The sequence below is a fragment of the Campylobacter sp. IFREMER_LSEM_CL2127 genome (assembly GCF_025771745.1).
GTDB lineage: Bacteria > Campylobacterota > Campylobacteria > Campylobacterales > Campylobacteraceae > Campylobacter_D.
In genome coordinates, this window is record NZ_JAKMQV010000003.1 from 1 (window position 1) to 114,771 (window position 114,771).

The following is a 114,771-nucleotide window of genomic DNA, read 5'->3' on the forward strand; positions in this document are numbered from 1 at the left end:
GGAAATTAGTAGAGAATTTTGATTTTATTAAAATAAAATCAAAAACAGCAAAAATCTTATAAACAATTAAAGCACATTCATACTTTGTATCATTACTTTTGCTTTACATTCAGCACAGCAATATAGTGTTTTTATCTTAGCTTCATCACCCATAAATCTTGGCTTCATAATGCTAGCGATTTTTTCAATGGCCTTTTTAGTAGCAAATTCTTTCCCACATTCTACACAAGCAAAAAGTTCATCTTGAGCTAAAACCATAAAAGAAAAATACTCTTTTTCTAAATCTATCCCACTTCTTTGAAGCATTAAAGTATCTTTTTCAGCACAACTTGCTTCACAATATCCACAGGTAGTACATAAGCTTGCATTAAATTTCAAAGAATTATCCTTAGCATCAGCTACCAAAGCTCCTACATTACAAGCTCCCACACAAGAAAGACATAAGGTACAGGTATCTGTATTGATAGTGATTTTTCCATAGCGTATCCATTCTTTACTTGAGATATTGCCTAAATTTTCTTCTTTTATAAGCTCTCTTAATCTTATAGCAAAATCTTCTCTTTTTAAAAGCGCAGGATTATAAGATATAAATTTAAGATTTTCTATAAAATGTGCTTGATTTATAGCCTCTAAAAGTTCTTTTTCATCTTTAGCTAGAAAAATTGCATTTTGTTTAAATTTTCTTTGAAAAATTTCATTCATCAAAGCTATCACTTCTAAAGCACCTTGTGATAAGCCATCGCTATAAAAAACCACATTCGCACCACTTGTTTGAAGCATGGCTAAAAAATGTGCTTGATCAAGATAGTTTTCACCTTTAATCATAAAAGGCATTACATCTTCTTTTAAAGTGATATTTAAATTTTCTATAGACATTTTTTCAGGGATGATTAAAATAATTTTATCTTCATAAAATTTTAAAATTTCATAAAAGCTATTGCGTGGCATAGGTGCATAATCAAGTGCCCCACTAGGACAAATCCCCACACAATCACCACAGCTTAAACAATCCACATGAGAAAATTCTAATTTTCTTTGCTCATCATCTTTTAAAATAGCCACACTAGGACAAATTTCAGCACATTTTCCACAATGAACACTTCTTCTTTCATGGTATTGGCAAATGCTATCATCATAACTAATATAATTTCTAAATTTATATTTTGGAGAATTAGAATTTAAAAGTTTTATAATTTCTTCTTGACTTAAAGTAGTTAAATCATAACAACCACTTTGTTGATCAAAACTTTCTTTTTTTACATCATATAAGAAAAAATCACAATCAATTTCTACTTGCTCATTATCTTTTAAAGCTATCACACAAAGCTCGCCCACGCAACCTAAAACACCCAAACATTGCTCATTGCTTAGTTTTAAAACCTTGTATTCTTGTTTTTTTAAACTTTCTATAAACTCATTTTGATCCTCATTGCTTACAATAATTACATTTTTACCCACTTCTTTGGTGTATTCTAAATCAAGCCCTAAATCATAAACCTTAGATCTAATCTTATATAAAGACTCAATAGTTTTGGCTTTTTTTAGCACATCATCTTGTGAATTTTTAAGGTAAAAATTAATCTCAGGTGCATAAACTTCAGGGTTTAAAAGCTTTGAATTTCCTATAAAAACTTCCTCATTACAGGCTTTTTGAACTATGCTAATATTATCACTTAAAGGAATTAAATCTTCATTTTCTAAAAATACAAAATCTTTCATAACGCTCTCTTTTAATTTTTTTTATCTTATTATATAAATTTCATTATAAAAAAGTTATAATTTTACTAATTTATTCTTAAGGTTTAAGATGAACAAATTTAGAAATTTTCCTCCCATAAACGCACTTATAAACGATAAAAACTTGGCTAATTATCCTTTGTATTTAAGATCTCATTTTGCAAAAATAGTTGTTTCAAATTGTAAAAAAGAACTAAGTAAAGATGAAAATTTAAATTTTAGCTTGCAAGATTTGCTAAGTAAAATTGCTCAAAGTATTGATGAGTTTTTAAATATGCAAAGTCAAAGTTTGATCAATGCTACTGGAGTTATCATACATACTAATCTTGGTCGTAGCATTATTGATGAGAGTATTTTTGAAAGAACTAAAGAAATCATCTGCTCTTATTCAAATTTAGAGTTTAACATGCAAAGTGGCAAAAGAGGTTCAAGGTATGACGCACTTAGTGCGAATTTAAAAATATTATTTGATTGTGAAGATTGTTTGGTTGTAAATAATAACGCCTCGGCTGTATTTTTAATCTTAAACACCTTAGCAAAAAATGAAGAAGTTATTACTTCAAGAAGTGAGCTGGTTGAGATTGGAGGAAATTTTAGAATTCCTGAAGTTATGCTAGCAGCTGGTGTTAAGCTAAAAGAAATAGGCACGACTAATAAAACTCATCTGTATGATTATGAAAAAGCCATCAATGAAAATACTAAGATGATTTTAAAAACTCATCGCTCTAATTTTGCTTTTAAAGGATTTTTTGAAGAAGTAAGCTTAAGCGAAATTCATGCTTTAATAAAAAAGAAAAAACTCATATCTTATTATGATTTGGGTGCTGGCTGGTGTGAAAAGATTAATAAACAACTTAGCAAAAACGAGCCAAGTGTGAAAGAGCTTTTAAAACATTGTGATATTTTAAGTTTTAGTGGTGATAAGCTTTTTGGCTCTACTCAAGCAGGCATTATACTTGGAAAGAAAAAATACATTCAACAATTAAAGAAAAATCAACTTCTAAGAATGCTAAGAGTTGATAAAATCACTCTAGCTTTTTTAAATGAAACTACCAAAGCATATTTAGAAAAAGAATATGAAAAAATTCCTACACTAAAACTTTTAAATGATGATTTAAAAACCATAGAAAAAAAAGCTCTTTTTGTCCAAGAAAAAATTCCTACAAAATGTGAGTTAAAAGCTTCTAAAAGTTTAGTAGGTGGTGGCTCTATGCCTGATAAAAGCTTAGATACTTTTGTGTTAAGTTTTGATGAGAAAGCTTTGCTTTTACAAGAAAAATTTAGAAAAAAAGGTGTGATTGGCCGTGTTGAAAATGGACATTTTATACTAGATTTTAGAAGTATTCTAGAAAAAGATTTAAACCGTTTAATCCACGCTATCAAAGAGGTATTTCATGCATAGTATTATCATAGGCACTGCTGGACATATTGACCATGGTAAAACCTCACTTATTAAAGCTTTAAATGGTTTTGAAGGTGATGATTTAAAAGAAGAGCAAGAAAAAGGCATTACGATTAATCTTAGCTTTTCAAATTTAAAAAGTGAAAATTTAAATATTGCTTTTATCGATGTACCTGGACATGAAAGTTTGATTAAAACTATGATAAGTGGTGCTTTTGGCTTTAGAGTATGTATGTTTGTCATAGATATAAACGAGGGTTTAAAGGCTCAAAGTATAGAGCATTTAAGGGTTTTGGAATTTTTAGGCGTAAAAGATGTAGTGCTTATTTTGAGTAAGGTTGATTTATGCAAGGATTTGTCGCAAAAGCAAGCAGAGCTTTTAAAAGAATTAAAAGCCTTTAAAATCAATATCTTAAAAGTTTTTCCAACAAGCATTTATGATGAGCAAAGTATATTAAATTTAAAAAACTATCTGCTTAGTTTAAAGCCTAAAGAAAATGAAGAAAATTTGATTTTTAGATACTACATTGATAGGGTTTTTTCTTTAAAAGGTATAGGAACGGTAGTAACAGGAAGCTTAAATGAAGGAAAAATCAGCAAAAATGAAAAAATATTTTGCCTTGAAAATCAAAAAGATATCATTGTAAAAAACATACAAATTCATGAAGAAAATGTTTTAGAAGCAAAAGCTTATAATAGAGTTGCTTTGAGTTTAAATTGTGATTATCATGAATTAAAAAAAGGCTATGTATTAAGCAAAAAAGGTGTCTTTAAAAGCTTTAAAAGTATCGATGGGGTTGTTTTTAATACAGAGATTAAACACGGAAGCATTTTAGAATTTTGCAGTGGCTCAAAAAAGCTTAATGCAAAAATTAGCGTAATCAAAGAATTTGAAGATAAGACTTATATTAGCTTGGAGTTTGATAAAAGCTTACCTTTGTGTTTTGATGATAAATTCATCTTGCTTGAAAATGGGCGCATTAAAAGTGGTGGTGTAGTATTAAATGCAGTAAGTGAGCCTTTAAAAAAAGATATAAAAGCTAAGTATTTAGCACTTTTAGAACAAAAAGATTTTAAAAAAATATTTGAGTTTTTAAAACAAACTCACAAACTTGGCTTTGGCTTACTTTCAAGCTATCAACGCTTTAAACTCACTCATGAACAAGCTTTAAACTTAGCAAAAAGTTTAGATCATGTTTTTGTCGATGAGCAAGCTTTAAATGTATATGATTTAAATGCTATGCAAACTTTGAAAGAATTTATTGATTTTATTTTCTCTAAAAATCCTTATGCTTTAATCTCGCCTCATTCTATCGCCTTAAGGCTTAGCTGGGCGAGTGAGAGTTTTTGTGCTTATGTACTCAAGCAAATGCAAGAAAAATTAGATTTTAAAGACGGCATATGGTTTTTAAAAGGACAAAATTTTGAAAAATTGCAAGAAAAGGCTCATTGTGAGCTTTATGAAATTTTAAAAAAAGAAGGTATAAAACCTACCGCGCCTTATAATCTTTATGAATATTTAGAGCTTGATAGGAAAAATGGAGATCTTATCTTAAAAAAACTCACCAAAGAAAACAAAGTCAAAAGATTAGCGCATAATCTTTTTATAGAAAAAAATGCCCTTGAAAATCTAATGCAAGAGTTTTTAAAGCTTTTACAAAATTATCATTTAGATGTCGCTTTTGTAAAAAATCATTTTCAAATTTCAAGAAAATACGCCATAGCTTATTTAGAATACCTTGATAAAAACTATCCTCAAGTGATAAAAATCGAGGAAAAAAGAATGCTAAAAGTCTAAGTGTTAAAATTTACATTTTATAATGATAAAAATTTAAATTAAAGGAAAAAAATGAAAAAATCTCTAGCTCTTTTAACTCTTGCTAGCTCTTTATTTGCTGCAAGTAATGAAGAAATTATTAATTTTTTTAAGAAAAATCCAAATTTATCAAATGCAAATATTAGTGTTTCTAGTAGAGAAAAAATTCCTGATACTAACTTTGAAGCTGTGATAGTTAATTTTGAAATTAGTGGTAAAAATTTCCAAGAAATCGTTTTCACTCAAGATAATATCATCACAACCGAAGTAATTGATGTAAAAAAAGGTGAGTTTTATTCTCAAGTTTATCAAGCAAAACTCATGGAAAAACAACAAGCTGAATTTTCAAAAAAAGCTCTAGTGGAACTTAAAAAAGAAAAAATGTTTATTTCTTTAGGCGATAAAAACAAACCTTTGCTTTATGTTTTTAGCGATCCTGAATGTCCATACTGTAGAATGCATTTAGATAAAATAGAAGAAACACTAAAAACTCATCAAGTTAAATTTATCTTAACTCCAATCCATGATACAAGCGCATTTGAAAAATCTGCATTAATCTATAAAGAAAGTAAAAACGCTAAAGATGATGCACAAAAAATTGCTATCATGAAAAAATATTATGATAAAAATTTAAAAGATTATAAAAAACCTAGTGAAGCTGAAGTTAAAGCAGTAAGAGAAACTTTTGCAAAATACTCTAAACTTGGTCTTCGTGCCGTACCAACCATAATCGATGCTCAAAAATAATCTTTTCTTGCTTGTGCTTGCACTATTTTTAAGTGCTTGCACAGGCCCTATGCAAACTTTTATCCAAACAAATAATGAGGGTATTTTCCTGCATGCTAATAAAAATCAAAGTTTTTCTTTACACATCAATAATCCTTCAAAATTAAACACAAATTTAGAAGCTAAACTTACTCAAAAATTGCAAAATTTGGGATTGGTTTTAGATAATACTCAAAGTGATTATAAAATTTATATCAATATAGTAGATTTTAAAAAATTTTCTTATGCACAAAGACTAATTGCTTCTAATGCGAGATTTTTTTATAATGACTTTGATAAAATAGATGATGTTTTTGAAATGGAAGTAGAAAATTACTATCTTTTGCAAGTTAATTTACAAATTAGCTCCAAAAACTCCACTCAAAGCACTTCGCTTTTAGCAAGAACTGCTTATCTTAGCAGCATAGATAGAGCCAAAGAATCTTTAGAAGAAAAAATTGCTAATCAAATAACAAGCTTTTTTTATATGCATTAAAGATGGCATTTAAGCCATCTTTTTAAATATAACCATGATCAATCATCGCATCAGCTACTTTTTTAAAGCCTGCTATGTTTGAACCTACTACTAAATTTCCTTCATGATTATAAGCTTTTGCACACTCGTATGAATTTTCAAAAATATTTTTCATAATCTTATGCAATTTTGCATCAACTTCATCAAAACTCCATTGACACATACTTGCGTTTTGTTGCATTTCAAGTTGAGAAGTCGCTACCCCGCCTGCATTTGCAGCCTTAGCTGGGGCAAATAAAAAGTCTTTTTGATTTAACATAAAATCAATCGCTTCAAGTGTGCTTGGCATATTAGCTCCCTCTGCTACCATACGACAACCATTATGATATAAAGTTTTAATATCTTCTAAATTTAACTCATTTTGCGTAGCACTTGGAAAAGCTATATCACAAGGTATACTCCATACCCCATTACAACCTTGTTTATACGCACTTTTTGGAGTAAAAATAGCACCTTTTTTAAGCACTGCATAATCACTCACCCTAGCTCTTTTTACTTCTTTAATTTCTTTTAATAAATCTAAATCTATCCCATCTTTATCATAAACAAATCCATCACTATCGCTTATTGTGATTGCTTTTGCGCCAAGTTGATGTAATTTTTCTATGGTATAAATTGCCACATTTCCACTACCTGAGACTGCACACTCTTTTCCTTCTAATGCATTGTTATATTTTGCTAGCATTTCTTGAGTAAAATACACGCAGCCATATCCTGTTGCTTCTGTTCTTGCTAAACTTCCACCCCATGGAATTTTCTTTCCCGTTAAAGTTCCATCAAAATTAGAGCTAATTTTCTTATAAGCTCCAAACATATATCCAATTTCCCTAGCACCAACCCCTATATCACCCGCTGGCACATCAGTGCTTGCTCCTATGATTTTTGAAAGCTCAGCCATAAAAGCTTGACAAAAACGCATAATTTCTGCTTCGCTTTTACCTTTAGGGTCAAAATTTGCTCCACCCTTAGCACCGCCTATCATCAAACCTGTTAAAGAATTTTTGAAAATTTGCTCAAAACCTAAAAATTTCAAAACATCCAAATTCACACTAGGATGAAATCTAATCCCACCTTTATAAGGACCTAAACTAGAATTAAACTGCACTCTATAGCCAAAATGCGTTTGAGCTTTACCTGCATCATTGATATATACAACTCTAAATATAGTTGTTTTTTCAGGCATTACAATACGCTCTAATATTGCATGATCTTGATAAGTTTTGTTAGATTCAAGTAAAGGTTCTAAAGAATTTAATACCTCAGTTGCTGCTTGAAAAAAGATAGGTTGTCTTGGGGAAATTGTTTGAATTTTTTCTAAAGTTTCGTTGATATATTGTTTAGCCATACTCATAAATTGTCCTTTTTATAGTATCTTGCTGTTTGTTTTAGCTAAAAATTTTTTTAGCGCCATTTGCTCCTTTGTTCCTATTTTGTAGTAAATTAGCTTTAAATATGCGCTAATTTCCTTTTGAGAAAGATTTCTTGATTTAGAATAATCTAGCAAAATATATTGTGGAATGAAAATTTTACTTTTTGTGAAATTTTTCATCATTTTTTTATAAATAGAAAAATTTTTAACACAAGAAAAGCGTGCAAAAACAAAAGGTAGTTTTGTCTTTTCATACCATAATTCACACAAATCAATATAATCTTTTGGATTTTGCAAATAAAGTTTTAAAGCCTTATCACCGATGATAACCTCCCCTTTTTGCTTTAAAACTTTTGCAAGAGCATTAGAAGTTGCAGAGCTTGCATCTTCTTTGCTTTGAGAATGTTTTTTCACTAAAACGCTTTTTACCTTTTTGCTTGCGCAAATTCCCACATTTAAGGTTTTGTATTTTTTTCTACGACTTTCAATGCTTGAAATAATCGCTGCATCAATACGTCTAAAATACAAATGGCGATTTAGCTTACTAGGAACCCCTTTTTTGTATTCTGTAGTTTGCTTAACATAGCTAGGAAAAGCTGCTTTTTTAAGATAGATATGCAAAGGGAGTAAATTAAGATAATCTATCTTTCCAAAAACCATCTTAGCCTTTCTATGATTAAGTATTAGTATCCTATAAAAAAATATCTTAAATATAAATTAATTTAATTAAAAATATAATCAATACTAAAATTTATATCAAAATTTAACATTTATTGTAAAAATTATTTTGCAATCTTAGATTATTAAGTAAAAAATTAAAATAATATAAAAGTAAAATTGAAAGATTGAAAATAAAAATTAAGTTTTATTCAAAAAAATATTTTAAATAAAACTTAATCTATAAAAACTATTGTAAGCTTACTAGATATTTTTGATAGTCAAATTCTTTTACTAAAGCCACTCCATCTTCAACTGCAGCTTTTGCCACAGCAGCACTAACTACAGCTTTTACCCTGCTATCAAATGGTTTTGGTATAACATAGTCTCTACCAAAACTAAGCTCTTCTACTCCATAAGCTTGTTTTACCTCATCAGTTACCTCAAGCTTAGCTAAATCAGCCAAAGCTTTAGCAGCAGCTACTTTCATATTTTCAGTGATTTTAGTCGCTTTTACATCTAAGGCTCCTCTAAAAATAAAAGGAAAACCTAAAACATTGTTAATTTGATTTGGATAATCACTTCTACCTGTTCCAACTATAGCATCATTTCTAACCCTTTTAACATCTTCAGGCATTACTTCAGGCACAGGATTAGCTAATGCAAAAATCACAGGATCTTTAGCCATACTTAAAATCATCTCATCATCTAAAATCTTAGGCGCGCTTAAACCCAAAAACACATCAGCACTTTTTAAAGCCTCTCTTAAAGTTCTATCTTTGGTATCGCTCACAAATTCTAGTTTGTATTTATTTAAATCATCTCTTTGAGTATTAATCACACCTTTGCTATCAACCAAAACGATATTTTTAACCCCCAAATTTCTATACATTCTAGCACTTGCAATACCCGCTGCACCCGCACCACTTACTACTACTTTAATATCTTCAAATTTTTTACCACTAATTTCCATAGCATTCATTAATCCTGCTGTAGAAATGATCGCAGTTCCGTGTTGATCATCATGCATTACAGGAATTCCAAGATCTTGTAAAGCAGCTTCTATTTCAAAGCATTTTGGCGCAGATATATCTTCTAAATTAATCCCTCCAAAAGTAGGTGCTATAGCTTTACAAAAGGTAACAATTTCATCTACACTATGAGCATTAATTTCTAAATCATAAGCATTAACATTAGCAAATTTTTTAAACAAACAAGCCTTTCCTTCCATCACAGGCTTACTTGCACTTGCTCCTATATTGCCAAGTCCCAAAACCGCACTACCATCACTTACTATGGCAACTAAATTAGCTTTATTAGTGTATTTATAAGCCAAAGTTTCATCTTTTGCTATCTCAACACAAGGTTCAGCAACCCCCGGAGAATAAGCTAAAGATAAATCATGCGCACTATCCATAGGCTTTCTAGCAACAATATCTACTTTACCCCCTAAGTGGTATTCTAAAGCCTCTTCTTTTAAATTCATTATTTCCCCTTCATGTAAGTTAGTAAATTTTCTATTCTAAGCTTAGCTTTTTGCACTCCTAAAAATTCTAATACTTCAAATATACTAGGACTTACCGAGCTTCCAGTGAGTGCAATGCGTATGGCTTGAGCTAGATCTTTTAACTTAAGATTATTTTCTTCTAAGAATTGATTAGTTAATTCTTCAAATTCGCAAGCATTTTTTTGCTCATTTAAAACCATAGCGTATTTTTCCAAATAAGTTAAATTTGTTACATTAAGAAATTTATCTACAGCCTTTTGATCGTATTCTTTTGGGTCATTTAGTAACACTTTAGCCCCACTAATAATATCATGTAAGGTTTTAGCTCTCTCTCTTAACATATCCAGTAAAAATCCCGCTTTTTCATACTGACTTAAATCAAAACCTAAATCTTTTAATTGTCTATTGATTTCTTCAAAAGGTAAAGTTTTAATATAATGAGCATTAAGCCATTCTAGCTTTTTAAAATTATAACAAGAAGCACTTTTATTAATATGATTTGGATCAAAAAGCTCTTGCATACTTTCTAAAGAAAAAATTTCATCATCACCATGACTCCAACCAAGACGCACTAAAAAATTTAACAAGGCTTGAGGTAAAATTCCCATATTTTTATACTCCATTACATCAGTTGCCCCATGACGTTTAGAAAGTTTTTTACCATCTTCACCATGTATCATAGCCACATGATAAAATTTAGGAATTTTAAAGCCTAGTGCCTCATAAAGAACGATTTGTTTTGGGGTATTTGATAAATGATCATCCCCTCTTATAACATCACTCACACCCATTAGTGCATCATCAATTACAACAGTTAAATTATAAATTGGGCTACCATCGCTTCTTGCAATTACAAAATCATCTAAAATATCTTCAGCCTTAAAACTAACCTCGCCTTTAATACCATCTATAAATTTAATCTCTCCACTTTGTGGTGCTTTTATACGCACCACAGGCTCAATACCACTTGGGGGAGTTCCTTTAAAATCTCTATATCTACCATCGTATTTTGGGCGCTCTTTGGCTGCTTCTTGCTTAGCTCTTAACTCATCAAGCTCTTCTTTGCTCATATAACAATAATAAGCCTTACCCTCATCTAATAATTTTTGAATGTATTTTTTGTAAATATCAAATCTTTGAGATTGATACTCAATCGTCCCATCATAATCAAGCCCACACCATTTAAATGCTTCTATAATAGCTTGTGTAGCTTCTTGTGAATTTCTTTTTAAATCCGTATCTTCAATACGCAATAAAAATTTACCCTTATTTTTTCTCGCATAAAGATAATTATATAAAGCCGTTCTAAGCCCTCCTATGTGCAAATATCCTGTTGGAGAAGGAGCAAAACGCGTTGTGATTTCTTGCATATTTTTACCTTTTTTAAATTTTTATTGTTATAATGCTATATTTACACTTAAATAAAGGTTTTATATGAGAAAATTTTTAATATCTTGTTGTTTTGCTGCAAATATTTTATATGCTCAAACCCTTGGTGGCGTAGCAATGGTAGTAGAAAATCAACCTATCACTCTTTATGATATAGAACAAACCATGAAAGAATTAAAAACTGACGATAAACAAAAAGCTATAGCATTTTTAGTAGATGATAAAGTTCAACAAAGTGAAGCTAAAAAGTTAGGAATTTATGTAAGTACTTTTGAACTTAATGAAAAATTAGCCCAAATAGCAAAAGGCAATAAAACCGACATTAATGGTTTGCAATCAAAGATAGAAAAAGATGGTTTAAGTTTTGAAGTTTTTAAAAATAAGGTTAGAAAAGATCTTGAAAGAGAAAAGCTTTATAGAAGCATAATGCAAAATGCAAAAATCAATATCGATGATGAAACACTAAAACATTTTTACGAAAGCAATCTTGATAAATTTAGCACTTTTTCAAATATAGACTTAGTTGTTTATAATTCTACTAATCCAGAACTTTTACAACAGCTTGCACAAAATCCTATGTATAAAAATTCTCAAATTAAATCAAAAGCCATTAGTTTAAACGCAGCTAGTTTAGATCCAAGATTACTTGCTTTATTAAACAATACAAAAATAGGAGAATTTACTCCGGTATTAAATGGTGAAAATGCTTATATAGTATATTTTGTAAAAGAAAAATATGGTAAAAATCCTATCGAATTTGACTTAATCAAAGATCAAGTTAGCAATGTCTATACTCTAACTCAAAAAGAACAAGCCTTAAAAAATCATCTTGATAAAATAAGAGCAAATGCTCATATAGAAGAATTAAGATAGGTTAAAACCTATCTTAATTAATGTCTTGAAAGATAATTTGTATCATAATTATTATTGATAAAATCTGCATTATCCATCATCGCTAAATGAAAATCTTTTGTTGTTTTTATCCCACCTACAATAAGCTCTTGCAAGGCTATTTTCATTTTAGAAATAGCTGTGTTCCTATCTTCTCCCCAAACAACTAATTTTCCAATCATAGAATCATAATAAGGAGGCACGCTATAATCTTGATAACAATGACTTTCCATTCTTACATTGCGTCCTGCTGGAGCTACGTATTTTGTGATTTTACCTGGGCAAGGTAAGAAAGTTTTGGAATCTTCAGCAGTGATTCTACATTCTATAGAATGGCCTTTAAGTTTAATTTCTTCTTGCTTTGGTAAAGGATACCCTTCTGCTACTTTAATCATAAGCTCGATAATATCTACCCCACTTACCATCTCACTCACACAATGCTCAACTTGCAAGCGCGTATTCATTTCAATAAAATAAAAATCTAAATTTTTATCCACTAAAAATTCAAAAGTTCCCGCACCCTCATAATCAATGGCCTTAGCAGCTTTTACTGCTGTTTCATGAAGTCTTGCTCTTGTTTTTTCATCTAGTAAAATTGCAGGAGATTCTTCTATAAGCTTTTGATGGCGTCTTTGCATAGAGCAATCTCTCTCACCCAAATGTATCACGTTACCAAAGCTATCTCCTATGATTTGTACTTCTATATGGCGTGGGTTTTGGATATATTTTTCCATATACATAGTTCCATCGCCAAAAGCACTCATAGCTTCACTTTCTGCTGACCAATAAGCTTTTTCCAAATCTTTTTCATCTTCAACTACACGCATACCACGGCCACCACCGCCTGCTGCTGCTTTTAAAATCACAGGATAGCCTATTTCTTTAGCAAGCTTTTTAGCTGCTTCAACCCCACCTAAAGCCCCATCGCTTCCCGGGATTACAGGCACGCCTGCTCTTTGCATTACTTGTTTAGCTTTGCTTTTATCACTCATTAGTGCCATAGCAGCTACTGAAGGGCCTATGAATTTGATATTATGTTTTGCACAAATTTCAACAAAATTTTGATTTTCACTTAAAAATCCATACCCTGGAAAAATCGCATCCGCTTCGCTAATTTCAGCCGCACTAATAATAGCTGGGATATTTAAATAACTTTCTGAACTTCTAGCATTTCCTATACAAATACTCGCATCAGCGTATTTTAAATACAAAGCATCTTTATCTGCAGTAGAATACACACAAATTGCTTTTTTTCCCATTTCTTTTACAGTTCTTAAAGCTCTTAATGCAATTTCTCCACGATTTGCTATTAAAACTTTTTTAATTTCCATTTTATAATTTCTCCACCACAAATAAAGGCATACCAAATTCTACAGGCTGGCCATCTGCAACTAATACTTCTACTATTCTACAGTCATATTCAGCTTCGATTTCATTCATGATTTTCATCGCTTCAATAATTGCTATAGTGCTTCCTTTTTTAATAGTTTGTCCTGCTTTAGCAAAAGGCGCTGCACCTGGGCTTGGAGCTTGATAAAAAGTACCTACCATAGGGCTATTGATAGTTGGTTTATTAGAAGAGTTTGAGCTTGCTTTGGTCTCATTAACTACATTTACATTAATTGGCTGTGGAGCTGGAGCAACAGGAGCTGGAGCCGGTAATTCACAACATAAATCTTTTTCTAGTTCTATTTCAAATCCATCTTGTTCTTTTATTTTAATCTTACTTATACTTGCTTCTGCAAAAAGTTGCATTAGTTCTTTGATTTCTTCTTTTGTCATATATTCTCCTTAATTTATAAGACTTAATTTATAATTATATATAAAAATACTAAAAATAACTTCAATTATTTATTTTTTACTTTTATTTTAAGATATAATTTAAAAATTCACTTTAATTATAAAGGACAAAAATGGGCTTAAAAGCAGATAATTGGATCAAAAAAATGGCATTAGAACACAATATGATAGAGCCATTTTGCGAAGCAAATATAGGTAAAGGTATAGTTAGTTATGGGCTTTCAAGCTATGGATATGATATAAGAGTTGGAAGAGAATTTAAAATTTTTACTAATGTAAATTCCACTGTTGTAGATCCTAAAAATTTTGTAGAAGAAAATGTAGTAGATTTTGTAGGAGATGTATGTATAGTACCTGCAAATTCTTTCGCGCTTGCTAGAACGGTTGAGTATTTTAAAATGCCAAATGATGTTTTAGCTATTTGCCTTGGTAAAAGTACTTATGCAAGATGTGGTATTATAGTGAATGTAACTCCTTTTGAGCCAGGTTTTGAAGGACATATCACTATAGAAATTTCAAACACAACTCCACTACCTGCTAAAATTTATGCCAATGAAGGTATAGCTCAAGTTTTGTTTTTACAAGGAGATGAGCCTTGTGATGTAACATATGCTGATAAAAAAGGCAAATACCAAGCCCAAACAGGTATAACTTTACCAAGAATTTTAAAATAATTTTATTTTCAGCCGATATAAAAACTTAGTCAAGTAATAGGAAAATATATATGTTTAATGGAAAAAGCATTTTAATCACCGGTGGTACAGGAAGTTTTGGAAAAACTTATACTAAAACTTTACTTCAAAAATACAAACCTAAAAAAATCATCATTTATTCACGCGATGAACTCAAGCAATTTGAAATGGCAAGAGAATTTAATGATAATAGCATGCGTTATTTTATAGGTGATGTAAGAGATAAAGAAAGATTAAATATAGCAATGAAGGATGTTGATTTTGTCATCCATGCAGCTGCTATGAAACATGTGCCAATTGCAGAATATAATCCAATGGAATGTATAAAAACCAATATCCACGGAGCGCAAAATGTAATCGATGCGTGTTTAGAAAATAATGTAGAAAAATGCATTGCACTTTCAACTGATAAAGCATGTAATCCTATTAATTTATATGGAGCTACAAAGCTTGCAAGCGATAAGCTTTTTGTAGCAGCAAATAACATCGCAGGAAATTCTCATACTAAATTTAGTGTTACAAGATATGGCAATGTAGTAGGCTCAAGAGGCTCTGTTATACCATTTTTTAAAAAACTCATCAATGAAGGCGCTAAAGAACTTCCTATCACAGATGAAAGAATGACAAGATTTTGGATATCTTTAGAAGATGGGGTTAATTTCGTGTTGAATAACTTTACATATATGCATGGAGGAGAAATTTTCGTGCCAAAAATTCCTTCTATGAAAATTGTAGATTTAGCTAAAACTATGGCTCCTAATTTAGCTCATAAAATCATAGGTATAAGAGCAGGTGAAAAACTACATGAGATTATGATTTCAAGTGATGATAGTCACTTAACTTATGAATTTGAAAATTATTATGCCATTAGTCCAAGTATTAAATTCACTAATATGGAAATTGATTTTAGCATAAATGCAAAAGGACAAAAGGGCAAAAAAGTTTCTAATGGCTTTTCTTATAGCTCAGATAACAATCCATCATGGATTAGCCAAGAAGAGCTTTTAAATATAATAAATCACACAGAGCTTGAAAAATGATAACTTATTCTCATCAAAATATTGACGAACAAGATATACAAGTAGTTTGCGAGGCTTTAAAAGATGATTTTTTAACCGGTGGAAGAAAGGTTGAAGAATTTGAACAAGCCCTTTGTGAATATGTGGGTGTAAAATATGCTTGCGTGCTAAATTCAGCCACTTCTGCCTTACACCTTGCATATTTGTCTTTAAATGTAAAAGATAAAATTGTCTTAACAACTCCCATTACCTTTGCTGCAACTGCAAATGCTGCTTTAATGGCAGGTGCTAGGATTGAGTTTATAGATGTAAAAAGTGATGGAAATATTGATGAGAAAAAACTTGCTTTAAGATTAAATCAAGATAGCTCTAATATAGGGGCAATTTGCGTGGTTGATTTTGCGGGAAATAGCGTAGAAATGGATGAAATTTTAGCCCTAGCAAAACAATATAATATCCCACTAATAGATGATGCAAGTCATGCCCTAGGTGCTACTTATAAAAATCAAAAAGTAGGCTCTATGGCAGATTTGAGCATATTTTCTTTTCATCCGGTTAAACCTATCACAACCTTTGAGGGTGGTGCGGTTGTTAGCAATGATGAGGAATTAATCTCAAAAATCAAGCTTTTAAAAAGTCATGGTATAGTCAAAAAAAGACTTTGGGATAGTGATATGATTGAACTAGGCTATAATTATCGTTTAAGTGATGTAGCTTGTGCTTTAGGTATAAATCAACTTAAAAAACTTGATAATATGCTAGAAAAAAGAGAAATCATTACAAGTTTTTATGATAAAGAATTTGAAAAAAATCCTTATTTTAGCACTATAAAAATCAAAGATTATAAAAAAAGCTCAAGACATTTATACCCTATTTTGCTTTTTCCTGAGTTTTATTGCCAAAAAGAGATTATTTTTGAAAAATTATTAAATTTAGGCATAGGTGTGCAAGTGCATTATAAGCCTACTTATGAATTTAGTTTTTATAAAAATTTATATGGAAATTTATTCTTAGAAAATGCAGATAATTTTTATAAAGCTGAACTTAGTATACCCGCTCATCAAGAAATGAGTCTAAAAGATGCACAATTTATTAAAGATAGTTTATTTAAGATTTTAGAAGAAACTAAAAAGGGTTATTGTGAGTAAAAGTATGTATGAGTTAGCTTGTGAGCTTTTTCCTATATGTAGAAGTATCACAGGAGCTGGCTTTAGACAAAGCTTAAAAATACTTGATGAGGCTATGGGAGGGGGTATATTAAAAATTCACTCTATAGCAAGCGGGAGTAAAGTATTTGACTGGGAAGTACCCGCTGAATGGGAGATAAACGATGCTTATATCATCACTCCAGATGGAGAAAAAATTTGTGATTTTAAACAAAATAATTTACATGTGTTAAACTATAGCGAAGGTATAGATGATGAAATCTCACTAGATGAGCTACAAGAGCATTTATACTCTATAGAAAATTATCCAGATGCCATACCTTATGTGACAAGTTATTATAAAAGGCGTTGGGGTTTTTGTATAAAACATGAAGATAGAGTTAAACTAAAAGAAGGAAAATATAAAGTTTTCATCGATGCAAAACACCATGAAAATGGGGTTTTAAACTATGCTGACTTACTCATACCTAGCACGCAAAAAATAAAAGATGAAATTTTAATCTCCACTTACCTTTGTCATCCATCCATGGCAAATAACGAGCTAAGTGGCCCTGTGGTAGCTGCGTTTTTAGCTAAATGGCTTTTAGAACTCAAAGAGAGAAAATACAATTATCGTTTTATTTTTGCTCCTGAAACTATAGGAAGTATAGTCTATCTTAACAAACACTTAAAACATTTACAAAAACACACCAAAGCAGGTTTTGCACTCTCTTGCATAGGTGATGATAATGCTTACTCACTCATTCAGACTCCAAATGAAAATACCCTAGCAGACAAAGTAGCCCTGCACACTTTAAAAGATAAAAATAATTTTAAAAAATTTAGCTTTTTAGATAGAGGCGGCAACGAAAGACAATTTTGTTCTCCTTTAGTAAATTTACCCGTAGTTTGTGTGTGTAGAACTAGATTTGGTGATTATAAAGAATATCACACTAGCAAAGATGATTTAAGTTTTATTTCTCAAACGAGTCTGCAAAATAGCTTTCAGACTCTACAAGAAATTATCATGAATTTGGAAGTGAATGAAATTTATCAAATCACAACTTTTTGTGAGCCAAATTTAGGCAAAAGAGATTTATATCATACTCTAAACCAAGGAGTTACCAAAAAACCGATCTCGGCTGATTTTTTAGCCTTTTGTGATGGCAAAAACGATGTTTTAGATATAGCCTCAAAACTTAATATACAAGCTTATGAATTAAAAGATTTAATAGAAAAATTAAAATTTCACAGACTAGTAAAACCATCCGAGGAAATCCATGATAACCCACATCAATGATTTTTTACAAGAAAGTGTTGCTAAATTTAGAAGTAAAAATGCTTTTGTTGAGTTTAATGGCAGAAATATAAGCTATAAAGAATTTGATGATTTAAGTAAAAAAATAGCAAGTAAAATTCTTTCTAAGCTTCCTACAAAAAGTACACAAGAACCTGTATTAATCATACTTCCTAAAGGGATTGATTGTTTGCTTTCTTTTTTTGGTGTAGCAAAAAGTGGAAATTTTTATACACTTTTAGACGAAAAAAGCCCTAAAGAGCGTGTAGAAAAAGTCATAAAAGTTTTAAAACCAAAGCTTTTAATCACTTCTAAAAAATTAAATTTAGATTTTAATCTTGATACCATTTTCACAGAAGATTTTGAAAATTTTGATATAAACGAAAATACTTTAGAAAAAGCTTTAAATAATCACATAGATACTAATTTACTTTATGTCTTTTTTACAAGTGGAAGCACAGGAACTCCAAAAGGAGTAAGTATAAGCCATAAAAGTGTGATTGATTATACTTTTTGGGTATGTGAGACTTTTAAACTAAGTCATGAAGATATACTGGCTAATCAAGCACCATTTTACTTTGATAATAGCATATTAGATATATTTAGCTGCGTTAAAATGGGAGCTACGCTTCATATACTGCCAAATCATCTTTTTGCTTTCCCAAATAAAATTTTAGAGTATTTAGAACAAGAAAAAATAACAACAATTTTTTGGGTACCTTCTGTGCTGATTTATTTTGCTAATACCAATGCTCTTGAAGCCTTTACACTAAGGTATTTAAACAAAATTCTTTTTTGTGGTGAAATCATGCCAAATAAACAACTCAACATTTGGCGTAAATGCCTTCCTAATGCTTTATTTGCTAATCTTTATGGACCTACTGAAATTACCGATGTGTGCTCTTTTTACATAGTTGATAGACAATTTAGCGATGATGAGCTTTTGCCTATAGGAAAAGCTTGTAAAAATACTCAGCTTTTAGTCTTTGATGAGAATTTAAATTTAATTACTCCAAGTCAAGTGGGAGTTAAAGGAGAGCTTTATGTAAGGGGAACTTGTCTTTCTTTAGGGTATTACAACGATAAAGAAAAAACAAAGCAAGCTTTTGTACAAAATCCTTTGCATGATAATTATCTAGACTTACTTTATAAAACAGGTGATGTGGTAGCTTATAATGAATTTGGCGAACTTTTATGTTATGGAAGGATAGATCATCAAATCAAATATATGGGTCATCGTATAGAACTTGGAGAGATAGAAAGTATTATAAATTCTCATGAGAATGTAAGAAATTGTGCTTGTATTTTTAAAGAAGAAATTATTTGTTTTTATGAAAGCAAGGAAGAGTTAGATTTTAAAAACTTTTTAAAAGACAAACTTCCTACCTACATGATACCTAAGAAATTTGTTAAAATAGAACAATTTACTTTAAATGCAAATGGGAAGATTGATAGAAAAAATCTTAATGAAAATATATCTTAAGATAGGATTTTCTAAGAATATAAATACTAGATTAAGCCTATAATTTAATCCACCATATCAACTCAATCTCATTCAAACATCGAATAAATAATTAAAAAATTAGGTAGTAAATTTATATTATAAACTATTGATAAACCTAACTATAATTTTATATCATATAAGTTTTATTTCAATAGCTTCATATTAAAATCATATTACATGCAAAAATTTAGAATATAAACTACCAATTAAAATAAGAAAGTTATATAAACTTCAATGATATCATTTAACAACTTTCATTTTGTTTTTTATATTTTGCATTATTTAAATTTTATAAATAAAAATTCACTATAATATTTGGTTTTGAAGATTATATAGTTATTATAATTAAAATAAATTATCCGATTTAATTACAAAAGCTAGATTTCAATAGTTATTTAGCAAAATTAGAGCAATAGCTAATATAATTTTAGTAGAAACAATAAATTTTTTAAAAAAGAATAGTGATAGGAGTTATCATGGATATAATCCAAGAATGTTTTAATAATATAGGGAGATCTGATATAAATAAAAACTCAAAAAACCTTCTTAGTGATGGAATCATAGATAGTATGGATGTTGTTTCTTTGGTTAGTGAAATAGAAAAACACTATAACAAACCAATAAAGTCTAACTTTATAAAACCTGAAGCGTTTGAAAATTTTGAAAACATACAACGCATGATAACAGAAAGTATGAGCCATGATTCCTCTTTTTAAAACCCAAAATCACATCTCCACAACAGACGAATTAAAACTTGCTTTGCAAAATCTTGGCATAAAAAAAGGAGATATACTATATATACATAGTGAAATTTTTAATTTTGGGATCCCAGTGATTAACCTTCATGAGCTTCAAAAAAACATTATAAATTGTTTTTTTGAAGTAATAGGAAGTGAAGGTACACTCATAATGCCAACTTTTACCTATAGTTTTTGTGATAACAAAGTTTATGATAAGTTAAATTCAAAAACAAAAATTGGTGTTTTAAATGAATTCTTTAGAAAGCTTCCTGGAGTTAAGCGTACTAACGACCCTTTATTTTCTTTTGCAGTTAAAGGCGCAAAAGAAAAATTATTTTTAAAAGAAACAAATAGTTGTTTTGGTGAAAATAGCGTATTTGATATCTTGACTCAACAAAATGCTAAATTAGTTTTATTTGGTGGGAGGCATGTTGATCATTCTTATATCCACTATATAGAAGAATATATGAAAGTTTCTTATAGATTTTATAAAAATTTTAGTGGTTTAATTATAGATGAAAACGGAAACAAAACAAATAAAAATATTATGTATTATTGCAGACACTTAGATATGAATTCCGAAACATCTATTGATTCAATTTTAAAAATGTTAACACAAGATAATAATATACAGTGTGAAAATTTTGCAAACGCAGAAATATCAATAATCGATATTAAAAGATTTTTCGATTCTGGAACTAAAATTTTGGCAAAAAACGAAAAGGCTTTATTAAAACAAGAGAATAAAAATGCAATGTTCATTCAATAATGTTAAAATATCAGCAATGATTTCGGTAGTTCCTGATAACAAAATTAACATAGATGATGAATTACACACAAGATATCAAGGAAATATTAAAAAACTAAATAAAATTAAACAATCTACGGGGATACAATATCGATATTTGGTTGATGAACAAACATCTGTAAGTGATTTAGCAATATATGCTTGTAATATACTTTTTAATGAGTACAAGCTAGATAAAAATACTATAGATAGCGTGATCGTCACAACACAAACACCTGATTTTTTTATGCCAGCAACCGCATGTTATATTCATGGTAAACTTGACTTACCTCAATCTACTATCGCTTTTGATATTAACCAATCATGTGTTGGATATTTATATGGACTTTATGTTGCTTTTAATATGCTAGAAAATCAAAGTTGTAAAAAAATATTATTTATTTGCGGAAACACTGTCAACAAAGGTCTTAATACCAATGAACTTATAGGCCATGGTGTGAGTGTTAGTATCTTAGAATACACTGCGTCTTCAAATAAAAGTTTTTTTGAAATCAATAATGATGGCAAGGGTATACCATTTTTGTTTACACCTTTTGGTGCATATAAAACACCTACAAGTGATGAATTTGAAGAAAATGGATGGGAAAACACTCCTATTAAAGACTTTTTTATGGATGGATTAGAAATTTTTAATTTTGCAATAAGCAAAGAGCCAGAAAGCTTTAATAGTTTATTAAAATTTTCTAATTTCAATAAAGAGCAATTAGATTATATTTTTTTTCATCAAGCCAATAAAAGTATAGTAGATCTTATTATAAAAAGATTAGGATTGGATTCTAAAAAAACTCCTAGTGATACTATGTATAAATATGGAAATTTAGCCTCTGCTTCAATTCCTGCAGCAATTTGCGACACATTAAACACTCATCAAAATAAATTAAATCATAAAATAAATATTGCCTTATGCGGGTTTGGCGCAGGGTTTAGTTGGGCCAATGCTATAATTACACTTGATGAGAATTTTTGGTGTAAAGAAACTCAAGTATTTAAAAAGGAAACACAATGACAAAACAAATTTTTTTAAAAAAATTAGAAGAATTATTACAAGTTGATTATGCTTTAGAAGAGAATATGTTATTAAAAAACATTGAAGAATATGATAGCTTGGCTTTATTATCACTTACAGTTTTTTATGATCAAGAATTTAATATTTTTGTAGAAGGAAAAAAACTTAAATCTTGTCAAAGTATTTCAGATTTAATTGCACTAATTCCTAGTGAAAAATTGGAATTTTAATGATATTTAAAGAAAATCTATTTAAAAATAAAAGTTTTATAATTACAGGTGCTAGTAGTGGTATAGGAGCTCATATATCCTTAACCCTAAATAAGCTTGGCGCTAAAATCATAGCTATCGGTAGAGATAAAAATAAGCTTTTAAGTCAAAAAAAACAAGCTAAAAATCCTGATGATTTCATTATAATTTCAAAAGATTTATCAAATTTTGAAAATATTGATAAATGGACACTAGAACTTGCAAAAGAATATGAAGGTTTTGACGGAGCGGTTTTAGCTGCGGGTATTGCACAACCTCTAGGAATTAACTCTCCTTATTATACTGATAGTGCAAAAGAAATTTTTAATATAAACTATTTTGGAAATCTACAAATTTTAAAAGGTTTAATAAACAAAAAAGCAAAAACAAAAGATGGGGCAAGTTTTATTTGGATTAGCTCTACTGCTAGCAAAACTCCAGGAAAAGGATTAAGCTCCTATGGTGCAAGTAAAGCAGCTATAAATGCAGCAGTCAAATCTATAGCATTAGAAATAGCTCCAAAATATAGAATAAATTCAATACTACCAGGATTTATAAAAACTCCATTAACAGAAATTGGTTTCGATAGCGAACCTTTTGAAAATTCTTACCCATTAGGAATAGGAAAAGTTGAAAATATCTCCCCTTTAGTATGTTTTCTTTTGAGCAATGCTTCATCTTGGATTACTGGGCAAGAAATCATTATAGACGGAGGTGGAGAGTCTCTTTGAATTAAACATTTTGACTCTTGAAAAATCATGAAAAATCTTTGTATTATACCAGCGCGTGGTGGTTCTAAACGCATTCCTAGAAAAAATATCATTGATTTTTTAGGAAAACCTTTGATTGCTTATAGCGTAGAAAGTGCTTTAAATTCAGGCATTTTTGATGATGTGATTATCTCAAGTGATGATGATGAAATTATCGAAGTAGCTTTAAAATATGGCGCAAAAGCTCCTTTTGTGCGCAAAAAAGAATTAAGTGATGATTATACAAGCTCAACTGCTGTAATCCAAGATGCTATCATTACCCTAAAAATGCAAGATAAAATCTATGAAAATGTATGTTGTTTATATGCTACTGCACCACTTATAGATGAGTTTATCTTACAAAAAGCTTTTAAGCAATTTATTCAAGATGAGTGCAAATTTTTATTTTCAGCTTGTGAATTTGAATACCCTATACAAAGAGGTTTTTACCTTGATGAACAAAACAAAGTTTATATGTTTGATGAGTCAAATTATCATAAACGTTCACAAGATCTTATTAAAGCTTATCACGATGGTGGTGCATTTTACTTTGGTAAAAAAGAAGCATGGCTAGAAGAAGATTTTATGTTTAAACCTCATTCTAAAGCCTTTTTACTTCCAAGGAATAAAATTTGCGATATTGACACCTTTGAGGACTTAGAATTTGCTAAAATACTTTATCAATTCAACAAAGGCAAAATTTGAAAGTTCTTTTTAGAAGCGATAGTTCTAGCGCTATAGGACACGGACACATTAAAAGAGATCTTTTACTAGCTAAACAATACCAAGATGTATCTTTTGCTTGTTTACCACTAAAAGGCTCTTTAATAGATGAAATTCCTTATCCTGTATATGAGCTAACAAGTGCTAGCATATACGAACTCATCAATCTCATCAAAAAGGAAAAATTTGATCTTTTAATCATTGATCATTATGAGATCACTGCAAATGATGAAAAACTCATTAAATTAGAAACAGGAATTAAAATTCTTAGCTTTGATGATGAGATAAAAGAACATTTTTGCGATATTTTACTAAATGTCAATGCTTATGCTAAAGAAAGTGATTATGAAAATTTAGTGCCAAAGTATTGTGAATTAAGATGTGGCTTTTCCTATGCTCTAATACGCGATGAGTTTTACCAAGAAAGCAAGATAAAAAGAGATAAAATTTATGATTATTTTATCTGTATAGGGGGAAGCGATCCAAAAAATATTTCTTTTGATATAGCAAATAAACTAAATAAAAATAAAACTGTCATCATAGCTACCACAAAAGCAAATTCTCATCTAAACTTACTTCAAAAATTAAGCCAAAAAAACCCTAATATACAAATTCTCATTGACCATCCTAGCCTTGCTAGATTAATGAATGAAAGTAAAAAACTCATCATTAGCGCAAGCTCATTAGTCAATGAAGCTTTGATTTTAAAAGCAAATTTTAAAGCCATAGTTTATGCTAAAAATCAAGAAAAAATTGCAACTTGGCTTGCTAAAAAAGGCTATGAAGTGGAGAGTTTTATATGTTAGTTTTAAAAGATTTTATCCACTTAAACCAAGAAGAAATCAAGCTTGTTTTAAAATGGCGAAATAATGAAAGCATTGCTAAATTTATGAAAACACAAAATATCACTTTAAAAGAACACTTAAGCTTTTTATCTAGCCTAAAAACAGATACAACTAAAAAATACTTTTTAGTTTATGATAGCAAACAAGCTATAGGCGTGATTGATTTTATCAATATAACTAACAATTCATGCGAATTTGGACTCTATGGTATAAAAAAAGGTGTAGGCGAACTTTTAATGCAAGAAGTTAAAAACTATGCTTTCAATGTTTTAAAAGTTCAAACTTTAAATGCTTATGTTTTCAAAGAAAACATAAAAGCTTTAAATTTATATTTAAAACATAAATTTAAAATAATCAAAGAAAATAATAATTTTTATCTCATGTTTTTATTTTTGGATATTATGGGGGGGGGTAAGCTTAATACTTCTTATAACTTTACCTTTCTTAAAAAGGTAGCATAATGAAAATAGCTTTACTTACTTCGCCTAATCAATGGTTTGTACCCTATATTAAAAAACTACAAAAATTAATACCTAACTCTTTGGTATTTTACAAGCATGAACAAATAAGTGGTTATGATATAGTTTTTATACTTTCCTACCACCGAATAATCTCGAAAGAATTTTTAAGCAAAAATAAAAACAACATTGTCATACATGCTTCAAATTTACCACAAGGTAAAGGATGGGCTCCTCTTTTTCACCAAGTTTTAGAAGGAAAAAATGAAATTACTTTTACTTTATTTGAAGCAGATGAAAAAACAGATAATGGTGATATATATTTACAAAAAACACTGATTTTAAATGGCTTAGAACTCTATGAAGAACTAAGAGATAAACAAGCAAATTTTACCATAAAATTATGCCTTGATTTCTTAAGAAAATTTCCAAATATAACAAAAATACCCCAAAAAGGAAAAGAAAGTTTTTATCCAAAAAGAACTCCAAAAGATCACGAACTTGATATTAATAAAACCATAGAAGAACAATTCAATCTTTTAAGAATTTCTAATAATAAAGAATTTCCTGCTTTTTTTTATAAAAATGGAAAAAAATTTATTATAAAAATTTATTTAGAATAGTTAAGTATAATACTTAGCAAGGAATAAAAATGAATAATGAACTTTGGGAAAAAATTTATAAAGAACGCTCAAAATGCACTTTATATCCTAATGAAAATTTTGTTAGTTTCTTTTATAGAAATTTTATAAACAAAAATTTAGAAAATATCAATATACTTGAAATAGGATGTGGTTGGGGAAATAATCTAAAATTTTTAAAACAAGAAGGATACGATCCTATCGGTACAGATTTTTCTCAAGAAGCCATAGAACACTTAAAAAAGCAAAACTACAATGTATTTTGTGAAGATATTGCTAAAATAAACATGGAAAAATATCACTCTAAATTTGATTTAATTTATGCTTGCGGTGTTTTAGAATGTAATGATATAATAAATATCCAAAAAATTTTATTATTTTGCAATATAGCATTAAAAGACAATGGAAAATTATATATCTTTAGTACTAATAATGATTTTTATGATAAAGTTTTAGTACCTACACCTATAACACAAGAAATATTTTTAAGTGCTTTAAAACAAAATAACATCAAATTTAATGATATACAAATTGATTATTTAACAAAAACTTTTAATAATCAAACACAGACTATAAAATTAATAGAAATTATATGTACAAAGTAATTTACCATGAGTAAAAAAAATAATTTTTTTAAAAAAATACAAGAAACAGAATTTATTTTTTTTAAGGAATGCTACACTACTTGTGATGGTTATTGTTGTAAAAATTTTCATGCGGATAATTTTAAATTTCTCAATCAAGATGATGTTATCATACCTTTGCTGGAACCAGAATTTCAATCGATAAATAATTTCTCAGATAAAACATTTTTAAATTTTAAAGAAAAAATTTTTACACTAGATAACAAAAAGAAAATAAAAATATATTTTCTCAAATGTTCATCTAAAGGACTATGTCGTCCTCATTGTATCAGACCTTTAATTTGTAAAATTTATCCTTATTTTCCTATAGTTAATTTTGATGGAGATTTTTTAGGTGTGCGAGAGTGTGCGTTTCTTGACCTATTTTACAAAAACGAAAAAAACCATCCTTGTACTTTAGTTCGCCAGCACAAACAACAATTAGTTCATGATTTTAAGCAAAGTACAGAATTTCTTAGACGACAGCCGATTATGATTTTTGTATTTATGGTTTTAAAATATTTAGATGAAGCTTTAATGTTGTATTTTAAAAAATCTTTGAATGATAAAATTTACCTTGATGAATTAGATGAAAAACACAAGCAAAAATTTTTTGAATTATACGAAAATAATGCTCTAACATTTAATGCATGGAAAACACAAGAATTTAAAAACAATATTAGCAACACTTATAAGATATTAGAACAAAAATATGGCGAAGAATTTACTCAATATTTTTTTGATTAAAGCGTATAGATTATGGATTTAACTTTACTTCCCTATATGATTATAGGGATTTTTTCGGGTATGGCTTCAGGGGTTTTTGGCATAGGTGGTGGTATGATTATCGTTCCTTTCATGCTTACTTTAGGACTTAGCTCTCACCATGCTGTTGCAATTTCTGTTGTACAAATGATTTTTGCTTCTATTTTTGGCTCCTATTTAAACTATAAAAAGAAAAATTTAATCTTAAAAGATGGTCTTATCATAGGCTTTGGAGGCTTTTTAGGTGCGATGTTTAGTGGGCTTTTGCTCTCATATTTTTCAGATATAACCTTAACAAGTATTTTTCTATGCGTGAGTATTGTATTTTTTTTAAAATTTGCTTTTAATCAAAAAAGCACCATTGGAAATATCAACCACTCTAACATCTTAAAAAATTCTATTTTGCTAATTTGTGGTGTATTTACAGGAATTTTTGCCATATCTTTAGGGATTGGCGGTGGGCTTTTAATCACCCCTATTTTGGCTTATTTTTTAGGCTATGATACTAAAAAAGTAGTGCCGCTTAGCTTATTTTTTGTGATTTTTGCTTCCATTTCAGGAATTAGTTCCTTTGTATATAATGACATTATTGATAAAGAAGTCTTACAAAATGGAAGCTTAGTAGGACTTAGCTCTATGCTAGGGGTTTATCTTGGAATTAAAATCATGGAAAAAATCAACCTCAAATCTCACCGTATAGCACTTTTGGGTATTTACACTCTTTCTATAACTATGACTATTATAAGCTTGATTAAAAAGCTAAATTTATTTTAATCTATCAGCAAATTTTTGTCTATTAGAAGTATAGACAAAGCTTAAAACTTCCGCCACTGCTTTAAAAAGCTCTGGTGGAATAAGATCATTTACCTCACATGCTTTATAAAGTTCTCTTGCTAAAGGAGGATTTTCATAAATCATCACATTATATTCATATGCCATATCTTTTATACGCAAAGCTAAAAAGTCCACTCCTTTAGCTAAAACTTTTGGTGCAGCTTCTTTAGAGCTATCATAACGCAAAGCAACCGCATAGTGAGTAGGGTTAGTAATCACCACATCAGCACTAGCGACATCTTGCACCATTCTGCGTCTTGCTGCTTCCATTTGCAAACGACGAATTCTTCCTTTTACTAAAGGATCTCCTTCGCTTTGTTTGTATTCATCTTTGATTTCTTGTTTGCTCATGCGTAAATTTTTAAAGTACTGATACCTTACCAAAAGCACATCTAAAAGCCCAATAATTAAAAAAGCTATAATCACAATAGCCGCAAGTATAATAGCCTTATCCCTAAGCCACAAAAGCTGAGGATAAATCGTATAAAGCTCTACTCTAGGAAGCTCTTTCATAAATTGTAGTAAAAAAATAAAAGCTATTCCAAAAACCACTCCAACTTTAAGAGTAATTTTTAAAGCTTCAATGATTTTTTTCAAAGAAAAAAGATTTTTAAGACCATTAATAGGGTTAATTTTGTTAAAATTTGGAGTGATGGGCTTGGTGGTAAAAATAAAACCAAATTGCATTAAATTTCCAAGCACACCTGCAACCATAATCGTTAAAGTAATAGGTAAAACCATAATAAACATTTCTATCATAGTTTTTATAATAATTTTTTGCAAGATTTTTAAATCAAGTTCTATACCTATAAAGCTTTGATAAAACCTATATAAACCACTAATTCTCTCACCTATAAAAGGCAACATAAATAACACCACAACCACAGCTATAACAAGCACAGCCACAGCAGATGCATCTTGGCTTTTTGGGACATTGCCCTCTTTACGAGCATCTTCTATTTTCTTGGACGTGGGTTCTTCTGTTTTTTCTTGATCATCAGCAGCCATAAAAAACCTTTAAATTTTTAAAGCAAAATTATAGCATTTAATCCACAAGTATCAACAAATTTAAACTATTTTATTTGTTAAAAATTTTGATTTTAAATTTTAAAAGTATTAAATATAAAAATAAATGAGTAGAATAAATAAAATATTAAAAGCCTACATAAGCAGGCTTTTAGTTTTTATAGTTTACCTTCGTTTTTGCTTAGATAATCAGCAACACCTTTAGGGTCAGCTTTCATACCCTCATCACCTTTGTTCCAGCCAGCTGGGCAAACTTCACCATGTTCATTAGTAAATAACATAGTATCAACCATTCTAATCATCTCATCAATGTTTCTTCCAAGTGGTAAGTCATTGATCACTGCATGACGAATTGTTCCATCAGCATCAAGTAAGAAAGAACCTCTTAAAGCAACTGCCTCTTCAAATAAAACATCAAAATTTCTAGCAATTTGTTTAGTTAAATCAGCTACTAAAGGAAATTTAACTTGACCTATACCACCTTGATTTACTGGCATATTTTTCCATGCAAAGTGAGAAAATTCATTATCGCAAGATACGCCGATTACTTCAATACCTCTATCTTTAAAATCTTGATATCTTTTATCAAAAGCAATGATTTCAGATGGGCAAACAAAAGTAAAGTCTTTTGGATAGAAAAATACTACCGCGCCTTTTGGTCCTATATTTTTATAAAGATTAAAATCTTCAATTATTTGGTTATTTCCTAATACAGCTGGTGCTGTAAAATCAATAGCTTTTTTAGTAACTATCATTTTTTATCTCCTAATTAATAAATTTTATTTGTAACAAAATAATATCATTTGTAAATTTAAAAATTTATTAATTGTGTAAAATTATCCATAATTTAATTTTATTATCAAAATTAATAGATTTTAAGAATAAAATTAACACAATTTTGATAATCTTGCATTCAACATTAATATTAAGGAGTAAAAAATGGCAGTTAAAATTACTGATATTTGTATAGCATGTGGTTCTTGTATAGATGAATGCCCAGTAAGCGCGATCGTAGATGATGCAAATAATCCTGAGGGCGAAGACAGATATTATGTTTATGCAGATAAATGTGTTGAATGTGTAGGACACAATGATCAACCAGCCTGTGCAAGTGCTTGCCCAACTGATGGTTGTATTGTATGGAGTGATGTAGTAGGTGGTCAACCAAGTCGTGATAACATCGGTAGTGATTTAAGAGACGGTTCAACTCCAGTATTTGCTTAATAAATTTAATGTAAGTATCTTGATTTCAAGTTACTTACAAACCCTTCAATAACTCTAAACTTTTATATAAATTTAAAGCATTTTTTGGTATAATTAGCTCTTTTATAAATATAAAACTTATTTAAATTAAGGGGACGATTTTGGAAAAAACACTTTCTATTATTAAACCTGATGCAGTAAAAAAAGGTGTTATTGGTCAAATTTTAACACGCTTTGAAAACAATGGTCTAAGAATAGCAGCAACAAAAAAAATACAGCTTTCAGAAAAAGAAGCGCAAGAATTTTATGCTGTACACAAAGACAGACCTTTTTTTAAAGATTTAGTTGAATTTATGATCAGCGGTCCGGTTGTGGTTTCTGTTTTAGAAGGCGAAAATGCAGTGTTAAAAAACAGAGAATTAATGGGTGCTACAAATCCAAAAGAAGCAGCTCCTGGTACTATTAGAGCAGATTTTGCAGATAGTATTGATGCAAATGCGGTTCATGGAAGTGATAGCTTAGAAAATGCAAAAATTGAAATAGAATTTTTCTTTTCAAAAACTGAAATTTTATAATGAAAATTGCCTTTGCAAAACTTAGCTCTGTGGCTTATCCTTTTAAGCTAGATCTTGATAATATAGTTTTTGAAGGAACTATTACAAAAGTTAATCCAAAATTAGCAAAAATAAAAGCTAATTTCAAAGGATTTACTTATAGAAACTGTGATCGATGTGGCGATGAAATGGAGCTTGAAATCGATCAAAATATAGAGCTTTTTGCAAGCGATGGAATTTTTAAAGATGAAAATAATACTTTAAGTGATACTATGGAGTTTTTTGACTCTCATATAGATTTAATAGAACTTGCCACAAGTGAGTTACAATCTTATTTAAGTGATTATTTTTATTGTAATAAATGTTTAAATTAATAAAGGAGTAAAAAATGGCAGTACCTAAGAGAAGAGTGAGTAAAACTCGTGCAGCAAAACGCAGAACTCATTATAAAGTTACCTTACCTATGCCTATAAAAGACAAAGATGGTAGCTATAAAATGCCTCACCGTGTAAATCCAGTAACTAAGGAATATTAATAACGATGACAAGCATTGCTATTGATGCAATGGGTGGTGATTTTGGGGAAAAACCTATTATAGAAGGTGTGATTCAAGCTCTAAAAGAGCGTGAATTTAAAGCTATCTTGGTAGGGGATCCTCAAAAACTAAAAACCTTGATTCCTCAAGAATTAAACTCATACATAGAATACGAAGAAGCTTTTGATGTGTTTGCTATGGATGAAAATTCCACAGATGCACTAAAAAGAAAAGATAGTACTATTTACAAAGCCATTGATTTAGTAAGAAATCAAAAAGCAAAAGCTGTTGTTTCTGCTGGGCATAGTGGAGCTACTATGAGTTTAGCTACATTAAGGCTTGGAAGATTAGCAAATATTGCTAGACCTGCAATTGCTACTTTAATGCCAAATATCCATTCAAGAACACTTGTACTAGATGTTGGAGCAAATGTTGATTGTAAAAGTGAGCATTTATTTCAATTTGCTATTATGGGTGAAGCCTATGCTAAAGAGATTTTAAAAATTGCCAAACCTAGAGTTGCTTTACTATCAAATGGCGAAGAAGAATGTAAGGGAAATGAGCTTACCAAAGAAACTCATCAACTCTTAAAGCAACTTCCAAATTTTGTCGGAAATGCCGAAGGTAGAGATATCTTTAATGGTACTATAGATGTATTAGTATGTGATGGATTTAATGGGAATATTTTACTTAAAACCGGCGAAGGTGTAGCAAGTGTTATCACAAAGCTTCTAAAACAAGAAATTCAAAAATCTTTTTTAGCAAAACTAGGCTATCTTTTAGCAAAACCAGCTTTTAATGAACTAAAAACTCATATTGACTATGAAGAATACGGTGGAGCTCCGCTTTTGGGTGTAAAAGAATGTGTCATTATAAGTCATGGAAAAAGTGGTCCAAAAGCTATAAAAAATGCTATTTTTCAAGCATTAAATTTCACACAATCAAATATAAATCAAACTATAGAAAAAGAACTTTCTAATTATGAAATCAACTAAAGCTTCCTTAAAAAGCATAGCTTCTTATATCCCTACAAAAACTCTGAGTAATTTTGACTTAGAAAAAATGGTTCAAACTAGTAATGAATGGATATTAAGAAGAACTGGTATAGAACAAAGACACATAGCAAATGATGATGAGAATACAAGCGATCTTGGTACTAAAGCAGCTATTAAAGCCATACAAAGAGCTAATTTAAATCCTCAAGATATAGATGCGATCATCGTAGCTACTTTAAGCCCTGATTATTTTACCATGCCATCAACTGCATGTAAAATCGCTCATAATTTGGGCTTAAAAAATATCACCGCTTTTGATATTTCTGCCGCATGCTCAGGATTTATTTATCTTTTAGAGCTTGCAAAATCTATGGTTGAAAGTGGTACTAAAAAAAATGTATTAATCATAGGAGCTGAAAAAATTAGTTCTATTATGGATTATACTGATAGAAGTATTTGCGTGCTATTTGGTGATGGAGCTGGGGCTGGGGTTGTGTCATTAGATGATAATTTTCCTATTATAGATACTCATACTGCAAGTGATGGGGAATTTGGAGATTTATTAATGACTCAAAGAGCTCAAAAAAGTAGTATCTGCTCTCCACTTTCCATGCAAATGAAGGGGAATGAAGTATTTAAAATCGCTGTGAATACCCTAAGTAATGATGTTATTGAAATTCTTGCAAAAAACGATATAAAAAGCGAAGAAATTGATCTTTTTATACCTCATCAAGCTAATTTAAGAATTATCAAGGCCGTACAAGAAAAATTAAACTTCAAAGACGAACAATGCGTAGTTACTGTTCAAAAATATGGCAATACCTCAGCCGCTTCAATTCCTATGGCAATGAATGATGCTTACGAACAAGGTCGTTTAAAACAAGGTTCATTAATATTGCTTGATGCTTTTGGTGGTGGTTTCACTTGGGGTTCAGCATTGCTTCGTTTTGGTGGAGAAAATAACAAATAAGTAAAAACTTATTTGTTATTAAAAGCTCCAATTTGATCTAATACTGACTTTCTAGTTTGATTATCTGAAGAATCTACGCGGATATAAAATTCAACTCTATTGTTTATTTCATCTTCTTTGTTTGCACTCAAAGGATAATTTTCACCAAAACTAACCACTATAAGTTGAGCTGGATTAATTCCTCTAGCAATCAAATAATCAGCCACAACTTGAGCTCTTTTACTTGCTAAATCAAAATTTCTTTTAGGATCTTTATCACTTGCATCAGTATAACCTCTGAGTTCTATTTGAGCTTGTTTTGGCATTCTTTTTAAAACTTCACTAATACGTTTTAGAAAATCTTGCACATCAGCTGAATCAATTTGTGTACTACCCCTAGCAAATTCAACCCTTGCAGGCAAATTTAAAACTATATTATTTTCTCTTTGATCTAATGCTGCTTTTAATTTTTCTATATTTTCTTGTTGGGTGATACTTAATTTTTTAAGCTTTTCAAGCTCTTCAACATTTGCATTAGATGGTGCACTGTATTTATTATGCACTTCACTTTCTTTTTCCAAAGGATTTGAAGCAGTAAATTCAAAAATTTTAACAAATTCAGTTTTTAAAGCCTCAGTTTTAGCGGGGTTACTTTCAGAAATCGCCCAAAGAGCAATAAAAAGCGCCAAAAGCAAACTTAAAAAGTCTGCATAAGGCACAGCCCATTTTTCACCTGCTGGACATTCTGGACATTTATGTTTTTTTCCCATTTTTAACTCTTACTTATCAAATTGAGAAATTCTAGGCTCACCTTGTCCAAGGTAATTAAACAATTTAGCCTCTAAATCTCTAGGGTTAGCTCCCTCTGCAATACTTACTATAGCATGCGAGATAACTATCCTTTCTTTAATGAGCTCATGAGCATTAGCTTTGATTTTATGACCCCAAGGTCCAAATAAAGCATAAGCACCAAAAATTCCAGTTACCGTTGCAGTAAATGCTCCTGCAATACCTGCTGCCATAGCTTGAGGATCATCTAAAAGTTGCAAAGCAAGCATAAGCCCCATAACCGCACCAACAAGTCCCATAGTAGGACAAGTCTCACCAAAACGGATCCAGTATTCTGCCGTTTCTTTGTAATATTCTTCCATTTCTTCTATTTGGATTTCCATGCTTTCTTTAATCTCTTCTACGCTCTTACCATCAACCATCATCATCATGGTTTCTTTTAAAAACTCATTATCAATTTCATTAGTTTTTGACTCTAAAGCCAAAAGCCCATCTCTTCTTGCTATGATAGAGTATTCTACAAGCTCAGCTATCCTTTGACTTAAATTTACCCCCGCACCTTTAAAGGCGAGTTTTAATTCTTTATAAGCTGCTTTAACAAATTTTTTATGAGTTGCTGTCATCGCACAAAAAGCCGCAGTTGGAACCACGATCAAAAATGAACTTAAGTGCAAAACATGTAAAGGGTTACCACCCTCTAAAATATCCCCCACAGAAATACTAACAACAGCTAATACCATCCCAAGTATGGTTGAAAGATCCATTAATTATTCTCCTTATTTTAATGCGCCCCAATTTTTGGCAATATTTGATGAAGTTTTTAATTTAACTTTTAATTTTACAATATTTTCCATAATATCACTAGCATTTTTTGCAAATTCCTCACAAAGTTCATCTTTTACTTCAAAAATAAGCTCATCATGAATTTGTAAAATCAAGCGTTTGTTCTCATCTAAATCTTTTGCAATTTCTATCATTGCAAGTTTTATTATATCGGCAGCAGAGCCTTGAAGTGTAGAGTTAATACCCTCTCTTTCATACATCGCCACATGCATAGGCTTTGCATTTTCAAAGTCAAAATAACGCTTACGACCTAGCAAAGTCTTTATAAAACCATTTTGCTTAGCTTCATTTTTTACCTTTTCAAAATAGGTTTTAATGCTAGTAAAATTCTCAAAATATTTTTCAATATATTCTTTAGCCAACTTTGCTTCTATTTTTAAATTTTGACTCAAAGTCTTATAACCCATACCATAAATAAGACCAAAATTTATACTTTTAGCAATACTTCTTGTCTCATAATCACTATGATTAAAAATCATAATAGCAGTTTTTGCATGAATATCCTCATCGTTTGAAAACGCTTCTAATAATTTCTCATCTTCACTAAAATGCGCTAGCATTCTAAGCTCAATTTGTGAATAATCAAGCGAGATAAAACTAAATCCTTCTTTTGCTACAAAACAAGATTTATAATCTTTAGCATATTGACCATGCGCAGGGATATTTTGCAAATTTGGATCTTTTGATGAAAGGCGTCCCGTGGCTGTTCCTGTTTGTAAAAAGCTTGAATAAATTCTTGAGTTTTCATCTTTTTTAGCTAATTTCAACAAAGGTTCACAATAAGTGGAAACTAATTTAGCAAGCTCTCTATAAGCTAAAATTTCTCTCACAATCGGATGTTCATCTAAAATAGCATTTAAAACCTTTTCATCGGTAGAATACCCTGTTTTGCTTTTTTTACCACTTGGTAGCTTTAGTTTTTCAAATAAAATATCCCCTACTTGTTTAGGAGAATTAATATTAAATTTTTCACCTGCTAAATCATATATTTTTTCACTAAGTATTTTTATATCTTGATTAAAACTTTGCATTAAGCTTTCAAGCTTTTGAGTATCAAGTTTAATGCCATTATTTTCCATCATAATAAGCACTTTGATAAATTCAAACTCACTTTTTTGCGCAAGCTCAAACAAAGGCTTTTCTAAATTTTTTAAAAAATACAAATAAAATCTTAAAGTAACATAAGCATCCTCGGCTGCATATTTACAAGCTTTTTCTACATCCACTCCTGCAAAGCTTTCTCTTTTTTTTACCAAGTCTTCAAAATGCAAAGTCTCATAATCAAACAATCTTTTTGCTAAATCATCCATATTTACACGCAAACTTGGCTCTTTAAGCCATGCAAGTATCATAGTATCAGCATAATTTTTTGGAGGAAGTAAATTAAAATTGTTTTTTATAATCTCAAAATCATATTTAAGATTATGTCCTATAACCATGCTTTGATATATTTTTTCTATACCTTTTTTAGCCACTTGCATAGAAATTTGCTTACAAACACCTAAATAATCATGTGCAAGTGGTACATAAAAGGCTTCACTTTCATGAAAACAAAAACTAAACCCTACTATCTTAGCTTCTTTAGTATCTAAGCCCGTAGTTTCAGTGTCAAAAGCAACAATGCTTTGATCATCAATTTTTTCTAAAATTTCAAATAATTCTTTCTCATCTAAGATTAATCTTGCATTAAATCCTAAATTTTTATCTTTATTAGTAGGATTAGTACGTAGTTTTTTTAACAAAGCATTTAATTCATAACACTCTAAAATATCCATAATCTTAAGCAAAGGCTCATCTTTTGGATACTCACAATTTAAAAGCATATCTTTTACATCTAAATTTTCATACAAAGAAGCAAGTTTTTTGCTCAAAAAGGCATTTTCTTTGCCCTCAAGCAATAAATTACGACTTCTTTCATTACGCACTAGTGTTAAGTTTTCATAGATTCCCTCAATGCTTTCAAACTCATCAAGTAAATTCTTAGCTCCCTTAGCACCAATTCCTTTTACACCTGGGATATTATCTGAACTATCTCCACATAGAGCTAAAAAATCTCTTATTTGGCTAGGTTTTACCCCATATTTTTCTAAACACCCTGCTTCATCATAATCATTTTTTGAAATAGGACTATAAATACTAACTTTATCATCTTTTATAAGTTGATACAAATCTTTATCTTGAGTAATAATTCTTATAAAAATATCCTTATTTTCACACTCTTTAACCAAAGATGCGATGATATCATCAGCCTCATATCCTTCGCAAGAAAAACTTGAAAAACCCATTTTTTCTATCATTTGAATGCAAATTGGAATTTGAGTTAATAAATCAGGTGGAGGTGGAGTGCGGTTGATTTTATAATTTGGATCAATTTCACTTCTAAAAGTTTTTCCTTTGCTATCAAGAGCAAAAATAATCATATCACTAGGATGTTCATTTTTCAAACTATAAATAAAATTAGCAAAACCGCTTATCATATTACTAGGTTCGCCTTTTGAATTTTTCAAACCCTTTAAAGCATAAAAAAGCCTAAAGAAAAAGCCAAAAGTATCAATTATGGTTAAAGTTTTCATTTTTTTCCTATATTAAAAAATAATAATAATTATCGCCCAAAATTATTTAAAAGTCGGTAAAAAGTATTAAATTTCCATTTTAAGCATTTTAGATAAAATTATCATTTTGAAATTTCAAATAAAGGTTTAATCTTGCAAACAAAATCAATCGCGGATGAAAATTTTCAAACTCCACAAGGAAAAAAGGCTTTTAAAAAGGCTGTGTTTTCATGTTGGCTAGGAACTGCTATGGAATATGCAGATTTTGCACTTTATGGCTTAGCTGCAGCTACTGTTTTTTCAGAAGTTTTCTTTCCTGAGCAAACTCCTGTTATAGCATTATTGCTTAGTTTTGTTACTTATGGTATAGGTTTTATTGCTAGACCTATTGGAGCTTTATTTTTTGGATATTTAGGAGATAAATACGGAAGAAAAAATGTATTGATGAGCACCATTGCATTAATGGGTATTTCAACTACCTTAATTGGTTTTATACCAAGTTATGCAGTAATTGGAATTTGGGCTCCTATATGCTTGGTTATTTTGCGTTTTATGCAAGGCTTTGGCGCAGGTGCTGAGCTTTCAGGCGGGACTGTCATGCTTGGAGAATACGCTCCTAGTAAGCATAGAGGTTTAATCTCTTCTATCATCGCTCTTGGATCAAATAGTGGAACCTTGCTTGCAGCTTTTGTGTGGCTTTTAGTTACAAGCATGGATGATGCTAATTTTAAAGAATGGGGATGGAGAATTCCTTTTATAGGAAGTATCTTCATAGCACTTTTTGCTGTTTATATGCGTTTAAATGTAAAAGAAACTCCTGTTTTTGAAAAACAAAAAGAATTAATGCTAAAAATTCGTCATGAAAATGAAGCACATATGAAAAAAGATGAAAGAACTTTTTGGCAAAAAAGTCGTGCATTTTGGACTATGGTGGGTATAAGGATAGGAGAAAATGGACCATCTTATCTTGCACAAGGCTTTATAGTAGGCTATGTAACTAAAATTTTACTTCTTGATAAATCAGTAGCCACAACTGCTGTTGTTATCGCTTCTTTAGTGGGATTTTTGGTTATACCTTTAGCGGGATATTTAAGTGATAAATTTGGAAGACGCATTACCTATAGAACCTTTTGCTTGCTTTTAATGCTTTATGCTTTCCCTGCTTTTATGCTACTTGATAGTAAAAATGAAATTATTGTAATTTTAACTATCATTGTAGGTATGTCTTTGGCATCTTTAGGAATTTTTGGCGTGCAAGCTGCGTGGGGTGTGGAGCTTTTTGGAGCAAAAAATCGCTATACCAAAATGGCACTAGCAAAAGAATTTGGCTCTATACTTTCAGGAGGAACTGCTCCCATGATAGCTTCAGCTTTGCTTGCTTATTATGGCACTTGGTGGCCAATAGCCTTGTATTTTGTTATCACCGCAGGAATTGGTTTTATCACAACTTTCTTTGCGCCAGAAACTAGAGGCAGGGATTTAAATTTAATAGAAGATGCGATATGATACGCCTTATTTTAGACACTGATATAGGCAATGGCGTAGCAGGGGCTAATACCGATGATGGTTTAGCCCTTGGGCTTATTTTAGCCTCCAAAGAAATCAAACTTGAAATGATTAGCACTTTAAGTGGTAATGTACAAGCTTTAACCGCTTATAGCGTTGCTAAAGATTTATTAAATAAGCTTAATCTAGACATACCTTTGTATCTAGGTGCTCATGAAGCTTTATGTGAAGATAGTCATTTTTGGAGACAAAGACTAGATAAAAGCGTAGAAGAGTTTAAGCTTACTCATCTTTGGGATCATATAAAACCTATAAAAATCTTAGAAAACATAAGCCCAAATGCTTGTATGAAAATGGGTGAGCTTATTATGCAAAACCCAGGTGAAATTTCAATTTGCGCTATAGGACCTTTAACAAATATAGCCATAGCTATGAAGCTTTTTAAAGACTTTGATAAAAATGTGAAAGAAATTTTTATCATGGGCGGGAGTTTTGATATGCCTTATCATATCAAAGATACAAATTTTGGCTTTGATCCTGAAGCTGCTAGTATAGTTTTAAACTCAAGAGCTAAAATCACACTTGTTCCTTATAATGCAACAATGCAAACTATGCTCACACATGAAGATTTAGATGCTTTAGAAAACCAAAATCCTCTTTGTGATTTTTTAGTACAGACTTTAAGAGTTTGGATTGATTATGCAAGCAAAACAAGAGGTACAAATGGCACATGGATACATGATGCATTAACTATTGCTTATATGCTTGATCCTAATTTAGCAAATTTTGATGAGTATTTAGTAGATGTCATTTGTGATAGTACTTTTGCTAGAGGAAGCACGATAAGGTGTTTTAAAGATGCAAAAATGCCTATGAAAAATCATGAACTAAAAAACACTATAAAAGTTTTAAAAGATATTGATAATGCTAGACTTTTAAATCTTTTAAAATCAAGACTTTTAAATGGAATTTGCTATGAAAATTACAAAAGCATAACGACTTAATTTACCCAAGGCTATAAAAATACTTGCTTTTAAAAAAGAATACTTAGCAAATCCAAGCCCTAGCGCAAAAAGATCTCCCACTATGGGTAAAAAAGTAAAAAAAGCATACAAAGAGCCAAATTTTTTAAAGTTTGCATTGATTTTTTCTAATTTACGTAAAGAGTTTTTAAAATATTTTTCTAAAATTTGACTCTCTCCAAAATAAGCTAATGCATAAGTACTTAAACTACCCAAAGTATTCCCCAAACTTGCTACAAATAAAACCATATAAGCATTAAAATCTAATTTTACAAAAGCAAGCACAAAAGCTTCACTTGCCATAGGCAAAAGCGTGCTAGAGAGAAAACATACTATAAAAAGTCCTATATAGCTTATGTCATTATATAAAAAATCAAACATTACAAATTTTCTTAGTATTTATTTTCCAAATTATCATTTTAAAGAATTTTTAATAATAATTATCTTAGAATGTAAAGTCATTTGGCAATTTTTTAAAAGGAAAAACTATGGAAAGGAAAAAATTTTCTAAACTAATTTTAGAATACTCATTTAACAAAGCTTCTTTTTCTTGGCGTTAAGCCTACTACTACATTTTCAATCATTTTTTATTTTACATTTTTAGTTTTAGTTGATCATTTTTGATTTTATATTATTAATCATTTTAAGGAAATACTATGAAAAAATATTATGGAAAATTTGGTGGGCAATTTGTACCAAATGAAGTAAAAATAGCATTAGATGAAGTAGAAAAAGCTTTTTTAAAACTCAAAAAAGATAAAGATTTTAACACAGAATTAAAAGAACTCTTAGTTAATTATGTAGGAAGACCTACACCTTTATACCATGCTAAAAATTTAAGCAAGCTTTATAATCATGAAATTTATTTAAAAAGAGAAGACTTAACTCACACAGGAGCTCATAAGATCAACAATGCCATAGCTCAAGCCTTAATGGCAAAGAAAATGAATAAGAAAAAAATTATTGCAGAAACCGGAGCAGGACAACACGGGCTTGCAACCGCTACTGCAGCAGCACTTTTAGGACTTGAATGTGAGATATTTATGGGAGCTATTGATGTAAAAAGACAAGCCTTAAATGTCTATAAAATGGAGCTTTTAGGAGCAAAAGTTCATGCGGTAGAAAGTGGAAGTAAAACTTTAAGTGATGCGGTGGATGAGGCTTTAAATTTTTGGGTTAAAAATACCAAAGAAGTATTTTATGTAGTAGGAAGTGTGGTAGGGCCTTATCCTTATCCGCAAATTGTTACGCATTTTCAAAGTATTATAGGTAAAGAATGCAAAATGCAACTTAGAAAATTAAATAAAAAAGTAGATTACATCATAGCAGCAGCTGGAGGTGGTAGCAATGCTGCTGGAATTTTTCATGCATTTTTAAAAGATGAAAAAGTTAAACTCATAGGTGTTGAAGCAGCAGGTTTAGGAAAAGATACACCTTATCATGCAGCCACACTTACTAAAGGTAAAGAGGGTATTATCCATGGTATGAAAACTAAGGTTTTACAAGATGATAAAGGCAATATTGCTCATACTTTTAGCATCTCTGCTGGGCTTGATTACCCTGGCATAGGTCCTTTGCACGCATATTTACAAGAAAGTAAAAGAGCAAGTTATCATGCTATTAGCGATGATGAGTGTATTAATGCTTTAAAATTATTATGTAAAGAAGAAGGCATTATACCTGCCATTGAAAGCTCACATGCATTAGCTTATTTAGAAAAACTTTGTCCGACTTTAAAGAAAAAAAGTGTGATAGTTGTAAATCTTTCAGGAAGAGGCGATAAAGATATGCAAAGTATTTATGAGTATAAAAAAGGTGAAATTTATGGTTGAAGGATAACTTCAACCAATTTATTTTTTTGTGCTTTTTAGCTCTAAATTTAGATAATACCCCGTATAAGAACCACTTTTTTCATGATTCTTAGCAAGCTCTTCCACACTACCTTTAGCTATAACCTTACCACCTTTAACTCCACCCTCAGGTCCCATATCGATGATATAATCAGCATTTTTAATCACATCTAAATTATGCTCTATCACAAACACACTATTTCCAAGATCGACTAAATGTTGCAAAACTAAAATAAGCTTATTAACATCTTCAAAATGAAGTCCTGTTGTAGGTTCATCTAAAATATAAAGAGTTTTTCCTGTATCGCTTCTGCTTAATTCTTTGGCTAGCTTAATACGCTGAGCCTCTCCGCCACTTAAAGTAGTTGCATTTTGTCCTAAGGTAAGATAATCAAGCCCAACTTTTACCAAAGTATCAAGTTTTTGCTTTATCTTTGGCACAGAAGTAAAAAACTCACTTGCTTCAATAATACTCATATTTAAAACATCAGCTATGCTTTTACCTTTATATTTGATCTCTAAAGTTGCATCATTATATCTTTTGCCATTACAAACATCACAAGTTACCATCACATCAGGCAAAAAATGCATTTCGATTTTAATCTCACCATCGCCGCTACACTTTTCACATCTTCCACCTTTAACATTAAAAGAAAAACGCCCTGCTTTATATCCTCGCATTTTCGCTTCTTTGGTGGCTGCAAAAAGATTACGAATTTCATCCATAGCGCCTGTGTAAGTAGCAGGATTTGAACGTGGGGTTCTTCCTATAGGACTTTGATCAAGATAAATCACCTTATCAAGTTTTTCCAAACCTTCTATTTTGACCCCACTTAGTTTTTTAACTTTTTTAGCGCGGTTAAGCTCTTCTTTTGCAAATGGAAGCAAAGTTTGTAAAATTAATGAGCTTTTACCACTTCCTGAAACGCCTGTAATTGCTACAAGATTGCGTAATGGAAAATCTGCACTTAAATTTTGAATATTATTAATACTCACATCTTTTAAACTAATAAAATCTTTTTGTTCTCTATTTTTTTGATGAGCAATTTGCTTTTTGCCACTCATATAAAGGGCAGTTTGGCTTTTGCTTTTTAACAATTCTTTATAAGTTCCACTAAATACAACCTCACCACCAAATTTACCAGCATTTGGACCAATATCTACGATAAAATCTGCTTCTTCTATAGTCATTTTATCATGCTCAACTACGATTAAAGTATTACCCTTTTGCTGAAGATTTCTTAAAGTTTTAATGAGTTTTGCTGTATCTCGTTCATGTAAACCAATGCTAGGCTCATCTAAAACATACATCACTCCACTTAAACCACTACCAATTTGAGATGCTATACGAATTCTTTGAGCCTCACCCCCGCTAATGGTTCTTGCATCACGCCCTAAAGATAAATACCCAAGTCCTACATCATAAAGAAAAAACAATCTTTCATTAATTTCTTTAAAAATAGGCTTAGCTATCAATCTTTCTTGTTCACTTAAATACGCAAAATTAGCTTCTTTTGAAAAAAATGCAGTGGTATTTTCTATGCTCATATCTAAAATTTCACCCAAATTTTTCTCAGCTACTTTTACAGCTAAACTTTCAGCTCTTAAACGATGACCATTGCAATCTTTGCAAGTTTTTTCACTCATATACTCGCTTAAATCTTTTTCATCTTTTAACATTTCATAGGCATATTTAACAGCACCTTCAAATTTACGACTTAAGCGATGTCTTTTCCATAAAAAGTTGATTTCCTTGGCATTACCATAAAGCACTAGACGCTTTTCTTCTTCGCTTAGCTCATTATATGGAATTTTTACCCTGATATCATTTTGCTCACAAAAGGCCATTAAAAACTTATAATAATAACTTTTATTAAACCCATATAAAAGCTTTATAGCTCCTGCTTCTAAGCTTAATTCTTCATTGATAAGTTTTTTCATATCTAGCGTATATCTTATACCAAGACCATCACAACTTGGACAAGCGCCTTTTGGAGAATTAAAAGAAAAACTCAAAGGCTCAAGCAAAGGAAAAGAAATTTTACAATCAAAACAAGCATTATGCTCACTATAATGAAAATGTTTTGCTATGTTTAATTCTTCATTATTTAAAACTTCAATTTCCACTTCACCAAAGCTCTCGCTAAGCCCTTTTTCTATATCACTTGCAAGTCTTGCTAGCATATCATCTTGCACTTGGAGTCTATCTATCACAAGTTTTATTGTATGCTTTTTGGTTTTAGCAAGCTCAATATCCTCATCAAGACGCGTTAAAACCCCATCAATTTGTGCTCTAACATAGCCTTTTGCGACTAAATTTTCCAAAAGATCTGCAAAAGTTCCTTTTTTTTCTTTGATCAAAGGCGCATAAATGATGATTTTAGCTCCTTTTGGAAGCTTTAAGATTTCACCTACGATATCTGCTGCACTCATAGATGAGATTTTTTGGCCACATTGATGACAATGTTGTGAGCCAATCCTTGCATATAAAAGTCTTAAATAATCATAAATTTCAGTAATAGTTCCAACGGTTGATCGAGGATTTTTAGAAGTTGTTTTTTGATCAATAGCAATAGCAGGAGTTAAACCTTCTATTTTATCAACATTTGGTTTACCCACTTTATCTAAAAACTGCCTTGCATAAGCACTTAAACTTTCAATATAGCGACGTTGTCCTTCTGCATAAAGCGTACCAAAAGCTAAAGTGGATTTACCACTTCCACTAAGTCCTGTAAAAACTATGAGTTTATTTTTAGGAATTTCTAAGTTGATATTTTTAAGATTATTTTCCTTAGCACCAATGATACTTATTTTGTCATTATTCATAAAAATCCTCTTTTTACCTAATCAAGCATGTTTTTTAGCAAAATCTTTCATAAATTCACTTAACTTTTGAACCTTTTCAATGCTGATAGAATTATAAATACTAGCGCGAATTCCACCTAAAATTTTATGCCCTTTAAGACCTATCATACCATTTTCTTCAGCTTCTTTTACAAAAACTGGCTCTAAGTTTTTATCACAAGCTATATTAAAACTAACATTCATTAGCGATCTATCCTCTTTTTTGGCATGACCTTTATAAAAACCATTACTCTCATCAATCACATCGTATAAAATTTTAGCCTTTTGTATGTTTTGCTCATTGATTTTATCTAAGCCGCCTTGATTTAAAAGCCATTTCATTTCAAGATTAAACATATATATAGCAAATGTTGCTGGTGTATTAAATAAAGAATTATTTTCAGCATAAACACTGTATTTTAACATACTAGGTATATTTTTGTTTTTACTGCGTTCTATCATATCTTTGCGGATAAATGCACAAGCAAGTCCTGAAATTCCTGCATTTTTTTGCACTCCACCAAAAAGCATAGCAACATTAGAAAAATCTATCTTTTTAGAGAAAAAATCACTAGAAGCATCAATTATCAAAGGACTTTTAGTCTTTGGATAGCTTTTATACTGAGTTCCATAAATGGTATTATTAGAGCATATATAAGCATAATCTGCATTATCGCTAAATTCAAATTGTGGGATATGATCAAACTCACTTTCTTGGCTACTTGCTACTATTTTTGTATTTACTCTTAAAATTTCAGCCTCTTTAATAGCTTTTTTAGTCCAAACTCCCGTATTAGCAAATTCACAAACTCCACCCATATATAAATTCATAGGTATCATAGCAAATTGCAAACTAGCTCCACCTTGCATTAAAAGCACTTCATAATCATCATTTACACTATAAAGCTCTTTTGCCATTTTAATAGCTTCAAAATGCACTTCTTCAAAAACCTTTCCACGATGAGAAACTTCCATAATAGAAAAGCCTTTGCCATGATAATCAAACAAATGCTCCTGTGCCTCTTTTAAAACCTCATCAGGCAGATTTGAAGGGCCTGCGCTAAAATTCATTACTCTCATTTTGTCTCCTTTTTATAGTATTTGAGCTTCTTTACTCTCATTTGTTGAGCAAAGTTTTATAATATCTCCTTTTTTTAGTTTTTCAAGAGAGATATTTTTGCCATCTTTTTGTAAATTTATCAAATTTTTACTTTTATCAAAGAAATTTTTATGCTGAGTTAAAAGCTCTTCAAAATTATTAAGTTTGTTTTCATAATTTAATAATTTTAAATTTAAAACGCTCTTTAGTTGACTTTGTAAAAAATCAAGCTTTTGTTTTCTAAGAAAAAAAGCATTTTCTAAAGATTTCGTTTTGGCTAAATTTTGCAAATGATCGATTTTATTTTGATAAAACTTAAGATGATTTAACATTTGGTTTTTAAAACGCATAGCAAGCTCATCAAGTCCTTGTTCTAAGCTTAGTTTATTTGGAAAAATCATATCAATAGCCGCACTTGGAGTTGGTGCTCTTAAATCTGCTACAAAGTCACTAATAACATAATCAATCTCATGTCCAATAGCAGAAACAATAGGCGTTTTTAAAGAAAAAATACATCTTGCAAGTTCTTCATCATTAAAACAAAACAAATCTTCTCTGCTTCCGCCACCTCTTGCTAAAATAATCGCATCTAAATTAAACTCATCAGCTTTTTTTAAAGCATTTATCAAAGAATTTGGAGCGCTTTGTCCTTGAGTGAGGGCGTTAAAAATAATTATTTTGCAAAGATTATATTCTTTTTGTGAAATTAACTTTAACATATCTTGCAAAGCAGCTGAAGTAAAAGAAGTGATTATGCCTATTTTTTTAGGAAATTTAGCAATGCTTTTTTTAGCATTTGTATCAAACAAACCTTCTTTTTCAAGCTTTTCTTTTAGGGCTAAAAATTTAGCTTCTAAATCCCCAAGGCTTGTTTTTTGCATACTTTTAGCGATAAATTGATACCTACCACTTGCTTCATATAAACTCACATAACCTCTAAGATCAAGCATATCGCCAACCTTAGGTTTAGTTTGAACAAATTGATTAAAGCCTTTAAACATCACGCAAGCTATGCTTGATTTTTCATCTTTTAAATCAAAATACCAATGTCCTGAACTATGAATGGTAATTTTAGAAATTTCTCCACTAAGCTCTATATCATCAAGATGAAATTCTAATAAGCTTTTAGCTTTTAGATTAAGTTCTGAAACTTTCATTTTTTTCTTGCAATAAACATAGAGCAAACACCAAAGCTAAAGCTTTTATACTCTAACATTTCAAAGTGCCCACTCAATTCTTTAATAAATTCTTCTTTGCTTAAAAAATCTTCTATAGAATTTGGTAAATACTCATAAGCACTATAATTTTTACTAATAAATCCACCCACTTTTGGCAAAATATTTTTTAAGTAAAAATCTCTACAAGCAGCTATAAAACCACCCTGCTCTCTTTTGGTAAATTCAAGTACAAGTAAAATCCCATCCTTTTTTAACACTCTTGCAAATTCTTTTATAGCTTCTTTCCTATCTACCACATTGCGTATGCCATAACTTATACTTATGATGTCTGCACTTTCATTTTCGAGTGGAAGTTCTTGTGCTTTTGCTTGTACAAAAGTCGCATCAGGATTTTTTTTCCTAGCCACTTCAAGCATGCCCGCACTTGGATCAACCCCTTTTATACTAATGATATTTTTATTTGCTCTTAAGGCTTGATTTTGCCATTCTATAATCATATCGCCCGTACCACAAGCTACATCGATAATATCAAGTTCATTATTAGAAAATTTAAAAACATCCAAACAAGCTTTTTTTCTCCAACTCACATCACTTCCAAAACTTAAAATTCTATTAGCCTTATCATAAGTTGGTGCTATATCATCAAACATTTTAACTATTTTTTCTTGTTTTTGCATGTTTTTCCTAACTATATATTTTTAATTTTTTGATGCTTTTTTCAATTTGTTTTATTATATTTTCATCATAAGAATTTTGATCTAAATGCTTATACTTAAAATAATTTTTCAACTTTTTAATGCTTTTTTCTTCAAACATAGTTGCAAAATAGCATAATAAAAATTTTATTTTTTCTAATTCTTCTTCAAGATTTGTTTGAGATTTTACAATTTTTTTCTTTAAAAAAACTAATTCTTTTCTTAGTTTAAAAGCTATTAAAGACTTTAAAATTTGATTTTTTCCTTGATAAAATTCATAATCATTTTTTAAAATAAAATCCGCATCAAGAAAAATATCATTAATTTTTTCATCGCTTAAAATAAAAATATATTTTTCTAGTTCAAACTCATGGTATTTTTTCATATTAATTTGATTTATCAAAAATGAAAATTGTTGTTTTAGCTTATTTTGAATATTTTTTTCAAAAAGAGCATCAAAAACATCAAGACAAAAACAAATTTGCTTAAGGCTTATAAAACATTGTTCCAAGTTTTTTTCACTTGAATTTTTTAAAAAATTTAATCTGTCATTTTTTAAGTTTTTTAAAAGAACGAAAAGTAAAATTTTACCAGCTGAAAAACTTTGAATTTGATTTGGAAAATGCAAGTTAATATCTTTTTGTTTATCTAAAATTTTAATACATCTAGCACTATCAAAAACTTTAGAAAGATCCCCATATAATGCTAAATTTTTACTATAAAAATTCTCATCATCTGTAATTTCTTTATAATTTTTAAAAAAATGAGGTAAATCAAACCGCTTTGCTTCTTCAACGGTGGAAAAAATCACTTTTAAAATGACCAAATTTTTTAAATTGTTTTTAAATTTATAAAGGAAAAATTGGGTATTATCAAGCTCAAAACTAATTCTTGTTTTTTTTATTATATTGGTTATAGCATTTTTACTTTTTTGATGTTTAAATTCTTTTTTAGATATTTTATGAGTTTTTTTATCTAAAATATCATGTAATTTATAAAATGTAAATTGATAATAATCTTGATTGATTTTTTTATATTTGATATCACAAAAAGGATTTATACGTGTAAAAAATACACGTATTTTATCCTTAGAATAAGCAAGTTTTTCTTCTTTTAAAATTTTGATAAAATCATCGTTTTCAATTAAAAAGCGTCTTTGTACTTCACAAATCATTTTACTTGCAAAATTTACAACCATTCACATAAGCAAACACGCCAAGATAATCAATAATATTACCAATCTTTTTCTCAAGATCTTCTTGGTATTTATTAATCCCACTATCTTCATAGCGCACATCTTCTATGTGATTGCATTTGCTACAAATTACATGAATATGTGGATATTCATAAATGTCATAACAAGTTTTTTGATTTGGAGTATTAATTTCTACTACCAAACCTTGTTCTTTTAAGGTATTTAAATTTTTATATACCGTAGCTAATGAGATAGAAGGATATTCTTCTTTAATACTTTCATACAAAGATTCTATATTAGGATGCTCGTGGCGTTTTAAAATTTTTAAAATACAAAGTCTTTGTGGAGTAGCTTTTAAATCACAGTTTTTAAGCATTTGAATAAGTTCCATAGTCTATTCTCCAAATATTTTTACTTATAGTATAACTCTTTTTTTATAAAAAAATGATTATATTAAAAGATATTTTTTATCTTTTAATAAATTTTAATTTTTTGACACAATGAATCAATATCAAGCTCTAAAAATTTTTCCACTTCACTTGTTTTGCCATGGGCTATAAATTGATCTTCAAATTCAAAACTTGCTAGTTTTATATGATAAAGATTTTCTTTTTGTAAAAAATTTGCAATCAAACTTCCCACTCCACCTATTTTAGCACTATCTGAAAAAACAAACCAAGTTTTTGTATCTTTTGCCAACTCTTTTAAAAGCTCTTCATCTAAAGGCTTTGCAAAAATCAAATCTATTAAGCTCGCATAATCTAATCCAAGTTTATCTAAAGCTAATTTTGCCTTAGCCACACCTTGACCAAAACCTAAAAATACTTTATCACTTTGTACTTTAGATAAAATTTGAGCTTTAGCAAGTTTTATCTCACATGGATTAAAATCATCATTTAATAAAAAATTACCCCTAGGATAGCGAAAAGCAAAAACGCCTTGATGAAAATATGCATACTCCATAATATTTTCCATCATAGCCTCATCTCTTGGAGCTGCTAGAGTAATATTTGGTATAGCACTTAAAAAGCTAATATCAAAAACACCCTGATGAGTTTCTCCATCTTCTCCTACAATTCCTGCTCTATCCATAGCTATAACTACATTTAAATTCATAATAGCACAATCATGAATTACTTGATCATAAGCTCTTTGCATAAAAGTACTATAAATTGCTATAAAAGGTTTAAAACCTTCTTTTGCCATAGCCGCCATAGAAGTAACTGCATGTTGTTCTGCAATTGCGACATCCCAAAAACGTTCAGGATATTTCTCTATTAATTTATCAAGTCCAGTACCACTTGGCATAGCAGCAGTTACACCCACTATATTTTCATATTTTTGAGCTAAATTCAGTAGGGTATTTGAAAAAATTTCTGTGGCGCTTTTTTTACTTATATTTGCCTTTAAACTCTCCCCGCTACTTCTATCAAAAGCACCTACTCCATGCCATTTAGCATTTTTTCCCTCGGCTAATGCATAACCCTTGCCTTTGATAGTTTGCGCATGCACAACGCAAGGTTTTTTCATAGCTTTTGCTTGATTGAGTGCATTAATAACCTCATTTAAATTATGTCCATCAATAGGACCAATATACTCAAGTCCTAATTCCTCAAACAAAAGTCCAGGTGTGATAAGCCTTAAGCCTTCTTCAAAACGCTTTGCCATATAAGAAGCGCCTTGAGGAAAGTACTCTAAAAGATTTTCTATGCGTTTTTTAAATTTTTGATAAAACTGCGTTGCCATTGCCTGAGAAAGGTATTTTGAAATAGCTCCAATTGGCCTTGATATACTCATTTCATTATCATTTAAAATGATTACACAAGGGTATTCTCTATCACCAAGTTCATTTAAAGCTTCATAAGCCATACCTGCACTTAGCGCTCCATCACCTATTAATACAACAGGCAAACGATCTTCGTTTTTTAATCTTATAGCCTTGCAAGCTCCAACTGCTAAAGATATAGAAGTGCTTGAATGTCCTGCTACAAAATAATCTCCCTCATCAGGCTTTGTATAACCACTTAAACCATTAAACTGTCTTAGAGTATGAAAATTATTTATTTTACCACTTAAAAGCTTGTGTGGATAAGATTGGTGTGAAACATCAAAAATAAAAGGATCTTTTTTTACATCAAAAACACAATGCATAGCTATACTAAGCTCAACTACACCTAAATTTGAACTTAAATGTCCGCCATTTTTACTCACTGTGTCTATAATAACTTCACGCAAATTGTTAGCTAAATTTTCTAACTCTTTAATTTGCATATTTTTAATATTTAAGTTATTTAAGTCTATCATTCATTAACCATATTTTTGATTTTTTGCAAACGATTATTAAGGTTTGATTCTATATTGCCTGCATCACTTAATATTAAAATACTCCCCTTATTAATCGCATCATCAAGACTAAATTTGATATTACTTTGCTCTTGTTCTAAATGTGATTTTACATATTCAAAATCATCAGGGCTAAGTTTTAATTCTATTTTAGTAGCATTTTTAAGCTCATTCATAAGCTCTTTTGCTAAATTTAATGCTATAAGTGAGGAATTTTCCTCAAGTTCTTTTGCAATCACTTCTTTTGCGATAATTACAGCTGTATCGGCTAATTCTTTTTCATTTTTAGATAAAAACTCATTTAAATTTTGCACTGTATTTTCAAGTTTTTCTACACTTTTTAAGTATTTTTCTTTTAAAGCTTCTAATTCACTTTCAAAATTTTTTTGAGCTTGCTCATAACCTTCTTTGGTAAATTTTTCTTTTGCATGTTCTAATTCTGTATTTAAGCGATTGTTAAATTCAGCCTCTTGACTTTCTATTTGCATTTGTAATTTAATAATATTTCCTGACATTTCATCAGTTTTTTTAAGCAAATCTTCTACAAAATCAGGTTGGATTTGTGGTTGTGGAGCTTGTGGGGTAGTTTCTACTGTTTGATTTTCCACTGCTTGCTGAGTAGTATTTTGAGCCAGAGGAGTTTGATTTATAGTTTGAGTTTCTTCTTGTTTTTGCTCTTCATTAGAAGACATTTCACTCATAACTTTAAAATGATATCCCTCAACTACATGAGCAGAAATATTTTCAGGTGAAATTACATTAGTTAATTTAGCCATAATCTTACTCTATCATCTCATCAGCCTCACCCACTTGGATAAGACCTTGTTCTGCAAGTTTTTGCACCACTTCTACAACTTTTCTTTGAGCCTCTTCAACATCTTTTACACGTACAGCACCCAAAAAGCCCATTTCTTCTACAAAAGCTTCAGCAGCACGCGTTGACATATTTGCCATAAATTTTTGTTTTAAATCCTCGCTTGCACCCTTTAAACCTATCATCAAATCGCGTTTATCAGCAGCTTTTAAAACTTCTCTAATCGCATTAGTACTAAGCTGAGAAATATCATCAAAAGTAAACATTAAATCTTTAATGGTTGTAGCAAGTTTTTCATCACTTTGCTCAATATAAGAAAGTGTTGTTTTGGATGCTTTTTGACCCAAGCGATTAAGCACTTCAGCAACCGCTCTTGGACCACCCACTTCAACTTTATAAGAAGTAAGACTTTCAAGTTTACTTTCAAGCACCGCAGATACTCTTTTGATAATTGAAGGTGAAATATCCCCAAGATTTGCCATTCTTATTACAACCTCAGCCCTTAACTCATCGCTAAAATATTCCAAAGTTTCAGCAGCTTGAGTAGTATCCATATGAGCTAAAATCAAAGCTATAGTTTGCGGGTGTTCTTTAATGATAAAGTCAGCAAGCTGTTGTGGTTTGATTTGAGAAAGATAAGCAAAATTTTGATTATTTTCCATACTTTTGGTAAGTTTTTCCAAAATTTTATTGGCAATTTCAGGGCCAAAAGTTCTAAATAAAATTTCTTTTGCATATTCCAAACCGCCACTTTTTAGGTATTGGTTTGATTGTAATAAAGTATAAAATTCTTCTAAAACTGCAGTAGCAACTGGTTTGTCAACATTTTTTGCTAAAGCGATATAGCGAGAAATTTCAGTGATGACATTAATATCCATATGAGAAAATAAAACTGTCGTTACATCTTCTCCAAGTTGAATTAAAAAAATTGCGACCTTTTCTGGCATAGAAAGGTCATCATAGACCATTTTTTGTTCTTCACTAAGCTTTATCATCAGATATCCTTCTCACCAAATTCAGCTTCATTTTCAACAAGTTTTTGTAACAATAATGCCACTTCTTCACCTTTTTCATTAGCCACTGCTCTTAATTTTTCGAGCAAGACATCATATTGAAGTGCATCTTCATCAAAATTATCCCCAAAGCCAAGTTGTTCTTCAACTTTCTTACGTGCTGCGTTGAATTTTTCAATAGCATCTTCAGCCTCGTCAATGATTTGTCCGTCTTTTCCTTCCATCTCTTCTTCAAGCTTGATATCTGCAAGCATTTTTTGTGAAAATGGCACAATAACTTTTTTATAAAAGATGAAAAGTAAAATCGCAGCAAAGACATACTTAACAGGCGGGATAAATGGCTCAACAAATCTTGAATAGAAAGTTTGAACCTTATTTTCAACTTTAGCTGTTCTATGAAATTCCAAATTATTTACTTCAACCGCATCACCTCTAGCAAGATTAAAACCTATAGCGCCTTTAGTGAGATTTTCAATAGCTTGAATTTCCTTATCGCTCAAAGGAATATATTCATTAGTAATATTTCCCTGATCATCAGTAATTACTTTGTATTTTCCATCTACTACAACGGCTGCAGAAATTCTTTTAACGGTTGCAAATTGCTTAGTAGTATTGGTAATTTTTTTAGAAATTTCATTATTAGTTGTAGTTTGGTTTTTAGTATAAACCTCGCGTGCACCTTTATCATCTAAACCTTCTACAGGACCGATATTTGAAACAGCACCTGGCACACCTTGAATTTCTTTATCTTTATAGCCTTCTCTATGTTCTTCTAAAGTTTGCTCACTACGCACGACTGTGTTTGGATCATATACTTCACTTTGTGATTCTTCTTTAGAAAAATCATAATCAATACTAACCTTTGCCACTACTCTATCATAACCACCCGCAAATGGAGCAATAGAAGCAACAATTTTTTGCTCTAATTCATATTCTTGATCTCTTTTATATTTAATTTGAGCAGCGATTAAATCACTCTCAAAAGCACCCTCATCATCTAAAGGAATACCTTTTTGATCCATGATTTTTACATTTTCAGGGGTAAGTTTTGTCACTGAAGAAGCAATTAAGTTTTTAATCCCCATAATTTGCTTTTTATTAAGCTTTAAGCCTTCTTTTATCGTCAAAGCTACTGAAGCAGTTGGTGGGACTTGTTGTTGAGTAAAAAGTGTATCTTTAGCAAAAGCAATATGCACTGTGGCGCTATGAATAGGCTCTAAACTTTCAATTGTTCTAGCAAGTTCACCTTCTAATGCTCTTTGGTATTTTACCTTTTGCTCAGCTTCTGTTGCGCCAAATTCTTGTTTATCAAAAAGCTCAAAACCTACTTTATTATCTTTTGGCAATAACCCTGCAGAAGCAATAGCCAAACGCTGTTTATACACTTGTTCATTAGGTACTAAAATAGTTCCCTCATCACGCAAAATATAAGGAACCCCGCTTTTTTCAAGTTGCGTTACTATCATCGCTGAATCACTAGTATTAGCATTTTCGAATAATACTGAATATCCAGCCTCACTAGCTACTGTAGAACCACTTCTAAAAAGGGTTAAAAATACTAAAAATCCAACTACAACAACAATAGAAGCAGCAATGATAATACGCTGTCTTAAACTTAAATTTTGATAAAGCTGACCTACTTGGTGCAGTATAGTTTTATAATCCATTTATTTCCTACAAACTAAAAATTTTTAGAAAACTCTTCAAAAAACCTTGAATTTTCATACTCTGTACCTATACTTATACGCACAGCATTTAAACCATAACTTTGTAAATTTCTTATTATTATACCGTTTTTAAGCAATTTTTCAGATAAATCTGTGCTATTTTTTTCATCAAAAAAATAAGTAATAAAATTTGTATAGCTTGGAATGTATCGAATTTTATAATTTTTAGCAAAATCTTCATAAAGTTTCATTTGTGAAAAATTATTTTCCAAAGTTTTTTGCACAAACTCATCATCATCTAACACAGCAACAGCAGCTTTTAAACTCAAATTAGTCACATTAAAAGGTGCTCTTAATTTATAAAACGCATTGATAATTTCCTTGCAAGCTATACCATAACCTACTCTCATGCCACCCAAACCATAAAGCTTAGAAAAGGTTCCTAGATATACTGTATTTTGAAATTTATGGATTAATTCCTTAGGATTGATATGTTTTTTGCTATCTTTAAATGAAGCAAATTCATTATAAGCTCCATCAATGGCTACCAAACAATCCTCATCAATTTTTTCTAAAAACTCAAAAACCTCACTTGCGTCTAAACACTCACCTAAAGGATTATTAGGCAAGCATAAAAAAATTACTTTGATTTCATTTTTATGCTTTTGATATAACTCATACAACTCATTTAAATCATGGGTTAAGCTTGGGGTTTTATAAACCTTAACTCCTAGTTGTTTTGCATAAATTTCATACATAGTAAAGCTAACCCCGCATTGCAAATAAGCCTTAGAATGATCAAGTTTTGCATGCACTATATATTCTATGATTTGATCACTCCCACTACCTATGATGAGATTTTCTTTTAAAATATCATATTTTTGTGCTAAAGCTTGTTTTAATTCACTCATAGTATCATCAGGATATAAATGAGCTAAATGTGCATTATTTATAATGGCTTCTTTAGCTTTTTTGCTTGTACCATAAGGATTTTCATTACTCGCTAGTTTAATAACTTCTTTTAAACCATATTCTTTAGCAATTAAATCCATATCCTTGCCACTTTCATAAGTTTTAATAGCTTCTAAAAAAGGATTAAATTTCATTACTTTCTCCTGATAAATACGATCCAAGCCATTTTATATGATCAGCTTTTTTTAATACTCTTTGGACATTTTCATCATCAATATGTCCTTCAAAATCTATATAAAAACTATGTACAAATTCTCTTGTTTTTATAGGGCGTGATTCAAGTTTTGTTAAATTTATCCCCTCTTTTTTAAACTCATATAATAAATCACTAAGCCCACCTGGTTTATGTGCAGTAAGTGCTAAAATAGAAGTTTTACAATGAGGCATTTGAGGTATTTTTATATCACTTAAAATCAAAAACCTAGTGCGATTTGCCAAATTATCCTCAATCGTTTCAAATAATATAGGCACATTATAAAGTTTTGCTGCAATCTTAGAGCAAATCGCAGCTGAAGTAACATCTTGCGAAGCTAAATAAGCTGCATGAGCTGTGGATTTGCTTGCTACAAATTCTACTTCACTTAAATCATGACTTTCTAAAAAATTTCTACATTGATTATAGCCTTGCGGATGAGAATATATGCGTTTAATATCTTTTAAATTTTCACTCATACTTACAAAAGAATGATGAATGTCCATATAAATTTCAGCAAAAATCTTTACATCTTCATATTTTCCAAGACAATCAAGCGTCACACCCACTGCACCTGCTGTATTATTTTCTATAGGCACTACTCCATATTTTGCTTCTTTGTGGGCTAATTCTTTAAAAACATCTTCTATATTTGCAAGTGGGATATAACGACTCATAGCACCAAAACGCGTTCTTGCTACTTGATGAGTATAACTTCCCTCAGGGCCTAAATAAGCTATGCTTTGGGGCATTTCTAAATTTCTTGATACAGCAAAAATTTCTTGGTAAATTGCTTCGATTGCATTTTGATCTAATAAACCATGATTATAATTTTTAAGTCTATTTATAATAGCTCTTTCGCGCTCAGGTCTATAAATACTTCCACCTAAATTTTGCTTAATAACTCCTATATCTTTAACATGAAGCATTCTTTCATTAAGTAAAACCAAAATTTTATCATCGATAGTATCGATTTTATTGCGTAATTTTTCTATCTCTTTCATTTAAACCTCGATATGTAGTAATCCTTAATACTATCATATACAAAATTAAGTTTAGTTGTATCAAGACCTTGAGTGTTAGAAATTTTACCGCTTAAAACTAAGCCTGTTTGCATGCCAAGCTCATAAGCACCAAGCAAATCACCTTTAAAATCGTCACTAATGATTAAAGTCTTTTCAAAACTCACATTACAATCTTGTTGTTTTAATAAATTTAAAGCACTTGCATAAAAAGCCTTACTAGGTTTTCCTATCACCTTATAATCAAACTCGCATGCATTTTTAAGCATAGACATAATACTTCCAACACCTGGATAAAGCCTTGAGTTTTTCTTATAAATACTACTTTCATGCATTGCTATAGCTTGCACACCATTTTTAAGATACTCTATCATACTAGCAAAATCTTGAAATTTAAAATTATCATAACTTGCTAGTAAAAATGCTTTTGGGTTTTTATAATCAAGCTCATAACCTAACTCTTGAAGTGAATCTAAAAATTCTTTTGCTCCAAAAGCTGCTATTTTACAAGGTTTTAAATGATCTTTTAAAACACAAAAAGGATCAATATAAACTTTTTCATTAATTTCAAAACCCAAATTTTGCAAATAATTTAAAAAATCTAATTTTTTGGTATTATTGGTAATAATCACATAAGGAATTTTTTCTTTATTTAAAGATTTAATGAGTTCTAAAGCACCATCTATAGGACTTTTATCATGATCTGAAATCAAAGTCCCTTGTACATCTAAAAATAACATTTCAATCCTTTAAAAAATCAAGCTCTAAAGCAATTTGATCCTCATAACTTTCTCTTTTTCTAATCATTCTTACTGTGCCGTTTTCACAAGCTAGCTCACATACTCTATTGCGAGTATTATAATTACTACTCATGCTAAAACCATACGCACCTGCGCTTTTAACTATGATCAAATCTCCTGCTTTTGTCTTAGCTAGTTTTCTATCTTTAGCTAAAAAATCTCCACTCTCACAAACCCCACCAACAATATCACAAAGGCTCTCTTCTTTATTTTCACCCAAAAGCTTAATTTCATGATAAGCACTATATAAACTTGGACGTAATAAATCATTCATCGCCCCATCAACAACCACAAAACGCTTTTTATCATTAAATTTTTCATATAAAACTTTAGTAACAAATTCACCTGCATTTGCTACCAAAAACCTGCCAGGTTCCATACCTATACACACATCAAGACCTTGTAAACTTGCTAAAATTCCTTGAGCATAATCATATAAATTTGGCTCTTGTTCATCTTTATAACAAACCCCTAAACCCCCACCTATATCAAAGAATTTAATATTAATTTTTAAAGCCAAAAGTTCTTTTACTAATTTTGCAACAATCACAGAAGCCTCATGAATACTGCTTATATCAAGAATTTGCGAGCCTATGTGAAAATGCACACCAACTGGCTCTAAAAATTGTGAGTTTTTAGCATAAAGATACATTTTTTTAGCACTTTCTATATCTACGCCAAATTTATTTTCATGCAAACCTGTAGAAATATAAGGATGTGTTTTAGCATCTACATTTGGATTTACTCTTATGCTTATACGAGCTATCTTTTGATTTTCTTTAGCAATTTGTTCTAAAAGAAGCATTTCTTCATAGCTTTCTAAATTTACATAAAGTATGTTTTGCTCTAAAGCATATTTTAACTCATCAGCACTTTTACCTACCCCACTAAAAATAATTTTATAATTTTTAGCCCCTGCTTTTAAAGCTCTATAAATCTCACCCGCACTAACACAATCAAACCCACTATCCAAAGAAGCTAAAAGTTTTAAAACACTTAAATTAGAATTTGCTTTAACTGCATAAAAAATTTGTGACTTTCTTGCTTTAAAAGCATCTTTTAACATTGTAAAACGCTCTTTGATTTTATCAAAATCATAAATATAAAATGGTGTGTTATATTCTTTTGCTAGTTTTAAATAATCCATAAAAACCTCACTTGTAGTTATTTGTGTTTAAAATAATAAAAACTTCCTATACTCATTAAAATAAATACTGGTAGCATTATACCAAGCTCTGGAAGTAAAATTTCATTTTCACTCAATCTTGTTAATAAAAACAACAAACCCCAAACCAAAAGTATGCACACAAAAAATACAAAAGCTAAAAGTGCGAGATTAAAAAATCTTGCTGTTAAAGGGAAATAATAATACACAATAAGCATTAAAAATGGCGCAAAAAATGGTGTAAGAACCAAAGAATACAAGCTTGTTCTAAGTGTATTAGTAGAAATATTTTGTTTTGCAAAAATTGCCATACTTTCTAGCGCGTCTAAAATAGAATAAGAAGGATTACTCTCTACTAAAGAAATTCTTTCTAAAATTTTTGGAGAAAAGTCTTCTAAACCTTTAATATTTTTAAATTCTTCTATACTTAAACCCTCTTTTGAAACAATCAAATTTTGTGGTACATTAGTAGCTTTAGCATCATTTAAATCCCAAGAATCTCCATTAAATTTAGCAGTTTTTGCATGGATTATGCTTTGAATGTCTAAATTTTTTACATCAAAGATTTTTACATTATATAGGGTTTGAGAACTTGTTTTTTGTATATAAATAAATTTATCATTATATTTAATCAAAACTTCCCCACCCTCTCTATCTACAACGCCACGCTTAAGAATATTACTTTTATATTCATCTGCATAAGCAAAAGAGCTAAAATTAAGTCCTATATAAACACAACAAAAAAACATAGCCCATAAAAAAGGATAAAAAATCACTTGATTTTTACTTAAACCCAAAGCATATAAGCTAACAAATTCATTCGAACGTATCATATTAAAAATACATAAAACCAAAGCAAGGACTATAGCTAAAGGTAGTATATAAGAAGCTGCTGAGCATGTTAAGAAAAATATATATAAAAGCTCTAAATTTGCGCTTTTTGGCAGTCTATTGAAATTGAGCAAAAAATCAATCGCTACAAAGAAAAAAGTCAAAGAAAAAAATAAAATAAAAAATGATTTTAAATACAAAGATGAAATATAGCGAAAAAATATACTCATCGTTTAACTTTTTAAAGAATATTTTGAAGCGATTTTTTCTATATCAGAATTTAAAAGCTCAAGTAAGGCTTTTTTGCTATGTTCTAAAACCTTAGTTAAGCTTTCTTGTTCTTCTTGTTTAAATTTCCCCAAAACGTGAGAAATTACATCTTGTCCTTTTCCTACTCCTATGCGTACTCTCTCATAAGCATTACCACAAAGATTATCTATACTTTTAAGTCCATTATGCCCACCACTTGATCCACCTATTTTAAATTTCAAAGCACCTAAATTTAAATCTATATCATCATGGATTACAATAATTCTATCACATTTATAATATTCACTAACAGCTTTTACGCTTTCTCCGGATAAATTCATATAAGTGGAAGGTTTTAAAAAAAGAGTAGAAGAGCTTTTAAAAAGCTCTCCTTTAAATTTAGCATTTGAAAGCTTTGTTGTTTGCAAGTCTTTCAAAATTAAGTCAATTAGCATAAACCCTACATTATGACGGGTTTGGGCGTATTGTTCTCCTATATTACCAAGTCCTACGACTAAGGTCATTTTATCTTGCTTTTTCTACGCCAACTACAGCTACTCTATCAGCATCAACCATAGTTACACCCTCAGGTACAACTACATCGCGGATTAAAAGTGCATCACCAACATCAAGTTTGGTTACATCTAATTCAAAATAATTTGGTAAGTTTTCAGCTGCACATTTTACTTTTAATCTTCTTTTTGATTGGATTAAAACACCTTTATTTTTAAGACCCATAGCTGTTCCTACGATTTTTACAGGAACCATATATTTAGAAATAACACCTTTTTGTGCTACTTTTAAATCTACGTGTTTTAATTCTGCAGTTACAGGATCTTTTTGATAATCAACTACCACAACATTTAATACTTTGTCTGCTACTTTTACATCAAAAGCTAAAGTAGTTTTTTTGCGTACTTCTTTAATAAATTCATTTACTTTAAAAGCAGCATTGATGTTTTCTAATCCTTTTCCGTAGATGTTTGCGATTAGATAACCATCTCTTTTTAAAGCTTTAGCAGCTTTTCTACCGATACTCTCTCTAACGATACCTTCTAACATCTGTTTCCTTTCTAAAAAAATAAACGCTAATTATAGCTAAATAAGTTTATAAAGATTTTAAAATATCTTCATAAGCTATGCAAAATTGCTCCAAACCATCATCAAGCAAATCTTTACAAGCTTTACTTAAAGCATCTTTTGAAATATTTGCATTCAATTTTTTCTCTATACATTCATCTTTTAAAGGCTCTTTAAATACGATTTGCTTACCTTTAAAAGCCTTAATAGCATCTAGTGGTGCAGTATTAATAGCTTTATCATAGAGTAATTCTTTAATATAATAATCTTTTTCTAAATCATCACCCTTAACACCCGTGCTTGCAAACAAGGCTCTAATATTTGCTTCATTTTGTTTAATGATATAATTATAAGCCTTAGTTGCAGTGAGAATTCCTATATAATTTTTATCTAAAACTTGATTATTTAATAATCTATCAAAACGGCTTACAAAAATACTAATAACGGCTTGAGGTTCTTTTTTGGCTGCAATATTATTTTTTCTAAATTCTTTTAAACCCAAATTTAAAGCTTCAAAGCATTTTTTAGTTTGTTCAAAATCAAAAATCAAAGTAGCATTTACACTAATACCATTTTTCATTAATTCTTGCATTACTTCATAAGAAGCTTCTGTAGCAGGAATTTTCATCATCACATTTTCTTTTGCAATTTGCGTGTATAATCTTTTTGCCTCAGCCAAAGATAGGCTAGTATTATCTTTTAATCTTGGGTCAATTTCAATACTAATAAAACCATCATTATTTTCATAATAATTAATAGCTAATTTATCTGCAGCCTTAGCTATATCTTCTATCGCAAGATACTCATATAAGGCTTTTTTATCTTTGAGATTTGATTTTTTGATTTTTTCTTTATAAATAGCCGAGTTTAAAATCGCATTTTTAAAAATAGCAGGATTTGAAGTAGCACCATTGATTGTTCTTGAGTATATTAAATCCAAAAATTCATGATCTAAAAATTCATTTTCTATAAAATCACACCATAGTGAAAATTTTTTCATTGTATTACCTTTATTATTTCTTTTAAATCTTTTTTATCTACACAAATATCTGCATGAGATCTTAAAATTTCTTTGGCACAAAAAGCTATTTTTAATCCACATTCTTTAAACATAGAAATATCATTAGCTCCATCGCCCACACACATAATTTCTTCTGTTTTTAAATTTAAAAATTTCTTAAGTCTTTGTAGTATAATACCTTTTGAGTTGTTAAACATAATTTCTCCACCAACTTTTCCCGTTAAAACACCGTTTTTACTATGCAAAAAGTTAGCAAAACCAAAATCAAAATGAAGTTTATTTTGTATTAAGTCAATTCCCTCATGAAATCCACCGCTAAAAACAATAATTTTTATATTTTTATTTTTTAAATACTCGCATAATTCTTTAGCGCCATTCATCAAAGGTAAATTTTCACAGCACTTTCTTACTTGATCAACTGGCATTCCCTCAAGCAAGGCTACTCTAGCACTTAAGCTTTCAAAAAAATCAAGCTCACCATTCATTGCTTTATCGGTGATACTTTTAACAGCATCACCGACATTATACTCTTGTGCTAAAATATCGATGGTTTCTCCATCCATTAGCGTAGAGTCAAAGTCAAAGGCACAAAGCTTTATCATTAAAACTCACGCTTTAATAAAGCTTCGGCTTTTAATATAGTTAAAATATTTTCTTCTCTTTTACCTATACCAAAAATCATACCTTTTTCTTTTAGTAAAGTTTCAGGTGGCGGATCAATTCTGCTTCTGTGAATTTTGATAGCCTCTGTTAATCTATCTATCACAAAACCCGCATTACCTGCAGGAGTTTGATTTCCATTTGCTACGCCTTTTAAAACAATATATCTAGTTTGAGGTGTCATTTTAGAACTACCTTGATTAAATCTTTTTGCAAGATCTATCAAAGGCATAACATTACCCCTCATATTAAACACACCTAAAACATAATCAGGTACACTTGGAACCCTAGTATATTCTATAGGTTTAATAATTTCTTGAATATTAAGAATAGGAATAGCATATTCCTCATCTCCTACCACAAAACCAACAAGCTGAATAATATCCTCTTCTTTATCCACATCTGGTTCTGCAATTTGCGCTTGTTGTTTTTGCAAAACCTGGCTTAATTTATCATTCATCTTCTTATCCTAGTTTTAAATTTTTTCTAACTACATTTTCTAAGTACTCTGGAGAGTAAGGCTTAGTAATATACTCAGTCATTCCTACTTCCACACCTCTTAGACGGTCTGATTTACTAGTTCTTGAAGTTACCGCAACAAGTGGAAGGTTTTTGTATTTAGAATATTTTCTAATTTCACCTGCTAGGGTATAACCATCCATTCTTGGCATTTCAATATCAATCAGCACTGCATCAATATCATGCTCACCTGATTTAATTGTATTTAATGCCTCAACACCGTTAGTTGCTTCTATAATACTCACACCTAGTGGTTCTAGTGATTTTTGCATGATATTTCTATCCATCTTAGAATCATCCACTATAAGTACTGTATAATCACTTGGTTTTTCTTTCACAACTTTTTTAGCTTGCGCTTCAATTTGTGCTTTAATATCTACTTTGATCTCTTTAGCTATATCCATCATAGCAGCAACATCAATAATCAAAGTAACTCTACCATCGCCACGAATCGTCGCTCCTGCTATACCTTGGATGTTTTGTAAATATTCACCCATAGACTTAATAACGATTTCTTCTTGACCTACTAAAGTATCTACTATAATACCAAGCTTACTTTCTGCTACACCTATAACAACTACATAAGTTTGATCAGTATTTTCAAGCACTTGTTTTACACCAAATACATCTGAAAGTCTTACTAAAGATAAAACCTCATCTCTTAAGCGAAGTACGTTTTTACCTTCAATGGTATAAATATCATCAATTGGCACTCTAACTGTCTCAAGAACACTTGCAAGAGGAATAGCATAAAACTCTTCTTGTGTACCTACAAGCAATGATTGAATAATTGCTAAAGTAAGTGGGATTTTAAGCTTCATCACAGTGCCTTTTCCAAGTTCACTGTCGATTTCAATCACACCATTTAGTTTTTCAATATTAGTTTTAACAACGTCCATTCCAACGCCACGACCTGAAACATTAGTAATTTTAGCAGCAGTTGAAAAACCTGGTTTGAAAATCAATGCAAACGCTTCTTTATCGCTCATTTGATCAGCTTCGCGCTCTGTGATTAAGTTTTTCTCTATAGCTTTTGATTTTAAAGCATCCGCATCAAGCCCTTTACCATCATCAGCAATTTCCACTACAATGTGGTTTCCTTCATTGTATGCTTTAAGATTAACGGTTCCTTTTTCTGGTTTGCCATTAGCTACACGCGTTGCTGGATCTTCTATACCATGATCACACGAGTTTCTAATCATATGCATAATAGGATCGCCAATTTCTTCCACAATAGACTTATCAAGTTCAGTTTCTTCCCCTGAAATTTCAAGCTCCATTTGCTTGCCAAGTTCACGACCCAAATCACGTACAACTCTTGGGAATTTGTTGAAAACTTTTGCAATAGGCTGCATTCTTGTTTTCATAACTGCTAATTGAATATCTGTAGTAACAATGCTAAGTTGCGATACTACTTGGTTTAATTCTTCTAAGAATTTTTCCCCATCATATCTTTCTTCAACATCATCATAAATTTTTAATAAGCGGTTTTTACCAAGAACAAGCTCGCCAATTAAGTTCATCAAATGATCAAGTCTTTTTACTTCAACTCTAATGGTTTGATCCATATTTGCACCACTGCTTCCACCACCTGCTGCAGGAACTTTTTTCTCAGCAGTTGCATTTTGTGCTTGAGCGGCTGGTTTACTTGGAGCTGGATTAGCTTCTTGTGTTTTTTTCTTTTCAGCACGTCTTGCTTGGTCTTCAGCTTTTCTTACTTTTAAAAGTCTTTCAATTTCAGCCTCAACCTCATCATCGCTGAGTTTATTTACATCAACTTCAGGTTCTTCAGCCTTTGGCTCTTCTTTTACTTCTTCTTTTGGCTCTTCAGTTTTAGCCGGTGCAACAGACTCTAAACTTTCACCCTCTGAAATAGCGGTTAATCTTGTACAAATTGGAGCTATATCAAGCCCTATTGCTGTATCATTTCCATTATCTCTAATAGAATTTAATAAGGTTTTCATCATATCAATAGACTCTAAAACCACATCCATTACTTCAGGAGTAATTTTAAGCTCATTGTGTCTTGCTTTATTTAAAACATCTTCCATGTGATGAGTAAGTTTTGTTAAAACATCAAAATTTAAAAAGCTTGACGAACCTTTAACAGTATGTGCGACACGGAAAATTCTATTTAATAGTTCTAAGTCTTCAGGATTTGCTTCTAATTCAACCAAATCATGGTCAATTTGCTCAACTAGTTCAAAGGCTTCAACTAAAAAATCCTCAAGTATTTCTTGAATATCTTCCATTTTTACTCCTCACCTTTTTCATGTTTTTTAATAACACGAGAAATTTCAGCAAAGAAATCACTTGCGTTAAATTTAACCAAATATCCCTCACCACCTGCTTCTTTAACACCTTTATCACTCATAAACTCATTTGATAAAGAAGAGTTAAACACGATAGGAATATTTTTAAATCTCTCATCTTCTCTTACTTTAGCTGCAAAGTGGAAACCATCCATTTGAGGCATTTCAACATCACTTACGATGATTTTTAGATGTTTATTTAAATCATCACCATATGCCCCATATAACTCTTGAAGTTTTTGTAAACCTTCAACCCCATCTTTTGCTTCTACAACTTTTAAGCCGATTTTATTAAGTAAATCTTTAACAAGTTTTCTTGCAGTAGAACTATCATCAAGTGCTAAAGCTATACCCTCGATTTTTTGAATCTTATCATCTTCAATATCAGTTTGTGGAGTATAAATTCCAAGCTCTTGCACTATACTTTCTAAATCTAGGATAAGTAAAACCTCATCACCCTCGATTCTAGTTACACCTGTTATTTTGCTTTTATCCAAACTACCTGCACTTGTAGCAAAATTAGCTGGCTCGATATTTTTCCAATTAATTCTACGAATTCTTTTTGCCTCATGTACGATAAAACCGATTAATACATTACTAAATTCAGTAATGATAACTCTAGGTTTTATATTTGTCATTTCTGGCTCTTGAATTTGCATCCATTTAGCTAGATTAATCACAGGAATCACCACACCACGAAGATCAAAAATACCTTCAACATACTCAGGCACCCCTGGAATTTCAGTCAAAAAAGGAATTTTTATGATTTCTCTAACCTTAGAAACATTTACACCATAAATTCCCTCATAGACTTTATCTTGGCCTTGCTTAAAGATGCGAAAATCAACAAGCTCCATTTCATTTGAACCTGTTTTAACGACATTCTCATCAAACATTATGCCTCCTTAAGTTCTATTTTGTGAAATCTGATTTCTGGTTCATATTTTACTACAAAAAAACTTTCCTTGTATGCAAAAGTAGGTAAATTTAAATATTTTGTATCCTCAAATTCTAAAAATACATCTTGATGATAATGTCCTTCTATTATAAATTTTACATTGTAGTGTTTTATACGCTCTTTTACTAAAGTAGCAAATTGAGGAATTTTTCTAATAAGTTGTTTTTTATTTTGATTTTTTAAAATTTTTTGAGTAATTTTTTCTTTACTAGTAACATTTAAAAAATTTAAAAAAAGTAGTAAATAATGATTTCTCAAACTTTTTAAGCAAAATTGCAAAAAAGGTTTTAAAAAAATATCCCCATGGGCTAATTCTACTAAGGTTTTATCTTGAAATTCGCAAAGCAAAGGTTGTTGTTTTATACTAAAAACCTTCACTTTTTTAAAAAATTTAGCCAAATTAAAATCGTGATTACCTTCTAAATAAATGACTTCAATCTCATCAGCAAGCTCTTCAAGTAAGTTTATATAAGCTTTTGCAAAATCATGCGTGGCTTTTACCTCATAAATTAAAAGATCAAAAATATCACCCATTAAAAAAAGCTGTGGAGTTTGAATTTTTTTATCTTTTAAGGCTTGTAAAAAATCCCAAAAACCACGCCTATTTTCATTTTCATGCGCATCAGCGATAAAAATAGCATTTTCTTTTATAATTATTTTTTGCAAAAATTAAAATTCCAAAGCTTTGTATTCTATAGAAATGATTTCAAATTCACTCTCGCCTTTTGGCAAACGCACTTTAAAATCATCGCCTTCTTTTTTACCAAGCATTGCTTTTGCAATAGGCGAACTAATGGAAATATAACCTTTTTCTAAATTTCCCTCATTTACCCCTACCAAAGTATAAGTGCTTTGTTTTTCACTTTCTAAATCCTCTACAACAACAGTTGAGCCAAATTTCACACTATCATGCTCATAAGAAGATGGATCGATGATTTGCGCTCTTGAGATCAAATCCCCAAGTTCAGCTATCTTTCCTTCTATAAAAGCTTGTTTTTCTCTAGCTGCGTGATATTCTGCATTTTCTTTTAAATCTCCATGGCTTCTTGCTATGTCTATTTCTTCTACTACTTTTGGACGTTCAACTTTTTTTAAATGCTCTAATTCTTTTTCTAATTTCTCATAGCCGTATTTACTCATAGGTTCTTTTTGCATGATTTATCCTTATTTGATTTCATAAAGTATTTTAGCCAAATTTTTTGCACTTGCAAATTGTAAATATTCTTTTAAAAAACCTACTTTATCAAAAAATGCCTTATAATCGTATTTAAGATAAGCTTGATATAAATTTTCTACATTCACTTGCTCTTGTAAAAATTCAGGATTAAGCTCACTTTTTCCTGCAAAATCTAAAAAAATATTTGCAAGGCCTATGTGTTTGAGTTTTACAAAACATCTTGCGATAAATACATCAATAGCTTTAGCCTTATAAGCAAGCACGAAAGGCGTGCCGACCAAAGCTGCTTCAAGTGTAGCTGTGCCGCTACAAATAAAAGCAAAATCAGCATTTTTAAGCACTTTTGGAGTATTGCTTTTAATTTCAAAATTACCCACATCTCCATAAAGATCTAATCTTTTTAGATTAAACTCAGGCACGCAAAGGATTTTTTTACCTTTAAATTTAGTGCTTAATTCTCTAAAAATAGGCATTAAACGTTTTATTTCACTTTTTCTTGAACCTGGCAAGAAAGCGATTGCTTTTTCATCATCATTTTTTGAAAGTATAGAATTTGTATCTTCTTGATTTTTAAACTCCTTTATCTCATCTAAAAGCGGATGACCTACATAAGTGCTTTTGCTAAAAAACTCACTATCAAAAGGCAAGATAGAAGCTAGCACGTCAAAATGACTTTCTATGATAGGTATGCGACCTTTTTTCCATGCCCAAACTTGAGGTAAGATATAATAAATTCTTTTTACTTTAGAATTTGCTTTTTTTAAAGCCTTTGCAAAAGGTATGTTAAAAGCAGGAGAATCTATACACAAAATCGCATCAATTTTTTGAGTAAGACTTAAATTTACTAGCTCTTTTATAGCTTTTTTGGCTTTTAAAATGAGTGGCAAAACCTCTATAAAACCCATAGCACTAAACTCATGTGAGCTATAAAGTGGCTTGGAGTTTAGACTAAATTCTTTACACAAACTCTCATCATAAATTCCTACTAAATCAAATTCTTTATACTCATTTTTATAAGCTTTTAAAACTTCTTTTAAATGCAAATTTGCTGAAGGCTCTAAGGCACAAACTAAAAAGGTTTTCATTAACCTACCTTATATCAATTTTAAAAGATATTTTAACAAATTTTAACTTAGAGTTTAAACCCGCAAAGCGGGTTTAGTTTAATAAAGCGGAGTTGCTTCAACGATAGCAGGGGCAAAGAAAAATAATTCTTTTAATTCTATAGGTACAGAAGGATTTACGGTACAATCATCTAAACCAAAGCGATTTTCTATAGGCACGCGTGCTTCATAAAAAGTGCTCATACATTTTACCCCGCCATGCGTTAAAGACCTAATTTGCACAGCAGAACTTGTAGTAGGCATGATAGAAAAAACCGTTTGCATTTGTCCATCTTGTAAATCTTGCTTGCAAGATTTTGTTCCAAAAGTTTTTTCATCTAAAACAGCCAAACACACATCAGCACCTCTAGGATTTATAAACTGCACATAACCAAAAGGGCGTTGCACAGCATACCTGTCTTTTTCTTTTAACTCATCGCTAAGTATTATTTCTTTTAAAAACCAATTTTGCTCTTCTAGTATTTCAGAGCTATACCTAAAAGGACTTAGTGAAATTCCTGTTTCTAAAGATCTTATGGCAAACATAGGTGTAAAATCTTCTAATTCATCTAAACTAACCTCAGCTCTTAAAAAACTCAAAACCATAAAAAATAAAATACCAATTTTTTTCATCATTTACTCCTAAGGTCTTCTAAAATTCACAGGAAAATGATCAGAAGCTAAAAAAGTTCTAAGTCCTGCTACAGCTAAAAGAGCAATGATTGGCGGTGGATTATACAAAGAAGCTGTATTGGAATTTCCCGTGATAGCATAGTCAATAATCCTTCCGCTAGTTTGAGTATTAGTATTTGGAGGGATCACACGCGTACGCGCTCTTAAATCTGGATCAAGTAAAGAAACCAAAGATCCTGCTTCTCTATTAAAATCACCCAAAATCATCCAATTAATCTCTGGTCTATTTCTAAAAAAACTATCCACAGCACTCACAATAGCTCCACCATCATTACCTCCACTTGCTAAAGCATGTATGCTAAAAAACGCATCATTTCCTATGCGAATTCCTATAATAGGTCTTGAAGCAACGGTTGGAGGTGGTAAAACAAAAACCTCATCAGCTTGCACTCTACTTACTATAGCCATATTTACACGGTTTGCTCCAACATCAACTCTTGAATAATATATAAAAACAGAATTTGGACGGCTTGATGAGCCTAAATTCCACTCATACTCATGAATTGGAATTCCAACTCCCACAGGTTGAACTTGTCTTGGAGTCATTATAGCTGTGCTTGGTAAAACTCCTGCTTCTTGAACAGCTAATATATCCATAGGATTAGCACCCGTTACAAGCTGTCTTATACTAATATTCCATTTGCTTTCAGTAGAAGCTGATGAGCCTTGTAAATTCCAAGTGCCACTATTATAATTTTCTAAAGCTCCAAATAATAGATTAAAACTAAAAACTAAAAATATTATCTTTCTCATTATTACTCTCCTGTATAAGCATAAGGTGATCTTGTTTGAAAAGCAGGTGCGCTTATACTCCATTGTCTATCTAAATTTTTTTCTTTTGGTTTCAAACAAGGCGTCAAATAAATACTATAATAGTTAAAATAAAATTCCTCCATTACATTTCCAACTGTTGTTTGTATACATTGTTGGGTAGCATAATTTTGAATTTGATAAGCGCCATTACTCATAGGAAAGAGTCTCCAATACTGAGCAAAATTGCTTTGATCACAAGGATAATGCACAATGCCATTTCCATAGGCATTTAAACAAGTTAAAGTTTTTGCATTTTTAATCATTACTTTATTATTTGGAAATTCAATGAGCTGCCAAACTCTTGCATCACCAAAAGGCTTGCTATCAAATAAATTATAACCCCATATCCAATTCCCTGGATTTAATGCCCAAACAGTTAATGCAGCACCATTTGGATTCATAATAGTTACAAAATCACTTGCAATACCTGAATTTTCATACAAAGCGTTTGAAGTAAATTTATTATCCGAAGTTAACCTTGGCAATGGTCCTTTTATGGGATTATCTCCTTTAAAAGTATTTGTAGTAATTACTGGTGGCACAAGCGGTATAGCAGGAAAATGTTTCCCATCTACTAAAGCTGGTGTTTTTTGCTTAGCAGGCGGTGTTGGATTTTTACCTATTTTTAAAGGATCAATATCATTTACACCGCCCAAAGAACGTGCCAAAGGATTAAATTGCTCTTTAGAAGAACATCCGATAAAAAAAGCTACAAATACACTAAATATCATTATGAATTTAATTTTTTGCATTTTTCCTCCTTGAATTAAATTTAAATATATTATCATAATTATAAATAAATTGTAATACAAAACACCATTAATAATTTTTCTTTATTTAAAAAAATATTTTATCACTTATGTTAAAATTTAAAAAAAGGAAAAATATGAAAGAAATTTTAATAACAAACGATGATGGCTACGAAAGTGAAGGTTTAAAAAAACTTATTAAAATGCTAAGAAAGCATTTTAAAGCTAAAATTACCATAGTAGCTCCTGCTAGTGAAAAATCAGCATGCTCGCACTCCATAACACTAACCAAACCTTTAAGATTTCACAAGGTTGGCAAAAGATTTTACAAGCTTGATGATGGCACGCCTGCAGATTGTGTTTATCTTGCTTTGCATGCTTTATACAAAAAGCGTTTACCTGATCTTGTCATAAGTGGGATTAATAAAGGTGCTAATGTAGGCGAGGATATAACTTACTCAGGAACTTGCGCAGGTGCTATGGAAGCTGTGCTTCATGGAATTCCTGCCATTGCTTTATCACAATTTTACAAAGATAGCCAAAAAGAGCTTGATTATAAACTTGCTTTAAAACTTACTAAAAAAATAGTCAAAAATATCTTTGAAAAAGGCTTTCCTTTAAATAAAAAAGAATTTTTAAATATCAACTTTCCTTCTAGCAAAACAGCCTTTCAGGGCTTAAAAATTTGCAAAGCAGGTAAAAGAATTTATAGTTATAAAGCACATTCAAATACAAATCCAAGAGGTGTAGAATACTACTGGCTAGCTGCTGCTAATCTTGATCATGAAAACGAAAAAGATTCAGATATAGCACTTTTAAAACAAGGCTATGCCACAATAACACCTATAATGCTTGATCTAACAGCTTATAATCAAATGAAAAATCTCAAAAAATGGATGAAAAATGGATAGATACACGCGTATAAAATGGCTTGTTAATGAAGAAAATTTTATTAAATTTCAAAATACTAAAGTTTTAGTTTGCGGACTTGGTGGAGTTGGTGGAATTTGCGTTGATGCGCTTTTTAGAAGTGGCTTTAATAATCTAACTTTAATTGATGCGGATAAATTTGAAACTACTAATCAAAACCGCCAACTTCATAGTGAAAATATAGGCGAGGAAAAAGCTAAGGTTTTTGAACGCATTTACAATGCCAAAGGTATAGTTAGTAAAATCGATGATGAGTTTTTGAAAAGTTTTGATTTAAGTGAGTTTGATTTAATCATTGATGCGATTGATGATATACCAGCTAAGGTTGCTTTGGCTAATTTAGTTGATTTAAAAAAGCAAATTTTTATCTCATCGACCGGTGGAGCTAGAAAGCTTGACCCAACGCGTATTAAAACGACAAGCATATTTAAAACACATGGCGATGCTTTAGCTAAAAAATTCCGCTATGAGCTTAGAAAATCAGGCTTTAAAGGAGACTTTGATGTGGTATTTTCAGATGAAGAAGCTCATTGTAAAGATCTTGGCTCATTTATGGGTGTGACAGCCTCTTTTGGACTTGCTTTAGCTTCTTTGGCTTTAAGGAAAGTGCTTGATAAGAAAGCTTGATATAAAAGACTTAGCTTCTTGTATCAAGCTTTTTAAGCAAAGCGTATCCACTCTTTGTAAAAATGATTACACAAAAGAACAAATTCATGCATGGATTAATATAGATCAAAAAGCTTGGGAAGAAAAATTTCAAAATCAACTAGGCTTTGTTTATGAAGAAAAAAGTCAAATCATATCTTTTATAAGTATAAATTTAGAAGAAAAAACACTCGACCTTTGCTTTACTCATGCAAGCTATGCTCATCAAGGTTATGGCAAAGCTTTATTAGAATTTGCTCTTAAAAACTACCCTTATAGTGAAATTTATACTTTTGCTAGTCTTAGTGCTAAAAATTTCTTTTTAAAAGCAGGATTTAAAATCATCAAAGAAAACATTGCTATAAGAGATCAACAAGAATTGAAAAATTTTTTAATGAAAAAGGAAATAAATTGAAAAAATTACTTTTACTTTTTAGTCTTTTTTGCTCTTTTGCTTTGGCAAATGAAAATTTAGAAAATCTTTTTAAAGATTACAATGAAAGTGGGGTTTTTGTAGCTTATGATGGCAAGGATTATTATAGTAATGATTTTACAAAAGCAAACAAACGCATTTTACCTGCCTCTACTTTTAAAATATTCAATGCCCTAATCGCACTGAATGAAGGTATTGTAAAAGATACCAATGAAATTTTTTATCACTACAAAGGTGAAAAGGTATTTTTACCCTCTTGGAAAAATGACGCAAATTTAGCCCTAGCTATGCAAAGATCACAACTACCTGCCTATAAAGAACTAGCTAGAAAAATCGGCTTAGAAAAAATGCAAAAAAACTTAAATAAACTTAATTATGGCAACCAAAAAATAAGTAAAATCGACGAATTTTGGATAGATGATTCTTTACAAATTAGTCTTAAAGAACAAGCAAACTTACTTTTTGAACTAGCAAATCTAAAATTAGATTATCCTAAAAATATACAAAAAGAAGTTATAAATATAATAAAACTTAGTGAAAATGATCATTATGAGTTTTTTGCAAAAACAGGCTGGGGTAAAGAAAAATACGGACAAATCGTAGGTTTTATAAAAGATAAAAAAACTCATCAAATTTATGCTTTTGCTTTATGTATGGATATAAGTGATTTTAACAAGCTTTATCTAAGAGAAGAATTAGCAAAAAAATATCTATCAAATTTAATAAACTTGACACATAAAAAATAAAGGATGGTAAGTCAAGGTATTTTGAAATTCTTTTTCATAGTTTTTTAAAAATGCCTTGCTTATGAAAAATTTTTCACTCAAAGCATTTACCCCGCTTAATTTCAAATGCCTAAAAAGCTCTAAAGTATCATCAAATTTTAGCTCTTTTAACTCCTCTTTTGCCTTTATGATCTTAAATTTTTTAGAAAGTTTTTGTGCAATTTGCTCTAAAGTTAAATATTTAAGTGATAAATTAGTGCTTTGTTTTATTTGAGTAAAATTTTTTTCTCCAAAAGTAGAAAAAAGCAAAATCCCATTTTTATTTAGCATGTTTGCAAGATTTTCTAAAAGCTCATCTATCTTTAGCCACTGCATGCAAGCATTGGAAGTTATAAGATCAAATTTTTTCGTATAAAAATGATGATTTTTAAGCTCATTCATATCAAAAACACCAAATTCATCAAACTTACAAGGATTTTCAAAAGGATAAATATCATTTAAAAAATAATGCTTAAATTTAATACATTCTTGCAAAGCCTTGCTAAAAACCCCTACCCCACAGCCAAATTCAAACACCGCTTCAAAATCTCTAAAATCACTCTCACTAAGCATTTTACAAAGCTCTTTAGCCATTTCTTTTTGCACAGGTGTATTTGCGCTATAAGTGTCTTTTGCTCTTATGAAAGTTTGCAAAGTGCTTCCCAAGTGTGGTATTTAAAAAATGCAAAATGTGGCTCATCGATAAACATTGCCTTTTCTTTGAAAAAATTAAAAGCATGCTTTGGTGGAAAGATCTTATCATCTTTACTGATTATGGCTTTATCCCAAGTGAATTTTTCGTTTAAATCTTTAGTGCAAAACTCATATAAGCTTAGAAGTTCTGCTTTTAAATGCTCGTTTTTTTCAAAATAAAATCCATCACTTAAATTCATTCTTTTTTCAAGCAAATTTACTTTAAAATCTTCCAAAGCAAATCTTTTCATAGTAAGTTTAAAAATGGCTTTTTTAATCCCAAATTCATCATCTATAGGTAAATTTGTGCCATTTATGGCTATTTTTTTATCAAATTTCATATCTTTTAAAATTTTACTCGCCACGCAAACTCCCATAGAAAAGCCAACAAGGGTGATTTTTTCAAATTTATTAAGATTAATTTCCCAACCAAAACTCGTATAATCATACACCATTAAAACATTTACATCACTTTTTAAATGCGCAAAATGGCTAAAATGTGAGCAAAATCCTGAAAAAAATAAAATCAACTCAGATGAATTTGCATTTTCATGTAAAAAATGAGTTTTCAAAGTACCTCCAAAACCTTTTCTAAGTCTTTTTTCACTAGCCCAGCATGCAAAGAAAAGCGAATTCTAGCTGTATTTTTAGCCACAGTTGGCTCTTTAATAGCAGGTGCAAAAATACCATTTTCTAAAAGCTTTTGTGAAATTTCACTAGCTAGTGCATTTTGCCCTAAAATAAAAGATATCACATAAGCCTCGCCTAAAACTGCACCTTTACTTGCTAAAGCATTTTTAAACCAAGTGCTTAATTTTAAAAGTTCTTTTCTTTGAGCGCTAAATTCATGCAAATACTTAAAAACATGCAAAGTCCAAGCTACATTGATGGGTGCAATAGCAGTTGAGTATATAAAGGCCCTTGCTTTGTTGATAAAAAAATCTTTTTCATCACTTATCATACAAGCTCCCATGGAAGCTATGGCTTTACCAAAGGTAAAAACTAAAAAATCCACTTCCTTTTCTAAACCCAAAAATCTCACATAACCCAAACCATCATCATTAAAACAACCTATGCTATGAGCTTCATCAATATAAATTTTGATATTTTTAAACTCTTTTTTCAAATTTATGAATTCTTTTATAGGTGCAAAATCTCCATCCATACTAAATAGCGCTTCACTTACGATGATGATATTTTCAAATTCTTTATAATGCTTTTGTACTAAGCTTTGTAAATGCTTTATATCATTATGTTTAAACCTTATAAATTTAGCCCCGCCAAGCCTTAAACCATCGATGATACTTGCATGTACTTGCTTATCTGCTAAAAATAAAGTATTTTTAATGCTTGCTAAAGCTTGCAAACAGCTAACATTTAAGGCATAGCCATTGTTAAAATGCAAAATTTTTTTGCCTAACTTAGCTTCTAAAAAGCTTTCAAATTCATCAAAAATCGCATAATTTCCACTCAAGCTTCTTGAACTTGAACTAGAAAATTTAAATTCTTTTAAATGCGTTAAAAAATCTTGCTTTAATGCTTTTTCATTGCTTAAATTTAGATAATCATTACTCGCTAAATTTAGCAATTTTTGCTCATTATAAATAACATATTTTCCCTCATGTTTTAATGAGCGTAGAATTCTAAAATTATCTTGTTGTTTTAATGCATCTAAAATTTGTGCAATTTGCATTATTGTTTAAGCCTTGCGTAGTTTTGACAACCCTCATCGCTTTTTAAATCACAAGCCTTGCCAAAATATTCTAAAGCCTTAGAAGTGTCTTTTCTAATACCTCTGCCATTTTCATACATAAAACCAAGACTATTACATCCTTCTTTATAATTCATATCACAAGCTTTTTTATAAAATTCTACGGCTTTAAAATTATTTTTACTAACAACTTGTCCTTTCTCATATATAACCCCAAGGTCAAAACAAGCATGAAAACTATTTAAAGAACAAGCCTTATTATAAAGTTTTTCCGCCATAGAACTACTCATTTTAACACCTTTTCCAGTTTCATATAAAAATGCAAGTTCCCAACATCCATCACCGTCATTTAATTCACAAGCTCTTTTATAAAATTCTGCCGCTTTAGGATAATTCTTATAATGAAGTCGATATATAGCTCCTAGAAAATAACATCCTTTTTTGTTTTCTATACAATCTTTTTCGAGCATATCCTCTTGCGAATATGCAAAATTTAAAAATAAAATCGCTAAGATAATCAAAACTTTTTTCATACTTTACCTCTAAATTTAAGATAAAAGCTAATTATATAAATATTTTCTAAATAATCCTTTTTCATTTTAAAGCATAAATTTGAGTAAAAATTGTAGTATCATTAGTAATAAAAATCAAAGAAGTAAAAATGAATTTAAAAGAACTAGACTTAAAACACATTTGGCATCCTTGCACGCAAATGAGCGATCATGAGTTTTTACCTTTAATACCTATAAAAAAGGCTAAGGGGGTGTATTTGTATGATTTTGATGAAAAATCTTACATAGACTGCATTAGCTCTTGGTGGGTAAATATCTTTGGCCATTGTAATGAATATATCAATGAAAAAATCAAAGATCAACTTCAAAATTTAGAGCATGTCTTGCTTGCTGGTTTTTCACATGAGCCTATCATAAAACTTTCGCAAAGACTTTGTAAGCTTTTACCTTTTGATAAATGCTTTTTTGCAGACAATGGTAGTTCAGCCATAGAAGTGGCTTTAAAAATGAGTTTTCAATACCACTTAAACAATGGCTCTAAAAAGGATAAATTCCTATCACTTAGCAATTCTTACCATGGAGAAACCTTAGGTGCATTAAGCGTTGGCGATGTAGCACTTTATAAAAAAACCTATGAGCCTTTACTTTTAAAAAGTATCACAACGCCTGTGCCAACAAGCAAAGACTATACAAAAGAACTTGAAATTTTAGAAAGTATTTTAAAAAATCATCATCATGAAATTTGTGCTTTTATACTTGAGCCTTTACTTCAATGTGCAGGCAATATGCACATGTATGAGCTTGGGTATTTAGATGAGGCGATTAAACTTGCTAAAAATTATGGCGTGCAAGTGATATTTGATGAAATAGCCACAGGTTTTGGACGCACGGGAGAGATGTTTGCGCTAGATTATTGCTCACAAAGCATTGATTATATATGTCTTTCTAAAGGTATCACGGGTGGGTATTTACCACTTTCAGTGGTGCTTACTAAAGATGAAATTTATGAGAAATTTTATGATAGCTATGAGAGCCAAAAGGCCTTTTTACACTCTCACTCTTACACAGGTAATGCCCTAGCTTGTGCAGCGGCTAATGCGACTTTGGATATTTTTGAAAAAGAAAATATCATCGCAAAAAATAAAATCAAAAGTGCTTTTATAAAAACACAATGGGAGAGTTTAAAAGAATTTGACTTTTTAGGAAATTTTAGAAATTTAGGCATGGTAAGCGCATTTGATATACAAAAAAGCAAATACCAAAGAGCAGGACTTGAAGTCTTTCAAAGAGCCTTAGAAAAAGGCTTACTTTTAAGACCACTTGGAAATACAATTTATTTCATGCCACCATATGTTATAAATGAAGATGAGATTGCTTATGTAGTGCAGTCTTTAAGAGAGATTTTCAAGGATTTTTGAAAGTTTCTCACACACTTTATCATCAAATTCTATGATAGGAATTTTAGCGTAATTGCTTATAAAATCCTTGCTAAAATTATCTTGGGTTTTTAAGATTAAAGCAAGGATTTTAATATCTCTTTGTTTTAGTGCTTCTATACTTAAAAGCGTGTGATTGATACTTCCTAGATAGTCTTTTGCCACTAAAATCGTAGGGTACTTAAACGCACTCATATAATCAATCATCGTTTTTTCATCATCAAAGGGCGAAAAAAGCCCACCAGCTAACTCGATGATGAGTTTGTCACTTTGTGGAATTTGTATATCAAAGGCTTTATAGCTTAAATTTTCTAAAATTCTGCCTTTGTGTGGTGAAGCAGGAGTTTGCAAAAACACGCCTTCTTTGAAAATCTTAGTTTTTGGACTAAACTCAGCTACTACCTCACTATCTTTTGGTGTGCCTGCTTGGATAAGCTTAAAATAATCAAAACCTAATTCCTTGCAAATTCTAGCACTTAGATAAGTTTTGCCAACATCTGTGTCTATACCACTAATGTATATTTTCATTTTAAACCTATGAAAGTATTTTTAAACCCACAGTACAAGCAATGATAAGAGCAATTAAAAAAAGCTTTAAAAAGCTTTTGCTTTCTTTATAAAAAAGCACTCCGATGATAACCCCGCCTGCAGTTCCAGCTCCTGTCCATATAGAATAAGCCACACTCATAGCAATGCTTTGCATACTAAGGCTTAAAAACCCAAACGAAAAACCAAAACACACTATCAAAGCTAAAAGATAAAGCTTATTTTTAGTGCTTACAAGTTGCTTCATGATAATCACACCAAAAATTTCAAAAGCAGTCGCTAAAAACAAAAAGAACCATTCCATTATTTAGCTTCCTTGCTAATGATTTTAAGGCCTATGATACTTAAAAGTAAAATAGCTATTAAAGTAAGCTTGGTGATAGAACTTGGCTCATTGAAAATAAACATCTCATTAAGCACCACCCCAACCGTGCCAATACCTACAAAAACACTATAAGCAATGCTTACTTCAAGTCTTTCACAAGCTTTTAAAAAACATGTAAAAGATATGCAAACCCCAATGGCTGTTAAAGCATAATGCCAAATTTCAGTTGAGTATTTTAACCCACTCACCCAAAAACACTCAACCAAACCACCCAAAATAACCATAAACCAACCAAAATTAGAGCTTATTTTTGTTCTTTCTATCATAATCTACCTTTTTTCAAAAGCGCAAATTATAGCTAAAATTACAAAAATAAAACTTTAATCAAAAACTAAACATATAATAATAAAAAATATCATTATTATAAATATTTTTATAATATTAATTTATATTTAATTTTTATTATTATAAAATCAAAAGCTTGTAACAAGGAGATAAAAATGAGTTTTTTAACAAATAGTAAAAAGGCTTTATTAATATTAGCTAGTTTAGCATTTTTAACAAGTAATAATACTTTTGCAAAAGATTTTGAACCTATCATCGTGATACACGGTGGTACAAGTGGCTTAGGACTTACTAAAGAAGAATTTGCTAAAAGGGAAAAGGTAATGAAAGAATCTTTAAAAGCAGGCCAAAGCATACTTGAAAAAGGTGGAAGCTCTATTGATGCAGTTATAGCTGCCATTAAAGTAATGGAAGATAGTCCTGAATTTAACGCTGGAAAAGGTGCTGTTTTTACTTCTGATGGATTTAACGAACTTGATGCATCTATAATGGATGGAAAAAATTTAAGAGCAGGTGCAATTGCTATGGCTAGGACAATTAAAAATCCTATAGAGGCAGCAAGACTTGTTATGGAAAAAACACCTCATACTTTAATAGCGGGCGAGGGTGCTGATAAATTAGCCAAAAAACATGGTTTAGAAATAGTAGGACAAAAATATTTTTTCACAGAGCACAGATACAAACAACTTCAAGAAGCTAAAAAAAGCAAAGAAGTATTACTAGATAGCGATAAAGCAAAGGCTCATCTTGGTATAAGCACAGAGCCATATTTAGGTACAGTAGGTGCGATAGCTTTAGATAAAAATGGCAACCTAGCAGCGGGCACAAGCACAGGTGGTACTACAAATAAAATGACAGGACGCATTGGAGATTCTCCTATCATAGGGGCAGGAAATTATGCAAACAATGACTCAGTTGCGATTTCTTGCACAGGAACAGGTGATATTTATATAAGAGTGGCTGTGGCTCATGAAGTTGCGTCTTTATATAAATACAAAAAACTTTCAGTACAAAAAGCAGCTGAAGAAACTATCAAACAAGTAGCTAAACTTGGTGGCACAGGTGGAATCATCTCAATAGATAAAAATGGAAAAGTTGGCTATGCTTGGACTAAAGATAAGCTTGGAATGTATCATGGACAAGCAAAAATCGGCGAAGAACCAAAAGTATTTTGGCCACTTGGAAAATAATTAGCGTAACTTAACTTTTTTAACGCCTCGAAGTTTAAAAATCTTTGAGGCTCCGCTTTCAAAAAACTTTTCATCTACTATTTTATCTGCATTTTGCATAGCCCAATTTAGATCAAATTTTTTTCCATGAAGATTTGCAGAAGTAGAATAAAGCCAATCAAACTCTTTTAAAAATTCCTCATGGGCACAATCTTTCACGACGCGTATTGCTTTAGAATTAGGATATAAAAAAGTAGTTTTTTTGGATTTTCTAATAGTGTTTTTAAAATGATTTGGCACTCTTGTAAGTTTTTTAAGCTCGCTAAATTTAGCTGTGGTAATCAAACAATCCTGACTTAAAGGCCTTTTTTTTAAAGTATTAAGGGCTTTTAAGTCCTTGCTTAAAAACCCCGCTGTTGTATCAGTTTGAGCAAGATAAATCATGCTTTTAAGTATTCTTGCAAGCTCTTTACTTCAAGACATGATTTATTTTGTATAGCTTTAATCGCTTTAGCACCTGCATACGCTGCTCTTAGGTTGGTAAAATATGGGGTTTTAAAGCGTAAAATATTTGCTCTGATTTTTTTAGTATCACCTTTAAAACTATGCTCATCGCTAGTATTAATAGCAAGTTGAATTTGAGAATTTTTTAACTTATCCTCTACATTTGGGCGTCCTTCAGAAATTTTATGCACAAACTCACACTCTAAACCTGCTTCTTGTAAAATTTTATAAGTTCCACTTGTAGCAATGATTTTAAATCCTAGCTTAATGTATTCGTTAGCTAAATCTACTGCAGATTTTTTATCCTGCTCTCTTAATGATAAAAATACATTGCCACTTTCTGGTAAGAAATTTGAAGAAGCAAGTTGGCTTTTTGCGTAAGAGTTTTCAAAGTCTTTGCTTACACCCATAACTTCACCGGTTGAGCGCATTTCAGGCCCAAGCTCAAGGTCACTTCCACTAAGTTTGGCAAAAGGAAATACTACTGATTTTACGCTAATATGTTTTGGTTTTTTAGCTCTTAAAATTCCGTTTTTTTCTTCTACCACTTTAAAGGTATCATAAAATTTCAAACTTTCTCTTAAATTTCCTTGCCACATCACACGTGTTGCAACCTTAGCTAAAGGAATTCCTGTGGCTTTGCTCACAAAAGGCACGGTTCTACTAGCTCTTGGATTTACTTCTATCATATAAAGTTTATTATCATAAATAGCAAATTGTATATTTAAAAGTCCTACAACACCTAAATTTAAAGCAATATCTTTTGTTTTTTGCTCAATCATTTCAAGCATAGCTTCATCAATATTTACAGCAGGCAAAGAACAAGCACTATCGCCTGAGTGAATTCCTGCTTCTTCAATATGCTCCATAATACCTGCTACATAAACTTCTTTTCCATCGCTTATCGCATCTACATCAAGCTCAGTTGCATTGTCTAAAAATTGATCGATTAATACCGGAGATTTATCACTCACATCCACTGCTTCTTGCATATAAAGTCTAAGCTCGCTCTCATCATGCACCACACGCATTGCACGACCACCCAAAACATAGCTTGGTCTAACAAGCACAGGATAACCTATCTCATTTGCCTTTATAATCGCTTCTTCTACACTTATGGCTGTGCCATTTTTAGGTTGATTTATGCCTAAATCCTCAATAAATTTAGCAAATTTCTTTCTATCTTCAGCTAAATCTATCACCCTTGCACTTGTTCCTATAATCTTTGCTCCAAAAGCACTAAGGCGTTTTGCAAATTTAAGCGGAGTTTGACCACCAAAATGCACTATCACCCCATCAGGTCTTTCTCTATCAATAACTGCTCTTAAATGCTCAAAATCAATTGGCTCAAAGTATAAAATATCACTTGTATCATAATCTGTTGAAACCGTTTCTGGATTACAATTATACATTATAGTTTTTACACCCATATCTTTTAAAGCAAAAGAAGCATGCACACAAGCATAATCAAACTCAATGCCTTGTCCTATGCGATTTGGTCCACCACCTATAATCATCACTTTTTTATCTTTTTTATCTTTACTTTCTTTTACTTGTGTAGCTTCATTTGCATTAATACTTGAGTATAAATACGGGGTTAGTGCTTCAAATTCGCCTGCACAAGTATCTACTTCGCTATATTGAGCAATGATTTTATGTTTAATTCTTGCATAATAAATATCATTTTGGCTTAGCTCAAGATTATCTTTTTGATTAATCAAGCTAGCGATTTTTTTATCTGAAAAACCTAAGGTTTTGGCTTTTCTTAATAGTTGTTTATTGCTTAAAATATCCATATCTATTTGGTTTTCAAATTCCACTATTTCTTTGATTTGATTTAAAAACCAAGGATCTATTTTGCAAAGCTCAAAAAGCTCTTGTGTGCTAAAACCTTCTCTAAAAGCTTGTGCTATATAAAGCAAGCGTTTTTCATTAGCTTGGCGAATTTTTGCTAAAAGCTCATTTTTATCACATTCTATAGTATCAAACCCACTTAAATTTCTCTCAAGTGAGCAAAGTGCTTTTTGAATGCTTTCTTTAAAAGTTCTCCCTATAGCCATAACCTCACCCACGCTTTTCATAGCAGTGCCAAGCTCTGTGCTTGCATTTGGGAATTTTTCAAAAGTAAAACGAGGAATTTTAGTTACGATATAATCAATTACCGGTTCAAATGAAGCAGGAGTTCCTGTGATATCATTTTTAATCTCATCTAAACTAAATCCAACTGCTAAAAGCGTAGCTACCTTAGCTATAGGATAACCCGTTGCTTTACTAGCTAAGGCTGAAGATCTTGAAACCCTAGGATTCATTTCAATAACTATCATTCTACCATTAGTTGGATTGATAGCAAATTGCACATTTGATCCACCTGTATCTACTCCGATTTCTCTTAAAATAGCAAAAGAGGCATTACGCATTGCTTGGTATTCTTTATCAGTCAAAGTTAAAGCAGGAGCTATAGTAATAGAATCGCCCGTATGAACCCCCATAGGATCAACATTTTCAATAGAGCAAACGATAATACAATTATCATTTTTATCTCTAATGACTTCCATTTCATATTCTTTCCAACCAAGTAAACTTTCTTCGATTAAAATTTCATGGATAGGGCTTAATGCTAAAGCAGTATTTGCAAGTTCTGCAAACTCATCCATATTATATACCACGCCACTTCCTGCACCACCTAAGGTAAAAGAAGCTCTAATCATCAAAGGAAAACCAATCTCATCAACAGCTTTTAAAGCCTCTTCATAATTATACGCATACATAGATTTTGGCAAATCCATGCCAATTTTTTTCATACATTCTTTAAAAACTTGCCTATCTTCGCCCTTTTTAATCGCTTCAGGATTTGCACCTAAAAATTTTACATCTGCAAGCTCGCCACTTTCATAAACTTCCATAGCAACATTTAATGCAACTTGGCCACCCATAGTAGGTAAAATCGCATCGATTTTTTCTTTTTTGATTATACTTAGAATACTTTCTTTGGTGATTGGTTCTATATAAGTTGCATCAGCAAATTCAGGATCTGTCATAATCGTAGCTGGATTAGAATTGATCAAAACCACTCTATAACCTAGCTCTTTTAAGGTTTTTGCTGCTTGAGTTCCTGAGTAATCAAACTCGCAAGCTTGACCTATAACGATAGGCCCACTGCCTATTAATAATATATTTTTTATATCTGTTCTTTTTGGCATGTATTTTCCTAAGCTGAATTTTTAGCCAAATTATAACAAATATAAGTTTTTTAGAAGTTGAAATTAATAAAGAATTTAGCTCTTAAAGAGCTAAATTTTATTGACGCTTACCAAAAGTTATAGCATAAGCTTCATTTCTTACATCAAATAAAGGATCTTGTGGTGGATTAACCCCTTGAGGTACATCTGAAGGAAAATATACATCAAAATTACAATCTTCCTTGCTCAAAGCTTTAATTTTAAAAGTCCCAACTAAACTTTCTTTGTGTTTACCACTCCACAAGGCCGTTGTATCATTAGTAATATCATTTTTATTTGCATATACTAAATACATCTTATACTCAACTGGCTTATTAGTCTTTATACGATTTTGAAAATCTTCTTTTAAAAAATCACTACTTGCACTTTTCATTTGTGCCTCATTTAAATACGCCACACCTTCGCTTGGAACTAATTTCCATCTTGCTGGTAGATAATTTTCTCCATTTGCTTGTTTAAAATAAAAAGTATGGATACTAAAAAATGGAGTATTTGCTACGCTTTTACTGATACCAATTTTATCCGTATATGCAGCAAAATTTCTATAAGAATCAACCTCTTTCATCATCTTGCTTATTTTTTCTTGATCGACTTTACCATTTACAGGAAGTCTCATTTCAAAAAACTGACCAAACTCTTTAGGATTTTTTGCAAAATTTATTTCTGTATTTAGCATAACCATAGTCCAAGAGGCAGAATCTTTAGGATCAGTAATTCTAATAGCCATACCCCTTGTTTTGCTTTTATCATCTTTAAAAGCGCCACCCAAAGAATATCTTACTTGGATTGGTAAGCTTTTTTGTGTTAACAAAGACACATCAATTTCTTTATTGATAGACAAAGCTGGCTCAAAAGTTCCCATAGCACAAAAACCCTTTGCATGATTAACCTTTGCTTTTGGATTTTTAGGGTCTGCATTAAGTTGATAAAAAATATCTGCTATTTTTTGCGCATCATATTCTACTTCGTTTGCATAAATAGCACCACTTAAACAACAAATAGCCAAACAACTGCTGATATATTTTTTCATTAAAGCTCCTAGTTTTAAACTTAGAAGCTATTGTAATATTTAATTCTAAATAATAATTTATATTAATTAAAATAAATAATTTTTTACTATAAATTTTCTACCATATAAAAATAGCTTGGTACTTTCATCTTAGCATAGGGTTTAACATAAGCATTTTGATAAGCACCCTCTTCTTCTATTTTAAAAATTTCTCCCACTGGAATTCCTGAAAAGAAAATCTCATCTAAGCCACTTGTATAAACCTTATCACCCATTTTAAGCTCAAGCCATTTAGGGATATATTTAACTAAAACATAATCATTTCTTCCATGAGCTATACCTGGTGCTTGTTCTTTACCTATGTAAACAGAAAAAATACATTCTTCATCACCTTGCAAAAGACCCAAAGCTCTTCCATTTTTTTCTATGACTATGCCTGCTGTATAGCCATTATAAATTAAGCCTTTGATTTTTCCTTTATAATCAACATCAAGCCAAACCTTATGATAATCACTAATTTGCGCATAAGAAGTTGCCTTAACTAAACTCACATTAGGATAATAAAAACTTGAGTTTTTATCACTTAAAATATTATTTAGCTCATTAGCAAAGTTTTTCATATAAATATTATTTTTTTCAAGCTCAGTATTTCTTTCTCTTAAAGTTCTAATTTCTTCAGCTTGATTAAAATGTTCGTTGAATTTGTTTTTTAAAAGATCAATACTTTGAGAAAATTGATTAACAATAGCAATATTTAAATCTAAAACATTTCGTTTTATTACATCTCCATAATAAAACGAAATAAATACTAAAAAAGATAATATTAAAACGCTAAGAATTTTACTCTTCATTCGTTAGCTGGTGTAATAATGAAATTTCTTCTAAAGCTTTACCTGTACCTTTTGCAACTGCTAAAAGTGGCTCATCAGCTACATATACTGGAAGTTTTACAATTTCAGATAAATATTTATCAAGCCCGCGTATTAAAGCTCCACCTCCTGTTAAAACAACACCATTTTCAACAATATCAGCTGCAAGATCAGGCGGCATCATTTCAAGAACGATTTTTAAAGCATCAGCGATTTCTTTTAAATGTTCACGCATAGCCTCTCTTACATCTTCACTTGTTAGTTCGATTCTATTTAACAAGCCTGTTACTTGATCACGTCCTTTAACCACCATAGAAAGCTCTTTTGGAAGTTGAACTGCTGAACCTATTGCGATTTTAATTTCCTCACCCGTTCTTTCACCTATGACAAGGTTGTATTTTTCTTTTACATAATTTACTATACTAGTATCAAGTTTATCGCCAGCTGTGCGGATAGATTTTGAAATCACAAGCCCGCCCAAAGAAGTAACGCCAATTTCAGTTGTACCACCACCAATATCTACCACTAAGCTCCCTTGAGGCTCTCTGATTGGTAAATTTGCACCAATAGCTGCTGCCATAGGCTCTTCTATCAAAAATACTTCTCTAGCACCCGCACTTAAAGCACTTTCTCTAACTGCTTTTCTTTCAACTTGAGTTAAACCATAAGGTACTGAAATGATAATTCTAGGTCTTAAAAAAGATTTTCTTCTATGAGTTTTTTCTATAAAATAACGGATCATTTTTTCAGTCATATCAAAATCAGCAATCACACCATCTTTCATAGGACGGATTGCTTCGATATTACCTGGGGTTTTTCCTACCATTTCCTTAGCTTCTTTTCCAACAGCTAAAATTTTAACCCTACCATATCTTTCACGCTCTACTGCAACAACTGAAGGTTCATCAATCACTATACCTTTATCTTTTACCAAAACTAAAGTATTTGCAGTACCTAAGTCAATCCCCATATCACTTGAAAAAAATCCAATTATTTGATCTAAAATCATTCTCAGCCTTTAACTTTTTTATTTTTTATAAATAAAGGTTTTGCACCTTCTTTGATCACTTCTTTAGTAATTACTATGCTATATCCATTATACTCTGGTAAATCAAACATCAAATCTACCATCATCTCTTCAATAATACTTCTTAAACCTCTAGCCCCTGTTTTACGCTCTAATGAAAGCTTAGCAATCTCTCTTAGTGCTTCATCTTCAAATTTTAATTCCACATTATCAATAGCAAAAAGTTTTTGATATTGTTTAATAATGGCATTTTTTGGCTCAGTTAAAATACGCACCATACTTTCTTCATCAAGCTCTTCTAAAGAAGCAAGCACATGCAGTCTTCCTATAAGCTCAGGGATAAGCCCAAAATGCACTAAATCATCAGGCTCTAATCTTTGAAGCAAGGCTTCTTTTTCATCTTTTTTATCATCAGTAAAAAAGCCCATGACATTATCGCCTAGTTTTCTTTTAATGATATCGCTAATACCATCAAAAGCCCCACCACACACAAATAAAATATTAGTCGTATCTATTTGTATAAAATCTTGATTTGGGTGTTTTCTACCACCTTTTGGTGGGATATTTACTAAAGATCCTTCGATGATTTTAAGTAAAGCTTGTTGCACACCCTCACCACTTACATCTCTTGTAATGGAGCGATTTTCACCCATTCTTGCGATTTTATCTATCTCATCAATAAATATAATCCCTTTTTGTGCTCTTTGCACATCTCCATCAGCAGCTTGTAAAAGACGTGTTAGGATATTCTCAACATCTTCTCCCACATAACCTGCTTCAGTTAAAGAAGTCGCATCGCAAATTGCAATAGGCACATCTAAAAATCTAGCTAAAGTTTGTGCTAGTAAAGTTTTTCCACTTCCTGTTGGACCTACTAATAAAATATTTGATTTTGCTAATTCTGTATCGTCATCTTCTAAGTCAGATCTAAAAAGTCTTTTGTAGTGATTATACACCCCTACGCTAAAGATTTTTTTAGCTCTATCTTGTCCGATGACATATTTATCTAAATATGCTTTTAATTCTTTAGGGGTTATGTCTTTAAAATTTTCTTTATCAACTTCTTTATTTTTTAGCTCTTTTTCCTCTCCAAAGAAAATATTGCAAGCACTTTCAGCACAATACTCACATATAAAGGCATTATTATAATCATTTACTAAAATTCTTCTTTCGCTTGTTTCTATTTCGTTACAAAAACTACATCTTTTAACCATGGTTTTTTTCCTTATATATAGGAATTCCTCTTTTTGTTTCTAAGATAAAATTACACATTTTTTTAACATTTTCACTAGAAGTACTTTCTAATAAATTCAAAGCGTTATCTTTTAAATTTCCTTGTCTGAATAAAAATTTAAAAGCCTTGCTTAAAACATCCACTTCTTCTTTGTCAAAACGTCTTCTAATGCCTACTAAATTCAAGCTTCTAATACTTGCACGGTTGCCCTCAGCTAGACAAAATGGCACCACATCTTGAGAAAGCGCACTAGCGCCTGCTATCATACAACCCTCGCCCACTTTAACAAACTGATGAATAGGGGTAAGTCCACCCACTACAGTATAATCACCAAGTTCTACATGTCCTGCTAAAGTGGCATTATTTGCTAAAATAATATGATCTCCCAAAATACAATCATGTGCAATATGCGAATAAGCCATGATAAAAGCATTATCGCCTATCCTTGTGAAGCCATCGCCTTTAGCTGTACCCGAATTAATAGTCACAAACTCTCTAATAACTGCATTCTTTCCTATGATAACACCTGAGCTTATCTCATCTTTATAAGATATATCTTGCGGGATATCTCCAACTATAGCATAAGAAAACACTTTTGATTTCTCACCTATAGTCACATTAGGCAAAATTCTCGCACCTTGTTTGATGATGGTATTTGCGCCTATGTTAGCATTTTTACCAACATAAGCATAAGCTTCTACTACAACATCATCAGCTATAATAGCTCCATCTTCTATAACTGCACTTGGATGAATTTTACTCATCATTTATCTACTATCATGGCTTTAAGTTCAGCTTCTGCAACTAATTGCCCATCTACAAAAGCTTTTCCTTGGAAAATCCACATATTTCCACGATTTTTTACTACACTCATTTCATAATCAAGTCTATCGCCTGGACGCACTGGATTTCTAAATTTTGCATTATCAATACCCGTAAAATATACTACCTTAGTGCTTGGATCTACTTTATCATCCATACTTTCAAATGCTAAAACCCCTCCAGTTTGCGCCATGCCTTCTAAAATTAACACACCCGGATAAATTGGATGATCTGGAAAATGTCCCATAAAAACATGATCGCTTATACTAATATTTTTATAACCTCTAACAACTTCTTTGTTTTTTAATTCTACGATTTTATCTACAAGTAAAAATGGATACCTATGTGGTAAAATTTTTTGAATTTGCATTACATCTATCATAAATTTAGCCTTAAAATATATTCAAAATTCAGATTTTACAAAAAAAATATTAATAAATTAATTAAGTTTTATAACTTCACAATCTTTTCTTTGCTATCAAAATAAATTTCACTTTTTGCCATAAATTCATAAGCACCTTTAATAATATTTTCAACAATAATCACCGGTGAAAGATCATAAGCACCAAAATGCTTTTGTCTTATTTTGATTTCTTGCTCTATTTTTAAAGGATTTTGTAAAAAATCTTCGTAATTTTTAAATCGCATTTTACATAAGCTATTAAAATAATCAAAACTCCATAAATTAATCTCATCCTTTGCACTTTTATAATGCTTTAAACCCTCATCTAAAATACTAAATTTAGTGTAAGAATTTTTAAAATGTGAGTAAAATAAAACATGAGTTTTTATAGCTTGCTTGTTTTGTTTTATCAAAGCTCTTAATAAACGATAATTTAAAAATTTCTCTCTTTGAATTTCAAATTTAATGCCCTTTTTTTCTAAATTTTTTACTTGGTTGTAGAATTTAATTTTCTCTTCTATACTTGAAGGCAATATTTGTTTATTAATAGGACTCATCAGCTCATCTATAAAGGCTTTTTGACCTTTTTGCTTAGAAAGCGCATAAATACATCCGCAATAATTTTGATGATAAAGCATATCTTGCTTTGCTAGGGCAAATTGTCTTTGCGTGCCTCCATTTTTTCTAAAATCAGGCGCTAAAAACTCTATGCCAAATTTATCACATTCTTTTTGTAATGCTAATTTTAGTTGCTCTAGGTCTTTTTTAGGAGATGTTAAAAGAGTTGTTGTAAGTTTTTTTTCTCCTATTTTTTGAGCAAATTCAACACTTTTATGCATTCTAAAATCAAAACAAATTTGACATCTTGCACCTTTTTCAGGCTCATCCTCATAGCCCTTTACACTCTCAAGCCATTTTTCATACTCATATTCACCCTTATAAAGTTTAATGCCTAATTTATCACAACTGCGTTTAACATCTAAAAATCTAAGTTCATGCTCACTATATGGATGGATGTTTGGATCATAAAAATACCCGATGATTTTTTCTTCAGGATAGGCTTTGCTTAATTCTTGTATAAAATAATGACTATCCACGCTACAACAAATATGAACTAACATAATTCTTTTAACACCTTAAAAGCATGATCTTTAGCTTTTACATTTTTATAAATTTTTGCGATATTTCCTTCCTCATCAACTACAAAAGTAGATCTTATAAGCCCTTCATACTCTTTTCCATAATTTTTCTTTAAACCCCAAGCACCATAAAGTTTGCAAATTTCTTTTTCGCTATCACTTAACAAAGTGTGCTTTAAATCATATTTTTTTATGAAATTTTCATGTGATTTCACACTATCTGGACTAATACCTATAATCACAGCATTTTGCCCTAAAAAATCTTCATAATTTTGACTAAATTCACAAGCTTGTGTAGTACAACCTGGGGTATTATCTTTTGGATAAAAATACAAAATAATTTTTTTACCCAAAAAATCACTTAGAGAAATTTTAACCCCATCTTGATTTAAAAGTTCAAAAACTGGGGCTTTATCGCCAATTTGCAATTCTTTCATTTTTTACCTTTCAATCTTAATTTTTCTACACTTTCACCACCAAAAGCAATATTATATGGCTCAATATCTTCTAGCATTATGACTATATTTTGCTTTGGTTTATTATATTTTGTATGCAAAAGCTCTGTAATATCTGCTATTAACTCTTCTTTTTGTACTTTGCTAAATTCTGGTTTAGCGAGTTTGATACTAATAATAGGCATTGTTTTTCCTTGCTTTAAATAAAGAATTTTACTATATTCTAGCAATTATTAGTATATTTTTGATAAAATTAGTTTTATTTTCAATAAAGGCTTACTCATGATTAGGGCAAAAAAAATTTGGATGGATGGAAAAATCATTGATTTTGATGATGCAAAAATTCATGTTTTAACACATTCATTACATTATGCAAATGCAGTTTTTGAAGGAACAAGAGCTTATAAAACACAAAATGGTTTAGCAATTTTTAGATTAAAAGAACATACCAAAAGACTTTTAGAGTCTGCAAAAATCACTTTAATCAACTCACCTTTTTCTCAAGAAGAACTTGAAAATGCACAAGTTGAACTTTTAAGAGCAAATGATTTTCAAAATAACACTTATTTGCGCCCATTGATCTTTTTGGGTGATGGAACTATGGGAGTTTATCATGCTAAAGCTCCTGTTAGAGTAGCTATTGCTGCTTGGGAATGGGGTGCTTATTTGGGCAAAGAAGGCTTAGAAAAAGGTATTAAGGTTAAAATTTCTTCTTTTGCTAGAAATAGCGTAAAATCTAGCCTAGGTAAAGCCAAAGCAAGTGCAAATTATTTAAATTCTCAAATGGCTAAATATGAAGCTATAGAAGCAGGATATGAAGAAGCTTTAATGCTTGATGAAGAAGGTTTTGTAGCAGAAGGGACAGGCGAGTGCTTTTTTATGGTTAAAGACGGGAAATTAATCACCCCGCCAAATGATTTTTCATTAAAAAGTATTACCCAAGATACTGTTTTAAAAATTGCACATGATTTGGGCATAAGCGTAGTGCGCCAAAGAATTTCAAGAGATGAAGTTTATGTGGCCGATGAAGCATTTTTTACAGGAACTGCAGCAGAAATAACCCCAATAAATAATATTGATGCAAGAATTATAGGAAATGGAAAAAGAGGTGAGCTAACAACAAAGCTCCAAAATGCGTATTTTGATATAGTTTATGGACGCAATGAAAAATACGCTTCTATGCTAACTTATATTTAACAAAGGAACTAAATGCCAGCTGATTTGAATGATTATTTTAATAAAAAAAACAATCAAAACAATAATAAGCAAAATTTAAATTTCAAAGCCCCAGAATTTAATTTCAAAGGTTTTGGAAAATTTTCTCCATTAATTTATAGTGCGATTGCAATTGTTTTAGTCTTTGCGCTTTTTAAACCTTTTGCAATAGTTAATTCAGGGGAAATGGGAATCAAGTCTACCACGGGTAAATACAGCCCTACTCCGCTTGAACCAGGACTTCATTTTTTTATGCCAGTATTACAAAAAATCACTATAATAGATACTAGAGTAAGACAAATTAATTATGCTTCTATTGAAGGCGTAAATGAAAATTTACAAATAGGCTCAGGTGTTGTAAATAAAAATAGCATCTCTGTACTTGATTCAAGAGGTTTGCCTGTGTCTATTGATGTAACCGTTCAATATAGATTAAATCCTTTACAAGTTCCTCAAACCATAGCTACTTGGGGGCTTAATTGGGAAAATAAAATCATTGATCCGGTTGTAAGAGATGTAGTAAGAAATGTGGTAGGTCAATATACTGCAGAAGAGCTTCCAACAAATCGTAACACCATAGCAGTGCAAATTGATCAAGGCATTAGAAAAACCATAGAAAGTCAACCAAATGAACCTGCTGAGCTTCAAGCAGTTCAACTTAGAGAGATTATCTTGCCTATAAAAGTAAAAGAGCAAATTGAAAGAGTACAAATTGCTAAACAAGAAGCTGAAAGAACAAAATATGAAGTAGAAAGAGCTAACCAAGAAGCACTTAAAAAAGCAGCTTTAGCTGAAGGGGAGGCAAATGCAACCATCATTAGCGCTAAAGGTAGAGCAAGTGCAGTTAAAATAGAAGCTGATGCGCAAGCATATTCAAATAGAGAAATAGCAAAAAGTTTAAATAATCCTTTGCTTGATTTAAAACAAATTGAAACTCAAAAACAGTTTAACGAAGCACTTAAGGTTAACAAAGATGCCAAAATTTTCTTAACACCTGGTGGAGCTGTGCCAAATATTTGGGTTGATAGTAAAGATAGCAAAAGAACAAGCTCGGTAGCAAACTAAAATTAAAGAGTGATAATGAACGCCCAGCACATTCGAGAGCAAATGATTTTTTATACTACTCATTTGCACTTGATTGATTTTTTACTAATGGCTTTGGTTATATTTTTTTTCATTATCACTTTATTTATTGCTTTAATTATCAGAAATAAACCTGCTTTTGCTTTTACAGTTATTTTTTTAGGAATTTTATGTTCAGCAGGTATCGCTTATTTAGGATATTTTTTAATTGATACTAAAGTTAGATCAAGAATAACCAGCTTAGATAATGCTCAATTTTTTGTATACGATAACTCACTCAGCGTTGATTATAGCTTAACAAATACTTCTAAAAAAAGCTTTAGATACTGCAAATTAAAAGTAGAAGTTTTTAAGAAAAGTGATGATAATAGTACTTTTAAAAATTTAATACATACTATAAAACCTCTAAGAAGCAAATCAACCATGATAGAAAAAACAATAAATCCACAACAAACTATTAATTTAAAAACCAAATTTTCCGATTTTAAAGAAGGTCAAAATTTTGACATTGAGATTAGTTCAAAGTGTTTTTAATGGGATATTTTACATTTTTTCATATTTTAATCATTGTTATTATGTTAGCTTCTACAGGTTTAACTTGGGTTTTGCTTTACTTAAAAGTTCAAAATAAAAAATATATGATTATTTTTTGCATAGTGAGTTTTATACTAGCATTAATTTTAACCATTTCATTACTATTAACTATAGATCAATATACCAAAAAAGCAAGTTTGAGTAATTTTTCAACCTACAGACGCTTAGCAACAGAAAGTATTATTGTAAAAGGTAGAGTAACTAATGATACTAATTTTAAAATTTCTGAATGCTTTTTAGAACTTAGGATAATTGATGATAACAAAAAACATGAGGTAAGTGGTGAAATCTTTAATCAACAAAATTTTGATAGCATAAAAAGAGCAAATCAAGAACAAAGAGATGCTTCATATAATATCAATATTGCAAAAAATTTACCAGGGCATACTTATAAAGATTTTTCATTTGAAGTGGGATTACCGCCTCATTTTCAAAGCTATAAGGTATTTAAACAATTAAAATGCAGATAAGGATTATTTAATAAAATAATCCCCATCAAAACTAATTAAAGAGTATTTTCTTTCATTGCCTATACTTGAAACTAGTTCATTAATATCCAAAAAAGTCAAGCTATCTGCACCTGTATACTCTCTAACCTCTTCAACGCTTTTATTAGCTGAGATTAATTCTTCAAAGGTGGGTGTATCTATACCATAAATATCAGGAAATTTAATTTCTGGACATGCAATCGCTAAATGGATTTTTCTTGCACCTGCTTGTTTTAAAAGTGCAATGATTTTTTTAGAAGTTGTTCCTCTTACCACACTATCATCAATCACCACTATATCTTTACCTTCTAAGACTTTTTTCATAGGATTGAGTTTTAATTTTACCTTCAAATTTCTCATTTCTTGAGTTGGCTCTATGAAAGTTCTTCCAACATAGTGATTTCTCACTATTGCCATTTCAAGTGGGATTTTTAAATATTGCGCAAAACCTATAGCAGCACTTACACCACTATCTGGAACTGGCACTACAAAATCCACTTTTTCTTTAAATTTTTTAGCCAAGGCTTCACCCATTTTTTTACGCACTTCATATACGCTTTTACCTTCTATAATACTATCAGGTCTAGCAAAATAAATATACTCAAATGCACAAATTCTTGGATCTGTCTTATCAAATACTTGAATGCTTTCAAACTCATCACTACCTTGAGTAAAAATCAACATCTCGCCTGGTTTTACATCGCGGATAAATTCAGCCTCTATCAAATCAAAAGCGCAAGTTTCACTCGCTACAATATACCCACCATCTTTTAATCTACCCAAAGATAAAGGTCTAACCCCATAAGGATCTCTTACTACAAAAAGTTGATTTTTGCTAGCAAGCATAAAGCAATATGCTCCCTTGCTTTGAGTCAAGCTTTCTATAAATCTATCTTTTAAAGTTTCTTTTTTGCTTTTTGCTATTAAATGTACCACATTTTCTGTATCCATATTAGAATGAAAAATAGCCCCATTGTTAATCAATTCTTTTCTAACTTCTTCTTTATTAATCAAATTTCCATTATGCACTAAAGAAATATCACCCAAAGAACAAGTAGCTGCAACAGGTTGGGCATCATGCAAAGAAGAATTTCCTGCAGTAGAATAACGATTATGTCCTATAGCTATCTCGCCTTTTAATCCTGCTAGAATTTGTGTATTAAAAATTTGCCCTACTTCACCTTTAGCTTTGTGTGTTTTGATACCCAAACCATCACTTACGCTAATCCCACTTGCCTCTTGTCCACGATGTTGCATAGCAAACAAAGCATAATAAGCCACCGTACTTGCATTTTTTGAATTAATTACTCCAACTACTGCACACATTTAAATTCCTAAACAATCATCTATATCATATAAGCCATTTTCTTGAGAAGCTAACCATTTTGCACATTTTATCGCACCTTTTGCAAAAGTAGCTCTTGAAGTAGCCGTATGATTTAATTCTATAAATTCACCTTCATTGTAAAAACCAACCCTGTGTGAACCTACTATATCACCGCCTCTTAAACTCATCACTGCGATTTCATCTTTACTTCTTTGTCCAATAATCCCATCTCTACCGCTTACTCTGACCTTTTCTAAGTCTAAATTTCTAGCCTTAGCAACATTTTGTGCTAAAGTCATTGCGGTACCACTTGGAGCATCTTTTTTCTTATTATGATGCATTTCAAGTATTTCTATATCAAAATCTCTCAAAGTCTCACTAGCTAAATAAGAAAGCTTTTTTAAAATCGCCACACCCAAAGACATATTAGTTGCATAAAGAATAGGCATAGTAATACTTGCACTTTGCATTAATTCATTTTGTTTAGCATCTAAACCTGTAGTACCTATCACCAAAGGCTTGGGATTACTTCTTGCATATAAAAGTAAATCCTCACAACCCTTTGGAGTAGAAAAATCAATAATTACATCACATTTATTAAAAAAATCTTCATAATTTGATCCTTGATCAAAAAACGCACTAGCCTTTGCCTGCTCATCATCTTCTAGGCAAAGTCTTATTTGAGTACCCATACGCCCACTACTTCCATGGATTCCAATATTAATCATTTTAAATCTGCCTTTTTAGAATTTGGAAAATTGTAGCGTTTATTTATTTAAAAGCAAATAACGCTTTTAATTAATCATCCCATTTTTGCCCTAAAAAATTTCCATTTCTATCAAAAAACATTTCCATATTATTACTTAGTTTAATTTCATAACCAAATTCTTCCCAATCCACATCTACAATAAAAGCTCCAGGAAAAGAACTTTGAATTTTATCCATAATAGGTTTAGAAAGCCCATAATAATTTTGCGCATAAGGATTATGCTGAGGCATATGAGGCATATTTTGTTGATATGAATTAGTATTTTGTTGTGTAATATTTGCACTAGCCATTAGCGCTAAAGTTGTACTTAGAATTAGTATTTTTTTCATTTTAGATTCTCCTTGATTTTTTATAGGAGAATCTTAATTAATTTTTGTGAAATTTATGTGAAGATTAATGCAAATTTTCAATATATGCTAAAGCACTAAGTGCTGCTACTGCTCCATCACCTGCTGCACATATTACTTGTTTTGGAGCATCTTTTCTTAAATCACCTGCTGCAAACAACCCTGCTATATTAGTTTGCATTTTAAGATCAACACTCACTTGACCACCTTCTTCCATAGCACATAAAAACTCACCATTTTCTTGTTTTAAGATTTCATTTCTCACATTCAATCCAACAAAGGTAAAAATTCCAGGCACATCAAGATCTCTTTTAGATCCATCATTAAATGCTATTTTTACCTTATTAACACCCATATTATCACCACAAACCTCATCAACTACTGCATTTGTGATTAATTCTATTTTATCATTATTTCTTACTTTTTCTACCGTTGAAGGCGCTGCTCTAAACTCATCTCTTCTATGGATTAAATATACTTTTGAGCAAATATTAGCTAGATACAATGCCTCTTCTAAGGCTGTATCTCCTCCACCTAAAACAGCTACTTCTTTATTTTTATAAAAAAATCCATCGCAAGTTGCACAAGTACTTACACCTTTGCCAAAAAATTCATCCTCGCCTTTAAAACCTGCACGACGTGGAGTAGAACCTGTACAAACAATAACAGCCTTTGCTTGTTCGACTTTACCATTTTCTAATTTGATATTAAAACTACCATCAGTATTTTTGCTAATTTGTTCTACACCTATCATTTCATGTTTTAAACCAAAACGCATACATTGCTCATTCCATGGAGCCATAAAAGAAATTCCATCTAAAACTTGTGCAACTCCAGGATAATTTTCAATTTCTGAACTTGAAGTTATTTGCCCACCTGGTGTACCTTTTTCAAACATTACAACATTTTTTAATCCGCCTCTAGTAGCATATAATCCCGCACTTAAACCAGCAGGGCCACCGCCTATAATAGCTAAATCTAACATCATTGTTTTCCTTGTGATTTATTTCAGAGATATTATACAAATTTTTCTTTAATTATAAATAATAAAAATTATTAAATAGTAAAAAATATGAAGAAAAGCCACTAAAAGTGGCTTGAGATTATAAAAGTGAGTTTAGTTTATCTGCTAAAACTTGTTTTGATTGAGCACCAACCAATTGATCAACCACTTCACCATCTTTAAAGAAAAAGATAGTTGGAATAGATCTTACACCAAATTGCGCAGCTAAATCACCTTGCTCTTCTGTATTTACTTTGCAAATTTTAGCCTTGCCATCAAAATCGTTTGCAAGCTCATCAATTACCGGTGCAAGCATTCTACAAGGTCCGCACCATGGAGCCCAAAAATCTACTAAAGCTACGCCTTCTTTTGCTTGTGCAAAATTTTCTGCAGTTAAATCAATATATTTTCCCATGTTATCTCCTTTAATTTTTTAAGATTTTATTAGATTAAAATAAACATTCTCTTAATAACTAATGTTTTCTAAAAGTTTTATATCATCTTTATACACGCAAAGTAAATCTAATTGAAAATTTTCATTACTTTTGTGTTTCATAAAGTAATACTCTATGGTTTTAATAATTTTGTTAAATTTTTTGCCATCTAGTCTATAGGCTACTTCATAATTTCCTTGTGTACTTTTAACTTCAATAAAATGTAAAATTTTATCTTTTTTAGCAATAATATCAATTTCTCCAAATTTAGAATGAAAATTTCTTTCTAAAATTTCAAAATCTTTATTTTTAAGATATTCACATGCTATATCTTCACCTTTTATACCAAAAAGATACTGTGATAAAGCCATTTAATCTTCTATTCTCATCATAAAAACATCATCTTTAACAAATTCTTGTTCTTTAAGTTTTTGAGTTAAAATTTGTATATTTTTTTCATAAGTTTGATGAGTAATAAAAAATAAAGTACTACAATCTTGCTTTTCTTTTTTTGGCTTTTGCAAAAAAGTATCGATTGAAATTTGATGTTCGCTCATTAATTGTGTAATTTTTGATAAAACACCTATTTTATCTAATACCTTTAATCTTAGATAATACCTTGTATAAATTTCATCCTTATTTAAAAGCTTATAAGAAGTATCATTTAAATATCCAAAAATAGCACTATTTTTTTCTTTTCTTGCTATATCGATTAAATCTGCTACAACAGCACTTGCAGTTGCCTTACCACCTGCTCCTGGACCATAGTATAAACTTTCGCCCAAAATATCCCCATCTATACTGATAGCATTCATCACCCCATCAACTTTTGCTAACATTTTATCTTTATTTAACATAACAGGATGAACCCTTAATTCTATTTTTTCATCTTTTATTTTAGCAATACCTAAATGTTTTATGGTGTACTCAAATTCCTTTGCAAAATAAATATCCTCATCGCTTACCTTACTAATACCCTCAATCAAGATATCCTCAGGTTTTACTCTTAGTCCATAAGCAATATTTGCTAAAATTAAAAGCTTGTGCGCAGCATCAAATCCTTCTATATCAAAAGTAGGATCAGCTTCAGCATATCCTAAATCTTGGGCTTTTTTTAATACCTCTTGAAATTTGGCATTATCTTCTGCCATCTTGCTTAAAATATAATTACTTGTGCCATTTAAAATGCCTTTGATAGAAACGATATTATTAGCACTCAAACCCTCTTTTAAAATTTTAATAATAGGAATTCCACCCGCTACACTTGCCTCATAACCAAAAGCTGTATCTTGTGCTAATTTTTCAAGCTCATAACGATGATAAGCAAGTAAAGCTTTATTAGCAGTTACTACTGATTTTTTTCTTTTTAAAATTTTTGAAATTATTTCAAAAGGTAAATCAATACCACCCATTAACTCCACAAATACATCAATATCTTCACACTCTAAAACCTCATCAATATCATTAACCACAGGAATCAATGCATTTGGTTTTGCACTTCTTGCTAAAGCAATTACCGGAATAATTTCTTCATCACATCTTGCTTTAATTAAATCTTGATTTTTTAACAAAGTTTCTACAACAGCACTTCCTACCGTGCCATAGCCTAAAATCGCTATTTTCATTTTATTCTCTTAAGTATTTTTTGATATTTCTTGCTGCTTGACGAATACGGTTTTCATTTTCTATTAAAGCTATTCTAACATACTCATTACCCGCTTCACCAAAGCCAACTCCAGGACTTACTGCTACATTTGCTTTTTGTAAAAGCTGCTTAGAAAATTCCATACTACCAAGATGAGCCTTGCTTTGAGGGAGTTTTGCCCAAACAAACATACTTGCATTAGGCTTTTTTAATTCCCATCCTGCTTGGTAAAATGATTCTAGTAAGACTTCCAATCTTTTTGCATAAGTTGCCTTAATCTCTTCAACACAAGTTTGATCCCCATCTAAAGCTACAGTAGCAGCAACTTGTATAGGCGTATACATACCATAATCAAACCAAGATTTGATCTTTTTCAAAGCCGCAATTAAGCGTTTATTACCCACCACAAAACCTACACGCCAACCTGCCATGTTGTAAGATTTTGAAAGTGTATAGGTTTCTACTGCTACATCTTTAGCACCTTCAACTTCAAAAATCGAAGGAGTTTTATAAGAGCCAAAAGTTAAGTCCGCATAAGCAATATCAGAAATAATATAAAATCTTTCTTTTTTTGCCATAGCAACCAATCTCTCATAAAAACTTTTTTCCACTGTAACTGTTGTAGGATTATGCGGAAAATTTACCACTACATATTTTGGACGCGGAATACTTTCATGTAGTGTTTTTTGTAAATTTTCAAAAAAAGTATTTTCGTTTAATTCATAATTTTCATTAAAATCAAAATTCATAGTTGCTACATTACCACCTGCTATGATAAAAGCTTGAGTATGTATAGGATAAGCAGGTGTAGGCACAATAGCTACATCCCCTGGGTTAATAACAGCTCTTGCTAAATTTACAAAGCCTTCTTTAGAGCCCATCGTTGCAACTACTTCACTTTCAGGATCTAAATCAACATCATATTTTCTTTTATACCAATTACAAATTGCAAGTCTTAGTTTATAAATTCCACTCGAAGCAGAATACCCTGAAGTTTTGTCTTTATTTGCACTTTCGCAAAGCTTGTCTATAATATGCTGAGGAGTTTTGCCATCAGGATTTCCCATAGAAAAATCTATTATATCCTCCCCTGCTCTTCTTGCTGCCATTTTAATCGCATTAACTTCAGCAAAAACATAATTTGGAAGTCTTTCTATGGTATTAAAATGAATTTCTTCAAACATCGTCCGTCCTTTTTAGCGTCTTAAGTAAATTTTTAAACCCCTTTTTATATTATCAAGGCTAAACATATCTCCTATAATAGCATATTTTGCGCCCAATGGTATATTTACATTTACTTCATTTTGCTTATGTGTATTTTCTACACCTTGTATAAAATTCAAGTTTTTATCTAAAAATTGAATTTTGCAAAACCAAGAATCAAGATTGTGCGCACTAAGCTCCATACTTTTTGCACCTTGCAAATCAATAATATATTCTCTTAAAGGTTTGTTTAATTGAGTAATAGTATTTAATGGAATTTGAGTATTGACTTTAGGTTTTGCTTTTGAAAAATCTAGCTCATATTCATAATTTAACTCTGAAATTTTATAAATATCCTTAATAAAAACAGAACTACCCAACAAAGCCTTATAAAAAACTCCTGGATCAAGCATGTACTGAGAATCTACAGCTAACTTATATGTGATATAGTTTTCCCTTAAAGTTAATTCAGTTGGTATAAAATAAATATAACCTAGTTCATTTAAAGTATCATTGATTGTTTTAAAAAACAAAACAGAATCAGCTTGGGCTTTAAAACTAAAAGTTAAAGTTTTTGGTTCATTTAATATAAAATTTGCCAAAGAATTGGTTTTTAAAATTTGAGAAATAGTGTAAATATCTACATTTCCACGCTCATCTTTATAATCATTTCTTGCAAACAAAAGTTCCAATTGTGCATCTTTAGAATTATCATTAACAATATGCTTAGCAACTTCTAAAGCACTTAGCGCAAAAGCATTAAGAGCAAAAAAAATGGAAAATATTAAAATTCTTACCATAATTTTCCTTTATTTTCTTTTATAAACTCAGCTTTTGTAATTTGTTTGATTTTACCATCTTTAATCATTAAAAACTTAGACACACCATTTTTAAACTCTAAAGTATTATTATTCTCATCATTTAAACTAAAAGCAGCATGACCCGTAGTAATAAGCATATCTTTATCTAAAGATAAAGTATAATCATTTTTAATAGTCAAAGAACTTTTTCTAAAAGTTTTTAAATCCACCATACCAAGCCAAAGCTCAGCGCTTGGTTTTATAATACTTTCTTTAAGCAAAACCATATTTTCTTCAGGCATATTTAAACTAGTATTACCCTCTAATGTTTCTTCTATAGTATTATTACTCTCATCTATTGGTTCTAAAATAGCACTTGTATTTGTTTCATTGTTTTCTGTGGTTTCATCAGCAAAAAAATTAAGAACTGGAGTTTCATTCTCATCAACTTTTTCTTCTAAGATAATTTGTTCTTGATTTAGCACATTAGTAGTATTTTCATCTAGTGTGGAACTTTGGAAAAATCTTGAAACACCCCAAGCTAAAGCCACTATCAAAAGCACTACTACTATAATCACAATATACCATACACTTGAGCTTTCTTTGGTATATGAGTTCATTCTAGGAGCAATATGCACATGATTTTTTTTCTCAATACCATTTTCTTCTAAATAGGCATGATATTCTTCTAAAAAGTTAGAAAAATCAAGCTCATATTCTCTTTGTAAAATTTTGATAAAACCATTTATATTAAAACGAGATAAAGACTTAAAATCTTTTTTAATAATATATTCAAGACAAGTTATTTCTATTTGTGTTCTTTTTTGAACTTCTAATAAATTTAAATCTTCTAATTTTTTCCAACTATCCATTTTTCATCCTATCGCAAAGTATTGCAAATGCTGCACTAACATTTAAACTATCAAAATCATTGTGCATTTTTATCCCCACACATTCATCGCATTTTTTAAGCACCTTTGGTGCTATACCAAAACCCTCACTTCCCATAATCAAAACTTTTTTATTTTTGGCCTTGATAGTATGTATATCACTACCTCCGCTTGCACTAGCATAGATATAAAAACCTTTTTGTTTTAATTCATTTATCATGCTTAAAATATCATCATTTAAAACTATTTTCATATCTAAAGCCGCGCCACTACTTGCACGAATAACTCCATCCATAGCCACACTTTTAGCTACCAAAATAATCCCATCAGCACCCAAAGCATAAGCACTACGCACGATAGCGCCTATATTTCCAACATCGCTAATATTATATAAAATAACTATAAAATCTTTTTCTTTTAAACTCTCAAAAGAGCTAAATTCAAAATCATCAATTTCCATTAAAAAACCTTGATGATTTCCACCTCTTGCCAAACTTTGCGCGGCCTTAAAATCAAGTTTTTTAATTTTTTTTGATGCCTTTGCTATTTTTGAAAAATCAGCTTTTTCACATTCTTTTGCTAAATAAATTTCTTTAATTTTTTCTTTGTGCTTTTCTAAGATATAAAAAAACACTTGCTTACCATAAACTATCATTTTTAAATAATAACCAAATTCAACTTAAAAGCAGTTTTTGATAATTTTCTTTTGGAGATTTCGCATTGATTTTTGAAAGAAGCTTTGCCTTTGTTTTTAAAGGCAAATCAAGTTCATAAATATCTTGCTCACACAAGGTATTTTGGTGAAATTGCTTTTCTTTAGCACTTACGACTACACACCATTCGCCACGCAAGTTCATTGTTTTTAATTTTTCTAAAGCTTCTAAGGCATTTGCTCTAAATTTGGCTTCAAATTTCTTTGTTGCTTCTTTTATGATAAAAATTTCTCTTAAAGGATCAATTTTACTAATTTCTTCTACTAAATTAAGTATCCTAGTAGGTGCTTCATAGACTATACTAGGATAAGGATTAAGCATTAAATTTTCAATATCTTTTTGTCTTTGAGGATTTTTATTAGCCAAAAAACCCATAAAAATAAATTCTTTTTTACAAAATGCACTTGAAACTAATGCAAGTAAAGCAGCATTTGACCCTGCCAAGACTTCATAATCAATATTATTTTTAACGGCATATTCAATTAAAAATTGCCCCGGATCACTAATACCTGGCATACCCGCATCACTCAAATATGCAACATCTTGTTTAAAAAAATCATCATCTATTTTTGCTAAAAAATCTTTTTCATTATGAGTATGTAAGGCTAAATATTTATCAGGTTTTATTTCTAAATTAAATTTTTCATTAAGGAGATGAACTAAGGATTTGCAAACTCTCGTATCTTCGCATAAAAAGAGTTTGCATTTTTGTAAAATTTCTAAAGAATGAAAAGAAATATCGTTTAAATTTCCTATGGGCGTAGGAATAAAATATAACATTATTGCATTGCGTATTTTTTCTTAAATTTCTCTACACGACCCGCAGCATCTACGATTTTTTCACTACCTGTAAAAAATGGATGACAACTTGAGCAAATATCAACTTTAATTTCTGATTTATTTGACTTAGTAGTAAAAGAATTTCCACAAGCACAACTAACTTTGCATTCTACATATTCTGGGTGAATTTCTTTTTTCATTGTTTATCCTTTTTCAAAACATTAAGGCGTAATTATATAAATTTTTATATAAAAAATAGCTAAATTTAAGCATGTTTTTAAATTATGAATTTTGAAGCAACCCCTATTAAAGCTGTTTGCGCTTTAAGTATAAAATCAGCCTGTAATTTTGCTTTTTTTACATTCTCCCCTCTTTCTTTTTGCGAAAATCCACCTTCAGCGCCTATTAAAAACACATGCTCACTAGGTTCAAATCTCATCAAATCTTCACCTTCAAAGTCTATTAAAACAATATTTTTATAAACTTGCTGAAATTTTTTAAAATCACCAAAGCTTTCAAGCTCCATTAAAGAGGCACGACCGCATTGCTGGGATGATTCTATAAGAATCTTTTCCATTCTTTTAAAATCTAATTTAAAATTCTTTTGTGAATAATCCATATACACAAAAGAAAGCTTTGCTACTCCAAGCTCGTTTAAAAAAGGTAAGGTTTTTTCTATAATCTTTGGATCAATCACTGCTAAAGCCAAATGTAAATGCGTTTTTAATTCTTGTTTTTCTTCTTTTTTATCAAGTAAATTTAATGCACATGAGCGTCTAGAAAACTCTATGCATTCATAAGTATAAGCAAAAAAATCTTTTAAATTTTTTAATATGATTTTATCGCCTACTTTAATTCTTCTAGCTTTTAAATGCAAGAAAGCTTCATTTTCTAGCTCTAAATTTAAAGCACCACTTTGTGGGTGATATAAAAATCGCATTAAAAATAAAACCTTTGAAGCAAATAAGGCACAAAAAGTAAAAATATACCCGAACACAAAATAAAAAAGCTTAAAAATCTAAATTTAGCATAACGTTTGAACAATCTTGCTTTTTTAAATAAAACAAATTGATAAATAGCCAAAGCAAAGATAAAAATCCAACAAAACCACATAGAAAGCATGTATAAATTTAGCTCAAAATGCTTTAAAGCCCAAAGCAAACTTCCTGTAAAAAGTGTAATTGCTAAAAATAAATAATAAATTGGCAAAAATAGGCGAATTCTTTTTATAAAAATAAACTCTTGCGAAAAACTACTTTGAGTTAAATACAAATAAAACAACATTAAAAAGCCATTTGCGTATAAACTATACACATGCAATGCTAAAAAAAACTCATAACTTTGATCCATCACTGTCCTTGTGTGTTATTTTCATCTTTGATATCATCATCTACAGGTATAGGAAGCGTATCATCATCTATAATCACATTAGAATCACTTTGCTCAATTTGAACTTGCTCAGTCTGCACCTCTTTTTTTACGCTTGTATCTTCTTGACTTGAGCAAGCAATAAAAAACAATAATGGCACAATCAATAAAATCTTTTTCATTACACCTCCTTTTGATTAATAAAAACAAAATTTGCATCTTGAAGTTTTTTAAAAAAATCTTTATCTTTCCATTCATCGCTTATAGCTTGTGAAAATTCAATATCTGCCAAATTTATCTTTGGTAAAAACTCACTATAAGCATCTTCTCTAAAACCTTGTGCATAGCCTGTTCTTGTTTCATGCACAATAATACTTTTTAAGCTAACACCTTGCTCGCCATTGACCATCTTAGTCTTTAAAAGCAAGGTATCTATCAGTACAAAAAATATGCGTACAAAATTTTCTGCACTTACATTCACAGGTAAACTTACCCATCTTTGTGAGTGTTTTTTCATATCTTCTAAATAAACTTTATCATCATCTTTAAAAAGCGTAATAGCATGGTCAAAACTATCAATAATTTGTTTTATTTCATCTTTTAACAAACCAAAATCATATACCATTCCCGCATTGTCAAGGTATTTACTCTCAAGTAAAATTTCTACCTTATAAGAGTGGCCATGTATGCTTGTTTTACATCGCTTGGAGCTACAAAATCTAACAATATGAGCATTTTCAAATTCAAACATTTTTCTAATAATCATACGCCTTCTTTATCTCCCCAAATTCTAATATGCAATCTATCGGAGTAATTATATCCATTTTTTATACAAAATTCAGCAACACTTAAGGCATTTTTAGAAATTTCTTCTTCACTTGACCCCATAGGCATGCAAAATACCTCATTTTCACAAATTTGTAAAATTTCATTAATTTCGCCTAAGGCTTTATTTTCTTGTAAAAAATCCTTATCTAAAACAAATTTATAAAAACTATCTTTAGCATAATATTTAAAAGCTTTCAACGCTTTTTCATTAATCCTTTTTTCTTTTTTAACCCCGCTATTACTAAGCTTTACACCCAAAGCAAAATAACATTTTTTATACAAAGGATATTTTTCAAAATCAATTTCAATGCTTGCATTTGTTTCAAAATGCACTTTAAAATCATTTTCTAAAAGCAAATTAATAAAACACAAAAAATCTTTATTTTGATAATTTAATAAAGGCTCACCACCGGTAATAACAACCATAGCTTTGCGTGAATTTGCTAACTTTAAAACCTCATCAAAAAGCTTTGCTGAAGTATAGGTTTTATAACAAGTTTTAAATTCTTTGGTAAAAACAGCTCTTATAGTATCACAGCCCAAAAGTATTTTAGAATCTTTTTCTTTTTTTACTCCAAAGCCTATACAGTTAAAATTACACCCAGCAAACCTTACAAATACAGCTAAATTTCCACTATATTTTCCCTCACCTTGCAAGCTTAAAAAAGTTTCAACAACTTCCATTATCCACCTGTTTGATAAAAGGCTCTTGTAGAACTTTGATTGGCTTCATTTTCTGCCCATCTATTTTTTTCTGATTTATTTTTTATCACGGTTTTTAAAACCTCACAAGCACCTGCTATGTCTTTATTACGTATAGCCTTTTTAATGCTTAAAGCTTCATCATAATATAAACAAGGTATTAAAAGCCCTTCAGCTGAAAGTCTTATACGGTTACAACTATCACAAAAATCATGGCTATGTGGATCAATAATGCCAAACTCATACCCATCTTCAAGCTCATAAATAGTCGCAGGTGCATTTGGACTTTTTTGTCCTTGTTTAAAAGAATATTTTTGAGCAATAATATTTAAAATTTCTGCTGATTTTAAGCCTTTTAAATCTCCATAAGCATGATAATTTTCCATAAATTCTATAAAGCGAATTTGGCTTTTGCGTGCTTTGGCAAATTCTAAAAGATCGATAAATTCACTATCATTAATCCCTTTAAGAGCTACGGTGTTAAATTTAATATTAAAGCCTAATTCTAAAGCCTCATTAATACCATTTAATACATCTTTAAGTATATTTTTTTGGGCTAACTTAAAAGCCACTTCTTCTTTTAAGGTATCTAAAGAGATATTAATTCTTTTTAAACCTGCCTGTCTTAAATCTTTTGCTTGTTGTTTTAACAAAGAAGCATTAGTAGTAAGTGCTAAGTCTATATCCTGCTTATACTCACTAATCATAGCAATAAATTTATGCAAATCTTTTCTTACTAAAGGCTCACCGCCTGTAATACGAATTTTCTTAACCCCTTCATCAATGCAAACTTTAACAAACATAAAAAGTTCTTCAAATGATAAAAGATTTTCCTTAGCACTCCATTCAAATGGAGTTTTTGGCATACAATAAAGGCAACGAAAATTACATCTTTGTGTTACTGAAATTCTTAAATAATCTATCACTCTTCCATAACTATCTACCAACATCAAAGGCCTTTATAATAATTTATTAAATTTCAAAATAAGCTCAACTCTACCCATACCTATACGCAAATCTTTGGCAATTTGCTCAATGGATTTTTTTTGATTAAAAAGCTCTATTACCTTTTGTTCTTCATTATCATAACTTGGGCTTAATTTTGTAATGCTTTGGGTTTTTTGTTCTAAATTTAATAAACGATTTTTTTGCTCACTTTGAAATTCTTCAATCACCTCTTCTACTTCTTTTAAAGCACTTAAAATAGGAAGGATATTTTGATTAATTTTTTGTTCTAATATCTGCAAAAGTTCTTCTTTTAGCTCTTCTTTAATGGCTTCAGTATCTATTTCTTCTTTTTCTTGTTCTTGTTCATCTAAACTTTCTTTTTTTAAATAATGATATTGCTTGTTTAAATCTTCTATCATCTTACCAAGCTCGTTAATCTTAGCAATACTTTCTTTTTCTTTTATCATCATATAAGCAAACATAGCAAAAATTAATAAAGCTACCACAAGCCACAATAATAAATCACTACCCATTTTCTTGCTCCTTTAAAATCTTAATCATCGCTCTTTGCATATTTGCCACAAAATTATCATACACAAGCTCATCTTCTGCTTTTATTTGTGTGATTTTTGCCTCATTTTCACTTAAAGCTTTAAAAAAAATACTAATTTTTTGACCATTTAACTCAAATCTTGCATAATATTCCTCATCTTGAGTCAAACACTTTTCTTTAAATTGAATGTGTGCAAAATTTACACCTATCACAAAGGCTTTATATTTTAAATCTGTAAATAATTTTGTTTTATTGATATCATTTTTTATCAAATACAATTCTTGCTTTAAATCCATAAGCAAATCAAAAATAATTTGCTCACCTTCGCTAAATTCCACTCTTGAGGCAAGCTTTTTCCATTTGCTTAAATTGACATAATTATTACTTGAAAGATATTCTTGCAAAAACTCTTCATATCTTTCTTTACTCTCTTCAAACTCAAGCTCTAATGAGCTTTTAAAAAATTTTATCTCCATAAAAGATCAACCCAAATAAATATAAAAAACACTATACTTAAATACCCATTTAAAGTAAAAAATGCTTTATCAATTTTTGCAAAATTCTTTCTAACAATGCGGTGTTCAAAAAATAAAATAATCGCACTAATTATCACACCTAAAAAGGCAATATTTCCCGTTGGAGCCACCCAAACAAATAAAAACCAAAAAAGCACTGCTAAAACATGACAAAATGCTGAGATAAATAAGGTTGCCTCGAGCCCAAATTTAGCAGGTATAGAGTGTAAACCTGTTTTTTTATCATATTCCATATCTTGCAAAGCATAAAGCAAATCAAATCCAGCTGTCCAAAAAGTAACACCCAAACACAAAATCACACTATAAATTTCAATACTTCCCAAAACTACAATGCTACCTGCAATAGGAGCAAGCCCTAAGCAAAATCCTAATACTAAATGCGCTAAGGATGAAAATCTTTTAAAAGCTGAATAAATAGCTAAAATAAACAATACCGGCAAAGAAAGAGCAAAGGCTAATTTATTAATAAAATAGCTTGCCAAAACAAAAATAATAGCATTTAAAATAATAAAAAGTAAAATACTAGCTTTGCCTATACGCCCATCGATATTAGGTCTATTTGCACATCTTGGGTTATTTTTGTCAATATCCTCATCCATCAAACGATTAATCGCCATTGCAAAATTTCTTGCACTTACTGCACAAATAACACCCAAAAATAAAGCCTTAAAGCCAAACCAAGTGCTATCATTTAAAATAACAGAAGCCACAACCATTGAAGTGAATAAAAAAGGTAGGGCAAAAATAGAATGCTTAAAAACTATCAAATCTAAAATATCTTTCAATTTTTCTTTTAATATAGGCATTTTTTCTCTTTATAATATATTTTTGTTATGATTTTACTAAAATAATTTTAAATTTAGGATATTTTTACGATGTTTTTTGAATTTGCACTCATTGGAACCACTGCAAGTGGCAAAACAGAACTTGCTAATAAACTAGCTTATGAATTTAACGCAAGTATTTTAAGCCTTGATAGTCTTTGCGTGTATAAACAAATCAACATCGCTTCAGCAAAAACAGAGCAAAAAACCCTAGATGAGCTTGATTATTTTGGTATAAATTTATTAAATGTCAATGAGCATTTTAACATTGCTTTGTTTTTTGAAGAATACAAAAAAGCAAAAGCCTTTGCTCAAAAAAACAATCAAATGCTTATCATCACAGGCGGAACTAGTTTTTATCTAAAAGCCTTAATGGATGGTTTGAGTGAAAATTTTAAAGAAAGCCAAAGCACACTAAGTAATGATGAAATTTATCATTTAATGATAAAAATTGATCCGCAAGCAAAAATAGAAAAAAACGATACTTATCGTTTGAAAAAATGGCTTGGAATTTATGAGCAAACTAATAAAATTCCAAGTGAAGTTTTAAAAGAAACCAAACAAGAAGCTTTGATTAAAAAACTTGATATTTTTGAAATTTCTTGGCAAAAAGATCTTTTAGAAAAACGCATTATCAAGCGCACTAAAAATATGCTAAATGAGGGCTTAATAGATGAAGCTAAAATGTTATTTGATAATTATGATCATCATTTAAAAGCACTAAATTCCATAGGTTTAAAAGAATGCAAAGAGTTTTTAGATAAAAAAATAAATTTAAATGAGCTTGAAGAGCTCATCATCATCCATACAAGACAACTTGCCAAAAGACAAAGAACTTTTAATAAAAAATTCAATAAAGAAATTTTAGATTTTCAAAGTGCTTATGAGAATTTAAAAGCTTATATTTTAAAAAAATATCAAGGCTGAGTATTTAAGACATTTAATTTATCTTTACATAAATTTTGCCATTTGCTTGTTGTGTTAATATCTATACAATTTTGCAAACTTTGTTTTTGATTTTGCACATCTTTTAAATCTTCATAAATATTGCTTTGCACATAAAAAACTCTTGCGCGCTCATCATCTTTTAAAGGATTAGCAAGTAAGTCTTTAAACAAAGTTAAGGCTTTTTGAGCTTGATTGCTTTGTTTTAAAGCTTTGATATAGATAAATTCTAAATCGGGACTAAAAAGATTTACTCCCTTTAAGTTTTGATAATCAATAGCCTTTGGAGCATAGTTTAAAATACTTGTTAGAAAATTATTTTTTTCACAATAACGCAAAAACTCATAATATAATTCCACCATACGATAATTCATAGGAAATTGCTCTAGTTTTTGTAAAGTTCTTATCATGGCATTATAATCTTGCAATCTAAGTTCGGCAAAAAATTTAATATAATTTGCTTCAAATTTTTCATTATCGCTAATAATCGTTCTTGTGTTTAAAATATCGCTAATTGTTTTTATAACAAAGTTATAGCGTTTATCTTTAAGAGCTAAATCAGCACTTTGAAGCTTATAAAAGATAATATCATCGTTTTCATTTTCCACTATGTATTTTTTAGCTTCTTCTATACGCGTTGTGCGTTTAAAACACTCAAGCATTTGTTTTTTATTTTGTATTTTGCCTCCTATATTATAAGCTTTAAAATCATCATATATTTTAATAGCAGCCAAGCACTCATCATTTTTTAATCTTTGCTCTAAAACCAAAATAGCAGCTTGTTCTAAAAGATTTTTTACTTCTTTATTGGAGTATTTTTCAATGTCTTTTTGATAACTTATAACCTTTTCATAATTTTTTTCTTGAAAATATAATTTGACATTATCAAACAACGCCTTACTAGAAATTTCTCCAGCGTATTTTTTCATAATTTCTTCATATTTTTGATGCAAAAAGCTTGCATTAGCATCTTTTAAATATAAAAAGTTTTTATCTTGTGCTTCTTTAATTAAACTCACATATTCACCCAAAGGAAAATCTTCTGCATAAAGATCTAAATATTTTTGAGCTTTAATATGCTCATTTGCATTTAATAAAGACAAGGCAAGATCTTTTAATACTCTTTCATATTCTTTATCTACCTTGGTTAAATGCGTAAAAATATACTCATAAATTTTAGAACTTAAATCATAAACCCTATTATTAGCAAAAGCTTTTGCTAATAATAAAGAATTTTCCAAATCGCTCATGAAAAATTCAGGGTTTGATTCTAAAATTTTATTTGCTAATTCTTCGGCTTCTTTTATATTTTTTGCCTCTAGATGATTTTTTGATAAAAATAAAGCAGCTCTACTGGCTAAATCTGCATTTGGAGTAGAATAATACACATCTTGATAAATATTATTTGCGGTATTTTTTTTACCCAAATGATACAAATAATCTGCATAATCAAGTAAAGCCATTATAGTATATTTATCGCCTTTGTGTTCAGTATTTAAAGTATCTATAATATATTCAACATTAGATCTTTGCGATAAACCCATATAAACTCTCATCATAATATACATCACTTCTGTATAATCTTTATCGTTAATATAAGTTCTTACCCATCTTTTAGCATCATCTAACATTTGCTCTAAAATTACCTGGTCTTTATCAAGTTCATAAGTGTATAGTTTATTTTGAGCTCTTAATTTATAAAGCTCAAATTCATTCATAAATACACTACCCTGATAACGCTTAATAGCGCTAGTTGCATCCCTTAAAACCTGATCATATTTTTTTGCTTCATATTCTTGTTTTATACTAAAATAAGCATTAAAATCTGCACTTTTTGAAGTTTCCATAGGATTAGAATTTAAATCTAATGCTCCAATATAAGGCATTAATGCATCATCAAAATAAATATCAAAATCAAGCCCATCGCTAGGCTTATAATACCTTAAATCTTTGGTAAAAATAAATACAAAATGCTTAGAAGCATCTTCACTTTGACTTTGAATTTCTTTAGCATTAAAAATATCTTGAGAATAATTAAACATCTTAGCTAAAATTTTAGGATAGATTTTGATTGTCAAAAAAGTTTGGTGCTTTTCAAAATAAATCGTAAAATCATCAAATTCTTTATTTTGAAACTGCATATTACTAACACCTAAAACATTGCATTCAAAATGGGTTTTTTCAAATTCAAAAACACTTTTGCAAGTAAAATCCTTATCATCTTTTAAATGCAAAAGCGTAAAAGGGCGTTTATGCTCTTCCCCTTTATTAACAATAATTTCAAAAGAAAATGTATAAGTTATACTTAATAAAAATAAAAATAAAACCCTTATCATAAGCGTGATTATAGCAATATTATTTTACAAAAGCAAAAACACACAAGAAACACTTCCAATCAAACACAAGCATAAAATAATCTTTTGTTTTACATCTAAGTTTGCACTTTCTATGATTTGAGCCTTTTTGAAAAAAACATAAATTAAAATTTTTAAATAAGCATAAAGCATAATCATAGAACTTAAAGCTATAGCAAATACAAGTACATAATAGCCTGAGTTTAAAATAGAAGCTAAAATTAAAATTTTACCCCAAAAAATACCAAAAGGCGGAATACCTGCTATACACAAAATGAATATAGCTAGCATTATAGACAATACTGGTCTTTGATTAAACAAGCCCGAAAAACTCTCAAATGAACTTTTTTGAAATAAACTCAATATCAAAAAAATTCCATAATTTGCAAAAGCAAAAGATATCCAATACACAAACAAAGCAAAAATTGAAAGCAAATAAGAAGTCCCATCTCCTTGAGAACTCACACTCATACTAGAAACAATAACTGCTAATATAAAAGAAGAATGAGTAATAGAACTATATGCTAGCATTTTTTTCACATCTTTTTGGATTAAAGCTACTATACTTACAACAAGCATAGAAAAAATCGCTAGCAATGCTACTATGTATTCAAATTTTACTCCACCGCCCAAAGCAGAAAAAATTCTTAAAACTACTATTATCATAGCTATTTTTGGTACTATAGATATAAATGCTATAAAATTTGTATACACTCCACAATACACATCTTTTAACCAAAAATGAAAAGGTGCAATAGAAAGTTTTACTCCAACAATAACTAAAAACATTACCCCAGCACAAAGCAAGATAGGATCTGAAATATATTCAGAATGCAATAGATTATCTAAATCCAAAGATTTTGTTTTTAAATATACAAAAGCACAAGCAAAGACAAAAAACCCAGCGCCTACTGCAGCTAAAGTAAAGTACTTTATACTAGAGCTAATAGCATTATGAGTTCCTCTTAGTGCTATTAACGTATAAAGAGCTAAAGAAGAACCTTCTAAAGCTAGGAAAATTACAATTAAATTAGTGCTTGATATCATTAATATCAAAGAAGCAATCATAAATAAAAACAAAGAAAAAAACTCTGCCTTTTGCTCATCTTTATCCATTAATAAATAAAGCATTGAAAAAACTAAAATAACTATTTGAGCAAAAATTGCATAATTATCACTTACAAATAAACCAAAAAAGGCATGAGAATTATCTAAAACAAAGCCATTATAAAGCAATAAAAAACACAAAGCGCTAAAT

At 30.5% G+C, this 114,771-nt stretch carries 125 protein-coding genes (1 of these 125 only partly in view); 42 read left to right on the forward strand and 83 right to left on the reverse strand.

From position 1 onward, the window contains the following. Positions 1 to 66: 66 nt before the first annotated feature. On the reverse strand, positions 67 to 1,719 hold the full coding sequence (locus L8V77_RS03180; RefSeq protein WP_263706665.1) for a 4Fe-4S dicluster domain-containing protein: 1,653 nt from the start codon (positions 1,717 to 1,719) through the stop codon (positions 67 to 69). A gap of 88 nt (positions 1,720 to 1,807) precedes the next feature. On the opposite strand from L8V77_RS03180, the gene selA reads away from it, so the two are divergent. From selA to L8V77_RS03200, 4 genes are read left to right on the forward strand one after another with little or no spacing between them, the layout of a single operon-like run. Then, positions 1,808 to 3,139, forward strand: a complete 1,332-nt coding sequence (gene selA, locus L8V77_RS03185) for an L-seryl-tRNA(Sec) selenium transferase (protein WP_263706666.1) — start codon at positions 1,808 to 1,810, stop codon at positions 3,137 to 3,139. Next, complete coding sequence (gene selB, locus L8V77_RS03190; protein ID WP_263706667.1) at positions 3,132 to 4,937, forward strand: selenocysteine-specific translation elongation factor; 1,806 nt, start codon at positions 3,132 to 3,134, stop codon at positions 4,935 to 4,937. Before selA ends, selB begins: the two co-directional genes overlap by 8 nt. Positions 4,938 to 4,988: 51 nt before the next feature. Continuing rightward, complete coding sequence (locus L8V77_RS03195; protein ID WP_220566922.1) at positions 4,989 to 5,702, forward strand: thioredoxin fold domain-containing protein; 714 nt, start codon at positions 4,989 to 4,991, stop codon at positions 5,700 to 5,702. Further along, positions 5,689 to 6,216, forward strand: a complete 528-nt coding sequence (locus L8V77_RS03200; RefSeq protein WP_263706668.1) for a hypothetical protein — start codon at positions 5,689 to 5,691, stop codon at positions 6,214 to 6,216. The genes L8V77_RS03195 and L8V77_RS03200 overlap by 14 nt, the downstream gene beginning before the upstream one ends. A gap of 22 nt (positions 6,217 to 6,238) precedes the next feature. Here L8V77_RS03200 and gdhA read toward each other — a convergent pair whose 3' ends face one another. From gdhA to gltX, 4 genes are all read right to left on the reverse strand, one after another. Next, entirely contained in the window at positions 6,239 to 7,606 is a 1,368-nt protein-coding gene (gene gdhA / locus L8V77_RS03205; RefSeq protein WP_263706670.1) for an NADP-specific glutamate dehydrogenase, read from the reverse strand. Positions 7,607 to 7,618: 12 nt separating this feature from the next. Continuing rightward, the gene (locus tag L8V77_RS03210) at positions 7,619 to 8,284 is read right to left on the reverse strand and encodes an MqnA/MqnD/SBP family protein (RefSeq protein ID WP_263663404.1); all 666 of its coding nucleotides are present in this window, start codon (positions 8,282 to 8,284) and stop codon (positions 7,619 to 7,621) included. 247 nt (positions 8,285 to 8,531) lie between these two features. Further along, positions 8,532 to 9,767 carry a malic enzyme-like NAD(P)-binding protein gene (locus L8V77_RS03215; protein ID WP_263706671.1) on the reverse strand — a complete coding sequence of 412 codons (1,236 nt, stop codon included), beginning with the start codon at positions 9,765 to 9,767 and terminating at the stop codon, positions 8,532 to 8,534. Further along, a complete protein-coding gene (gene gltX, locus L8V77_RS03220; RefSeq protein ID WP_039642190.1) occupies positions 9,767 to 11,158 on the reverse strand; it encodes a glutamate--tRNA ligase in 1,392 nt (463 codons plus the stop codon). The genes L8V77_RS03215 and gltX overlap by 1 nt, the downstream gene beginning before the upstream one ends. Before the next feature lie 64 nt (positions 11,159 to 11,222). Here gltX and L8V77_RS03225 point away from each other — a divergent pair, with 64 nt between their 5' ends. Further along, complete coding sequence (locus L8V77_RS03225) at positions 11,223 to 12,050, forward strand: peptidylprolyl isomerase (RefSeq protein WP_173787015.1); 828 nt, start codon at positions 11,223 to 11,225, stop codon at positions 12,048 to 12,050. A 17-nt stretch (positions 12,051 to 12,067) separates the two neighbouring features. Here the strand turns inward: L8V77_RS03225 and L8V77_RS03230 are convergent, their stop codons facing one another. Next, entirely contained in the window at positions 12,068 to 13,399 is a 1,332-nt protein-coding gene (locus L8V77_RS03230) for an acetyl-CoA carboxylase biotin carboxylase subunit (RefSeq protein WP_087685488.1), read from the reverse strand. A gap of 1 nt (position 13,400) precedes the next feature. After that, positions 13,401 to 13,850, reverse strand: coding sequence for an acetyl-CoA carboxylase biotin carboxyl carrier protein (gene accB, locus L8V77_RS03235; RefSeq protein WP_173787016.1), 450 nt, complete (start codon positions 13,848 to 13,850; stop codon positions 13,401 to 13,403). Between the two features lie 131 nt (positions 13,851 to 13,981). Here accB and dcd point away from each other — a divergent pair, with 131 nt between their 5' ends. The 17 genes from dcd to L8V77_RS03320 all read left to right on the forward strand — a co-directional run bounded on the left by dcd (position 13,982) and on the right by L8V77_RS03320 (position 27,905). After that, entirely contained in the window at positions 13,982 to 14,542 is a 561-nt protein-coding gene (gene dcd, locus L8V77_RS03240; protein ID WP_012661997.1) for a dCTP deaminase, read from the forward strand. Between the two features lie 50 nt (positions 14,543 to 14,592). Continuing rightward, the gene (pseB, locus tag L8V77_RS03245) at positions 14,593 to 15,600 is read left to right on the forward strand and encodes a UDP-N-acetylglucosamine 4,6-dehydratase (inverting) (protein ID WP_263706673.1); all 1,008 of its coding nucleotides are present in this window, start codon (positions 14,593 to 14,595) and stop codon (positions 15,598 to 15,600) included. Continuing rightward, entirely contained in the window at positions 15,597 to 16,727 is a 1,131-nt protein-coding gene (gene pseC / locus L8V77_RS03250; RefSeq protein ID WP_263706675.1) for a UDP-4-amino-4,6-dideoxy-N-acetyl-beta-L-altrosamine transaminase, read from the forward strand. The genes pseB and pseC overlap by 4 nt, the downstream gene beginning before the upstream one ends. A gap of 4 nt (positions 16,728 to 16,731) precedes the next feature. Beyond that, a complete protein-coding gene (locus L8V77_RS03255) occupies positions 16,732 to 18,024 on the forward strand; it encodes a DUF4910 domain-containing protein (protein ID WP_263706798.1) in 1,293 nt (430 codons plus the stop codon). Continuing rightward, a complete protein-coding gene (locus L8V77_RS03260; protein ID WP_263706676.1) occupies positions 18,005 to 19,504 on the forward strand; it encodes an amino acid adenylation domain-containing protein in 1,500 nt (499 codons plus the stop codon). Before L8V77_RS03255 ends, L8V77_RS03260 begins: the two co-directional genes overlap by 20 nt. Positions 19,505 to 20,001: 497 nt before the next feature. Further along, the gene (locus L8V77_RS03265) at positions 20,002 to 20,241 is read left to right on the forward strand and encodes an acyl carrier protein (RefSeq protein ID WP_263706678.1); all 240 of its coding nucleotides are present in this window, start codon (positions 20,002 to 20,004) and stop codon (positions 20,239 to 20,241) included. Beyond that, positions 20,228 to 21,034 carry an AAC(3) family N-acetyltransferase gene (locus tag L8V77_RS03270; RefSeq protein ID WP_412175135.1) on the forward strand — a complete coding sequence of 269 codons (807 nt, stop codon included), beginning with the start codon at positions 20,228 to 20,230 and terminating at the stop codon, positions 21,032 to 21,034. Before L8V77_RS03265 ends, L8V77_RS03270 begins: the two co-directional genes overlap by 14 nt. After that, positions 21,015 to 22,079 carry a 3-oxoacyl-[acyl-carrier-protein] synthase III C-terminal domain-containing protein gene (locus tag L8V77_RS03275; protein WP_263706680.1) on the forward strand — a complete coding sequence of 355 codons (1,065 nt, stop codon included), beginning with the start codon at positions 21,015 to 21,017 and terminating at the stop codon, positions 22,077 to 22,079. Before L8V77_RS03270 ends, L8V77_RS03275 begins: the two co-directional genes overlap by 20 nt. Next, positions 22,076 to 22,309 (forward strand): hypothetical protein, encoded by a 234-nt coding sequence (locus L8V77_RS03280; protein ID WP_074692889.1) that lies wholly within the window; start codon positions 22,076 to 22,078, stop codon positions 22,307 to 22,309. Before L8V77_RS03275 ends, L8V77_RS03280 begins: the two co-directional genes overlap by 4 nt. After that, entirely contained in the window at positions 22,309 to 23,058 is a 750-nt protein-coding gene (locus L8V77_RS03285; RefSeq protein ID WP_263706683.1) for an SDR family NAD(P)-dependent oxidoreductase, read from the forward strand. The genes L8V77_RS03280 and L8V77_RS03285 overlap by 1 nt, the downstream gene beginning before the upstream one ends. Before the next feature lie 27 nt (positions 23,059 to 23,085). Beyond that, complete coding sequence (pseF, locus tag L8V77_RS03290; RefSeq protein WP_074692891.1) at positions 23,086 to 23,781, forward strand: pseudaminic acid cytidylyltransferase; 696 nt, start codon at positions 23,086 to 23,088, stop codon at positions 23,779 to 23,781. Continuing rightward, positions 23,778 to 24,605: a UDP-2,4-diacetamido-2,4,6-trideoxy-beta-L-altropyranose hydrolase gene (gene pseG, locus L8V77_RS03295; RefSeq protein WP_263706684.1), complete on the forward strand. Its 828-nt coding sequence runs from the start codon at positions 23,778 to 23,780 to the stop codon at positions 24,603 to 24,605. Before pseF ends, pseG begins: the two co-directional genes overlap by 4 nt. Next, entirely contained in the window at positions 24,599 to 25,105 is a 507-nt protein-coding gene (pseH, locus tag L8V77_RS03300; protein WP_263706686.1) for a UDP-4-amino-4,6-dideoxy-N-acetyl-beta-L-altrosamine N-acetyltransferase, read from the forward strand. The genes pseG and pseH overlap by 7 nt, the downstream gene beginning before the upstream one ends. Beyond that, entirely contained in the window at positions 25,105 to 25,725 is a 621-nt protein-coding gene (locus L8V77_RS03305; protein WP_263706688.1) for a formyltransferase family protein, read from the forward strand. The genes pseH and L8V77_RS03305 overlap by 1 nt, the downstream gene beginning before the upstream one ends. A gap of 29 nt (positions 25,726 to 25,754) precedes the next feature. Beyond that, on the forward strand, positions 25,755 to 26,348 hold the full coding sequence (locus tag L8V77_RS03310) for a class I SAM-dependent methyltransferase (protein WP_263706690.1): 594 nt from the start codon (positions 25,755 to 25,757) through the stop codon (positions 26,346 to 26,348). A gap of 6 nt (positions 26,349 to 26,354) precedes the next feature. Continuing rightward, on the forward strand, positions 26,355 to 27,113 hold the full coding sequence (locus L8V77_RS03315) for a hypothetical protein (protein WP_263706692.1): 759 nt from the start codon (positions 26,355 to 26,357) through the stop codon (positions 27,111 to 27,113). A 12-nt stretch (positions 27,114 to 27,125) separates the two neighbouring features. Further along, a complete protein-coding gene (locus tag L8V77_RS03320; RefSeq protein WP_214118291.1) occupies positions 27,126 to 27,905 on the forward strand; it encodes a sulfite exporter TauE/SafE family protein in 780 nt (259 codons plus the stop codon). Here the strand turns inward: L8V77_RS03320 and flhB are convergent. Both flhB and L8V77_RS03330 read right to left on the reverse strand, forming a co-directional pair. Then, positions 27,897 to 28,973 (reverse strand): flagellar biosynthesis protein FlhB, encoded by a 1,077-nt coding sequence (gene flhB, locus L8V77_RS03325; protein WP_039628948.1) that lies wholly within the window; start codon positions 28,971 to 28,973, stop codon positions 27,897 to 27,899. The two genes, L8V77_RS03320 and flhB, sit on opposite strands and share 9 nt — an antisense overlap. 176 nt (positions 28,974 to 29,149) lie before the next feature. Continuing rightward, on the reverse strand, positions 29,150 to 29,746 hold the full coding sequence (locus L8V77_RS03330) for a peroxiredoxin (protein WP_263706694.1): 597 nt from the start codon (positions 29,744 to 29,746) through the stop codon (positions 29,150 to 29,152). Between the two features lie 184 nt (positions 29,747 to 29,930). On the opposite strand from L8V77_RS03330, the gene L8V77_RS03335 reads away from it, so the two are divergent. The 6 genes from L8V77_RS03335 (at position 29,931) to L8V77_RS03360 (ending at position 33,248) form a co-directional block, all read left to right on the forward strand. After that, on the forward strand, positions 29,931 to 30,215 hold the full coding sequence (locus L8V77_RS03335) for a DUF362 domain-containing protein (RefSeq protein WP_173786825.1): 285 nt from the start codon (positions 29,931 to 29,933) through the stop codon (positions 30,213 to 30,215). A gap of 140 nt (positions 30,216 to 30,355) precedes the next feature. After that, a complete protein-coding gene (ndk, locus tag L8V77_RS03340) occupies positions 30,356 to 30,769 on the forward strand; it encodes a nucleoside-diphosphate kinase (protein WP_173786824.1) in 414 nt (137 codons plus the stop codon). Further along, positions 30,769 to 31,122 (forward strand): hypothetical protein, encoded by a 354-nt coding sequence (locus tag L8V77_RS03345; protein ID WP_173786823.1) that lies wholly within the window; start codon positions 30,769 to 30,771, stop codon positions 31,120 to 31,122. Before ndk ends, L8V77_RS03345 begins: the two co-directional genes overlap by 1 nt. Before the next feature lie 14 nt (positions 31,123 to 31,136). After that, positions 31,137 to 31,283: a 50S ribosomal protein L32 gene (rpmF, locus tag L8V77_RS03350; RefSeq protein WP_012662034.1), complete on the forward strand. Its 147-nt coding sequence runs from the start codon at positions 31,137 to 31,139 to the stop codon at positions 31,281 to 31,283. 5 nt (positions 31,284 to 31,288) lie between these two features. Then, positions 31,289 to 32,278 (forward strand): phosphate acyltransferase PlsX, encoded by a 990-nt coding sequence (plsX, locus tag L8V77_RS03355; RefSeq protein WP_263663938.1) that lies wholly within the window; start codon positions 31,289 to 31,291, stop codon positions 32,276 to 32,278. Further along, complete coding sequence (locus tag L8V77_RS03360; RefSeq protein ID WP_263706696.1) at positions 32,265 to 33,248, forward strand: beta-ketoacyl-ACP synthase III; 984 nt, start codon at positions 32,265 to 32,267, stop codon at positions 33,246 to 33,248. Before plsX ends, L8V77_RS03360 begins: the two co-directional genes overlap by 14 nt. Before the next feature lie 8 nt (positions 33,249 to 33,256). Here the strand turns inward: L8V77_RS03360 and motB are convergent, their stop codons facing one another. From motB to polA, 3 genes are read right to left on the reverse strand one after another with little or no spacing between them, the layout of a single operon-like run. Beyond that, the gene (gene motB / locus L8V77_RS03365) at positions 33,257 to 33,997 is read right to left on the reverse strand and encodes a flagellar motor protein MotB (protein ID WP_263679464.1); all 741 of its coding nucleotides are present in this window, start codon (positions 33,995 to 33,997) and stop codon (positions 33,257 to 33,259) included. 9 nt (positions 33,998 to 34,006) lie between these two features. Continuing rightward, complete coding sequence (gene motA / locus L8V77_RS03370) at positions 34,007 to 34,780, reverse strand: flagellar motor stator protein MotA (RefSeq protein ID WP_039619177.1); 774 nt, start codon at positions 34,778 to 34,780, stop codon at positions 34,007 to 34,009. A 12-nt stretch (positions 34,781 to 34,792) separates the two neighbouring features. Beyond that, the gene (gene polA / locus L8V77_RS03375; RefSeq protein WP_263706697.1) at positions 34,793 to 37,432 is read right to left on the reverse strand and encodes a DNA polymerase I; all 2,640 of its coding nucleotides are present in this window, start codon (positions 37,430 to 37,432) and stop codon (positions 34,793 to 34,795) included. Positions 37,433 to 37,561: 129 nt separating this feature from the next. Here polA and L8V77_RS03380 point away from each other — a divergent pair, with 129 nt between their 5' ends. Beyond that, positions 37,562 to 38,917: an MFS transporter gene (locus tag L8V77_RS03380; protein WP_263706800.1), complete on the forward strand. Its 1,356-nt coding sequence runs from the start codon at positions 37,562 to 37,564 to the stop codon at positions 38,915 to 38,917. Further along, positions 38,917 to 39,921, forward strand: coding sequence for a nucleoside hydrolase (locus tag L8V77_RS03385; protein WP_263706803.1), 1,005 nt, complete (start codon positions 38,917 to 38,919; stop codon positions 39,919 to 39,921). Before L8V77_RS03380 ends, L8V77_RS03385 begins: the two co-directional genes overlap by 1 nt. Here L8V77_RS03385 and L8V77_RS03390 read toward each other — a convergent pair. Next, entirely contained in the window at positions 39,877 to 40,320 is a 444-nt protein-coding gene (locus L8V77_RS03390; protein WP_263663933.1) for a YqaA family protein, read from the reverse strand. The genes L8V77_RS03385 and L8V77_RS03390 overlap by 45 nt on opposite strands. A 275-nt stretch (positions 40,321 to 40,595) precedes the next feature. On the opposite strand from L8V77_RS03390, the gene trpB reads away from it, so the two are divergent. Beyond that, entirely contained in the window at positions 40,596 to 41,771 is a 1,176-nt protein-coding gene (gene trpB, locus L8V77_RS03395) for a tryptophan synthase subunit beta (RefSeq protein ID WP_263706698.1), read from the forward strand. A gap of 18 nt (positions 41,772 to 41,789) precedes the next feature. On the opposite strand, the gene uvrA is transcribed toward trpB, so the two are convergent. The 28 genes from uvrA to L8V77_RS03535 all read right to left on the reverse strand — a co-directional run bounded on the left by uvrA (position 41,790) and on the right by L8V77_RS03535 (position 70,957). Next, positions 41,790 to 44,615 (reverse strand): excinuclease ABC subunit UvrA, encoded by a 2,826-nt coding sequence (gene uvrA / locus L8V77_RS03400; protein WP_263706699.1) that lies wholly within the window; start codon positions 44,613 to 44,615, stop codon positions 41,790 to 41,792. Positions 44,616 to 44,636: 21 nt separating this feature from the next. Continuing rightward, a complete protein-coding gene (gene serC / locus L8V77_RS03405) occupies positions 44,637 to 45,713 on the reverse strand; it encodes a phosphoserine transaminase (RefSeq protein ID WP_263706700.1) in 1,077 nt (358 codons plus the stop codon). A 12-nt stretch (positions 45,714 to 45,725) separates the two neighbouring features. Continuing rightward, positions 45,726 to 46,889, reverse strand: a complete 1,164-nt coding sequence (gene xseA / locus L8V77_RS03410) for an exodeoxyribonuclease VII large subunit (protein WP_263706702.1) — start codon at positions 46,887 to 46,889, stop codon at positions 45,726 to 45,728. Further along, on the reverse strand, positions 46,886 to 47,587 hold the full coding sequence (ubiE, locus tag L8V77_RS03415) for a bifunctional demethylmenaquinone methyltransferase/2-methoxy-6-polyprenyl-1,4-benzoquinol methylase UbiE (protein WP_263682434.1): 702 nt from the start codon (positions 47,585 to 47,587) through the stop codon (positions 46,886 to 46,888). The genes xseA and ubiE overlap by 4 nt, the downstream gene beginning before the upstream one ends. 7 nt (positions 47,588 to 47,594) lie before the next feature. Continuing rightward, positions 47,595 to 48,803 carry a hypothetical protein gene (locus L8V77_RS03420; protein ID WP_263706704.1) on the reverse strand — a complete coding sequence of 403 codons (1,209 nt, stop codon included), beginning with the start codon at positions 48,801 to 48,803 and terminating at the stop codon, positions 47,595 to 47,597. Beyond that, positions 48,781 to 49,191 carry a peroxide-responsive transcriptional repressor PerR gene (gene perR / locus L8V77_RS03425; RefSeq protein WP_263663926.1) on the reverse strand — a complete coding sequence of 137 codons (411 nt, stop codon included), beginning with the start codon at positions 49,189 to 49,191 and terminating at the stop codon, positions 48,781 to 48,783. The genes L8V77_RS03420 and perR overlap by 23 nt, the downstream gene beginning before the upstream one ends. Before the next feature lie 83 nt (positions 49,192 to 49,274). Continuing rightward, positions 49,275 to 51,104, reverse strand: coding sequence for a 1-deoxy-D-xylulose-5-phosphate synthase (dxs, locus tag L8V77_RS03430; protein ID WP_263706705.1), 1,830 nt, complete (start codon positions 51,102 to 51,104; stop codon positions 49,275 to 49,277). Beyond that, a complete protein-coding gene (fliH, locus tag L8V77_RS03435; RefSeq protein ID WP_263706706.1) occupies positions 51,101 to 51,919 on the reverse strand; it encodes a flagellar assembly protein FliH in 819 nt (272 codons plus the stop codon). Before fliH ends, dxs begins: the two co-directional genes overlap by 4 nt. Before the next feature lie 4 nt (positions 51,920 to 51,923). After that, positions 51,924 to 52,952, reverse strand: coding sequence for a flagellar motor switch protein FliG (fliG, locus tag L8V77_RS03440; protein ID WP_012662055.1), 1,029 nt, complete (start codon positions 52,950 to 52,952; stop codon positions 51,924 to 51,926). Further along, on the reverse strand, positions 52,952 to 54,637 hold the full coding sequence (fliF, locus tag L8V77_RS03445; RefSeq protein WP_257396547.1) for a flagellar basal-body MS-ring/collar protein FliF: 1,686 nt from the start codon (positions 54,635 to 54,637) through the stop codon (positions 52,952 to 52,954). The genes fliG and fliF overlap by 1 nt, the downstream gene beginning before the upstream one ends. 14 nt (positions 54,638 to 54,651) lie before the next feature. Continuing rightward, a complete protein-coding gene (gene hisC, locus L8V77_RS03450) occupies positions 54,652 to 55,743 on the reverse strand; it encodes a histidinol-phosphate transaminase (protein WP_263706707.1) in 1,092 nt (363 codons plus the stop codon). Further along, positions 55,733 to 56,806: a prephenate dehydratase gene (gene pheA / locus L8V77_RS03455; protein ID WP_263706709.1), complete on the reverse strand. Its 1,074-nt coding sequence runs from the start codon at positions 56,804 to 56,806 to the stop codon at positions 55,733 to 55,735. Before pheA ends, hisC begins: the two co-directional genes overlap by 11 nt. After that, the gene (locus L8V77_RS03460) at positions 56,803 to 57,564 is read right to left on the reverse strand and encodes an HAD-IIA family hydrolase (RefSeq protein WP_263706710.1); all 762 of its coding nucleotides are present in this window, start codon (positions 57,562 to 57,564) and stop codon (positions 56,803 to 56,805) included. Before L8V77_RS03460 ends, pheA begins: the two co-directional genes overlap by 4 nt. Position 57,565: 1 nt before the next feature. Next, positions 57,566 to 58,771, reverse strand: coding sequence for a diaminopimelate decarboxylase (gene lysA, locus L8V77_RS03465; RefSeq protein WP_263706712.1), 1,206 nt, complete (start codon positions 58,769 to 58,771; stop codon positions 57,566 to 57,568). Positions 58,772 to 58,788: 17 nt separating this feature from the next. Continuing rightward, positions 58,789 to 59,850: an LptF/LptG family permease gene (locus L8V77_RS03470; protein WP_263706714.1), complete on the reverse strand. Its 1,062-nt coding sequence runs from the start codon at positions 59,848 to 59,850 to the stop codon at positions 58,789 to 58,791. Positions 59,851 to 59,853: 3 nt separating this feature from the next. After that, positions 59,854 to 60,393 carry an aminoacyl-tRNA hydrolase gene (pth, locus tag L8V77_RS03475; RefSeq protein WP_263663917.1) on the reverse strand — a complete coding sequence of 180 codons (540 nt, stop codon included), beginning with the start codon at positions 60,391 to 60,393 and terminating at the stop codon, positions 59,854 to 59,856. Between the two features lies 1 nt (position 60,394). Beyond that, the gene (locus L8V77_RS03480; RefSeq protein ID WP_133319540.1) at positions 60,395 to 60,931 is read right to left on the reverse strand and encodes a 50S ribosomal protein L25/general stress protein Ctc; all 537 of its coding nucleotides are present in this window, start codon (positions 60,929 to 60,931) and stop codon (positions 60,395 to 60,397) included. 46 nt (positions 60,932 to 60,977) lie between these two features. Continuing rightward, on the reverse strand, positions 60,978 to 61,949 hold the full coding sequence (locus tag L8V77_RS03485) for a transaldolase (protein WP_263706716.1): 972 nt from the start codon (positions 61,947 to 61,949) through the stop codon (positions 60,978 to 60,980). Next, positions 61,946 to 62,572 (reverse strand): phosphoserine phosphatase SerB, encoded by a 627-nt coding sequence (gene serB, locus L8V77_RS03490; RefSeq protein WP_263706718.1) that lies wholly within the window; start codon positions 62,570 to 62,572, stop codon positions 61,946 to 61,948. The genes L8V77_RS03485 and serB overlap by 4 nt, the downstream gene beginning before the upstream one ends. Next, positions 62,572 to 63,090, reverse strand: coding sequence for a chemotaxis protein CheW (locus L8V77_RS03495; RefSeq protein WP_039668837.1), 519 nt, complete (start codon positions 63,088 to 63,090; stop codon positions 62,572 to 62,574). The genes serB and L8V77_RS03495 overlap by 1 nt, the downstream gene beginning before the upstream one ends. 4 nt (positions 63,091 to 63,094) lie before the next feature. After that, on the reverse strand, positions 63,095 to 65,401 hold the full coding sequence (locus L8V77_RS03500) for a chemotaxis protein CheW (RefSeq protein ID WP_263663914.1): 2,307 nt from the start codon (positions 65,399 to 65,401) through the stop codon (positions 63,095 to 63,097). Positions 65,402 to 65,403: 2 nt separating this feature from the next. Beyond that, complete coding sequence (locus L8V77_RS03505; RefSeq protein WP_263663913.1) at positions 65,404 to 66,357, reverse strand: chemotaxis protein; 954 nt, start codon at positions 66,355 to 66,357, stop codon at positions 65,404 to 65,406. Next, entirely contained in the window at positions 66,357 to 67,085 is a 729-nt protein-coding gene (locus L8V77_RS03510; protein WP_412175132.1) for a UDP-2,3-diacylglucosamine diphosphatase, read from the reverse strand. The genes L8V77_RS03505 and L8V77_RS03510 overlap by 1 nt, the downstream gene beginning before the upstream one ends. A gap of 3 nt (positions 67,086 to 67,088) precedes the next feature. Then, a complete protein-coding gene (gene greA, locus L8V77_RS03515) occupies positions 67,089 to 67,574 on the reverse strand; it encodes a transcription elongation factor GreA (RefSeq protein ID WP_039619215.1) in 486 nt (161 codons plus the stop codon). Positions 67,575 to 67,583: 9 nt separating this feature from the next. Further along, the gene (gene lpxB / locus L8V77_RS03520; RefSeq protein ID WP_263706719.1) at positions 67,584 to 68,681 is read right to left on the reverse strand and encodes a lipid-A-disaccharide synthase; all 1,098 of its coding nucleotides are present in this window, start codon (positions 68,679 to 68,681) and stop codon (positions 67,584 to 67,586) included. 78 nt (positions 68,682 to 68,759) lie between these two features. Beyond that, a complete protein-coding gene (locus L8V77_RS03525; RefSeq protein WP_263706720.1) occupies positions 68,760 to 69,332 on the reverse strand; it encodes a cytolethal distending toxin subunit A in 573 nt (190 codons plus the stop codon). A 9-nt stretch (positions 69,333 to 69,341) separates the two neighbouring features. Then, entirely contained in the window at positions 69,342 to 70,145 is an 804-nt protein-coding gene (locus tag L8V77_RS03530; protein WP_263706721.1) for a cytolethal distending toxin subunit B family protein, read from the reverse strand. Between the two features lie 2 nt (positions 70,146 to 70,147). Further along, entirely contained in the window at positions 70,148 to 70,957 is an 810-nt protein-coding gene (locus L8V77_RS03535; RefSeq protein WP_263663908.1) for an RICIN domain-containing protein, read from the reverse strand. 134 nt (positions 70,958 to 71,091) lie between these two features. On the opposite strand from L8V77_RS03535, the gene surE reads away from it, so the two are divergent. Genes surE through blaOXA form a run of 4 tightly spaced genes read left to right on the forward strand, consistent with a single transcriptional unit; the run spans position 71,092 to position 73,708 of the window. Continuing rightward, complete coding sequence (gene surE, locus L8V77_RS03540; RefSeq protein WP_263706724.1) at positions 71,092 to 71,865, forward strand: 5'/3'-nucleotidase SurE; 774 nt, start codon at positions 71,092 to 71,094, stop codon at positions 71,863 to 71,865. Continuing rightward, positions 71,858 to 72,511: a ThiF family adenylyltransferase gene (locus L8V77_RS03545; protein ID WP_263706727.1), complete on the forward strand. Its 654-nt coding sequence runs from the start codon at positions 71,858 to 71,860 to the stop codon at positions 72,509 to 72,511. Before surE ends, L8V77_RS03545 begins: the two co-directional genes overlap by 8 nt. Further along, positions 72,495 to 72,944: a GNAT family N-acetyltransferase gene (locus tag L8V77_RS03550; protein WP_263706728.1), complete on the forward strand. Its 450-nt coding sequence runs from the start codon at positions 72,495 to 72,497 to the stop codon at positions 72,942 to 72,944. The genes L8V77_RS03545 and L8V77_RS03550 overlap by 17 nt, the downstream gene beginning before the upstream one ends. Then, complete coding sequence (blaOXA, locus tag L8V77_RS03555) at positions 72,941 to 73,708, forward strand: OXA-493 family class D beta-lactamase (RefSeq protein WP_263706731.1); 768 nt, start codon at positions 72,941 to 72,943, stop codon at positions 73,706 to 73,708. Before L8V77_RS03550 ends, blaOXA begins: the two co-directional genes overlap by 4 nt. On the opposite strand, the gene bioC is transcribed toward blaOXA, so the two are convergent. From bioC to L8V77_RS03575, 4 genes are read right to left on the reverse strand one after another with little or no spacing between them, the layout of a single operon-like run. Further along, the gene (bioC, locus tag L8V77_RS03560; RefSeq protein ID WP_263706733.1) at positions 73,682 to 74,380 is read right to left on the reverse strand and encodes a malonyl-ACP O-methyltransferase BioC; all 699 of its coding nucleotides are present in this window, start codon (positions 74,378 to 74,380) and stop codon (positions 73,682 to 73,684) included. The genes blaOXA and bioC overlap by 27 nt on opposite strands. Next, positions 74,365 to 74,991, reverse strand: a complete 627-nt coding sequence (locus L8V77_RS03565) for a pimeloyl-ACP methyl esterase BioG family protein (RefSeq protein ID WP_263706734.1) — start codon at positions 74,989 to 74,991, stop codon at positions 74,365 to 74,367. Before L8V77_RS03565 ends, bioC begins: the two co-directional genes overlap by 16 nt. Then, a complete protein-coding gene (locus L8V77_RS03570; protein WP_263706735.1) occupies positions 74,988 to 76,112 on the reverse strand; it encodes an aminotransferase class I/II-fold pyridoxal phosphate-dependent enzyme in 1,125 nt (374 codons plus the stop codon). Before L8V77_RS03570 ends, L8V77_RS03565 begins: the two co-directional genes overlap by 4 nt. Next, entirely contained in the window at positions 76,112 to 76,663 is a 552-nt protein-coding gene (locus L8V77_RS03575) for a tetratricopeptide repeat protein (RefSeq protein ID WP_263706736.1), read from the reverse strand. Before L8V77_RS03575 ends, L8V77_RS03570 begins: the two co-directional genes overlap by 1 nt. Positions 76,664 to 76,791: 128 nt before the next feature. Between L8V77_RS03575 and L8V77_RS03580 the strand changes: the two genes are divergently transcribed. Continuing rightward, entirely contained in the window at positions 76,792 to 78,060 is a 1,269-nt protein-coding gene (locus tag L8V77_RS03580; protein ID WP_263706737.1) for an adenosylmethionine--8-amino-7-oxononanoate transaminase, read from the forward strand. Here the strand turns inward: L8V77_RS03580 and bioD are convergent. The 3 genes from bioD to L8V77_RS03595 are packed head-to-tail and all read right to left on the reverse strand — an operon-like array spanning position 78,034 to position 79,275. Then, entirely contained in the window at positions 78,034 to 78,606 is a 573-nt protein-coding gene (bioD, locus tag L8V77_RS03585; RefSeq protein WP_263706738.1) for a dethiobiotin synthase, read from the reverse strand. The genes L8V77_RS03580 and bioD overlap by 27 nt on opposite strands. 7 nt (positions 78,607 to 78,613) lie before the next feature. Next, entirely contained in the window at positions 78,614 to 78,928 is a 315-nt protein-coding gene (locus L8V77_RS03590) for a DMT family transporter (protein WP_039619256.1), read from the reverse strand. Next, positions 78,928 to 79,275, reverse strand: coding sequence for a DMT family transporter (locus L8V77_RS03595; RefSeq protein WP_087699708.1), 348 nt, complete (start codon positions 79,273 to 79,275; stop codon positions 78,928 to 78,930). Before L8V77_RS03595 ends, L8V77_RS03590 begins: the two co-directional genes overlap by 1 nt. 174 nt (positions 79,276 to 79,449) lie before the next feature. On the opposite strand from L8V77_RS03595, the gene L8V77_RS03600 reads away from it, so the two are divergent. Further along, positions 79,450 to 80,484 (forward strand): isoaspartyl peptidase/L-asparaginase family protein, encoded by a 1,035-nt coding sequence (locus L8V77_RS03600; RefSeq protein WP_263706740.1) that lies wholly within the window; start codon positions 79,450 to 79,452, stop codon positions 80,482 to 80,484. Here L8V77_RS03600 and L8V77_RS03605 read toward each other — a convergent pair whose 3' ends face one another. The 11 genes from L8V77_RS03605 to L8V77_RS03655 form a co-directional block, all read right to left on the reverse strand. Continuing rightward, positions 80,485 to 80,907 carry a Sua5 YciO YrdC YwlC family protein gene (locus L8V77_RS03605; RefSeq protein ID WP_263706741.1) on the reverse strand — a complete coding sequence of 141 codons (423 nt, stop codon included), beginning with the start codon at positions 80,905 to 80,907 and terminating at the stop codon, positions 80,485 to 80,487. Further along, entirely contained in the window at positions 80,904 to 84,167 is a 3,264-nt protein-coding gene (gene carB / locus L8V77_RS03610; RefSeq protein ID WP_263706743.1) for a carbamoyl-phosphate synthase large subunit, read from the reverse strand. The genes L8V77_RS03605 and carB overlap by 4 nt, the downstream gene beginning before the upstream one ends. A gap of 97 nt (positions 84,168 to 84,264) precedes the next feature. Continuing rightward, positions 84,265 to 85,236, reverse strand: a complete 972-nt coding sequence (locus tag L8V77_RS03615) for a catalase (protein ID WP_263706746.1) — start codon at positions 85,234 to 85,236, stop codon at positions 84,265 to 84,267. Positions 85,237 to 85,322: 86 nt separating this feature from the next. Beyond that, a complete protein-coding gene (mreC, locus tag L8V77_RS03620) occupies positions 85,323 to 86,066 on the reverse strand; it encodes a rod shape-determining protein MreC (protein WP_263679500.1) in 744 nt (247 codons plus the stop codon). Next, positions 86,056 to 87,093 (reverse strand): rod shape-determining protein, encoded by a 1,038-nt coding sequence (locus tag L8V77_RS03625; protein ID WP_012662095.1) that lies wholly within the window; start codon positions 87,091 to 87,093, stop codon positions 86,056 to 86,058. The genes mreC and L8V77_RS03625 overlap by 11 nt, the downstream gene beginning before the upstream one ends. Positions 87,094 to 87,095: 2 nt before the next feature. Continuing rightward, the gene (gene clpX, locus L8V77_RS03630; RefSeq protein ID WP_039619273.1) at positions 87,096 to 88,325 is read right to left on the reverse strand and encodes an ATP-dependent Clp protease ATP-binding subunit ClpX; all 1,230 of its coding nucleotides are present in this window, start codon (positions 88,323 to 88,325) and stop codon (positions 87,096 to 87,098) included. Next, positions 88,318 to 89,109, reverse strand: coding sequence for an acyl-ACP--UDP-N-acetylglucosamine O-acyltransferase (gene lpxA, locus L8V77_RS03635; RefSeq protein WP_263706806.1), 792 nt, complete (start codon positions 89,107 to 89,109; stop codon positions 88,318 to 88,320). Before lpxA ends, clpX begins: the two co-directional genes overlap by 8 nt. Further along, positions 89,109 to 89,549 carry a 3-hydroxyacyl-ACP dehydratase FabZ gene (gene fabZ, locus L8V77_RS03640; protein ID WP_039619275.1) on the reverse strand — a complete coding sequence of 147 codons (441 nt, stop codon included), beginning with the start codon at positions 89,547 to 89,549 and terminating at the stop codon, positions 89,109 to 89,111. Before fabZ ends, lpxA begins: the two co-directional genes overlap by 1 nt. A gap of 68 nt (positions 89,550 to 89,617) precedes the next feature. Further along, positions 89,618 to 90,691, reverse strand: coding sequence for an epoxyqueuosine reductase QueH (locus tag L8V77_RS03645; RefSeq protein WP_263706750.1), 1,074 nt, complete (start codon positions 90,689 to 90,691; stop codon positions 89,618 to 89,620). Next, positions 90,685 to 91,146 carry a thioredoxin-dependent thiol peroxidase gene (gene bcp / locus L8V77_RS03650; protein WP_263679502.1) on the reverse strand — a complete coding sequence of 154 codons (462 nt, stop codon included), beginning with the start codon at positions 91,144 to 91,146 and terminating at the stop codon, positions 90,685 to 90,687. The genes L8V77_RS03645 and bcp overlap by 7 nt, the downstream gene beginning before the upstream one ends. Continuing rightward, entirely contained in the window at positions 91,143 to 91,349 is a 207-nt protein-coding gene (locus tag L8V77_RS03655; protein ID WP_263706753.1) for a tautomerase family protein, read from the reverse strand. The genes bcp and L8V77_RS03655 overlap by 4 nt, the downstream gene beginning before the upstream one ends. 97 nt (positions 91,350 to 91,446) lie before the next feature. Here L8V77_RS03655 and ilvE point away from each other — a divergent pair, with 97 nt between their 5' ends. From ilvE to L8V77_RS03675, 4 genes are read left to right on the forward strand one after another with little or no spacing between them, the layout of a single operon-like run. Continuing rightward, complete coding sequence (ilvE, locus tag L8V77_RS03660; RefSeq protein ID WP_263685190.1) at positions 91,447 to 92,361, forward strand: branched-chain-amino-acid transaminase; 915 nt, start codon at positions 91,447 to 91,449, stop codon at positions 92,359 to 92,361. Positions 92,362 to 92,373: 12 nt separating this feature from the next. Beyond that, a complete protein-coding gene (locus tag L8V77_RS03665; RefSeq protein WP_263706757.1) occupies positions 92,374 to 93,444 on the forward strand; it encodes a prohibitin family protein in 1,071 nt (356 codons plus the stop codon). A gap of 15 nt (positions 93,445 to 93,459) precedes the next feature. Next, positions 93,460 to 93,996, forward strand: coding sequence for a DUF2393 domain-containing protein (locus L8V77_RS03670; protein WP_263706759.1), 537 nt, complete (start codon positions 93,460 to 93,462; stop codon positions 93,994 to 93,996). After that, complete coding sequence (locus L8V77_RS03675) at positions 93,996 to 94,526, forward strand: DUF2393 domain-containing protein (RefSeq protein WP_263663889.1); 531 nt, start codon at positions 93,996 to 93,998, stop codon at positions 94,524 to 94,526. Before L8V77_RS03670 ends, L8V77_RS03675 begins: the two co-directional genes overlap by 1 nt. A 3-nt stretch (positions 94,527 to 94,529) precedes the next feature. Here L8V77_RS03675 and purF read toward each other — a convergent pair whose 3' ends face one another. From purF to mqnP, 22 genes are all read right to left on the reverse strand, one after another. Further along, complete coding sequence (gene purF, locus L8V77_RS03680) at positions 94,530 to 95,870, reverse strand: amidophosphoribosyltransferase (RefSeq protein WP_263706760.1); 1,341 nt, start codon at positions 95,868 to 95,870, stop codon at positions 94,530 to 94,532. After that, positions 95,871 to 96,599 carry a 4-hydroxy-tetrahydrodipicolinate reductase gene (gene dapB / locus L8V77_RS03685; protein ID WP_263706762.1) on the reverse strand — a complete coding sequence of 243 codons (729 nt, stop codon included), beginning with the start codon at positions 96,597 to 96,599 and terminating at the stop codon, positions 95,871 to 95,873. A gap of 70 nt (positions 96,600 to 96,669) precedes the next feature. Then, complete coding sequence (locus tag L8V77_RS03690) at positions 96,670 to 96,969, reverse strand: PepSY-like domain-containing protein (protein WP_070255351.1); 300 nt, start codon at positions 96,967 to 96,969, stop codon at positions 96,670 to 96,672. A gap of 64 nt (positions 96,970 to 97,033) precedes the next feature. Further along, on the reverse strand, positions 97,034 to 97,972 hold the full coding sequence (trxB, locus tag L8V77_RS03695) for a thioredoxin-disulfide reductase (RefSeq protein ID WP_149062791.1): 939 nt from the start codon (positions 97,970 to 97,972) through the stop codon (positions 97,034 to 97,036). A gap of 118 nt (positions 97,973 to 98,090) precedes the next feature. Next, positions 98,091 to 98,405 (reverse strand): thioredoxin, encoded by a 315-nt coding sequence (gene trxA, locus L8V77_RS03700; protein ID WP_012662110.1) that lies wholly within the window; start codon positions 98,403 to 98,405, stop codon positions 98,091 to 98,093. Positions 98,406 to 98,456: 51 nt separating this feature from the next. Then, positions 98,457 to 98,795 carry a YraN family protein gene (locus tag L8V77_RS03705; protein WP_220555475.1) on the reverse strand — a complete coding sequence of 113 codons (339 nt, stop codon included), beginning with the start codon at positions 98,793 to 98,795 and terminating at the stop codon, positions 98,457 to 98,459. Continuing rightward, the gene (locus L8V77_RS03710; protein ID WP_263682470.1) at positions 98,796 to 100,049 is read right to left on the reverse strand and encodes a homoserine dehydrogenase; all 1,254 of its coding nucleotides are present in this window, start codon (positions 100,047 to 100,049) and stop codon (positions 98,796 to 98,798) included. Position 100,050: 1 nt separating this feature from the next. Beyond that, positions 100,051 to 101,253 carry an LL-diaminopimelate aminotransferase gene (locus tag L8V77_RS03715; protein ID WP_263663885.1) on the reverse strand — a complete coding sequence of 401 codons (1,203 nt, stop codon included), beginning with the start codon at positions 101,251 to 101,253 and terminating at the stop codon, positions 100,051 to 100,053. A 12-nt stretch (positions 101,254 to 101,265) separates the two neighbouring features. Then, positions 101,266 to 102,072, reverse strand: coding sequence for a hypothetical protein (locus L8V77_RS03720; RefSeq protein ID WP_263663884.1), 807 nt, complete (start codon positions 102,070 to 102,072; stop codon positions 101,266 to 101,268). Further along, positions 102,066 to 102,944 carry a hypothetical protein gene (locus L8V77_RS03725; protein WP_263706764.1) on the reverse strand — a complete coding sequence of 293 codons (879 nt, stop codon included), beginning with the start codon at positions 102,942 to 102,944 and terminating at the stop codon, positions 102,066 to 102,068. Before L8V77_RS03725 ends, L8V77_RS03720 begins: the two co-directional genes overlap by 7 nt. Further along, positions 102,937 to 103,617: a 23S rRNA (guanosine(2251)-2'-O)-methyltransferase RlmB gene (gene rlmB / locus L8V77_RS03730; RefSeq protein ID WP_263663882.1), complete on the reverse strand. Its 681-nt coding sequence runs from the start codon at positions 103,615 to 103,617 to the stop codon at positions 102,937 to 102,939. The genes L8V77_RS03725 and rlmB overlap by 8 nt, the downstream gene beginning before the upstream one ends. A 19-nt stretch (positions 103,618 to 103,636) precedes the next feature. Next, positions 103,637 to 104,455 carry a 16S rRNA (cytidine(1402)-2'-O)-methyltransferase gene (gene rsmI, locus L8V77_RS03735; protein ID WP_263706767.1) on the reverse strand — a complete coding sequence of 273 codons (819 nt, stop codon included), beginning with the start codon at positions 104,453 to 104,455 and terminating at the stop codon, positions 103,637 to 103,639. Continuing rightward, the gene (rpmE, locus tag L8V77_RS03740; RefSeq protein ID WP_039664588.1) at positions 104,455 to 104,655 is read right to left on the reverse strand and encodes a 50S ribosomal protein L31; all 201 of its coding nucleotides are present in this window, start codon (positions 104,653 to 104,655) and stop codon (positions 104,455 to 104,457) included. Before rpmE ends, rsmI begins: the two co-directional genes overlap by 1 nt. Before the next feature lie 77 nt (positions 104,656 to 104,732). Further along, positions 104,733 to 105,395: a 16S rRNA (uracil(1498)-N(3))-methyltransferase gene (locus L8V77_RS03745; protein ID WP_173776935.1), complete on the reverse strand. Its 663-nt coding sequence runs from the start codon at positions 105,393 to 105,395 to the stop codon at positions 104,733 to 104,735. After that, on the reverse strand, positions 105,395 to 105,805 hold the full coding sequence (locus L8V77_RS03750; RefSeq protein WP_039668881.1) for a hypothetical protein: 411 nt from the start codon (positions 105,803 to 105,805) through the stop codon (positions 105,395 to 105,397). Before L8V77_RS03750 ends, L8V77_RS03745 begins: the two co-directional genes overlap by 1 nt. Continuing rightward, the gene (locus tag L8V77_RS03755) at positions 105,805 to 106,005 is read right to left on the reverse strand and encodes a hypothetical protein (RefSeq protein ID WP_039668882.1); all 201 of its coding nucleotides are present in this window, start codon (positions 106,003 to 106,005) and stop codon (positions 105,805 to 105,807) included. The genes L8V77_RS03750 and L8V77_RS03755 overlap by 1 nt, the downstream gene beginning before the upstream one ends. Beyond that, positions 106,005 to 106,589: a 6-pyruvoyl trahydropterin synthase family protein gene (locus L8V77_RS03760; RefSeq protein ID WP_012662122.1), complete on the reverse strand. Its 585-nt coding sequence runs from the start codon at positions 106,587 to 106,589 to the stop codon at positions 106,005 to 106,007. The genes L8V77_RS03755 and L8V77_RS03760 overlap by 1 nt, the downstream gene beginning before the upstream one ends. Beyond that, entirely contained in the window at positions 106,586 to 107,335 is a 750-nt protein-coding gene (locus tag L8V77_RS03765) for a 7-carboxy-7-deazaguanine synthase QueE (RefSeq protein WP_263679518.1), read from the reverse strand. Before L8V77_RS03765 ends, L8V77_RS03760 begins: the two co-directional genes overlap by 4 nt. Next, on the reverse strand, positions 107,335 to 108,303 hold the full coding sequence (moaA, locus tag L8V77_RS03770; protein ID WP_263663879.1) for a GTP 3',8-cyclase MoaA: 969 nt from the start codon (positions 108,301 to 108,303) through the stop codon (positions 107,335 to 107,337). The genes L8V77_RS03765 and moaA overlap by 1 nt, the downstream gene beginning before the upstream one ends. Before the next feature lie 9 nt (positions 108,304 to 108,312). Beyond that, positions 108,313 to 108,834, reverse strand: a complete 522-nt coding sequence (locus tag L8V77_RS03775) for a hypothetical protein (protein ID WP_263706770.1) — start codon at positions 108,832 to 108,834, stop codon at positions 108,313 to 108,315. Next, a complete protein-coding gene (locus L8V77_RS03780) occupies positions 108,827 to 109,330 on the reverse strand; it encodes a hypothetical protein (RefSeq protein ID WP_263706772.1) in 504 nt (167 codons plus the stop codon). Before L8V77_RS03780 ends, L8V77_RS03775 begins: the two co-directional genes overlap by 8 nt. Then, positions 109,321 to 110,196, reverse strand: a complete 876-nt coding sequence (gene mqnP, locus L8V77_RS03785; RefSeq protein WP_263706773.1) for a menaquinone biosynthesis prenyltransferase MqnP — start codon at positions 110,194 to 110,196, stop codon at positions 109,321 to 109,323. The genes L8V77_RS03780 and mqnP overlap by 10 nt, the downstream gene beginning before the upstream one ends. Positions 110,197 to 110,265: 69 nt before the next feature. Here mqnP and miaA point away from each other — a divergent pair, with 69 nt between their 5' ends. Then, positions 110,266 to 111,141, forward strand: coding sequence for a tRNA (adenosine(37)-N6)-dimethylallyltransferase MiaA (gene miaA / locus L8V77_RS03790; RefSeq protein ID WP_263679521.1), 876 nt, complete (start codon positions 110,266 to 110,268; stop codon positions 111,139 to 111,141). On the opposite strand, the gene L8V77_RS03795 is transcribed toward miaA, so the two are convergent. Next, positions 111,132 to 113,495 (reverse strand): tetratricopeptide repeat protein, encoded by a 2,364-nt coding sequence (locus L8V77_RS03795; protein ID WP_263706774.1) that lies wholly within the window; start codon positions 113,493 to 113,495, stop codon positions 111,132 to 111,134. The two genes, miaA and L8V77_RS03795, sit on opposite strands and share 10 nt — an antisense overlap. A gap of 24 nt (positions 113,496 to 113,519) precedes the next feature. Next, a protein-coding gene (locus tag L8V77_RS03800; RefSeq protein WP_263706775.1) for an NADH-quinone oxidoreductase subunit N crosses the window boundary here: on the reverse strand, positions 113,520 to 114,771 show its 3' portion. Its footprint extends 146 nt past the window's final position; only the last 1,252 of its 1,398 coding nucleotides appear in the window; its start codon lies beyond the right edge, outside the window — the gene reads right to left on this strand; its stop codon occupies positions 113,520 to 113,522.

What these genes read in the sequence shown, in the direction of transcription:
- L8V77_RS03180 (WP_263706665.1), bottom strand. Translation starts at nt 1,719, where the DNA reads ATGAAAGATTTTGTATTTTTAGAAAATGAAGATTTAATTCCTTTAAGT.
- selA (WP_263706666.1), top strand. Translation starts at nt 1,808, where the DNA reads ATGAACAAATTTAGAAATTTTCCTCCCATAAACGCACTTATAAACGAT.
- selB (WP_263706667.1), top strand. Translation starts at nt 3,132, where the DNA reads ATGCATAGTATTATCATAGGCACTGCTGGACATATTGACCATGGTAAA.
- L8V77_RS03195 (WP_220566922.1), top strand. Translation starts at nt 4,989, where the DNA reads ATGAAAAAATCTCTAGCTCTTTTAACTCTTGCTAGCTCTTTATTTGCT.
- L8V77_RS03200 (WP_263706668.1), top strand. Translation starts at nt 5,689, where the DNA reads ATGCTCAAAAATAATCTTTTCTTGCTTGTGCTTGCACTATTTTTAAGT.
- gdhA (WP_263706670.1), bottom strand. Translation starts at nt 7,606, where the DNA reads ATGAGTATGGCTAAACAATATATCAACGAAACTTTAGAAAAAATTCAA.
- L8V77_RS03210 (WP_263663404.1), bottom strand. Translation starts at nt 8,284, where the DNA reads ATGGTTTTTGGAAAGATAGATTATCTTAATTTACTCCCTTTGCATATC.
- L8V77_RS03215 (WP_263706671.1), bottom strand. Translation starts at nt 9,767, where the DNA reads ATGAATTTAAAAGAAGAGGCTTTAGAATACCACTTAGGGGGTAAAGTA.
- gltX (WP_039642190.1), bottom strand. Translation starts at nt 11,158, where the DNA reads ATGCAAGAAATCACAACGCGTTTTGCTCCTTCTCCAACAGGATATTTG.
- L8V77_RS03225 (WP_173787015.1), top strand. Translation starts at nt 11,223, where the DNA reads ATGAGAAAATTTTTAATATCTTGTTGTTTTGCTGCAAATATTTTATAT.
- L8V77_RS03230 (WP_087685488.1), bottom strand. Translation starts at nt 13,399, where the DNA reads ATGGAAATTAAAAAAGTTTTAATAGCAAATCGTGGAGAAATTGCATTA.
- accB (WP_173787016.1), bottom strand. Translation starts at nt 13,850, where the DNA reads ATGACAAAAGAAGAAATCAAAGAACTAATGCAACTTTTTGCAGAAGCA.
- dcd (WP_012661997.1), top strand. Translation starts at nt 13,982, where the DNA reads ATGGGCTTAAAAGCAGATAATTGGATCAAAAAAATGGCATTAGAACAC.
- pseB (WP_263706673.1), top strand. Translation starts at nt 14,593, where the DNA reads ATGTTTAATGGAAAAAGCATTTTAATCACCGGTGGTACAGGAAGTTTT.
- pseC (WP_263706675.1), top strand. Translation starts at nt 15,597, where the DNA reads ATGATAACTTATTCTCATCAAAATATTGACGAACAAGATATACAAGTA.
- L8V77_RS03255 (WP_263706798.1), top strand. Translation starts at nt 16,732, where the DNA reads ATGTATGAGTTAGCTTGTGAGCTTTTTCCTATATGTAGAAGTATCACA.
- L8V77_RS03260 (WP_263706676.1), top strand. Translation starts at nt 18,005, where the DNA reads ATGATAACCCACATCAATGATTTTTTACAAGAAAGTGTTGCTAAATTT.
- L8V77_RS03265 (WP_263706678.1), top strand. Translation starts at nt 20,002, where the DNA reads ATGGATATAATCCAAGAATGTTTTAATAATATAGGGAGATCTGATATA.
- L8V77_RS03275 (WP_263706680.1), top strand. Translation starts at nt 21,015, where the DNA reads ATGCAATGTTCATTCAATAATGTTAAAATATCAGCAATGATTTCGGTA.
- L8V77_RS03280 (WP_074692889.1), top strand. Translation starts at nt 22,076, where the DNA reads ATGACAAAACAAATTTTTTTAAAAAAATTAGAAGAATTATTACAAGTT.
- L8V77_RS03285 (WP_263706683.1), top strand. Translation starts at nt 22,309, where the DNA reads ATGATATTTAAAGAAAATCTATTTAAAAATAAAAGTTTTATAATTACA.
- pseF (WP_074692891.1), top strand. Translation starts at nt 23,086, where the DNA reads ATGAAAAATCTTTGTATTATACCAGCGCGTGGTGGTTCTAAACGCATT.
- pseH (WP_263706686.1), top strand. Translation starts at nt 24,599, where the DNA reads ATGTTAGTTTTAAAAGATTTTATCCACTTAAACCAAGAAGAAATCAAG.
- L8V77_RS03305 (WP_263706688.1), top strand. Translation starts at nt 25,105, where the DNA reads ATGAAAATAGCTTTACTTACTTCGCCTAATCAATGGTTTGTACCCTAT.
- L8V77_RS03310 (WP_263706690.1), top strand. Translation starts at nt 25,755, where the DNA reads ATGAATAATGAACTTTGGGAAAAAATTTATAAAGAACGCTCAAAATGC.
- L8V77_RS03315 (WP_263706692.1), top strand. Translation starts at nt 26,355, where the DNA reads ATGAGTAAAAAAAATAATTTTTTTAAAAAAATACAAGAAACAGAATTT.
- L8V77_RS03320 (WP_214118291.1), top strand. Translation starts at nt 27,126, where the DNA reads ATGGATTTAACTTTACTTCCCTATATGATTATAGGGATTTTTTCGGGT.
- flhB (WP_039628948.1), bottom strand. Translation starts at nt 28,973, where the DNA reads ATGGCTGCTGATGATCAAGAAAAAACAGAAGAACCCACGTCCAAGAAA.
- L8V77_RS03330 (WP_263706694.1), bottom strand. Translation starts at nt 29,746, where the DNA reads ATGATAGTTACTAAAAAAGCTATTGATTTTACAGCACCAGCTGTATTA.
- L8V77_RS03335 (WP_173786825.1), top strand. Translation starts at nt 29,931, where the DNA reads ATGGCAGTTAAAATTACTGATATTTGTATAGCATGTGGTTCTTGTATA.
- L8V77_RS03345 (WP_173786823.1), top strand. Translation starts at nt 30,769, where the DNA reads ATGAAAATTGCCTTTGCAAAACTTAGCTCTGTGGCTTATCCTTTTAAG.
- rpmF (WP_012662034.1), top strand. Translation starts at nt 31,137, where the DNA reads ATGGCAGTACCTAAGAGAAGAGTGAGTAAAACTCGTGCAGCAAAACGC.
- plsX (WP_263663938.1), top strand. Translation starts at nt 31,289, where the DNA reads ATGACAAGCATTGCTATTGATGCAATGGGTGGTGATTTTGGGGAAAAA.
- L8V77_RS03360 (WP_263706696.1), top strand. Translation starts at nt 32,265, where the DNA reads ATGAAATCAACTAAAGCTTCCTTAAAAAGCATAGCTTCTTATATCCCT.
- motB (WP_263679464.1), bottom strand. Translation starts at nt 33,997, where the DNA reads ATGGGAAAAAAACATAAATGTCCAGAATGTCCAGCAGGTGAAAAATGG.
- motA (WP_039619177.1), bottom strand. Translation starts at nt 34,780, where the DNA reads ATGGATCTTTCAACCATACTTGGGATGGTATTAGCTGTTGTTAGTATT.
- polA (WP_263706697.1), bottom strand. Translation starts at nt 37,432, where the DNA reads ATGAAAACTTTAACCATAATTGATACTTTTGGCTTTTTCTTTAGGCTT.
- L8V77_RS03390 (WP_263663933.1), bottom strand. Translation starts at nt 40,320, where the DNA reads ATGTTTGATTTTTTATATAATGACATAAGCTATATAGGACTTTTTATA.
- trpB (WP_263706698.1), top strand. Translation starts at nt 40,596, where the DNA reads ATGAAAAAATATTATGGAAAATTTGGTGGGCAATTTGTACCAAATGAA.
- uvrA (WP_263706699.1), bottom strand. Translation starts at nt 44,615, where the DNA reads ATGAATAATGACAAAATAAGTATCATTGGTGCTAAGGAAAATAATCTT.
- serC (WP_263706700.1), bottom strand. Translation starts at nt 45,713, where the DNA reads ATGAGAGTAATGAATTTTAGCGCAGGCCCTTCAAATCTGCCTGATGAG.
- xseA (WP_263706702.1), bottom strand. Translation starts at nt 46,889, where the DNA reads ATGAAAGTTTCAGAACTTAATCTAAAAGCTAAAAGCTTATTAGAATTT.
- ubiE (WP_263682434.1), bottom strand. Translation starts at nt 47,587, where the DNA reads ATGCAAAAACAAGAAAAAATAGTTAAAATGTTTGATGATATAGCACCA.
- L8V77_RS03420 (WP_263706704.1), bottom strand. Translation starts at nt 48,803, where the DNA reads ATGGTTGTAAATTTTGCAAGTAAAATGATTTGTGAAGTACAAAGACGC.
- perR (WP_263663926.1), bottom strand. Translation starts at nt 49,191, where the DNA reads ATGGAACTTATTCAAATGCTTAAAAACTGTGATTTAAAAGCTACTCCA.
- dxs (WP_263706705.1), bottom strand. Translation starts at nt 51,104, where the DNA reads ATGATAGACTTAAATAACTTAAATATTAAAAATATGCAAATTAAAGAG.
- fliH (WP_263706706.1), bottom strand. Translation starts at nt 51,919, where the DNA reads ATGGCTAAATTAACTAATGTAATTTCACCTGAAAATATTTCTGCTCAT.
- fliG (WP_012662055.1), bottom strand. Translation starts at nt 52,952, where the DNA reads ATGATAAAGCTTAGTGAAGAACAAAAAATGGTCTATGATGACCTTTCT.
- fliF (WP_257396547.1), bottom strand. Translation starts at nt 54,637, where the DNA reads ATGGATTATAAAACTATACTGCACCAAGTAGGTCAGCTTTATCAAAAT.
- hisC (WP_263706707.1), bottom strand. Translation starts at nt 55,743, where the DNA reads ATGAAATTTAATCCTTTTTTAGAAGCTATTAAAACTTATGAAAGTGGC.
- pheA (WP_263706709.1), bottom strand. Translation starts at nt 56,806, where the DNA reads ATGAAAGAGATAGAAAAATTACGCAATAAAATCGATACTATCGATGAT.
- L8V77_RS03460 (WP_263706710.1), bottom strand. Translation starts at nt 57,564, where the DNA reads ATGTTATTTTTAGATGTACAAGGGACTTTGATTTCAGATCATGATAAA.
- lysA (WP_263706712.1), bottom strand. Translation starts at nt 58,771, where the DNA reads ATGGATTATTTAAAACTAGCAAAAGAATATAACACACCATTTTATATT.
- L8V77_RS03470 (WP_263706714.1), bottom strand. Translation starts at nt 59,850, where the DNA reads ATGAGTATATTTTTTCGCTATATTTCATCTTTGTATTTAAAATCATTT.
- pth (WP_263663917.1), bottom strand. Translation starts at nt 60,393, where the DNA reads ATGACCTTAGTCGTAGGACTTGGTAATATAGGAGAACAATACGCCCAA.
- L8V77_RS03480 (WP_133319540.1), bottom strand. Translation starts at nt 60,931, where the DNA reads ATGTTAGAAGGTATCGTTAGAGAGAGTATCGGTAGAAAAGCTGCTAAA.
- L8V77_RS03485 (WP_263706716.1), bottom strand. Translation starts at nt 61,949, where the DNA reads ATGAAAAAATTTTCACTATGGTGTGATTTTATAGAAAATGAATTTTTA.
- serB (WP_263706718.1), bottom strand. Translation starts at nt 62,572, where the DNA reads ATGATAAAGCTTTGTGCCTTTGACTTTGACTCTACGCTAATGGATGGA.
- L8V77_RS03495 (WP_039668837.1), bottom strand. Translation starts at nt 63,090, where the DNA reads ATGAATGATAAATTAAGCCAGGTTTTGCAAAAACAACAAGCGCAAATT.
- L8V77_RS03500 (WP_263663914.1), bottom strand. Translation starts at nt 65,401, where the DNA reads ATGGAAGATATTCAAGAAATACTTGAGGATTTTTTAGTTGAAGCCTTT.
- L8V77_RS03505 (WP_263663913.1), bottom strand. Translation starts at nt 66,357, where the DNA reads ATGTTTGATGAGAATGTCGTTAAAACAGGTTCAAATGAAATGGAGCTT.
- greA (WP_039619215.1), bottom strand. Translation starts at nt 67,574, where the DNA reads ATGCAAAAAGAACCTATGAGTAAATACGGCTATGAGAAATTAGAAAAA.
- lpxB (WP_263706719.1), bottom strand. Translation starts at nt 68,681, where the DNA reads ATGAAAACCTTTTTAGTTTGTGCCTTAGAGCCTTCAGCAAATTTGCAT.
- L8V77_RS03525 (WP_263706720.1), bottom strand. Translation starts at nt 69,332, where the DNA reads ATGAAAAAAATTGGTATTTTATTTTTTATGGTTTTGAGTTTTTTAAGA.
- L8V77_RS03530 (WP_263706721.1), bottom strand. Translation starts at nt 70,145, where the DNA reads ATGAGAAAGATAATATTTTTAGTTTTTAGTTTTAATCTATTATTTGGA.
- L8V77_RS03535 (WP_263663908.1), bottom strand. Translation starts at nt 70,957, where the DNA reads ATGCAAAAAATTAAATTCATAATGATATTTAGTGTATTTGTAGCTTTT.
- surE (WP_263706724.1), top strand. Translation starts at nt 71,092, where the DNA reads ATGAAAGAAATTTTAATAACAAACGATGATGGCTACGAAAGTGAAGGT.
- L8V77_RS03545 (WP_263706727.1), top strand. Translation starts at nt 71,858, where the DNA reads ATGGATAGATACACGCGTATAAAATGGCTTGTTAATGAAGAAAATTTT.
- L8V77_RS03570 (WP_263706735.1), bottom strand. Translation starts at nt 76,112, where the DNA reads ATGCAAATTGCACAAATTTTAGATGCATTAAAACAACAAGATAATTTT.
- L8V77_RS03575 (WP_263706736.1), bottom strand. Translation starts at nt 76,663, where the DNA reads ATGAAAAAAGTTTTGATTATCTTAGCGATTTTATTTTTAAATTTTGCA.
- L8V77_RS03580 (WP_263706737.1), top strand. Translation starts at nt 76,792, where the DNA reads ATGAATTTAAAAGAACTAGACTTAAAACACATTTGGCATCCTTGCACG.
- bioD (WP_263706738.1), bottom strand. Translation starts at nt 78,606, where the DNA reads ATGAAAATATACATTAGTGGTATAGACACAGATGTTGGCAAAACTTAT.
- L8V77_RS03590 (WP_039619256.1), bottom strand. Translation starts at nt 78,928, where the DNA reads ATGGAATGGTTCTTTTTGTTTTTAGCGACTGCTTTTGAAATTTTTGGT.
- L8V77_RS03595 (WP_087699708.1), bottom strand. Translation starts at nt 79,275, where the DNA reads ATGATAGAAAGAACAAAAATAAGCTCTAATTTTGGTTGGTTTATGGTT.
- L8V77_RS03600 (WP_263706740.1), top strand. Translation starts at nt 79,450, where the DNA reads ATGAGTTTTTTAACAAATAGTAAAAAGGCTTTATTAATATTAGCTAGT.
- L8V77_RS03605 (WP_263706741.1), bottom strand. Translation starts at nt 80,907, where the DNA reads ATGATTTATCTTGCTCAAACTGATACAACAGCGGGGTTTTTAAGCAAG.
- carB (WP_263706743.1), bottom strand. Translation starts at nt 84,167, where the DNA reads ATGCCAAAAAGAACAGATATAAAAAATATATTATTAATAGGCAGTGGG.
- L8V77_RS03615 (WP_263706746.1), bottom strand. Translation starts at nt 85,236, where the DNA reads ATGAAAAAATATATCAGCAGTTGTTTGGCTATTTGTTGTTTAAGTGGT.
- mreC (WP_263679500.1), bottom strand. Translation starts at nt 86,066, where the DNA reads ATGAAGAGTAAAATTCTTAGCGTTTTAATATTATCTTTTTTAGTATTT.
- L8V77_RS03625 (WP_012662095.1), bottom strand. Translation starts at nt 87,093, where the DNA reads ATGATTTTAGATCAAATAATTGGATTTTTTTCAAGTGATATGGGGATT.
- clpX (WP_039619273.1), bottom strand. Translation starts at nt 88,325, where the DNA reads ATGGTTAAAAGATGTAGTTTTTGTAACGAAATAGAAACAAGCGAAAGA.
- lpxA (WP_263706806.1), bottom strand. Translation starts at nt 89,109, where the DNA reads ATGAGTAAAATTCATCCAAGTGCAGTTATAGAAGATGGAGCTATTATA.
- fabZ (WP_039619275.1), bottom strand. Translation starts at nt 89,549, where the DNA reads ATGATAGATGTAATGCAAATTCAAAAAATTTTACCACATAGGTATCCA.
- L8V77_RS03645 (WP_263706750.1), bottom strand. Translation starts at nt 90,691, where the DNA reads ATGTTAGTTCATATTTGTTGTAGCGTGGATAGTCATTATTTTATACAA.
- bcp (WP_263679502.1), bottom strand. Translation starts at nt 91,146, where the DNA reads ATGAAAGAATTGCAAATTGGCGATAAAGCCCCAGTTTTTGAACTTTTA.
- L8V77_RS03655 (WP_263706753.1), bottom strand. Translation starts at nt 91,349, where the DNA reads ATGCCTATTATTAGTATCAAACTCGCTAAACCAGAATTTAGCAAAGTA.
- ilvE (WP_263685190.1), top strand. Translation starts at nt 91,447, where the DNA reads ATGATTAGGGCAAAAAAAATTTGGATGGATGGAAAAATCATTGATTTT.
- L8V77_RS03665 (WP_263706757.1), top strand. Translation starts at nt 92,374, where the DNA reads ATGCCAGCTGATTTGAATGATTATTTTAATAAAAAAAACAATCAAAAC.
- L8V77_RS03670 (WP_263706759.1), top strand. Translation starts at nt 93,460, where the DNA reads ATGAACGCCCAGCACATTCGAGAGCAAATGATTTTTTATACTACTCAT.
- L8V77_RS03675 (WP_263663889.1), top strand. Translation starts at nt 93,996, where the DNA reads ATGGGATATTTTACATTTTTTCATATTTTAATCATTGTTATTATGTTA.
- purF (WP_263706760.1), bottom strand. Translation starts at nt 95,870, where the DNA reads ATGTGTGCAGTAGTTGGAGTAATTAATTCAAAAAATGCAAGTACGGTG.
- dapB (WP_263706762.1), bottom strand. Translation starts at nt 96,599, where the DNA reads ATGATTAATATTGGAATCCATGGAAGTAGTGGGCGTATGGGTACTCAA.
- L8V77_RS03690 (WP_070255351.1), bottom strand. Translation starts at nt 96,969, where the DNA reads ATGAAAAAAATACTAATTCTAAGTACAACTTTAGCGCTAATGGCTAGT.
- trxB (WP_149062791.1), bottom strand. Translation starts at nt 97,972, where the DNA reads ATGTTAGATTTAGCTATTATAGGCGGTGGCCCTGCTGGTTTAAGTGCG.
- trxA (WP_012662110.1), bottom strand. Translation starts at nt 98,405, where the DNA reads ATGGGAAAATATATTGATTTAACTGCAGAAAATTTTGCACAAGCAAAA.
- L8V77_RS03705 (WP_220555475.1), bottom strand. Translation starts at nt 98,795, where the DNA reads ATGGCTTTATCACAGTATCTTTTTGGTATAAAAGGTGAAGATATAGCA.
- L8V77_RS03710 (WP_263682470.1), bottom strand. Translation starts at nt 100,049, where the DNA reads ATGAAAATAGCGATTTTAGGCTATGGCACGGTAGGAAGTGCTGTTGTA.
- L8V77_RS03715 (WP_263663885.1), bottom strand. Translation starts at nt 101,253, where the DNA reads ATGTTTGAAGAAATTCATTTTAATACCATAGAAAGACTTCCAAATTAT.
- L8V77_RS03720 (WP_263663884.1), bottom strand. Translation starts at nt 102,072, where the DNA reads ATGGTAAGAATTTTAATATTTTCCATTTTTTTTGCTCTTAATGCTTTT.
- L8V77_RS03725 (WP_263706764.1), bottom strand. Translation starts at nt 102,944, where the DNA reads ATGGATAGTTGGAAAAAATTAGAAGATTTAAATTTATTAGAAGTTCAA.
- rlmB (WP_263663882.1), bottom strand. Translation starts at nt 103,617, where the DNA reads ATGATAGTTTATGGTAAGCAAGTGTTTTTTTATATCTTAGAAAAGCAC.
- rsmI (WP_263706767.1), bottom strand. Translation starts at nt 104,455, where the DNA reads ATGTTATATTTTATTCCTACGCCCATAGGAAATTTAAACGATATTTCT.
- rpmE (WP_039664588.1), bottom strand. Translation starts at nt 104,655, where the DNA reads ATGAAAAAAGAAATTCACCCAGAATATGTAGAATGCAAAGTTAGTTGT.
- L8V77_RS03745 (WP_173776935.1), bottom strand. Translation starts at nt 105,395, where the DNA reads ATGCGATTTTTATATCACCCACAAAGTGGTGCTTTAAATTTAGAGCTA.
- L8V77_RS03750 (WP_039668881.1), bottom strand. Translation starts at nt 105,805, where the DNA reads ATGGATCAAAGTTATGAGTTTTTTTTAGCATTGCATGTGTATAGTTTA.
- L8V77_RS03755 (WP_039668882.1), bottom strand. Translation starts at nt 106,005, where the DNA reads ATGAAAAAGATTTTATTGATTGTGCCATTATTGTTTTTTATTGCTTGC.
- L8V77_RS03760 (WP_012662122.1), bottom strand. Translation starts at nt 106,589, where the DNA reads ATGATTATTAGAAAAATGTTTGAATTTGAAAATGCTCATATTGTTAGA.
- L8V77_RS03765 (WP_263679518.1), bottom strand. Translation starts at nt 107,335, where the DNA reads ATGGAAGTTGTTGAAACTTTTTTAAGCTTGCAAGGTGAGGGAAAATAT.
- moaA (WP_263663879.1), bottom strand. Translation starts at nt 108,303, where the DNA reads ATGTTGGTAGATAGTTATGGAAGAGTGATAGATTATTTAAGAATTTCA.
- L8V77_RS03775 (WP_263706770.1), bottom strand. Translation starts at nt 108,834, where the DNA reads ATGGGTAGTGATTTATTATTGTGGCTTGTGGTAGCTTTATTAATTTTT.
- L8V77_RS03780 (WP_263706772.1), bottom strand. Translation starts at nt 109,330, where the DNA reads ATGGAGATAAAATTTTTTAAAAGCTCATTAGAGCTTGAGTTTGAAGAG.
- mqnP (WP_263706773.1), bottom strand. Translation starts at nt 110,196, where the DNA reads ATGCCTATATTAAAAGAAAAATTGAAAGATATTTTAGATTTGATAGTT.
- miaA (WP_263679521.1), top strand. Translation starts at nt 110,266, where the DNA reads ATGTTTTTTGAATTTGCACTCATTGGAACCACTGCAAGTGGCAAAACA.
- L8V77_RS03795 (WP_263706774.1), bottom strand. Translation starts at nt 113,495, where the DNA reads ATGATAAGGGTTTTATTTTTATTTTTATTAAGTATAACTTATACATTT.